The sequence below is a fragment of the Streptomyces sp. CNZ301 genome (genome assembly GCF_004217425.1).
Window position 1 is genome coordinate 855,941 of the sequence record NZ_SHLG01000001.1, and the last position, 115,343, is coordinate 971,283.

The following is a 115,343-nucleotide window of genomic DNA, read 5'->3' on the forward strand; positions in this document are numbered from 1 at the left end:
CGACCGGGCGAACTCGTCGTCGTCGATGTGGCCCATGATTCCCAGCATCATGAGCCCGACGGGCTGTCCGAAGTCCAGCGTTCTCGACGCGGCTTCGAGGATCGTGTCCGGCTCGCGCACGTCGGCGTCGATGTAGTCCGTGGCGCCCTCGGGTGTGGAGGTCAGCAGCGCCTGCGCGTGCACGAGTACCAGGGGGTCGTTGTCGACGTAGACGATGCGCGAACTCGGCGCGACGGACTGGGCGATCTCGTGGGTGTTGTCCACCGTGGGCAGGCCGGTGCCCACGTCGAGGAACTGGCGGATGCCGATCCGGCCGGCGAGATGACGCACCGCGCGGGCGAGGAAGTACCGGGATCCGCGCGCCGCGTCGACGATTCCGGGGAATGTCCTCGCGAACTCGTCGCCGGCCTCGGCGTCCACCGGGTAGTTGTCCTTGCCGCCGAGCCAGTAGTTCCAGATCCGCGCGGAATGCGGCACGGATGTGTCGATCTTCGGCGGAAGGTCCGGCTCCGGCTTCTCGTCGGCCATGCTGATCGTCTCCCCGTCTGCCCGGTGGATTTCCCTGCTCCACCCTACGGCGGTCCTTCCTCTCGCCCGCGTTGGAAAGGCGAACGGCGCCCGTCCCCGCACGGCCGACTCCGCCTGTTCCGGGCCGGGTTGACCTGTTCGGAGGGGTCCGCGCCCGGTAAGGCGCGAGCACGTTCCGTCCGTGCCGTGCACGGCGGAGCCATATGCGGAACCACTCGTTTCCATGTCTTCACGAGTGATGGGCGTCCTGTGAGAAGTCATGAGAACGAGGTGAGAATTCCTCTCGGAGGAGAGTGCTCACCCCTTCGCGGGGTAGCTGCCGGGCCCGGGAAGACGGAGGACGGCACGCCCGGACAAGCAGAAGGAAATGACTTCGCAACGGGGGGATCCGATTGCGCGGCACTTACGTCATAACGCCGACGAGTCGGGTCCAGTCCGTCGGAGGTGGGATGATTGGCCGGTTTCAGAGCCCTCGCAGAGCAGGTCCGCGACCCTGACAGGGCGCCCTCCCAGCGTCGGCAGGCGCTGCGCAAATGCCTTGAGCGCTTCGCCCCGTACGGGCACCGCGCGACGTGGCAACACCTGTGCGCCCGCGCCGGTTTCGGCCCGGACGACCGTGAGCCCGACCCGGAGCTGCTCGTCGCCGCTCTCGAAGAACTCGAGGAGGCGCGGACGGTGTGGCTGGAGTACGAGTCGCAAGTCGCCAGGAGGCGCAGAGCCGAGAAGCGGCACGGCATCAGACAGCCGGCGCAGCACGACGAATGGCATCGGCTGACGTGGGGCGGCAGGTCGCTGCTCCCCTGTGACCCCTCCACGCCGCCGACGCCCCGACTGGCGGACGTGCTGCGCCGGATGATCGCCGCCATGGACAAGGACGTCGGCAAGGACGTCATCCGCCTTGCCGGACGAGGCCGGGGACTGCGCACCGGAATCGGCTCGATGGCTGCTTCCCGCGGCTGACGGGAACCGCACGGACCTCCCGCTTCTCGCGGACGTTGACACGCGCGAGAGCGCCCCAGCATGCTGAGCGAGCGCTTAGCATCGGGCGGCGCGTGAGACGCATGCGGAGGTTGTACGGATGGCGGAGCCCCGGGTCTTCACCTCGACCGACGAACTGGTGGGCGCGGTCGGCCAGGAACTCGGCTTCAGCGACTGGCTGGAGATCGACCAGAAGCGGATCGACCTGTTCGCGGACGCGACGGGCGACCACCAGTGGATCCACGTCGACCCGGCCCGCGCGAAGGACGGCCCGTTCGGGACGACCATCGCACACGGCTATCTGACCCTCTCCCTGCTTCCCGACCTCGTACCGCAGATCATGCGTGTCGATGGGGTCCGTATGGGCGTCAACTACGGCGTGAACAAGGTCCGTTTCCCCGCGCCGGTGCCGGTCGGATCGCGGGTGCGCGCACGCGCGGAGCTCGTCGACGTCAGTGACGCGGGCGGCGGAGTGCAGGTCGCCGCCAAGGTGACGGTCGAGCGGGAAGGCGGCGACAAGCCGGTGTGCGTGGCGGAGACCCTCAGCCGCTACTACTGGTAGAGACCCCGGAACCGGCGGCGTCCCCCGTCACGGAACCCGGGCGTCGCCCTGCGGGGCGACCATGCGCAGGACGAGGTCGGCGTAGAGCGTGCCGATCTCGTCCGGTGTCCTGCGGCCCGACGGGCTGTACCAGCGGGCCACGTCGATGCACAGGGACATCACCGCGAGCGCCGTGCCGCGGATGTCGGCGATCTCGAACTCGCCCGAGGCGTCCCCGCTCTCCAGCACGCCGCGGAGGATCTCCTCGCTGCGGCGGCGCAGAGCCACGATCTCCTCGTAGTGCTCCGCGCCGAGCGCCGCCAGTTCGTACTGCACGACGCGTCCGGTGGTGTGGTGTTCGGCGTGCCAGCGCACGAAGGCCCGCACGGCGCGGCCCAGCCGCTCGGCGTCGCTGCCGCCGGCCTCCGCGGCCTCGGCGAGGACGCTCACGGAGCGCTCGTGCCCGACTTTGCTGATCTGGAAGAGCAGCTCTTCCTTGGTCTTGTAGTGGATGTAGAGCGCGGCGGGGCTCATTCCCGCACGGCCGGCGATGTCGCGGGTCGTGGTGGCGTGGAAACCGCGCTCCGCGAACGCTTCCACCGCGCCCAGCAGCAGCCGCCGGGCGGCGTCCGGGGAGACACCCTCGAAGGATTCGTCGGCAGCCGCGACCCGTTCCGCCTCCGATGCCATTGCCTGTGCCCTTCCCGTCGACCGGTCGAACACCCTACACGGGCGACTGAGCACATGCTTAGCGACGGGTGTCCGGGCCGGTGGCGGGGCCGTACGGAGGGTGTCGCGTCCGGGCCGTGTCCGGGTCGCGTCGCTGTGGCGCCGATGTGCGCCTGCCCGTGGCACGTCCCGTCCCGCTGCCGGCTGCGGGGGCGCGGCACGTCACGCTCCGCCCGTGACAGGCGGCGCCGGAAACGGCCGGAGCCGGCTCCGCATCGCGGTCGCTCTACCATTCACCGCATGGCCAGACCGTCCAAGCCGCTGCTGAGCCGCGAGAGGATCGTCGCGTGTGCGCTGGCGCTCGTGGACGCGGAAGGCCTCCAGGCCGTCTCCACGCGGCGGCTCGCTGCCGAACTGGGCGTGAGCGGACCGTCGTTGTACAACCACTTCCGCAACAAGGACGAGATCCTCGACGCCGCCGCCGACACCGTGTGCGCGCAGGTCGAGGTGTCGATGTTCACCGACGGCACGGACTGGCGGCAGGCCCTGGTGGAGTGGGCACGCTCCTACCGCGCGGCGCTCAACGCACACCCCAACATCGTGCCGTTCCTGGCGCAGGGCCCGGGCAGGCGGCCGAGCCAGCTGCGGATGGCCGACGCGGTCTTCGGCGCGATGACCGCGGCCGGCTGGAGCAACGCCCAGGCCACCCACATCGGCGCCCTCATGCGCTACTTCGTCGCCGGCTCGGCGCTCGGTTCGTTCGCCCGTGGCTTCGTCGGCGACGCCTCGCTGTACGAGGGCGACTACCCGCACCTGGACCAGGCCCACCTGCTGGCCAGGCACCAACAGCAGGTCGACGACGGGGCGTTCGAGACGGGCCTGCGCGCGATCGTGGACGGCCTGGCACCGCGCTTCCCCGGCTGACACCGGCCGGTGGGCGAGCACGCCGGCGGGCGGCGGGCCGATCCCTCTGCGCCGTTCCGGCGCGGAGGCGGGCTCCCCGTCGTCGCGGTGCGGGGGTCGTGGCCCCTCCGCGTCGCCCCGGGCCGGGGGCGGGGGGCTCAGCCGCGCAGGAAGTAAAGAACGGTCGTCGACACCGCGGTGGTCAGCAGGATTCCCCGCAGCAGCGGGGCGGGGAGGCGGCGGGCGAGATGGCCGCCGGCGAAGCCGCCGACCACGGCTCCGACCAGCATCGCCCCGAGCAGCAGCGGAGCGCTCAGCGCGTCGGAGGCCACGAGGAACAGCACGGTCGCACTGGCGAAGATGGCCGCGAGCTGCGCGATGCGCATCGGATTGCCGGACGCCGGGTCGAGGCCGAGGCCGATGCCCCACAGGGCCAGCATCATCACGCCCACGGCACCTCCGAAGTAGCCCCCGTACACCGCGATGAAGAACTGCCCGGTCAGTAGGGCCCGGGAGCCGAGGGCGACCGAGCGGCCCAGCGCCCTGCCCAGCGCCTGTGAGAAGCGCCGTCCGAAGGCGAGGACCGCCGTGGCGAAGGCGAGCAGCCACGGCGCCGCGGCATCGAACGACGCGGCCGGCAGCACCAGCAGCAGGCCGGCGCCGACCCCGCCGCCGATCATGCTGACCGTCGTCAGCTCCCTCATGGATGCCGGTCCGACCGGGACGAGTTCACGTCGGCACACCCAAGCGCCTGCCACGGCTCCGGGGACGAGGGCGATCCGCGACAGCGCGTTCGCCGTCACCGGCGACAGGCCGAAGGCGACGAGAGCGGGCAGCGCCACGAACGTGCCGCCGCCACCGACGGCGTTCAGCGCTCCGGCGGCAACTCCGGCCAGCAGAACCAGCAGTATGTCGAACACATGTCGAGCATGAGGGCGTGACCAGCGGTTTCACAATGCGTCATCTCTGTACCCTGCCTAAGGCTGCTCCTTAGGCTGGGGCGGTGCGCTACGACTTGGACGATCTGCGGCTGTTTCTCCACATCGTGACGGAGGGATCGATCACCGCGGGTGCGCACCGGATGCATCTGAGCCTGCCCTCGGCCGGTGCCAGGGTGCGTTCGCTGGAGCGTCAGGCCGGTGTGGCGCTGCTGATACGCGGACGGCGCGGCGTCCGGCCCACACCGGCCGGGGCGACCCTGGCCCGTCATGCGCGCGATGTGCTCACCCGGACCGCGCGGCTCGAAAGTGCCGTCGCAGCGTACGCCCGGCCCCGGAGTGCTCCGCTGACCCTGCTGGGCGGCGGATCCGCGATGCACCGGCTCGTACCGCGTGCCCTTGTCTCCTTCCTCCGCGCCCAACCGGACGTCGACGTCAGGGTGTCGGAGAGCCGTACCCCGAAGACAGTGCGGATGCTCGCGGACGGCGAGGCGCATCTGGGGGTCGTCCTCGACGCCGAAGCTCGTGACTGCGGCCTGCGCATGGAGCCGCTCGGTGACGACTCCCTCGTCGTGGTCGGCCGCACCGGAGGGGTCCTCGCCGGACGGAGAGCGCTCAGCTACAGCGAGGTCACCGAGCACCCTCTCGTCGGACTCGACGCCGGCTCCTCACTGCGCCGCTGGATCGAGAAGCACGCCGGGCCGCACGCTTCGGTGGCCCGGTACCGCACCACGGTCACCGACCTCAACGTTCTCGTCGCTCTCGCCACCGCCGGTGCGGGGCTCGCCGTCGTGCCGCGCCGCGCCCTCGGCCCGGGCCCGCGACTCGACGTGTGCGAACTGCGGGACTCCTGGGCCCGCCGCCGTCACTTGCTGGCCTGGGGCGCCGGTCACGACGACGCAGGCCGGCACGTGACGGCAGCCACCAGCGCGCTGGCCGGACATCTGCATGACGCCGCGTCTTCCGAGCCCTCCCGGGCGGTGCACCCGGATCATCAGGACGGGTGGGACTGACCGTCGAAGACCACCAGCGCGCGCCCGCCGCGTCCGGCGAGCATCGCGTCGAAGGCCGCGGGAATGCCCTCCAGAGCGATCCGGTCGGTCACCAACGCCCCCAGGTCCAGGCGTCCTTGACGTACGTGCTCCGCCAGCGTCGGCAGATCCCGGGCCGGGTCGCAGTTGCCGTAGACGCATCCGGTCAGGGTGCGGGCGAAATGGAAGATCTCCAACGCCGAGAGATGCACCTGCTCTTCCTTGCCTCCGATGCCGACCACACTTGTACGGCCGCCGCGCCGCGTGGAGTTCCAGGCGGTACGGATGGTCTCGGCCCGCCCGACGCACTCGATGGCCACGTCCGCCCCGTGGCCTCCGGTGAGTTTGCGGATCTCCTTGGCGGTCGTCTCCGAGGCGACGACGAACTCGCTCGCGCCGGCCCTCCGCGCCAACTCCTCCTTCTCCGGCGAGACATCGACGGCCACCACGGCACCGGCCCCGGCCAGCCGCGCCGACTGGATCGCGGCCAGTCCGACGCCGCCGGCCCCGAAGACGGCGACCGACTCCCCCGCTCGCACCCGGGCGCTGTGGTGCACCGCGCCGTACCCGGTCAGTGCGGCGCAGCCCAGCAGCGCGGCCTCGTCGAGCGGCACGCCCTCGGGCAGCGGCAGCACCGAACGGGACGAGACCACGGTCTCCTCGGCGAATACCGCGGAGGAGAGCCCGGGGTAGAGCTCCTCGCCCGCCATGGTGCGTGCGTACGGGACGGTCGTTCCGGCGTTGGCGTTCACGCACAGCCACGGTTCGGCGAGAGTTCCGCAGAAGTGGCAATCACCGCAGGAGGGCGCCCAGTTGAGGACGACGGGGTCTCCGGGGGCGTGCCCTTTTACTCCCTCGCCGACGGAGACGACCGTGCCCGCGCCCTCGTGGCCGAGCACGGCCGGTACGGGCTGTCGCAACGTGCCGTTGGACAGCGACAGATCGGAGTGGCACACGCCCGCTGCGGCCAGGCGCACCCGGACCTGCCCCGGTCCCGGCTCGGGCAGATCGATGTCGGTGACTTCGAGCGGCGTTCCGACGGCGGAGAGTACGGCGGCGCGGACCATGTCGGGCTCCTGGCGGGTGGTGTGCGGGCTCGGTTCGGGTGCGTGAAGCGTGGGCGGGGCCGGGAGACGGAGCGGATTGGGACGGCTGGGGCGGGGGCTCCGGCAGGGGCACCCCGGCAGCCCGGGCTGCCGGACTCCGTCAGAACTGGAGGGACTTGGTGTGGAGGTACTCGCCCAGCCCGTGCCGGCCCAGCTCCCTGCCGACACCGGACTGCTTGTAACCCCCGAACGGTGCAAGGGGGTTGAAGCGACCGCCGTTGATGTCGACCTGACCGGTCTCCAGCCGGCGGGCGAAGGCGACGGCCTCGTCCTCGTCCTTCGCCCATACGGCGCCGGCGAGTCCGTAGACGCTGTCGTTGGCGATGCGGACGGCGTCGTCGGCATCCTCGTACTTCAGGATCGACAGGACCGGGCCGAAGATCTCCTCCTGCGCGACGGTCATCTCAGGCGTCACATCGGACAGGATGGTCGGGCGCACATAGCAGCCGCCCTCGTACCCCTCGGGGGCATCGGGGCCGCCCGCCGCGAGGGTGGCCCCTTCCTCGACGCCCTTGGCGATGAAGCCGGTCACGCGTGCGTGCTGCTTGGCGTTGACGACGGGCCCGATGCGTGTCGTCTCGTCCTTCGGGTCGCCCGGCAGGTACTTCTCGACGGCCTCGGCGGCGAGGCGCACGGCCTCGTCGTAGTGTTCCGCGTCGACGAGCATGCGCGTCCAGGCACTGCACGTCTGGCCGGAGTTGGCCATGACGTTGGCGACGCCCTTCTTGACGGCCTTGGTCAGATCCGCGCCCGGCAGGATGACGTTGGCGGACTTGCCGCCCAGCTCCAGGGCGACGCGCTTGACCGAGCCGCCCGCCGCGGCGCCGATCCGCCGGCCCACGGCGGTCGAGCCGGTGAAGGACACCAGGTCCACGTCCTCGTGCCCGGCGAGCGCCTGCCCCGCGACGGGGCCGAGGCCCGTCACGAGGTTGAACACGCCCGCGGGCAGGCCCACTTCGTGCACCGCCTCGGCGAACAGCTGTGCCACCAGCGGCGTGTCCTCCGCCGGCTTGAGCACCACGGTGCACCCTGCGGCGAAGGCGGGAGCGGCCTTGGCGACGATCTGGTGCAGCGGATAGTTCCACGGTGTGATCGCACCGACGACTCCCACCGGCTCGTGGAAGACACGGGAGTTGCCGACCTGCTCCTCGAAGGGGTACTCGGCCGCCAGCTTCGCGTAACTGCCGCAGACGGCGACCGGTACGGCGGCGTGGACGGCCTTGGAGAAGGCCAGCGGCGAGCCCAGCTCCGCGGTGACGGTCTCGGCGATCTCCTCGCGCCGGGCCTCCAGGGCGTCGTGCAACGCGCCCAGCAGCGCCGCGCGTTCGGCGGGCGGCGTCGCGGCCCAGCCGGGGAAGGCGGCGCGTGCCGCCCGCACCGCGGCGGACACGTCCTCCTCGCCGCCCGCCGGAACCGTTGCGATCGTGCTGCCGTCGGCGGGGTTGATGACCTCGAGCTTCTCCGGGGATACCGCGGGGCGCCACGCGCCGTCGATGTACATACCGTCGTGTGCCTGCATGGACCCAAACTAGCGCCGCTAGTTTGGGGTGTCAGTACGGTGGCGGGTGCCGTGAGTCACCCGCGGCCACCCCGGCCCGCGCGGCTACCGCGTCCCCTCCCCCGGCCGCGCCCGCCCCGGGTCCCCCGGACCCGCCGCTCCGGCCGCCGGGGCTGCTCCGGCAGCTTCCGTCGGCCCGGCCGCTTGCTTCCGGCCCGCCCCGGAACCGCCGGCGGCAGCGGCGCCCTCGGTCTTCCCCGCGCTCCCGGAACTCCCCGCGCCGCCGGCCCCGCCGGCTTCGCCCGCTGCGCCCCGCCGGTACCGGCGCCACGGCGCGGCCGTTGCCGACGCCCCCAGCAGCAGCACGCCCAGGAGCACGAACGGCGCCGCCGCACCTGCCGCCCCCGCGACCAGTCCGGCGCCGGCGGGAGCGGCGACCTGTCCCAGCCGGTTGCCCGTCAGGCGCAGCGCCAGCGCCGTGGACCGTGCCCTGCCGGGCGCCGCCTGCACGACCGTGGTCATGGTCAGCGGCTGGCCGACGCCGAGGCAGAACCCGAGCACGACCATCGCGAGCAACAGCGTCCACAACGGGAGGGGAACTGCCAGCAGGACGCACAACAGGCCCGCGACGAAACAGCTGACGACGAGCAGCGGCTGCCTGCCCAGCCGCGCCGTCATCCTCGTCAGCCACGCACGTGAGAGCACCGACGCCGCTGCGCGCAGGCTGAGCAGCAGGCCCACCACGCCGGGCGCGATCCCCCGCTCCTCGCCGACGACAGGCAGGTAGGCCGTGAGTACGTCGGTCGTGGAGAGCACCGCGAGGGAGGCGAAGATACCCGCCGGAACCCCGCGCGAGCGCAGAATGCGCGCAACGGGGACCGGCAGATGCGGCGGCCCGTCCGCACCGGCACTCTCCCGCTGACGCCGCGGCAGCGCCCGGCCCTCGACGCGCCACAGCGTCGCGTACGAGCAGAACGCCAGCGCACAGGATGCGAACAGGGCGACGGCGCTCGTGTGTTCACCGCTCCCGAGCCCGTCGGCGCCCGCGCCGCCCACGAGCCAGCCGGAGAGCACGGGACCGATCAGCTGGCCCGCCGAGCCGCCGATGGTGAAGTGGCCGAAATTGCGGTCATGTTGATCGGCGCCGCTCTGCCGCGCCACCAGCGACTGTGCCCCGATCATGAACACCAGGTGCCCGAGGCCCAGCAGTGCGCTCCACGCGGCGAGCAGCACGAGTGAGGGCGCCGTTCCGGCCAGTGCACAGCCCGCGGCGACGAGAGCGACGCCGGCCGGCAGCAGCGGCCCGCACCGCTTCCGGTCGGTGCGCCTGCCGAGCGGTACGGCGACCACCAGCGGCAGCAGCGCGAACGCGGCCGTGACGACGCCGACGGCCCGCGCACCGGCTCCGAGTTCCAGCGCGTGGTAGGAGACGGCGGGCCTCGCCATGCTCACCGCGCCCTGGAGGAAGGCGAAGGAGACGACGAGGCGGAGCAGCCAGCGGCGCGGCGCCCCGGCCCCGGCCCCGGCCTGCGAGGACGAGGACGAGGACGAGGACGAGGACGACCGCGGAGCCGGCGGGACTCCCGAGGTCACCCGGCACCCGGCGCGGCGACCGGGACGGCGGGCGCGGCGGAGCCGCCCGCGGCGGCGGCCGGAGCCACCCGCACCGGGAAGCCGTTGAGGACGGCGGTGCCGGAGAGCGGGTCCAGCAGCGTGCCGTCGAGGAGCTGGTTGACGTTGACGCCGGGGTCGTCGGCGGCGACACGCATCCGCGTGCCCGGGCGGTCGTGGCCCCAGCCGTGCGGCAGGCAGACGACTCCCGTGCGTACGGCGTCGGTCACCTCGACCGGCACGGTCAATTCTCCCCCGGCGCCGGTCACTTGGGCATCGGCGCCGTCGGCGAGCCCGAGGCGTGCGGCGTCGTCGGGATGGATCTGGAGGGTGCAGCGGTTCGTGCCCCCGCGCAGCGCCGGCACGTTGTGCATCCAGCTGTTGTTGGAGCGCAGATGGCGCCGTCCGACGAGCACGAGGGCCTCGCCCGCGGCGCGCCGCCGCAGCGCGGCCCGCAGCCGCGGCACGTCCTCGCGGATCGGCTCGGGGCACAGCTCCACGGTGCCGGAACGGGTGCGCAGCACCTGCGCCAGCCGCGGACGCAGAGGCCCCAGGTCGATGCCGTGCGGGTGGGAGAGGAGCTTGTCCAGGCTCAGCCCTTGGGGGTCCGCGCCGAAGCCCTCTCCGTACGGGCCGAGCCGCAGCATCATGTCCAGGCGCCGCTCGACGCCGTCCCGCCCGGTCAGCTGCCGCGCGAGATGCTCCGGGTCCTTGCCGTGCACGGGTGAGTGCGGGTCGGCGACCGCCCTGTTCAGGGAGCGGGCGATGACGGTCTCGTCGACCGTCGGGGCGGGGGCGTCGGGGTTCCCGGCGATGCAGAGCAGCAGGCGCGCCATGATCTCGGCCTCGCCCCGCTCGTCCCCGTCCGGCTCGACGACGGCGCGCGTGTAGCGGACCTGGTTGCGTACGGGCAGCGCGTTGAAGGCGAAGTCGAAGTGCGCGGCGCGGCTGGGCCTGGCGGGAGGCAGCACGACGTCGGCGTGGCGGGTGGTCTCGTTCAGGTACGGGTCCACGCTGACCATGAAGTCCAGCTCCGCCAGGGCCTTTTCGAGCCCTTCGCCGTCGGGTGCGGAGAGCACCGGGTTGCCGGCGAGGGTGATCAGCGCACGTACCCGGCCCTTGCCCGGCGTCGTGATCTCCTCCGCGAGGGCGACGACGGGAAGCTCCGACTTGGCCTCCGGGTGCGAGGAGACCCTGCTGTGCCAGCGGCCCAGGGCGAATCCCTTTCCGGGGGTGCCGGCTCGGCGCGGGGGCCGTGCGGTGGCGGAGAGGGGGAACATGGTGCCGCCGGGCCGGTCGAGGTTGCCGGTCAGCGCGCTGAGGACGTCGACGAGCCAGTTGGTGAGGGTCCCGAACTCGACGGTGGAGGAGCCGACGCGGCCGTACACGGCGGCGCTCGGGGCGGCCGCCAGCTCGCGGGCGAGGGCGCGGATGTCGTCCGCGGGCACGTCGCAGGCGTCCTCGACCGCTTCCGGTGTGAACTCCCGGGCCAGTTCCCGTACTTCGTCGACGCCGCTCAGGTGCGGGCCGAGTTCGCCGGTGTCGGTGAGGTCCTCTTCGAAGAGCACCTGCACCATCGCCATCAGCAGCAGCGCGTCGCTGCCGGGACGGATCGGCACGTGCCGGTCGGCGAGCTTCGCCGTGCGCGTTCGGCGCGGATCGACGACGGTGAGGCGTCCTCCGCGCCTGCGCAGCTGCTTCAGCCTGCCCGGGAAGTCGGGGACGGTGGCGAGGGACCCGTTGGACTCGACGGGGTTGGCGCCCAGGATCAGCAGGTGGTCGGTGCGGTCGACGTCGGGGACGGGTATGGCCTGCGGATCGCCGTACAGCAGTCCGCAGGAGACGTGCTTGGGCATCTGGTCGAGGGTGCTGGCGGAGTAGAAGTTCCGGGTGCGCAGCGCTCCCAGGAGCTGCGCGGGGTAGAGGCCGCCCGCCATGGTGTGGACGTTGGGGTTGCCGAGGTAGACGGCGACGGCGTCGGCCTCGCCGCCGGCGAGTACGGGAGCGAGTCCGGCAGCCACGGCGGCGAACGCCTCGTCCCAGCCCGTCTCCTTCAGCTCGCCGTCGCGGTCGCGCACGAGCGGACGTGTCAACCGGTCGGGGTCGGCGTCGAGTTCGCCGAACGACGCGCCTTTCGGACAGACGAACCCGTGACTGAAGACGTCGTCGCGGTCACCCCGTGCCCTGGTGATGCGTCCGTTCTCGACGGTGACGGTCAGGCCGCAGGTCGCCTCGCACAGCGGACAGATGCGGAGGGCGGTGCCGGTCCCCTCACGGGCGCCGGCTGTGGTGCGGGTGTCTTCGGCGGGCGTCTCGGGCGTACCGGTCGCGGTCATCGCGCTCCCTCGAACCGTGCTGTTGTCACTCCGTGCCACGAACTGTAGGCCCTGCGGGCGCAACTTCGCCCGCGAGAGCGGTGAACGTGACCGGATTTACGGGCCTGGGCCGGCCCGCGTGCCGCACCCGCAACCGGCACCGCCGCCGTGCCGGATGCCGCCGTGCCGGATGCCTGACCCGCCCATGGGGCCGTGCCGGACTCACCGCCGCTCACGCCTCATTGACGCGGACACTCCGCATTCCTATGGTCAAGTACAGGAATTCAGGGGGAACCATGAGCGGCAGGAGCATCCGATGACCCTCGGCACCGGCGCCACCGGCGGCACGGCAGGCCAGGAACAGGCACGCAAGACGGCGGAAGGGCTGAGCCACCTTTCCGGCTTCGGGAACGAGCACAGCAGCGAAGCAGTGCCCGGCGCCCTGCCCGTGGGCCGCAACTCACCCCAGCGCGCACCGCTCGGCCTGTACGCGGAGCAGCTGAGCGGCACGGCCTTCACGGAGCCGCGCGCGCGGAACCGCCGCTCCTGGCTCTACCGCATCCGCCCCTCGGCCGCGCACCCCCGCTTCCGGCGCACCGCCAACGGCGGCCTGCGCTCCGCACCGTTCACCGAGACCGAACCCGACCCGAACCGGATGCGCTGGAACCCGCTGCCGGACCCTCCGCAGGGGACGGACTTCGTCGCTGGGCTGTGGACACTCGGCGGCAACGGCGACGCGGCGCAGCGCTCCGGCATGGCAGTCCACCTCTATGCCGCCGACACCTCGATGACCGACCGCGTCTTCTGCGACTCGGACGGTGAACTGCTGATCGTCCCCGAGCGCGGCGGACTGCTGCTGCACACCGAGTTCGGGCTGCTGCGGGCGGAGCCGGGGCACATCGCACTGATCCCGCGCGGGGTGCGCTTCCGCGTCGTACTGCTGGACGGGACGGCGCGCGGCTATGTCTGCGAGAACTACGGACAGCCCTTCGAGCTCCCGGAGTTGGGCCCGATCGGCGCCAACGGCCTGGCGAACCCACGGGACTTCATGGCGCCCGTCGCCGCGTACGAGGATGACGGCGGTACGGAGCGGCCGGTGGAGGTGGTCAACAAGTTCTGCGGAAACCTGTGGGCCGCCCGATACGACCACTCGCCGCTGGACGTCGTCGCCTGGCACGGCAACCACGTTCCGTACGTCTACGACCTGCGCCGCTTCAACGTGATGGGCACCATCAGCTACGACCACCCGGACCCCTCGATCTTCACGGTCCTCACCTCGCCGTCCGACACTCCGGGGCTGGCCGGCGTGGACTTCGTCGTCTTCGCGCCGCGCTGGCTGGTGGGCGAGGACACCTTCCGCCCTCCCTACTTCCACCGGAACGTCATGAGCGAGTACATGGGCCTGATCGAGGGCGCCTACGACGCGAAGGCGGAAGGCTTCGTCCCAGGCGGCGGCTCGCTGCACAACATGATGTCCGCGCACGGCCCGGACCGGGAGACCTTCGAGCGTGCGAGCTCCGCCGAGCTGAAGCCGCAGAAGATCGACGACGGTCTTGCCTTCATGTTCGAGACGCGCTGGCCGGTGATCCCCACCTCACAGGCGATCGAGGCCGCCCACCTGCAGTCCGGTTACGACGACGTGTGGCAGGGTCTCCAGCGCAATTTCCGCCCGTAGGGGGTGCGCCCGTGTCCGTCTTCGCTCCCGACTCGCTGGAGCTCAACCGCAAGCTGCCGCTCTGGTACCAGGTCTCGCAGTCCCTGCGGGCCTCGATACTCGGCCGCACCCCGCAGGCGCCACTGCGGCTGCCGACCGAGGAACGCCTCGCCCAGCACTACGGGGTGAGCGTGCTGACCATGCGGCAGGCGCTGAAGGAGCTGGAGACGGAGGGGCTGATCTCCCGGCACCGGCGGCGCGGCACCTTCATCGAGCCCGACGCCTGCCGGACGAGGCCCGTTCGGCTGCTGGGATCGGTCGACACGATCGTCGCCCAGCAGTCGGGCGACCTCACCACGCTGCTTGACCGGGGCACGGCGCCCGTACCACCCGAACTGGCCGAACATTTTCCGGGCGTGGCGGAGACGACGGTCTTCCGGCGGCTGCGCCGCGACCCGGACAGCGGCGAGGCGACCAACTGGGCGGAGAACCACATCCATCCCCGCGTCGCTCCGCAGATCGACCCCGCCGACCTGGAGCGTGGCTGGCCGATGACGAAGGTGCTGCGCGACAGGGCGGGCGTCCGGATCAGCCGGATCACCGACACCGTGGAGGCACGGCTGGCCGACCCGGCGACCGCGAAGCTGCTCGACGTGCCGCTGCTCAGCCCGATCCTGCACTACACGGGCGTGACGTACGACGAGGACGGGCAGGTCGTCGACGTCGCGCTGATCCACTACCGAGGCGACCGCTTCTCCTTCTCGGTGACCCTCCAGGCACACTGAGCACGGCGGACGGCCGGCCGGAGGGACGAAGCAGGGGGCGCCACGCACTCCTGACGGCGGCGCGCACCCCCTCGTAGCATCGAGCGGTGAGCGACGACGCAACCGGCACCAAGGACGCACCTGTGCTCGACGCGCCCCTGCTCGACGAGGTGATGCCCTGGTCCGTCGCGCCGCTGCGCACGGGCCGCGGATGGGTGTCCGCACCCGACGCCGCCTCGCTGCGCCGCCGTTGGAACGCACTGGTCCGCACCGAGGACGAGGGGGAGCGTGCCGCGCTGTTCGTCCCGAGCCGCTCCCGCACACTGCACAGCTCGGTTGCTCCGCTGCCCGGAGTGCCCGCGCACGGCGGGCCGCTGGCGCAGGAGCGGGGCGGCTGCCCGGAACCGGTTCGGCTCCTGCACGGGCCCTTCGACCAGCAGTGGCTCATTCCCGACCACCGGCTCATCGACGCTGCGCGGCCGCAGCTGTGGCGGGTCAGCGACGCCCGTCAGACGCATCTGGTGGAGACCGGCCACGACCACCGGCACCCCGGCCCGCTCGTCACCTTCACCGCGCTGCTGCCCGACGGGCAGGGGGCGGTGGGGCGTTCAGGCCGCATCCGTCCGCTGTACAGACGTCCCGGCGGCGGTGAACCGAACCTCCTTCCGGGCCTGACGGACCACCTCTCCGGGCGCCTTGGTGCGCCGGTCACCGCGGAGGACGTGCTTGCCTGGACCGCCGCCGCGGCGCGGTCCGGCCCGCGGGGGCGTGTGGTGCCGCTGACCACGGACCTGGACCTGTGGCGGCGCGGGGTGGAGCTGGGCCGCCGGGTCGTGTGGCTGCACACACGGGGCGCACGTTGCGCCGGCGGGGAGAACGAGGGGCGTCCGCGGCTGCCGGGCGGTCATCGCCCGTACGTGCGTGCTCCGTTGCCCGCCGCGGCGCCGCCGGAAGAGGAACTCGTCCTTGACGAGGAGGAGCGCTCGCTGCACATCGGGGAGGGACGCGTGGCGCCGGTGGCGCGGGAGGCGTGGGAGTTCGAAGCGGGAGGGAGACGGGTACTTGAGGCCTGGTTCGCGCGCCGGGCGGCGCCGCCGGCCGCAGCGGGGAGGCTCGCGGCCGTGCGCCCCGACAGCTGGCCGCAGGAGTGGACGTCCGAACTGCTCGAACTCATCACGGTCCTGACGCTGCTGGCGGAACTGCGCCAGGAGCAGAGCGACTTGGCGCGGGCGCTGGATTCCGGCGGGGAGCCCGGACGGGCCGGGCTCGAGCGTGCCGGGCTGCTGCCGGTGCCCCGGTCCTCACGTCTCCCGGCCTCGGTCCTCGACGTGCCCGAGGAGGGCCCGGACGGCCAACTGGCGCTGCTTTAGGGGAGGTTCCGGCTACGCAGGAACTTACGGCGCGGCGGCGGCCGGATCACCGGCCACCGCCCCGGGGCCCAGGGATGGGGTCTCCCCGGGCCGAAAGGCCCAGGGATGGGGTCTCCCCGGGCCGAAAGGCCCAGGGGACCTGCGGAAGGAAGCTCAGCCGCGGCCGCCGAAGAGCGTGCGGCGCAGTTTGCGCAGCGGCGCGAACAGCGACACGCGCGCGCTCCGGGCTGCGGTCCGGTTCCGCGCGGAATCACGCTTGGTGATCTCACGCATGAGCGAAGTCGCTTCTTCCGTCTCACCCTGCGGCACGGCGGGGCCCGCGAGCACAGCCAAATGCCGGTCGAGGCGCGAACTCGTCGCACCTGTACCGCATTTGATGGCGGGCACTCGCGCCCTGCCGCTCACCGTTATCTGTTCCATGACACTCCCCACCCGTACGAGGGCACGAGGCCCGGGCACCGCAACCCTAACGCCCGACTGCTCCACCCGTGTATCCCGGTCACAGGATTCACCTGCCCCACAGGCGCGTTGACGAACATACGGGACGCCCTGTGATACGCACCTGTTTCCGGACGGACGGGCGGAAACGTGCGTGCGCCACGGCCCGGCATGCCGGATCATGACAGCCATGCCAGCACAGCCCCGCAGGCCGTCCGCCGCCGACAGGAGTGAGACCCTGACCTCCCCGACCAGGCCCGAGCAGGCGATCACTCCCTGTCTGACCATCGATGACACGGACTCGCCGTCAGACGTCATCGACGCCCTCTTCCTCGGCCGTTTCACCAACGGGGAGCAGCCGTACTCGCGCGGTCACTCCGTCGACCGCGTCAAGAAGGGCCGCACGCTGCTGCCCCCGGACGCGAAGGTGCTGCGCGAGGCGCGGGACGACGGCCGCAGCACGGTCCTCGCGGAAGGCGAGGGCTGGACGGTTCTGGTCTCGCGCTGGACGCACGGGGCCGACGTCACGGTGACGGCGGTGACCGGCGAACTCGCCCAGAAGCGGCTCGACGAGGCGGTCCACGACGCGGAGGACGAGCCGGAGCCGCAGTCCGACAAGGTCTCCATGGGCTTCTGGTACCACTCGCCGATGCGCGGCCCGCGCCGCACCACGCGCGCCATCACCGCGGGCACGTGGCAGGAGGTGCGTCCCAACTACACGGCACGCGTGGCCGATGCCATGGACGGGCTGATGAAAATCACCCCGGACGAGGTATCGGGAAGGCTTCTGCTGCTCCACGGCCCGCCGGGTACGGGCAAGACCTCCGCGCTGCGCACGCTGGCCCGTTCGTGGCGCGACTGGTGCCAGGTGGACTGCGTCCTCGACCCGGAGCACCTGTTCAACAACATCGGCTATCTGATGGACATCGCCATCGGTGCCGACGACAGCGACTCCGACGAACAGCGCTGGCGGCTCCTTCTCCTGGAGGACTGCGACGAGTTGATCCGCGGCGAGGCCAAGCACGCGGCGGGCCAGGCGCTTTCACGACTGCTCAACCTGACGGACGGCCTGCTGGGTCAGGGCCGCAACGTGCTTGTGGGCGTGACCACGAACGAGGACCTGGAGCGGCTGCATCCCGCGGTCGTGCGGCCGGGCAGGTGTCTGGCCCGCATCGAGGTCGGCGCGCTCACCCGCAAGGAGGCGGTGGGCTGGCTCGGCACGGAGGAGGGCGTCGGCCGCGAAGGCGCCACACTGGCCGAGCTGTTCGCGCTCCGCAAGGGCACTTCCCCGGCCTCGGTACCCATGCGGAACGACGGCGAGGGATCGGGCCTGTACCTGTAGGGGTGGCGGGCTGGCAGGCCCGGGCGGGCACGGCCATGCGCCGCCGCGCCGTACCCCGGCGGCGCCGGGGCCGTCGCCGTCGCCGCCACGGGACGCACCGGCGGGCCGGCGGGCACGGCGCCCCTCTCCCCCGGGAACGGGCCCCGGCACAACAGGCATCCGTACAACGGGCCTCCGTACTCGGCCTCCGCCGACCTGATAAAGAGTCGAGGGAGGCGCCCCTGCGCTGCCAGAATCACGCCATGGTCGACAACGTCGCTGAACTCGCCGAGCGCGCCGCGCGGGGCGAGCGCTTCAAGTACCTCTACTTCTGGGGCCATCGGCCACGGCGGGACGGCGCCATCGGCAAGGGCTGCCTGAGCCAGTGGTGGCCTTCGCCCTTCGAGGCGGAAGGCGTCGAGTACGCCACCGCGGAGCACTGGATGATGGCCCGCAAGGCCCGCCTGTTCGGGGACGAGGAGGCGGAGCGGCGCGCGGTGGCCGCCGGGGACCCCCGGCAGGCGAAGGCCGCGGGCCGCTCGGTGCGGGGGTTCGACCAGGACGTGTGGGAACGCGAGCGCTTCGCCATCGTGGTCGAGGGCAGTCTGCGGAAGTTCGGGCAGCCCAGCGAGCTGCGCGAATTCCTGCTCGGCACCAACAGCCGCGTACTGGTGGAGGCCAGCCCGCTGGACCGGGTGTGGGGCGTCGGCCTCGCCGCGGACGACGCGCGGGTGCGTGACCCTTCGCAGTGGCGCGGCCAGAACCTGCTGGGCTTCGCGCTGATGGAGGCCCGCACGAGGCTGCTCACACGGACGGGCACGCTGGCGTAACCTCATCGCCCGGGTCCGCGGACGGACGATGCGGCGCCGTGTCGCGCAACTCCCGCGCGCCGCAGACCTGTTGAGCACGCCTGTTGGGTCAGGGACCGCTTCACGTCTCGCCCCTGCCCGGGCACGTGCGCTGATCCCGGTGCCCGGCTCTCACCCGTACACGGCGCGTAGCGCGTCCTCGACCGCCGCACGCGCCGCATCACGGTCCAGGCCCAGCCTGTTCACCCGTTGGGCGTAGGACATCGCCGCCTCGGACGCCTCCCTCTGCGCGGCGTCGCCCGCCGCCGCCACGAAGGTGCCGTGCCGCCCCCTGGTCTCGATGACTCCGTCAGATTCCAGCGCCCGGTAGGCCTTGGCGACGGTGTTGGCGGCGAGGCCGAGTTCCCCGGCCAGACCTCGCACGGTCGGCAGCTTGTATCCGGTCGGCAGATCCCCGCCGCGCACCTGCCCGGCGATCTGGGCGCGGAGCTGCTCGTAGGGGGCGTCCGTCCCCGCAGGGTCGATGGTGATCTGCAACGGCACGTGATCTCCGGTGTGTTCGCGGTTTTCTTCCGTCAGGGCGGCGCATCGGATGCGGTGCCGATTCTCTCTCAGGGGCGGGAAAATCAGGAGCGGCGCCACCCGCGGGCGCGTAGCGTGCCGGGGCATGACGCCGAAGGTCACCGTCGAAGCCTTCCGCCCGCGCGACGCGGACGCAGTGGCCGAGGTGAGGCGTGCGGCCGTCCCGTATCTGGTGTGCACTGCCGAATCGGTGGCCTGGGAGGCCGGGTCCGCGCGTGCGGCCGGCGGCCGGGTGGTGGGCTGCGCGGACACGGGGCTGCTCATCGGCAGCGTCGAGCCGGGGCAGGGCTATCTGCACACGGCTGTGCATACGCACGGCCGCGGACTGGGCGCGGGCGCGGCGCTGGTGGCGGAGGCGGAACGTCATCTGTCCGCGATCGGGGCCGGGCGTGCCTGGACGTGGGTGGCGGACGACGGCCGCTCCCCCGCCTTCGCGGAACGCCGCGGCTACACCCGCGGGCGGCGGGCCTGTTTCCTGGGGCTCGACCTCGACCGGGGCGGGCTTCCGGAGCTGCCGGAGCGGCTGCCCGCCGGCGTCGAACTCCGCACGGCTCTCGACTTCGCCGGTGACTGGCGTCCGCTGTACGAGGCGGACTTGGATGGGGCCTCCCCGAGCCGGAGGCTCAGGGGAAGCGTGGCGGACGAACCCGGCGATGTGCAGCACGGGTTCGTGCCGTACGAGGACTGGCTGCGGCTGAACCGGGACCGCCCGGACCTCGACCACCACCTCACCTCCGTCGTGCTCGTCGGCGGCGAGGTCGCGTCGTACTCCGTGGCGCAGACGGACGGGCGCGAGCGCTACTGGTCGGGCATGACCGGCACCCGTCGCGCGTACCGCGGGCGCGGTCCGGCGCGGCTGGCCAAGCTCGACTCGCTGCACCGCTCCCGTTCCGCGGGCCGCAGGCGTGCCTTCACCGGGAACGACGCCACGAACGCCCCGATGCTCGCGCTCAACCGCAGCCTGGGGTATGCGCAGACGGCCGCCGAGTGGCGCTACTCCAAGCCACTGTGAGCGGCCGGGACGCAGAGGCCCGGGGGTGCGAACGTGCCTCCACGCCCGCTGTGAACCGCGCCGCCCGCCGGTGTCCCGGCGCGGTTCACAGCGCCGAGCGGTTGCCGGTGTCGACGGGCCGGGTGGCCGCGGCGCCGCTCCGCGCGTGCTGCTGCACCTGTTCCGCGGTGAGCGCGTAGCCGGTGCCGTTGTCGGTCGTGGAGCGGGCGAAGATCACCCCGAGGACCTTCCCGTCCTTGGACAGCAGCGGCCCGCCGGAGTTCCCGGGCCGGACGGTGGAGCGTATGGCGTAGATGTCGCGGGTGCTGAGGTTGTCGCCGTAGATGTCCTGGCCCCGCGCCTCGACGCGCTGGGCGACGGCGGCCGCACGCAGATCGAGACTGCCGTTCTCCGGGTACCCGGCCACCACGCCGGGCGTTCCGCGGTCGGCGTTGCCCGCGAAGTCCAGGGCGGGCGCTTCGAGCCCGGGCACGGCGAGGACGGCGACGTCTGCGTTCGGATCGAATTCGACGACCCTCGCCTCGTAGCGCGGTCCGACACCGCCCACCCGCACCGTCGGCTCCTCGACTCCGGCGACGACGTGGGCGTTGGTCATCACGCGCTGCTGCGTGTAGACGAAGCCGCTGCCTTCCTGCCCGCGCGCGCTTCCGTCGACGTCGGCGACGCCCTCCACCTTGACCGTGCTGCGCTTGGCGGCCTGGGTCGCGGCGGGGGTGACGGAGTCGCCGGACGGCTTGGCGACGGAGGTGCCGGGTTCGTGCTCGAAGGGGTTGAAGACCGGCGGGAAGCCCGCCGTCGTGAGCGCTCCCGTGGCGTCGTTGAACCAGGTGGCTGCCTGGTCGGGCATGCGGTCCTGGACGGTGCCGAGCACGACGGAGCTGCGGATGGTCTGGTTCAGCGTGGGCGAGGGCGACACGGACAGGGCGCTGGCCGCGACCCATCCGACGACGAGCACGGCTATCGCGTTGACGGCCACGCCCCCGGCGCCGTCGGCCCATCGCACGGGGGTCCAGCTGAGCGCGCCACGCAGCCGCCACCCCAGCGGCGCGGCCACGGCCTGCCCCAGCGCGGCCGGTACGAGCACGGTCAGCAGCGCCACGACCGTGGCCTCCGTGGTACCCGTCTGGACCCGCTCCAGTACGAAGGGCAGGGCCCACACACCGACGACGGCTCCGCCGACGAAGCCGGCGAGCGAGACGAAGCCCGCGACGAGGCCGCGTTGATAGCCGGAAACGGAGAAAACCAGCACTGCGAGCAGCAACAGCACATCCAGCAGGTTCACCGCACACCCCTTCTCGCCCCACTCGGGTTACTCATCGTGCTCATGTTGCGGCCCTGTCCTCCGATTGTGCCTCGCCTGCCTTCCGCATCTGCCCCCGGTCGCAGAACACACGCGAATCGGAGCAGGGTTGGTTCCGCATCACACACGCTCATTGACCCGGCGTCCCGTTATGTACCGTTATGCGCCTGCAAACGCCGGGCGGCTCCTCCTGGTTCCGTGCTCGCCGCGGGGGTTGCTGATCTCACCCTCCACGGCGAGCCCGCCGGCCCGCCGCCGTCAGTCGACCTCTGTGGGGCGAGGCCCCACCGGCGCAGCAGCGCACCGTCGTCGCCGCCTTCCGGGGCGCGGACACAAAGCGCCGGGTGCGAGGCGGCTGCGCGCCCCGCACCCGGCGGTCGTTGCGGTCTCAGCGGGAGGCGGCCCAGGTGTGGGCCACGTCGATGACGAGACGGTCGCCCAGTTCGAGCACCCGGAACGGCAGCCGTGCCCTGACGCCGAGCCCGAGCTGGGTCGTTCCCTCGTAGCTGGCGCCGAACCGGGCGTCGCGGAAGGTCTTGTAGCCCTTGAGGTGCACGCCCGGCAGCGGCTTGCCGCCCCGGCCCGGGTAGGTGGCCTCGTAGGTGTCCGGGTCGTAAGCCGGCGCGGTCGCCACGATTTCCAGGATCGCGCCGCCGCCCACGTCGATGCGGCGGCCGGAGCCGTCCTGGTACAGCCTGTCGACGTAGCGGACCCGGTACGCCGGTGAACCGGCGGGCGTTCCTGGACGGACGTCGAGGACCATGCGGTCGTAGCAGTCGTGCCGCCCGGTTCTGACGTCGGTGAGCGGCCGCGTGCCCGTGCCGTGGCCGGCCTTCGGCAGGCTCCCCCAGGTGACTCCGCAGCTCGCGGCGGCAGCCGAGGCGTGCGGGGCGGTTGTCGCGGCCCCGGCTCCTGCGGCGGTGGCCGCGGAGGTGGTGGCCAGGAGCCCCGCGCAGGTGAGCACGGTGGTGATGAGCAGTCTGGTCCGGCGCATTCTGGCCCCCTTGTGGTGCATTTGCTGTGGTATGAGGCTAGACCCTTGAAAAGGCGGCAGAGTTGTACAGAAACAGATTCAACGGAACCTGACGAGTAAAAGGGATGTACGGCGCACATCGATGCGCCCCGGACTCCGCGCCTGAGCCCCCTCTTACCGCTGCCTTAACGGCACCATAAGGATGGGCAGTTGGGGCTTCCGGGCATCGAACGGGCAGCTGAGCGCGGCTAGCGTGCTGATGCATACAGCACCGGCCCGGCCCGCCCGGCACCACCGGGGCGCGCGGGGCGCGGGCGACACGTACGCCCCCCACACCCAGGAGCCCCAAGATGTCCGCTCGTCGCTCGGTCGCACGCATGGCCGCTCTCGGAGCCGTGCCGCTCGCGCTCTCCATGGCGGGCGCGGCGCCCGCCGCAGCTCACGGATCGATGACGGACCCGGTGAGCCGCGTGTCCGCCTGTTTCGCGGAGGGGCCGGAGAATCCCCGGTCGGCCGCGTGCAAAGCGGTGGTGAAGACCGGCGGCACCCAGGCGCTCTACGACTGGAACGAGGTCAACATCCCGGACGCGGCCGGCAGGCACAAGCAGATCATCCCGGACGGCAAGCTGTGCAGCGCGGGACGTGCCAAGTACAAGGGCCTGGACCTGCCGCGAAAGGACTGGCCGGCGTCGAAGATGGCCGCCGGGGAGCACGCCTTCTCCTACAAGTCGACGGCTCCGCACAAGGGCAGCTTCGAGCTCTACATCACCCGGTCCGGCTACGACCCGTCCGAGCCGCTGAAGTGGTCGGACCTGGAGTCCGAGCCGTTCGCGAAGGTCAAGGACCCCCGGCTCGTGGGCGGGGAGTACAAGTTCAAGGGAGAGGTGCCCAAGAGGTCGGGCCGCCATCTGATCTACAGCATCTGGCAGCGCTCCGACAGCCCCGAGGCGTTCTACACCTGTTCCGACGTCACCTTCGCGGGCGGGAAGGGCGCGGCCGGCACCGAGCGGAAGGCCGCTTCGACGGGCGGCCCCGCCGCCCCGGACGACTCGCAGATCGAGGCGGGCGCCGCCAGGTCGACCGTGGAACACGGCGGCCGCGGCAACCCGTCGGCCGGCGAGCACAGCGCTCACGGCAGCGACGTGAGCACCAGGGCCGGGCACTCCTCGCACAACGCCCCGAGGACGAGGAGCGCCGGACAGGGTGACCGGCTCGCCGAGACCGGCGACGACGGCACGACGACGGACATCGCGCTCGCCGGCGCGGGCGTCCTCGTCCTCGGTGCGGCGCTGATGTGCCTCAGTGCCCGCCGCCGTGACCTCGGCCGTCGCAGCAGCAGCTGACCCATGCTCGTAGGATGCGGATACGAGCAGGACAGGGACGGAACCTGCGTGCCCTGCGGGGAAGGTGAGGCAGGGTGGAGCATGTGGAACCGCCGCCGGCGACGCGGGAAGTCACTTCGGAGGACGAGCTGCGAGCACTGCTGGGCGAGCCCGCCCCGCACGCGGCGCGGAAGGTCCGGAGCACGCTGCACGCGCTGGACCGGGAGTGGCTTGCACACTCGCCGCTGTGTCTGATCGCCACGTCGGGCACCGACGGCTCGTGCGACGTGTCGCCGAAGGGCGATCCGCCCGGTTTCGTCAAGGTGCTCGACGAGCGCACCCTCGCGATCCCCGACCGCCCGGGCAACAGGCGTGCCGACGGGTTCCGCAACATCCTTCAGAACCCGCAGGTCGGGCTCATCCACCTGCTGCCCGGACGCGGCGACACGCTACGCATCAACGGCAGGGCACGGATCGTTCGCGAGGCGCCGTTCCTGGAGGAGATGACGGTCCGGCGGAACACGCCGGTGCTCGCACTGGTGGTGGAGATCGAGGAGGTCTACTTCCACTGCTCCAAGGCGTTCCTGCGCTCCGCCGCCTGGGACCCCGCCACGTGGGAGCCCGGGGCGCTTCCGGGGCGGGCGAGGATCTCCAAGGCTCTGGAGCGCCAGGAGGACCCGCTGGAGGTACTCGAGGAGCACTACGGTCAGGCGTACGCGGAGAAGCTCTACCAGTGGTGACGTGACGGACGGCGGGGCCCGCCCCAGGAGCGGGCCCCACCGTCCGTCATGCGCCGGCTCTCCGGTCAGGAGGTGCAGGTCGTGGGTTCGGCGTTGGCCGGGTCGAGGGCGTTTGCCGTCTCGTGGAACGCCAGCCTGTCGAAGAGGCCCACGGCCAGGTGTTCGGAGATGTCGGCCGGGCACAGGTCCTGAAGCGTGACGTTGTTGACGTCGGGGCCCTCCAGGAACTGCGACTTGTAGGGCGTCACGATCTGGTCGTACTTCGTCGCGATCACCGTGTACTTCACGCCCGGCAGGGTGTCGCCGCCTTCGTTGAGGCGGTTGATGAAGTCCGAGCCCTTCTTCTGCTGCATGAGCGACGGCGCGAGCCCGTCGACGGCGTCACCGAGCCCGGGGATCAGGTCGACGAGTCCGGTGAGCCCGCTCAGCGTGGTGCCGTGGTTGCTGGGAGCGATGCCGACGAGGGCGTTCACCTTCTCCGCTCCGTCGAGGAACTTCATGTAGTAGCGGGGCATCATGCCGCCCTGCGAGTGGCCGACGATGTCGACCTTGCCGGTGCTCGTCGCGTCGAGGACCTTGTCGACGAAGGTGTCGAGCTGGGCGGCGGAATCCTCGATCGGGCCCAGGCCGTGCAGCAGCGGAATGCCGTTGTACTGGCCGTAGTCGAGGGAGAAGACGCAGTAGCCGCGCTTCTTCAAGTAGGGCGCGAGACCGAGCCAGTTGTCGACCTTGTTGCCGCCCGTGCCGTGCACGAGCACGACGGGGCGGGGGTGCTTCTCCGACGGCTTGCAGTCGTAGTCGTTCCAGCCGCCCTTCGGCTCGCCGGCCGCGAGTTTGCCGGCAGCGGGCTTGTCGGCGAGCCGGGCCTGCCCGTCGGCGTCCGCGTCCGCGGCTGTGTCCGTCTCAGCGGACGTCTTGGAATCCGGAGCGGACGTGCCCGACGCGGAGGCCTCCGAAGCAGAGGCACCTGACGCCGTGAGGGGGAAGGCCGTCATGACGATCGCGGTCGCCGCAGCGACTGCCGGGGCGTAGGGGTGCTTCCAGGACAGTTTCACTGCCGTCTCCTCGTGGAGTGAGGGGGCGTTTTCCTGTGGCGCCTCGTGGGGGGTGGTGCGTGGGGGTGGTGCGTGGGGGGTGGTGGCTGTGTGGTGGCGATGGGGGGTGAGGCAGACCACATTTGACGAAGTCACGTCAATTAACGCAGCGGTAACTTGGGAGGGCCATAAGCGTGCCTGTGAAGATTCAGTGACCGTCACGCTCTTGTGTAGGCTGCCGCCGCAGCACGAAGACACGAGCGGAGGAAGTCCCCTGGTTCAGAAGATCACCTCCCGCAACGCCCGTTTCCAGCAGTGGCAGTCGCTGCTGACCAACCGGAACAAGCGCCTGCGCGCACGGGAGTTCCTCGTCCAGGGAGTCCGCCCCGTCTCGGTCGCCGTCGAACGCGGCTGGCCGGTACGGGCGTTGATCCACTCAACCCGCCGGCCGCTCTCGCGCTGGGCGGAGGACCTGCTGCGCTCCGTCCGCGCGGAACAGGTCGCGATGGCCCCCGAACTCCTCGCCGAACTCGGCGGGAAGGACGAGAGCGCACCCGAGGTCGTCGCGGTGCTCGAGATGCCGGAGGACGACCTGTCCCGCATCGGCGTGGACGACGGCTTCCTCGGCGTGCTCTTCGACCGCCCCTCCGGCCCCGGGAACATCGGCACGGTGATCCGCTCCGCCGACGCCTTCGGGGCGGCCGGCGTGATCGTGACCGGTCACGCCGCCGACGTCTACGACCCCAAGTCGGTGCGGGCCAGCACCGGTTCGCTCTTCGCGCTGCCCGCGGTGCGGGTGCCCTCGCAGCGTGAGGTCGTCGCATGGCTGGAGCGGCACAGGGCGCTCGGAAGGCGCGTCACGGTCGTGGGCACCGACGAGGACGGCGCGACGGATCTCTTCGACGCCGATATGACCGGGCCCGTTCTGCTCCTCGTCGGGAACGAGACCGCCGGGCTCAGCGCGGCCTGGCGCCAGTTGTGCGATCTCACGGTGCGCATCCCGATGAGCGGATCGGCCAGTTCGCTCAACGCGGCCGGCGCCGCGACCGCCGTGCTGTACGAGGTCTCACGGCAGCGCATCACCGCCCGCCGTGCCCGGGACCGGCCCTAAGCCGCGTCGAACAGCCCCGCCGGGTGCGCCGCGGCCGCGCCGAACCGCAGCCGGGCCCGGTCCGCCGCCGCCTCGGCGCGCCTGGCCTTCTCCTCACGGGCGTCCAGGGACAGCTGCAGGGAGGCGAGTTCGGCCGGCATCAGCTCCTCCGCGCGCAGGGCCACCGCGCGCACGCGGGCCCGCTGCAGCCCGAGCCCGTCGTGCATGGCGTAGGCGGCAGCGGTCAACGCCGGTGTGTGCGCGGAGGGTTCGGCGAGCGTGCGGGTGCGCGTGGTGACGGAGCGGTCGGCGTAGCGGACGGTGAGGGTCAGCGCGCGGGCCACCTGCCCACTGGTGCGCATACGGAAGCCCAGGTCGTCGGCGAGGGTGAGCAGCGCGCGGCGGCGCTCGCCCGAGTCGATCTCGTCCCGGGCGAAGCGGAGTTCGGAGCTCTCCGAACGCGCCGGTTCATCGGGAACCACCGGTGTCGGGTCGATGCCGCGGGCCCGCTCCCGCAGGAGGCGTCCGGTCCTCGCGCCGAGGAGGCGCTGCAGGGTGGCGGGCGGGGCGCCGGCGACGCGGCCGACGGTGTCCAGGCCGTACGAGCACAGGGTGCGAGCGGTCGCCGGGCCGACGCCGTGCAGGGCCGCGACGGGCTTGCCTGTGAGGAAAGCCGCGGTCTCTTCCGGACGCACGACCCGGACCGCACCCGCGGGCCCGGAGTGCGCGGCCATCCTCGCGAGCAGCGGGTTGACGGCGACGCCGACGGTGCAGTCGGTGCCGTACAGGGCCAGCGCGCGGAGACGGATGAGCCGGGCCAGCCCGGGCGCGTCCCGGTCGAAGTAGCGCAGCGCGCCCCGTACGTCGGCGAGCGCGGCATCCGGCGGCAGCGCCTGCACGACGGGGGTGAAGCCGGCGAGGAGACCGAGGAGCACGGGGAACTCCGGGCGGCCCTCGTCCGCCTGCCGGTCTCCGGCTCCGAAGTGGACGTACAGCACGCGCAGTTGTCCGCCGTCCACGGCCTGTCCGCGGTGGCCGCCGCCTCCGCCCTGCTCGCCGGGGTCGCCCTGCTTGGCGGGTTCGCCCTGCTCGCTGTGGCCGCCGTGTCTGCCGGGCCCGCCCGGTTCGCTGTGCGCGCTGTGCTCGCTCATCCCGCGCTCCCCGGGCTGGAGTGCCAGAGCTTGCGCAGGGCGTTCGGAGAGCCGGCGGCATCGCCGGGCGGACGAAGATCTGCCCAAGGGTGCATTTCGTACCCCTTCGTCACCTCGACGGTGCGGCCGCCGGAGCCGCTGCCCCCGCTCCGGACCTCGTCCTGGCCCTGCCCTTGGCCGCTCCCCTGCGTCTGCCCGGCGTCCTGCTCCGGTCCGGGCCTGCTCGGCGGCTCTGCCAGCCGGGCCGTGACCGCGTCCAGGCCGCCGGTGCGGCGCAGTTCGGCCAGCTCGGCCAGATCCCATGCCGCCGAACCGACCACGCTGAGGCTGCGCGGACCGCGCCGCTGCACCACTCCCCTCACCAGCAGCAGCCAGGAGTGGAAGACGGTGTGCGCGCAGGCGGCATGACTGTCGTCGAAGAAGGCGAGGTCGACCAGGCCGGTGCCGTCGTCGAGGGTGCTGAAGATGACGCGCCGCCCGGAGCGGATCGGCGGGGTCTGGGTCGCCGCCTTGGCCCCCGCGACCAGAACCGTCTCGCCGTGCCGCGCGTCGCGCAGCGCACGCGCGGAGTACGCGCCCAACTCCCGCAGGAAGGCGGTGTGATCGTCCATGAGGTGCCGGGAGGTGTCCATGCCGAGTACGCCGAGTTCCGCTCCCAGCCGCTCGTCCGCGTCGAGGTCGGGAAGCCCGGCCGGCTCGGGTGCGGCGGCGCCTTTCGCCAGATGGTCCAGCGCCATCTGCCCCTCGCGGGCACCGGACCGGCCGCGCTGCTGACGGTGGAGTTCGGCGATCTGCAGCAGCAGGTCGCGGCGGTTGCCGTCGGGCGTGAAGGCGTCCAGGGCCCCCACCCGCGCGAGTCCTTCGGCCACGGGGCGCGGGGGCCGTGCCCGGCGCCAGAGGTCCGCCAGCGAGTCGTAGGGCTGCCCGGCGGCGATGCGCTCCGCGTCCGCCTCACTGATGCCCTGCACTTCGGAGAGGGCGAGGCGGAGCCCCCACCGGAGCCGTTCCGGCGGAGGGCCGGGAAGCTCCGGGAGCTCTGCCGGGAGATCCGGAAGATGCGAGACCGCCGGAAGGCCGGGGAGCTCCGGCAGGTCGGGGAGGTCCGGCGGGCCAGGGAATCCCGGAGGGTCAGGGTGTCCGTGGGAGGGTTCCGGGGCGTTCGCGGCACCGTCCCCAACACCCTGAAAATCAGACACCAGTTCGATGCTATAGCCGACCGACGACCGGTTCACATCCAGCGGCAGCACCGGCACCCCGCGCCTGCGCGCATCCGCCAGCAGCAGCCTCTTGGGGTACATCCCCGGATCGTGCTCCAGCACTCCCGCGTAAAAAGCCGCCGGATGGTGGGCTTTCAGCCACGCCGACTGATACGTCGGCACGGCGAAGGCGACGGCGTGCGCCTTGCAGAAGCCGTAGGAGCCGAACGCCTCCACGATCTCCCAGGTGCGTTCGACGGTCTCGGCCCCGTACCCGCGCCGGGACGCCTCCTGCGTGAACCAGGCCCGCACCCTCCCCTGCCGCTCGCCGTCCGAGAGCGCACGCCGCGCCTCGTCGGCCATGGCACGGCCGCATCCGGTCATGACGGACAGGATCTCGATGATCTGCTCGTGGAAGACCACGACGCCGAACGTCTCGCGCAGCACCGGCTCCAGATCCGGGTGCGGATACACGGCGGGCCGCCGTCCGTGCCGCGCCTCGATGAACGGCCGCACCATGTCGGCGACGACCGGCCCCGGCCGGAACAGCGAGATGTCGACGACGAGATGGTGGAAGTTCTCCGGTTGCAGCCGCCCCACCAGGTCGCGCTGGCCCGGTGATTCGATCTGGAAGCAGCCGAGCGTCTCGGCGGAGCGGATCAGCTCGTACGTCTGCGGGTCACCCTCGGGCACGTCGTCCAGCGCGACATGGCCGCCGCCGGTCCGCTCGATCTCCGCGACCGCGTGCGCCATCGCGGACTGCATCCGCACCCCCAGCACATCCAGCTTGAGCAGCCCCAGCTCCTCCACGTCGTCCTTGTCGAACTGCGACATCGCGATGGGCGCGCTCCCCGACCCGGGAGGGCTGAGGGGCACCTCGCCGCTGGTGGGCACGACGGGCGTACGGGCACGGAGCGAGGAGTCCGAGAGCAGCACCCCGCACGGATGCATGGCGATGCCGCGGGGCAGCGCGTCCAGCGACTCGACCAGGTCCCAGAAGCGGGGCCCGTGCTTCTCGGCGTCCACGCCGCGCAGTTCGGGGAGTTCCTCGAGGGCGGCACGCGCGTCGCGTGCCCGTATGTGCGGGAACGACTTCGCGAGCCGGTCGGTCTCGGCGGGGTCGATGCTCAAGGCCGCGCCCACGTCGCGGATGGCGTGCCGCACCCGGTAGGTCTCCGGCATGGCGACGGCGGCGACGCGCTCCTCGCCGAAGCGGTCGAAGACGGCGCGGTAGACCTCCAGCCTGCGTGCCGACTCCACGTCGATGTCGATGTCCGGCAGGGCGGCACGGCGCGGCGAGAGGAACCGCTCCATGAGCAGGCCGTGTTCGAGGGGATCGGCCTGCGCGATGCCCAGCAGATGGTTGACCAGCGATCCGGCGCCCGAGCCGCGCGCCGCGACCCGTACGCCCATCGCCCGTGCGTCCTCCACGACTTGCGCGACGGTGAGGAAGTAGGAGGAGAAGCCGAGCCCTTCGATGATCCGCAGCTCGTGTTCGAGTCTCTCCCAGCGCTCCCGCTGCTCCTCGTAACGCCGTGCGACCATCCCGGCCGCACACCGCGAACGCAGCACGCGCTCCGCGCTCCTGCCCCCGCCCGCGCCGACCAGCCACGGTTCGGGGAAGTGCACACGCCCGATGCCGATGTCGTACTCCGGGTCGACGCGGCAGCCCCCGGCGGTCTCCTCGGTCAGCGTCAGCAGCCGGTTCGCGGTGTCGCTCCGGTAGCCCGCGGCAAGCGCGATGCGCTCCGCGGCCGCCGCCATGGCCTCCGGGCCCTTGAGCCACCGCTCGCCGCCGTCCAGTCCCTTCCGAGGGTCGACGGGGACGAGGCGGCGCGCCGCGTCCAGCACGTCGGCGACCGGACCCTGGCCGGGATCGGCATAGCGCACCCCGTTGGCCAGTACGGGCTTGATCCCCTCCGCGGCCGCGAGACCCAGCATCCGCGCGGACTCCCGCGTCGGTACGTGCGCACCGGCCTCCAGGCGCAGCGCCTGCGTACCGAAGATCTCCCGCCAGCCGTCCAGTTGCCGTGCCGCGCGGTCTGGGCGTCCGGCGGCGAGCGACCGGCCGACGTCGGAGTCGGGGCCGAGCAGCACGGTCAGCACGTCCTCGTGCGGACCCGCTCCGGACGCCGGCGCACCTCCCACCGCGGCCAGGTCCTCCCACTCCAGGCGGGGGCGCTCGCCGCCGGAGGCGTGGGCCGCCGTGACCAGCCGGCACAGCCGCTCCCATCCCGCGGCGCCCTGCCCGGCGAGGAAGACGACGCGCTGGGCCGATTCGTCGATGAAGGCCCCGCCTCTGACGGGGGTACGGCGCCGGCGCACCGCGCTCCTGCTCTCCGGGCGCTCCGCCACGGCCAGATCCACCCCGTACACCGGGCGCACTCCGGCGCCGACGCTCGCACGGGCGAAGCGGACCGCTCCGGCGAGGGTGTCCCGGTCGGTGAGCGCGACCGCGTCCATGCCGCGCTCGGCGGCGCGTTCGGCCAGGGTCTCGGGGTGCGAGGCCCCGTATCTCATGGAGAATCCGGAGGCGACGTGCAGGTGCACGAATCCCGGCATCGCACACACCTCCCGCCGCATCCGCACCTCTGCCCGTCCTCGGGTACACACCCACCATAGACCAGTCTGTCGAACTCGCGTTCGAACAGGGTGTGTGACGTCTCTCTGCAGCTCAGCGACGGTACGCGGCCGTCCGCACCGGGCCCGTGGACACCGGCGGACCGGAGTGTGCGAACGGCCGCCCCGGCCCCGCCGCGGCCGTGCCGCGCCGGGATTCCCGCGCCCGGATTCCGCGCCCGAACCGCACGGCTGGAGGTCGACGGGCTCGGCCCGGTGCTCTTCTGCCATGCCACACCTCGCGACGACGCGGAGGTGGTACTGGCCGACTCCAGCTCCGAACGCTGGGCCGAGGTGCTGTCAGGCGCGGACACCGATGTGCGGACCGTGGTGTGCGGCCACACCCATATGCCCTTCGTGCGGCTCGTCCAGTGCCTGCTGGCCGTCAACCCCGGGAGCGTCGGGATGCCCTACGGACGGCCCGGAGCGCACTGGGCCCTGCTCGGCCCCGGCGACTCCGTCGCCCTGCGCCGGACCACGTACGACTACGCGGCCGCCTGTGCCCGCATCGCCGCCGAGTCCGGGTACGAGGGGGCCGCGGCGTGGGCGGACGAGTACGTGCACGCGCGCAACAGCGCCGAGGGCGCGCTCGCCGCGTTCGGACCGCTCGACGGCCCGACGGCCGTGCACGGTGATTTCCCGCCACGTGTGACCGATGTCAAAGAAGTGGCCGATCGTAGCGGGGGCAGGGCAGGGTAGAAGAGCCAGCGCCCGGCCCGTGCCGCGCCGCGGACAGGCAGGGCCCTGACCCACTCGCACAGGACATGCACAGAAGGAGCCCCATGAGGATCGGGATCGTCGGAGCGACCGGCCAGGTCGGCAGCGTGATGCGGGAGATTCTGGCCGAGCGGAAACTCCCCGTCGAACAGCTGCGTCTGTTCGCCTCCGCCCGTTCCGCCGGGCGCACGCTCCCCTGGCAGGGCGGCGACGTCACCGTCGAGGACGCGGCCGCGGCCGACTACTCCGGACTGGACATCGTGCTCTTCTCCGCCGGGGGTTCGACGTCGAAGGCCATCGCCGAGAAGGTCGCCTCCCAGGGGCCGGTCGTCATCGACAACTCCTCGGCCTGGCGGCTCGACCCCGAAGTCCCGCTCGTCGTCTCCGAGGTGAACCCGGACGCGGCGAGGCAGCGCCCGAAGGGCATCATCGCCAACCCGAACTGCACCACCATGGCCGCCATGCCCGTGCTGCGCCCGCTGCACGACGAGGCCGGGCTGACGGGCCTGGTCGTCGCCACCTACCAGGCTGTCTCCGGCAGCGGACTGGCCGGCGTCGCCGAGCTGAACGAGCAGGCGAGCAAGGCTGTCGAGACCGACGCGACCAGGCTGACCTTCGACGGGGACGCCGTGGACTTCCCCGAGCCGGACAAGTACGAGCGTCCGATCGCGTTCAACGTGCTTCCGATGGCCGGTTCGATCGTCGACGACGGCCTCGACGAGACGGACGAGGAGCAGAAGCTCCGCAACGAGAGCCGCAAGATCCTCGACATCCCCGGTCTGAAGGTGTCGGGCACCTGCGTGCGCGTGCCTGTCTTCACCGGTCACTCGCTCCAGGTCAACGCCCGGTTCGAGCAGGCGATCACGCCGGAGCGCGCGCGTGAACTGCTGGCGTCGGCACCGGGTGTGGAGCTCTCCGAGATCCCCACGCCGCTCCAGGCCGCGGGCAAGGACGCGAGCTACGTCGGGCGCATCCGCACCGACGAGACCGCGGAGAACGGCCTTGCGCTCTTCCTCTCCAACGACAACCTCCGCAAGGGGGCGGCGCTGAACGCCGTGCAGATCGCGGAGCTGGTCGCCGCCGAGTGAGGCGATGAGTGCGGCGCGCTCCCGCGAAGGACTCCCGGGGCGTGCGGACATCACACGACGGAACCCCCGGGCACCGCCCGGGGGTTCCGCATGTGTGCGACTGTGCCCGCTGCCGGGCCGGCGCTCAGTGCGAGGTCACACTGCGCGCTTCAGGTGCGTCAGGGAAGCTGGGCACCCGTGGCCTCGAGGGCCGTCGTCACCGGCTGGAAGAAGGTCTCGCCACCCGAGGAGCAGTCACCGCTGCCGCCGGAGGTCATGCCGAGGGCCTTGTCGCCGGCGAAGAGGGAGCCGCCGCTGTCGCCGGGCTCGGCGCAGACGTCGGTCTGGATCAGCCCGTTGACGGTGCCCTCGGGGTACGTGACGGAGGCGTCCACGGCCGTGACCGTGCCCTCGTGCACCTGCGTGGTGCTGCCGCTGCGGGTGACCTGCTGACCGACCTCGGCCTCGGCCGGCCCGCTGATCTCCTGGGTGCCGCCGTCGTAGAGGTTGACGGAGCTCGGGTGGTCGACCTCGGCGGTGTACGTGGCGATGCCGTAGTCGGCCCCCGGGAACTCACCGTCGCCGCTCTGGGCGATCTCCTGGCCGCCCGCGCTGTCGGACCAGCTGGCGATGGCGGTGGTGCAGTGGCCCGCGGTGAGGAAGGCCGGCTGGCCGTCGAGGGTCACGTTGAAGCCGAGCGAGCAGCGGCCGCCGTCGCCGTGGATGGCGTCGCCACCGGCGATCCTGGTGGTGTACTTGCCCGAGCTGCGCTTCAGTTCGACCTTGCTGCCCTCGGCCTTGGCCTCCTTCTTCAGCTGCGCGAGGTCGGCGCCCTTGACCGTCCTGTCGGCGGTGATGACGACCTTGTTGGTCTTGACGTCCACCATCCGCGCGGTGCCGGCGATCTCCTTCGCGGTGAAGGCGTCCTTGACCGACTTCAGCTGGGACATCGTGTGCTGGACGATTCTCGCCTCGGCACCCGCCGCCTCGACCTGCTTCTTGGCGTCCTGGTCCGTGACGTTGACGACCAGCTTCTTGGCCTTCGCGTCGTAGTACGAACCGGCGTCACCCTTGACGTCCGACGTGAGCTTCGTGGCGAGCTTCGAAGCCGATGCGCTGGTCAGGGTCTTGAGACTCGGCGCGGAGTCTTCCGAGGCGTTCGCTGTCGACAGGGTCACCGATCCGGCGACGAGGGCTGCGACGCCCGCACCCGCGATGACCATCTGCCGCTTCGATATCTTCTTCAACTCTGAACCTCCAGTGGGGGGTTGAGGCCGCCCTTCGCGTTCCCGGAGACGGCCCCGGAGGAAGTACGGACGCGTCCTTCGCCGAACGGAGGAAGTCACGTCCATGCCAACTCGTACGCATGAGTATTACGAGAATCGCCGTTTCCGCACAAGGCCGAGTAAGCGCCATCCTGTGAAAAGCCGGACCGTTGCAGGTCGGCCGTACACAGCGCAACTCGTCGCGTCGACGCCGTAATTGAGCGCAAGGGGCGACAAGGGAACATCATGCCCTCAACTGGCACAACAAGCGCACTTGTCCCGTTCTGTCCATCGATTCCTCTTTGATGCGCTGGATTTCGCCAAGGGCTCGGCAATGGCAGCAGAAAATGATTCGGAAACTCCGCGAGTTGCGTTTCCCGGGGCCTCCGGCGGGCTCCCGTGAATTCCGGCCGCCTGCGCCCCGGACCCGATCGATGACCGGACTGCGGCCCCGCACGCGAAATCGGCGCCCGCCCACGTCAACAGGCCGCAATCGCCCGCGACATGACCGGCCACTCCCGGACACAGAGGCCGAACACCCCTTCCACGCCTTCCTGTTGACCCGTCGCACAGTGTTTCGTGCGTGTCGGAGGGCGGCATCACACTGGCGGCAGTCCACCATGGGGTGCGGCAACGACCCGTACCAGCTGCTCCCGTCCGCACAGCGGCGGGAGATGCACAACTTGCACACCGTCACCACACGTGCGCCACAGGTTCCTTGACCCGGCGCCATAGGTTCTGCACCAGTACCGTCACGAAACCCGTACTGGGCAGGTAACCGCTTGGCGCAACATCCGCATCATGGACGACCATAGAGATGCGGACTCCCGGGGGGAGCTGCTCGATGTGACTGCGGACGGACCGCGCAGAGGAGAGGAGGCGTCCATGGGATCGGTGCGCAAGGCGAGTGCCTGGCTGGGCCTCGTCGACGACAGCGAAATGCGTTACTACGACGACGACTACGCCGAGGGACCGGAGCCCGGTGACGCCGCCCGCGAATCCTGGGTCACCGACCCGCGGATCCGGGTGACGGCGGAAGCCGCACAGGACCAGGGCACCCGGATCGCAACCGTGACGCCCGACGGGTTTCGCGACGCGCGCGGAATCGGCGAACTGTTCCGGGACGGCGTTCCCGTCATCATCAACCTGACCATGATGGAGTCCGCGGACGCCAAGCGCGTCGTGGACTTCGCCGCCGGCCTCACCTTCGGGCTGCGCGGGTCCATCGAGCGTGTGGCGACGCGGGTGTTCCTGCTGACGCCCGACGACTACAGGATCGTCGGCAGCGAGAACCGCCGCGCCGCAGAGGGCGGCTTCTTCAACCAGAGTTGATCCGGGACGCGGGCCGAGTCACCGCTCTCCCCCGGCAGTTGGCGCCGAGGATGAATGGCAGAGCCGTGCCCCTCAGTGCGCCCCGAGTCCGGTAGCGAACGCCTCAGGGCCCTGTGATCCCGCTCGGCAGGAGATCGCTGCCGTCGCTCTGCCCCTTGCCCTGCCCCCTCTTCCGATCGCGCCCGTTTCCGTTCCCGGAACTTCCGTTCCCGGAGCCGTTGCCCCGCGGGGTCCCGTTCCCGCCCGGGGCGCCGTTGCCGTTCCCCGAGCCCGCCGAGGGCGCATGGGGAACCGCTCCGCTCCGCTCCTGGCTCCCGTCGGCCTGACGGGGCAGCCGCCCGTGCACGGACGCGGGCGCGGGACGGCCGCCGTTGCCCTCGGCCGCGAGAGGCTCCTCGTCCCGGCCGTCCTCCTCGCCCCGCCGGCCGTCCTCCGGGGCGGAGTCCTCCTCGCCGCGCGCCGGGGTCCCGTCCGCCGCGGTCTCCTCGTCCGCCCCGCCCGAGGCGCCGCCGTCCATGGCGCGCGGAAGCCTCAGAGCCGCCAGGGCGCCGAGGAGCAGCAGTACCGCACTGGCGATCAGCGTGACGTGCATGCCGTGTACGAACGCCTCGCGCGCCGCCGAGCGGAGCGCTTCCCCTGCGGAGCCGCCGACCTGGGCCGCGACGCCGTACGCCTCCCCGAGGGAGTGGCTGGCGTCGCCCCTCGCGGCGGCGGAGACGCCGGGCACGTCCCGGACACCGGGCGCGTACGCGGCGTTCATCACGCTGCCGAGCACCGCGATGCCCATGCCGGCCCCCAGCTGGTACGCCGTCTCCCCCACCGCGGCGGCGCCTCCGGAGCGGGAGGCCGGCGCCTCGTTGAGCATCGACTCGTAACAGCCGAAGAGCGTGGTCTCCAGACCGAAGCCCAGCAGCACGAACCCCCCGACGAGCAGCACCGGCCGGTCCTCCTGGCCGAGGCCCATCAGGCAGAGCACCGCGACGGTGGTGACCAGGAAACCCAGTCCGACCATGCACCGCGGGCCCAGCAGCCCCAGCAGCCGGGAGCCCACCAGTCCGGCGGCGATGGCCGCCAGGGACAGGGGCAGCAGCCGCAGACCGGTCTGCAGCGGTGAGAGTCCGAGCACCAGTTGCAGGTACTGCGCGGCGATCAGGGCCAGCCCGACGAGGGCGAGCACCGTGAGCACGATGCAGCCCACCGCCGTGCCGAAGGCGCGGCGCGCGACCGTACGGACGTCGATGAGCGGGTACGTGCGCCGCCGCTGCCTGCGCACGAAGACCCCGAGCAGCGCCAGCCCCGCCGCCAGCGGCACGAGCGTGCCCGCCGAGAAGGGATGGCCGCCGCCGGCGTGCTTGACGCCGAGGATGAGACCGAAGAGACCGCCCGCGGCCACGACGGCACCGAGCACGTCCCAGGGGCCCCGGCGGTCGCCGGTGGACTCGGGCAGCAGCCAGCGCCCCACGACGAGGCCGGCGGCCATCAGCGGAAGGTTGACGAGGAAGACCGATCCCCACCAGAAGTGCTCGAGCAGGAGCCCTCCGACGAGCGGGCCGACCGCGGCTCCGACCGCCGCGACGGCGCTCCAGATGCCGATTGCCAGCGCCCGCTCACGGCGCTCGGGGAAGACGTGGCGCAGGATCGACAGCGTCGCGGGCATGATCATCGCACCGCCGACGCCCAGCAGGGCGCGTGCCCCGATGAGCATGCCCGGTGTCTGTGCGTAGGCGGCCAGAGCGGACGCCGCGGCGAAGAAGGCGTAGCCGAAGAGCAGCACACGGCGACGTCCGGTCCTGTCGCCGAGCGTGCCGAACATGATCAACAGGGAGGCGCAGACCAGCGGATACGCGTCCACGATCCACAGAAGTTCGACGGAGCCGGGCCGCAGCTGCTCTGAGACGGCAGGCACCGCCACGTGCAGCACAGTGGCGTCGATGGCGACCAGCAGCAGACTGGCGCAGAGGACGACGAGTACCGTCCACCGGTTCACGCGGGCCGCGTCGCGGGAGACGTGCAGGGCACTCCGCGCCGGAACGTCAGCCGCCTCGTGCGCGGGAGCATCCGCCGCATCACCGGCCGGTCGGCCCGTGGTCGTCCGGGACATCTGCGCACCTCCTCTCACGCTCGCCCTCCGCTCGGTGGGGGATCACCGGGCCCGCTGCCGACGGTTGCCCCGAGGGGGACGGAACACTCGGGGCGGCCCGGTGGAGAGGGCGAGTGGCAAGTCAGGGTACGCGAGTCCGCCGGGCGGCCGCGTGGCGCATCTCACCTACGGTCCGACCTGCACCGCACCCCCACGCATGCCTCCGTGTCCTGCACCTCCGGGCCCGTGGAGCGTCAACTCGGCGGCGCTGAAAGGGAATCCGGCCGGAAAAGCGGAACCGAATTCCGTACCGACCTGTGGTGAACAGAAATTCCGGGGCGTGTTGGCCGTCCGCACTCGGGACGGCATCCGAAATGCGGTGCCTAAACCCCGGATAAGCTGCGGGAATTCACTGACACAAACGCCTCGGTGAGACACACTCCACATCACATCGTCATCACGAACCCTCGTCATGTGTGCGGCCACCTCTCACACCCGTTGTAACGTCGACTGGGTGCGTACCGACCGACTACTCGCCCGGCTGGAACAAGAGCCCGAGCGACCGAGCAACCGCGAAGTCCCGCGGATGAGCCGAACACGCAAGCTGTTGTTCGGTGCTACTTCGGCGCTCTATGCGGTGATTGTCGTCGCCGTGCTGGTCCGGGCAGATCTGGTACGGCTCGACTGGCAAGTGATGCTCTTCCGGCCGTACAAGCAGTGGCCGCAAGTGCACGAGTTCCTGGACTACTTCGTCGTCCTGGGCCAGCGCGGCCCGACCGCCGTGCTCGTCGCGGCGTGGCTGGGCTGGCGCTCCTGGCGGCAGCGCACACTGCGTCCGCTGCTGGTCCTGGGTGCGGCGCTGCTGGCCCTCAACGTCACTGTCGGAGCCGTGAAAATCGGCCTGGGCAGACTCGGGCCGCACTATGCGACGACCGTCGGATCCGCCGAACTCTTCGCCGACGGCGATATATTCCCCTCTGGTCACACCGCCAACGCCGTTGTGACCTGGGGCATTCTGGCGTATCTCGCCACAACTCCCCGGGCCCGCCGGGTGCTGTCCGTCGTAGCCGCGAACTTCGCACTCGGAGTCGGCGCGACCACCGTCTACCTCGGTACGCACTGGGTGAGCGACGTCCTGCTCGGCTGGGCCGCCGGACTTCTGATCCTGCTCGGACTGCCGTGGGCCGAGCCCCTGATCGCGTGGTCCGAGGACCGCGTCCAGGCCTGGAGGGACCGCGGGCGCAGCACGCTCCCCGGGCGCCGGCTCGTACCTTCGCCGCTCTCCCCCGTCACACGGCAGGCCTTGGTGCCCTCGGGCAGAGCGGTACCGGCCGAGGAGATGGCGACGCAGGACGAGGTCCACGGCGAGACGGCGGTCATCGGCGGCCGTGCGCCCGCTTCGTCCTCGTCGGGCACCGGGATGGGAGCGGCCCGGCTCTACCACGCGCCGGGCCGTCAGCACCCGCTGCGCACCGAACGGGCACCGGTCGGCCCGCAGCCCGTCCGCCCCTACTCGGACCGTTCACAGCCGCGCACAGCGCGTCTGGGGCCACGAGGCCAGTAGCCACGCCGCATTCGGCCCCGGCGTCCCGTGGAGGGCGCCGGGGCCGAATGCTGTGCGGCGGCCGTCCCTGTGCGAACGCCGCACGGACTCTCCGCTTCAGGGGCAGTCCGTGGCGGCTCACGGGAGGCGGCCGCCGTGCCGGGGCGGCCGGTTCAGCCCTTCCAGCAGCGCACCACGTTGCCCGTGCTCTTCTCGACGGCGAAGTTCAGCCGCCCGCTCAGGAACTCCATGGTGATGATCGCGTCCGGCGGCAGGGAGCGCACAGTGGTCCAGCCGCGTGCGTACGCCTGCTCCTCGGCCGCCTCCGCCGTGAGTCCCACGTAGCTCTCGGGGTCGTCCTGCGGGTTGTCCTGGGCTGCGGGTTCCGGTGACATGCCGCCACCGTACCGCCGGAAGTCCGGGCAGTATCGTCAGCTCGTCACACTCTTGTCACAAAGGCACTTGTGCGCTTCACCGTTCACCTTGTCACTCGTACGTGGGCAGTTCGGCAACTCTCATTTCACTTCCCGTAGCGCACGGAATCGGTCGCGGAAATTCCCCGGCGGACGCACCGTCAGGAATTGCAGCGCTCCGCGAATTCACCCCGCGACCCCGCCCCGGTAACGCTCCGGAATCATCCGGAACCGTGCGTCGCAACCGCTTGCACAATTCCGGCGTAACGAGCCCCGGTCGCTCTCGCCGCTACGGGCCCACGCCCCGGAGGAAGAAGAGGAAGCGTCAGGAAGGAAGAGGAACGCAGCGAAGCAGTTGCACAGTCCTCAACTTCCTCCCAGCGCACCGTCCAACCTGTCTCTCAAAGCCCTGACCTGCGCGAACAACCCTTCTGGAGCGCGTACTTCAAAGTCGAAACCGAGCATCAGGATGTACGGAAGGATCACTTCCAGCGACGGACCGCCGGTGTGCAGCAGGCAGCTGTGCTCGTCGACCGCCTCCAGAGTGCCTGTCGAGACCGTCACCGCCTCGGCCGCACGCTCGACCGGCACCCGCAGCAGCACCGTCACTTGCTCCGCGTAGGCCCTGACCGCAACCCCCTCGGAGACCCATGCCGCCAGGTCCTCGGCCGGCGGCGTGCGGGGAACGAAGCGCGGCCCGTGCGGGGGTGTGAGCTTGACGCGGTCGACGCGGAAGGTGCGCCAGTCCTCCCGCTCCGTGTCCCAGCCGACCAGATACCAGCGCCGGTAGGAGCTGACCATCCGGTGCGGTTCGACGACGCGTCGGCTGGCGGTGCCGTCATGCGCCTCGTACGAGAAGCGCAGCTGCTGGTGATCGCGGCAGGCATGGGCGAGTTCGGTGATCACCGACGCATCGGCCGCGGGACCCTGGTGGGCGCGCGTCATCGGGACGGTGTAGGCGTTGAGCGCGTTCACGCGGCGGCGCAGCCGGTGCGGCAGCACCTGTTCGAGCTTGGCCAGCGCACGCCCGGAGGACTCCTCGATGCCCTGCACTCCGCCGGCCGCGGCGCCCCGCAGACCGACGGCCACGGCGACGGCTTCCTCGTCGTCCAGCAGAAGTGGAGGCAGTTGGGCTCCGGCGCCCAACTGGTAGCCGCCCGCCGTGCCCGTGCTCGAATGCACGGGATAGCCCAGGCCCCGCAGCCGGTCCACGTCACGGCGGACCGTCCGGGGAGTGACGCCGAGCCGCTCCGCGAGTTCGGCGCCCGACCATTCACGCGGGGACTGCAGAAGGGACAGCAGGCGCAGAAGCCGTGCCGAGGTCTCGACCATGCAAACGAGTCTGCCACCTGTTGCGGACATGTCCTGTCCGCAACAGATGGCAGAAAGGGAAAGCTCTCCGGCCCGTGATCCGGGCCGTGCTTCCGGTCGTGGTTCCGGCTGCTTACCGGATCGCTACCAGCGATACCAGCGGGCCTTCGTCCCCCCGGCGTTGGTGCTCCGCAGCAGGAAGCCGAGCAGCCAGATCACCAGGACCGCCACAGCGATCCACCACAGAGCCTTCAGTGCGAAACCGGCGCCGAAAAGAATCAACGCCAGAAGCAGCACGAGCAGAATGGGAACCATTCGTTCAACACCTCCTGGGCTGTGGGTGCCCCGCTCACGGGTTTCACACCGCCCCGTCGCAACCAAGTCGCAAAGAGAGGTCGTTGTCGAGCGTGTAGTACGGCCTCACGGAACGGATCGCGCCGTGAGGCCCGGTCACACGCTGCGGCGGGTAAGTGAAGATCTTCCCCTTGTCCGGCACGTCGTCCAGAATCCGGGCGAGCCGAACCGGCTCCTCACGGGACGACGGACGCACCCACAGGTCCCACACCCGGTGTCCGGACGCGACGGCGTCCAGGGGCAGCCGGGCGGTGAACAGCGGATCGGGCTCACAGCGGTCCGGGCGGCTGCTCCCCTTCTCCGGGTCGCCGGGGTCCGTTCCGTCCGGGAGCACCGGAACGCTCACGGGTTCCTGGACGTCGCCCTCGCCGCCGCGGGGATACGCCTCCAGGCGTGCCGTGGCGGAGAGCCGGGCACCGTAGAGCCTCCCCCGGAGCACCAGGCAGCCGTCCGAGACGCACAGCGGGCCCGCCTCCGCATGCGGCCAGCGCAGCCATGAACGGACCGTGAGATTCCCGTACTTGGTGGCGTACGGGATGCGGACGCCCAGCCAGGTGCGCCCCTGGCGCGGCACACGGCCGATCAGGGACCGCAGGTCATGAACGCCGGGCAGCAGCCTGCGCGGTTCGCGGCCGTCCAGAGCGAGATAGGCGTCCCAGCGCCCCTCGGGAAGGCTCATGATGCTGGGCAGCACCGCCCGCAGCGTTCCCTCCCCCTCCGCGGGCCCCAGAGGCAACCGGACGGTGTCGGCGGGTCCTTCGCCGCCCCGCAGACGGAGCAGCATCGCGGCGTCACCGGCCGGTGAGCCGGCGCCCACGGGGCCGGCGTCGGCCGGCCGTACGTCGAAGGTGAGCCCTCCGGCGCCGTCCGCGGTGCAGTCGGCGCGCGGACGCACGGACGCGGGAGGGGCGCCGGACGCCGGAGAGCGCACAGCCTCGTCGTCGCGGAGGCCGCTGCCCACGGCTCTCGCGTCCTTGCCGGCTCCGCGTGTCCGGCCCGGCCGCTGCGCCTTCGCGGCCCACCCCGTCCGTCCCGGTCGCGCTCTTCGTCCCGCCCTGGTGGCCGTTCCGGCGGGGGCCGGCGGTGCGCCCGACTTCGGGGCTTCCGCGTTCGGGGCTTCCGCGGCGGCCGCCTCCCGGCCCGCGGGCGCGGACGGGACGGCGGTTCCCATTGCTGCCGGCGTTCCGGCGGCGTAAGCGGTCATGCGCGTCCTCCTTGCAGTGCGAGTCCCGCGCCCTTGAGGGCGTCCTTGGCCGCGTAGGCGCCTCCGAGCAGCACCCCGCGTGCCCTGTGCAGGGCACCGCCGCGGCGGTTGACGAGAGCGATCATCAAGTCTTCGTAGCGCGCGCCCACTTGGGCCGGATCGAAGCGGGCCGACGAGGCGAGCGCCGCCTCCCCCATCCGCTGCCGCAGCGCGTCGTCGTTCATGAGGCGCAGCAGGGCGCCGGAGATGGACGGCACGTCGCCCACGGGCGCGAGGAACCCGTCGACGCCGTCGCGGAGGATCTCGCCGGGCCCGTGGGGGCAGTCGGTGGCCACGACCGGCAGTCCGCAGCGCATGGCTTCGACGATGGTCATCCCGAAGGACTCCAGACTCGAAGTGACGGCCCCGATCGCGCCCTTGGCCCACTCGGCCTCGATGGGATGCGCCGGGCCCATCAGCAACACGTGGTTGTACAGGCCGAGTTCGTCGATCAGGGCGCGCAGCCGGTCACGCTCGCGTCCGTTCCCGTAGATCCGCAGCCCCCAGTCGGGGCGTTCGGACACGGCCTCTCCGAAGGCGCGTATCAGCACGTCGTAACGCTTGGCGGGGGCGAGCCGCCCCGCGGCGACGACCCACTTGCCCGTGCCGTCGGACGGCCTGACATCGGGCGCGGGAACGCTGTTGGGCAGGGCCTCGATCCGTACGCCCGGCAGCCGCATGATGCGGCGGTAGTCGCGCGCGTCGGCCTCGGTGACGGTGGTGACCGCGTCCAGCCGCGGATAGGTGGCGCGGAGCATCAGCTTCAGCCGCGCCGAGTGCGTGGCGAGCGTGAGGTGTTCCTGCCCGAGACGCGCCGGGCCACGCCGTGTCTGACGGGCTATCTGCACATTGAGCCCGGGCCGGGTGCCGACGACGACGTCCGCCGTGGTGCTCCCCAGATGCTCGCCGATCCGACGGTCGGTCAGTGCGCTGAACTGCGGATGCCGGCCGTCGCCGCGCGGGAACATCCGTGCCGGCAGGGCCTGTTCCGGGTTGTCCCCCTCGTAGCCGGGGCTGTGGCGGCGCATGTCGATCAGTGACCGCAGCCGCACGCGCGGCCCCGGGTCGAAGAACGGCTTGTCCCGGTACCGGAAGACCGAGACGACCTCCACGTCGTGCTGTTCGGCAAGCGTCCGCGCCAGGTTGAACGTGGTGCGGATGGTTCCCCCCATGCCGTATGCGCTGCTGATCAGAAAGGAGATGTGCATTGCCCCGACTCCCACATGTGTAGAGCGTTCGTTCCCCCAACCACTCCTTGGTCGATTGCTAGACCGGCCCGGGTTGGTGATGGTTGGCCGCAATCGAGGTTTTGTTCCAGAAGAGTTCCGGCATCGTGAAGAAAATGCTGGAACTCGACGGGCCGGTGCGGCGTTCCCTCGGTCCCGCCCCCGCCGTTGCCCGGCGGTCCGATTCCGCGTCCGATCGCGCGTGACCGGGACCACGGCTCCCCCGTTGTTCATACGGACAAGAACCGAACGCCCAGGGAGCCCCCGTGTCCCCCATGCTCGATGTCAGCGACGAAGTACGCGCCGAGATCGGCGATGACGAAGCCAACCGGCTGCTCGCGGGCGACAACGCCCCGGGCAGCTACGACTGCACCTCGTGCCGCGCTCCGGGCGACACGGGCCAGATCCCCACCAGCACAGTCCTGTTCGTGGGCGAGGAGACCGCAGTGCTGGCCTTCGCGCACGCCACATGCGTCCCGTCCCAGGTGGTCAAGGTCTCCGAGGAGGAGGTCCAGGGGGCGGTCCGCACGATCACCGCCGACGCCGCGGCCGCAGCCCACGCCGCTCCGTCGGCGCCCTCCGTACCCGCACAGGCGCCGGCGCCAGTACCTCCGCCCGGGCCGGCGGGGCCGACGGCTCCGGTTGCGGCAGCCGCACACGCCGCCGCGCCGGCACCCCCGTACGACTCCTCCTACGCCCCGGCTCCGGCCTACACCCGGGAGCCCGCGCCCGGCCCCGCCCGGCCCGACGCCGGCCGGCCCACGGAGCACGCCGTACTCGGCGTCACCTGCGGGCAGGTCCTGATCAACGACACCCTGCACGCGGCCGTCGTCGTCGAACCGACGGCACGCATCGCCCGCCCCGGCTCCGACGGGCAGGGCGACGACTTCCTGCCCCTCCTGGTGGAGCAGGGCTTCATGCCCGTCACGGGTCTCACCCAGGCCCCGGCGCCGGTACCGGGCTGGTCGGTCCTCGTCGCCATGGGCCAGCTGCACGCGATCCTGCAACCGCCCACGGGCGGAAGCCTCCAGCAGAACATCTGGTGGCAGGCGCACGAGGCGCTGCCGGTCACCGACGGATGGCGCACTGCCGCGAACCAGAGCAACTCGGTTCTGGTCTACGCCGCTCCCGTCGGCTCAATCGGCCAGCAGCCACGTGAGGACCTGCTGCGTGAGGCGCTGGTTCAGGCCGCCGCCAAGGGCGTCCTCGTCGCTGCGGCCATGCCGCTCGCAGGGTCCTGACGCGGGCAGGGACGGCCCGTACCGTGAGTACGGTCTCGCACGTACGGACCACGGCCGACCCCTGCGAACAGGTCATCCGCCGCGCCGCCCCGCATCCGCGGGGCGGCGCCGTCGTTGGCCCAGACGTGCAGCCTTACGAACCTTCCCGAGCTCCCCGTCCCTACCGCGACCACGGCAGAGGCCCCGGCCCCGGCATCCCCGCCATGCGGACCGGCCACGGCTCCAGAGCCGGCAACGCCTCCTCCACGCCCATCTACGACGCGCTGTACGCCGAGTACAGCAGGCTCTTCCGTACGCTGCCCGGCGACCGGACCGGCGAGGAGGAGCTGCGTTTCGAGGGCTTCGGCACGGTGCACGGCACCGGAAGCTGGGGCAACGAGAACTGGCAGCACGACTCGCTGCCACGGCGCAGCACCCGCGTACCGGCGGCGCTGCCACCGGGCCCGCGGGACGGCCAGGCGTACTGATCCATCCGGCCACGGCGGGCCCGGGAGCGAGCCGGTCCGGGGCCGCCGTCCCGCGCCCCGGCTCCGGGGCTCCTGCCGTTTCCGCCGGCTACTTCTTCCTGCCGCGCTTCTCCCGCACGCGTACAGAGATGTGGATCGGCGTCCCTTCGAATCCGAACTCCTCGCGCAGCCGGCGCTCCACGAAGCGCCGGTAGCCGGCCTCCAGGAAGCCCGAGGCGAAGAGCACGAACCGCGGCGGACGGGTCCCCGCCTGCGTCCCGAAGAGAATGCGGGGCTGCTTCCCGCCTCGTACCGGGTGGGGGTGGGAGGCGACGATCTCGCCGAGGAACGCGTTCAACTTCCCTGTCGGCACCCGCGTCTCCCAGCCCTCCAGGGCCGTCTCGATGGCGGGAACCAGCTTCTCCATGTGCCGCCCGGTGCGGGCGGAGATGTTCACGCGCGGCGCCCAGCGGACCTGGACCAGGTCGCGCTCGATCTCCCGCTCCAGGTAGAAGCGGCGCTCCTCGTCCAGGTTGTCCCACTTGTTGTACGCGAGGACGAGGGCACGCCCCGCCTCCACCGCCATGGTGATGATGCGCAGGTCCTGGACGCTGATCGGCTCGGTCACGTCGATCAGCACAACCGCGACCTCGGCCTTCTCCAGCGCGGCAGCGGTGCGCAGCGACGCGTAGTAGTCGGCGCCCTCCTGGAGGTGCACCCGGCGGCGGATGCCGGCGGTGTCGACGAACATCCAGTTCTTTCCGGCCAGTTCGATCAGTTCGTCGACCGGGTCGCGGGTGGTGCCCGCCGTCGCGTCGACGACGACGCGGTCCTGCTTCGCGGCCTTGTTCAGCAGCGAGGACTTGCCGACGTTCGGACGGCCGATGAGCGCGACCCGCCGCGGGCCTCCCGCGCCGACGCCGCCGAAGGTCTGCTCGGGCGCCTCGGGCAGGGCCTCCAGCACGACGTCCAGCAGGTCGCCCGTGCCGCGTCCGTGCAGCGCCGAGACCGGGTGCGGCTCACCGAGGCCCAGTGCCCACAGATATGCCGCGTCGGCCTCGCCGGTCGGGCCGTCGACCTTGTTCGCGCACAGGACCACCGGCTTTCCGGCCTTGCGCAGCATCCGCACGACGGCCTCGTCCGTGTCCGTCGCACCGACCTGGGAGTCCACCACGAGAACCACGGCGTCCGCGGCCTCGACGGCGAACTCCGCCTGGGCGGCGACCGTGGCCTCCATGCCGAGCACGTCCTGTTCCCAGCCGCCGGTGTCGACGACCTTGAAGCGGCGGCCGGTCCACTCGGCCTCGTACGTCACGCGGTCGCGGGTCACGCCGGGGCGGTCCTCCACGACGGCTTCGCGCCTGCCGAGGATGCGGTTCACCAGGGTCGACTTGCCCACGTTGGGGCGGCCGATGACGGCCAGCACGGGAAGCGGGCCCTGCGAGGCCTCCTCCAGGGCGCCCTCCACCTCCTCGACGTCGAACCCCTCTTCGGCGGCGAGCTCCATGAACCGGTCGAACTCGGCGTCGCCGAGCTCACCGTGGTCATGCCCGGGCTCGTACACGCCGTGCTGTTCGTTCTCGTCCATCGGATCTCGTCCTCGTCGTTCTTGTTCAGGTGGTCCGCCGCGGTGCGGGGCGCTCCGCACCACGGCTGCTTCAAGTCTGCCGGGCCGCGGCCGCCGGGGCCGTGTGCCCTGCGAGATGCCCGTACGGGCGGCAGCGCCGGTGCCCGTTTCCGGAACGCCGTCAGCGCTCCGTGCGCCTCCTCGCCTCCGCCAGATGGTCCGTGAGCCGCCGCTGGATCCGCACCGTGGCCTCGTCCAGGGCGGCGCGCGTACGCCTGCCGCTTCCGTCACCCGCGTCGAACGGGTCGCCGAAGACGACATCGATGCGGCTGCGCAGCGCGGGAAGAGCCTTGACGAGCCGGCCCGGCCGGTCATCGCTGCCGAGCACCGCGACCGGGACGACGGGCGCACCCGAGCGTACGGCGAAATAGGCCAGCCCCGCCCGCAGGGATGCGAAGTCGCCCTCGCCGCGCGTGCCTTCGGGGAAGATGCCCATCACCCCGCCGCGCTCCAGCACACCCAGGGCACCGAGGACGGCGGCACGGTCCGCGCTGCCGCGGTCGACCGGGATCTGCCCGATACCACGGAGGAACGAGCCGAGAGGCCCCTTGAACATCTCCTGCTTGATGAGGAAGTGCACTGGGCGCGGAGCCGTGCCCATCAGCATCGGGCCGTCGACGAAGTGGGAGTGGTTGACGGCCAGTATCGCGGGCCCGCTCGGCGGCACGCGCCCGGCGCCCAGAACGCGCGGACGCCACAGGCCGTGCGTCACGCGGAGGCCGATCCGGCGTCCCGCCGCCGCCCCTCGCGCACCGGGCGCGGAGCCGGTCGATGTCACTTGGAGATCTGCCCCGCCTTCTCGTCGGCGCTCCCGGCGTCGCGGCCACCCCCGCGGCCGTTCTTTGCGGAAGCGGCCTTCTCGACGAGCGTGACGACGCACTCGACGACCTCGTCCAGCGTGAGCCGGGTGGTGTCGACCTCGACGGCGTCGTCGGCCATCTTCAGCGGGGACGTCTTGCGGCCGCTGTCGGCCGCGTCCCGCTTGATCAGCGCCTCACGGGTGGCCGAGACGTCCGTGGCCTCCTTCCCCTTCAGCTCCCCGCTGCGGCGGGAGGCCCGGGCCTCGGGCGAGGCGGTGAGGAAGATCTTGAGGTCCGCGTCGGGGAGGACGGTCGTGCCGATGTCCCGGCCTTCGACGACGATGCCGCCGGCCGCCTCGGCCGCGATGGAACGCTGAAGCTCGGTGATGCGGGCCCGCACCTCGGGGACGGCGCTGACGGCGCTGACCGCCGAAGTGACCTCCTTGGTCCGGATCGGCTCGGAGGCGTCCACGCCGTCGACGGAGATGGTCGGGGCGGCCGGGTCGGTGCCCGAGACGATCACAGGGTCCCCCGCGGCCGCCGCCACCTTCGCGGGGTCGTCCACGGGAACACCGTGGGTCAGCATCCACCAGGTGACCGCCCTGTACTGGGCGCCCGTGTCCAGATAGCTGAGGCCGAGCACCGTCGCCACAGCCTTGGAGGTGCTGGACTTGCCCGTGCCGGAGGGGCCGTCGATGGCGACAATCACTGCAGACACGCTGTGGGGGACCTTTCTCGAACACGGGCAGAGCGGGGCGGGGCCGTGCCGTACCGGCCCGGGCCCAAGGCTACCGGCTCGGTGAAGGGCTCAATTCCGCCGCCCTCGCACCGCCTCGGCCCCCTGGCCCGTCCCCTCGCAGCCCGACGACCGCGTTCACTGCTGCCGGAGGGCCCAGCCCCGCTCGCGCAGCGCCGTCTCCAGCGCCGATGCCGCGCCGGGCTCGACCATCAGCTGCACATGGCCCGCCTGCTGACCCGTCGCGTGCTCGATGCGCACGTCCTCGATGTTGACGCCGACGGCACCGGCGTCCGCGAAGATCCGTGCCAGCTCTCCCGGCCGGTCGCTGATGAGGACCGCCACGGTCCGGTACGCGGCCGGTGCCTGGCCGTGCTTGCCGGGCACCCTGGAGCGGCCCGAGTTGCCCCGGCGCAGCACGCTCTCGATGCCCGTCATGCCGCTGCCGCGCTTGTCGTCGTCGGCCGAGCCGAGCGCGCGCAGCGACCGCACGGCCTCGTCGAGGTCGCGCGCCACCTCGGCGAGGATGTCCGCCACGGGCCCGGGGTTGGCGGAGAGGATCTCCACCCACATCCCGGGGTCGGAGGCGGCGATGCGCGTGACGTCGCGGATGCCCTGACCGCACAGGCGCACGGCCGTCTCGTCGGCGGACTCCAGCCGGGCCGCGATCATGCTGGAGAGCAGCTGCGGCGTGTGGGAGACCAGGGCGACGGCCCGGTCGTGCGCGTCGGCGTCCATCACGACGGGGACGGCCCCGCACAGTGCGATCAGCTCCAGCGCGAGATTGAGCACCTCGGTGTCGGTCTCACCCGTGGGCGTCAGCACCCAGGGCCGGCCCTCGAAGAGGTCGGCGGTGGCGGCGAGCGGTCCGTTCTGCTCGCGGCCCGACATGGGGTGGCTGCCCAGGTAGCTGACGAGGTCACCGCCCAGTTCGAGGACCTCACGGCGGGGCCCGCCCTTGACGCTGGCCACGTCGATGCAGCCGCGGGCGAGACCGCGGCGCTGCACGTCCGCGAGGACGCGGGCCACGTGAGCGGGCGGCACCGCCACGATTGCGAGGTCGACCCGCTCCTCCGGCTCGTCCTCCGTACCGGCGCCGAGGGCCGTCGCCGTACGGACGCGCTCCGGGTCGAGGTCGCTCAGGTGCACCCGCACTCCGCGTCCGGTGAGAGCGAGCGCCGCGGAGGTGCCGATGAGGCCTGTGCCGACGACGAGAGCTGTGCGCATTACTGGGCGATGTCCTTGCGGAGTTCGGCTGCGGCCCCGAGGTAGACGTGGTTGATCTGCGCCTTCGGCAGATCCGACTCGACGTGCGCCATCACGCGCACCACACGCGGCATGGCGCCCGCGACGTCGAGTTCCTGCGCGCAGATCAGCGGGACGTCCACGATTCCGAGCTTACGTGCGCCTGCCGCCGGGAAGTCGCTGTGCAGGTCGGGGGTGGCCGTGAACCAGACGCTTATGAGGTCCCCGGCGGTCAGGCCGTTGCGCTCCAGGACGCTCGTCATCAGCGCCGCCACCTGGTCGTGCATGTGGCCGGACTCGTCCCGCTCCAGCTGTACGGCTCCGCGCACCGCTCGTACCGCCACGCCTGCTCCGCTCCCTGCTCCTACGTGCCGCCGGCCGCCTCGCTCACCGGCGCCTTCCGCGGCCGGGTGCTCACCGGCCGCGGACAGCGTAGATCGGCACGGGGGCCCACGTCCGTGCGGACCGAACACTGAGACGCCGGCTGCCCTGCGTACTGCGGGAGCCACTGCCCAGGCCCGTCCGGCCCCCGGAGACCGGCCCCCTAGAGACCGACCTCGTTCATCAGCATGCCGACCTCGGTGTTCGTCATGCGGCGCAGCCAGCCGGACTTCTGGTCGCCGAGCGCGATGGGGCCGAAGCGCGTGCGTACGAGCCGTTCGACGGGGAAGCCCGCCTCCGCGAGCATGCGGCGCACGATGTGCTTGCGGCCCTCGTGCAGGGAGACTTCCACCAGGTAGTTCTTGCCGGTGTTCTCCACGACCCGGAAGTGGTCGGCGCGCGCGTAGCCGTCCTCCAGCCTGATGCCGTCCTTCAGCCGCTTGCCGAGGTCACGCGGCAGAGGGCCCTGGATCGCGGCGAGGTAGGTCTTCTTCACGCCGTAACGGGGGTGGGTGAGCCGGTGGGCCAGCTCCCCGTGGTTGGTGAGGAGTATGAGGCCTTCGGTCTCGGTGTCGAGACGCCCCACGTGGAAGAGGCGGGTCTCCCTGTTCTGCACGTAGTCCCCGAGGCACTGGCGGCCGTCCGGGTCCTCCATCGACGCGACCACGCCCGAAGGCTTGTTGAGCGCGAAGAAGACGTGCGACTGGGAGGCGATGGTCAGCCCGTCGACCTTGATCTCGTCCTTGTCGGGGTCCACGCGGACGCCCTGTTCGACGACGATGCTGCCGTTGACCTCGACCCGGGCCTGCTCGATCAGCTCCTCGCAGGCGCGGCGCGAGCCCATGCCCGCGCGGGCCAGCACCTTCTGCAGCCGCTCGCCCTCCTCCTCCCCGAAGGTCTTCGGCAGTTTCCGGGCCGGCTTGCTGTGACGGGCGCGGTTGCGCTCCTCGACCTGCGCCTCGTACTCGCGGGGACGCGCGGGCGCGGAGGCGTTGCGGGCGCGGGCCTTGGGAGCGCCGCTGCCGGTGACCTTGCGCGGTCCGCTCTTGGCAGCGTTCTTCGCCGCGACGCTCCTCGCTGCCGCCCCGCGTGCCCCGGCGCTCCGGGGGCCGCTCTTCGCGCCCCCGCCGCCGGCACCGCCACGGGCGCCGGGCGCCTTCTTGGCCGCCGCCTTCGGGGTACTGCTGGACGGGCCCTGCGGGGACTTCCGTGCGGGCTTGCCCCCGTCCTTGTTGGCGGCGCCCTTGTTGCCCCCGCCCTTGTTGGCGGCGCCCTTCCTGGCACCGCCGCCCGAGGACCTCTCCTCGCCCTTGCCGTAGCGGCGCTCCTCCGGGCGCGGACGGTCCGTCCGCTTCTGGCTGCCTCCGCCTCCTCCGGCCGCGCGGCGGGACTGCCCGCCGCCCGGGCCGCTGTTCCTACGGTTGCCGCCGGTGTTGCCGCTGCTTCGCATCAGTGTTCCGTCTGCGTTCTGTCGTGGACTTCGTCGCCGCTGTCATCTACGTCGAACGACGGCACGCCCTCCTGCGAGTCCCCCTCGACGGCGTCCGCCTCGGGAAGGAAGGGCGCCAGCTCCGGAAGCTCGTCCAGGCCGCGCAGGCCCAGCCGTTCCAGGAAGTAATGCGTCGTCGTGTACAGGATCGCACCTGTCTCGGGTTCCGCGCCCGACTCCTCGACCAGCCCCCGCTGGAGGAGGGTACGCATGACGCCGTCGCAGTTGACCCCGCGCACGGCGGAGACCCGGGACCGGCTCACGGGCTGACGGTAGGCGACGACGGCGAGCGTCTCCAGCGCCGCCTGCGTCAGCCGCGCCTGCTGGCCGTCGAGTACGAAGCTCTCCACGGCCTCGGAGTACTCGGCCCTCGTATAGAAGCGCCACCCCTCCGCGACCAGACGCAGTTCGAATCCCCGGTGCTGCCGGTCGTATTCGTCGGCCAGTTCCCGCAGAGCGTCCGAGATCTCACGGCGCCGCCGCTGAAGGACCTTCGCCAGGTGCTCCTCGGTGGCCGGCTCGTCGACGACCATGAGGACGGCTTCCAGGGCGGGCTTGAGCTCCAGCGCGGCGACCCCGTCGACGTCGTCGGGATCGCCGGCGTCCGGGCCGGCGTCCAGGGCGGCACCGTGCGGGGCGGTGACGTCCGCGGGCGCCCCGCTGCCGCCCGCCTGCGCGACCGCTTCCGCCGCGGGCGCCGGCTCGTCCGCGCCCGCCTCCTGGATCTCGTAGGTCTCCTCGCTCATGGCTGCATCTCCTCCTCGGACGCGGACTCCCGCGGGGGCTGCTGCTTATCGTCCTGCTGCCCGGGTTCCTGGTCGAACTCGTCCGTCACCAAGGGCTCCTTGCCCTCCTCGCCGCTCCAGCGGACCATGAGCGCACCGAGCGCCTCCTCCTGCTCGAGGGAGACGGCCCGCTCACGGAAAAGCTCCAGGAGGGCGAGGAAGCGTGCGACGACGGTCAGCGTGTCCGGGGCGTCCTGCGTGAGGCGCTGGAAGCTGACCTCACCCAGCTCCCGCAGCAGCGCCACCACGACCTCCGCCTGCTCCCGCACGCTCACCAGGGGTGCGTGGATGTGCTCGACGTACACCTGCGGCTTCGGCTTAGGCTGCATCGCCTTCACCGCGAGGCGGGCGAAGCCCTCCGGGCCGATGCTGATGGCCACTTCGGGCAGCAGCTCCGCGTGGTGGGGCTCCAGGCCGACCGTGCGGGGATGGCGGTGCGCCTCCTGCGCCATGCGTCCGGCGAAGATCCCGGCGATCTCCTTGTACGCGCGGTACTGGAGCAGCCGCGCGAAGAGAAGGTCGCGCGCCTCCAGAAGCGCGAGATCCGCCTCGTCCTCGACCTCGGCGGCCGGCAGCAGTCTCGCGGCCTTCAGGTCGAGCAACGTCGAGGCGACGACGAGGAATTCGGTGGTCTGGTCGAGGTCCCAGTCGGGGCCCATGGCGTGGATGTAGGCCATGAACTCGTCGGTGACCCTCGAAAGAGCGACCTCCGTAACGTCCAGCTTGTGTTTCGAGATCAGCTGGAGGAGCAGGTCGAAGGGGCCCTCGAAATTGTCGAGGACGACCTTGAAGCGCCCGTCGTCGGGCTGCTCCTCTACCTGCCTTGGCTGTTCGTCCTGTTCGGGTGATTCGGGCGGTTCATCCGGTTCGGGTGGCCGCGGGTCGGTGCCGGTGGCAGTGGCGGCGCCGGTGCCGGTCTGGGTGACGCTTCTGCCGGTCTCGGTGACGCTTCCGGTGCCGGACTCCCGCCGCTCTTCCACGAGTTCCGGCTCGGGCCCTGCCTCTGCCGCGGGCCGCGGTTCCGGCATGGGTTCCGGTTCCGGTTCCGGTTCCGGCGACGCGGGTTCCGGCGCGGAGGCGGGGGCGGTCCCGGGCGCCGGTGCGAGCTCCTGCCCCGGTTCGGCCGGCGGCTCCGGTACGGGCTCACCCGCGGCCTCGGGCCCCGGCTCGCCGGGCCGCTCCTCGACGGGCCCCGGCTCCCGCCCGGGGTGCCCGACGCCGGGCGGCGACGACGTACCCGGCCCCCGCCCGAGGGAGCGGCGGGCGGCGCGGGGCGTCGTGCGGTCGTGGTCGTCAGGTCTGGGCATCGCGGGGCAGCGTACTGGGGAGGAGCCGGTCAGGGCGTTCCGGCTCACTCATCTGCCCGCGCTTTCGGATGTGGTGGCGCACAGGAATGTTTCAGCGCCCCCGCAGCCGCCGTACGAGAATGCTCGCGTCCCCGCGGGATTCCAGGTCGGCCAGGACGACGGCCACCGCCTCGCGCACGATGCGCCCACGGTCCACGGCCAGGCCGTGCTCGCCGCGCAGCACGAGGCGGGCGTGCTCCAGGTCCATCAGTTCCTCGGCGGAGACGTAGACCGTGATCTTCTCGTCGTGCCGCTCGCGGCCGCTGGGGCGCCTGTTGGCGCCGCGCCCCCCGCGCCGTGGTGAACCGGCGGTCTGCTGACGGGACCTGGGCTCGGCCGCCCGCGGACTCTTCGGCTGCTGCGGCGACTTCGGGCCGCCTGCCGCAGCCGTCTGTCCGGTCCGCCGGGGCGGGATCTCCACGCCCGGGGAGCCCGCCTGGCCGCCTCCACCCGAGGAGCCGGCCGCAGCCTGGGACGTTCCCTGGCCCGGCACCGCCGGGCGCGGCGCGGGCCGGCTCGCCTGTTCGCCGCCCTCACGGCCGGTGTGTTCGCCGCCGCCCGCCCCGGCGGTGCCGCCGGGCGCCGCTCCGGCCTCCGCGGTGGACTCGTCGCCCTCTCCCGCGGCGCTGTGCTCGCTCTGCCCGCCGTCCTCGGTGAGGCCGCCACCGGCCGTGTCGTCGCCGGCCGCGGCATCCGCGGCGCCCGCGGAGTCCTGTTCACCGGCGGGTGCCGGAACGCGGGTGGTGGACTGTGCGCTCTTGCCGGACGGCTCCTCACCGTTGGCGTGGTTCTGGTTGGCGGGGGACGACGGCTGGACCGCTGAGCCCCCGGTCGTACGGAACAGTTCGTCAGCTGCAGGAAGACTCACTCGGCGTGGCACCGGGCGAGCACCTCCCTGGCGAGCTGGCGATAAGCGGCTGCACCCACGGAGTTGGAGGCGTACGTCGTGATCGGCTCGCCCGCGACGGTCGTCTCCGGGAAGCGGACGGTGCGCCCGATGACCGTGTGGTAGACGTTGTCGTCGAAGGCCTCGACGACACGCGCCAGAACCTCGCGGCTGTGCACCGTTCGCGAGTCGTACATCGTCGCCAGGATGCCGTCGAGCTCCAGCTCCGGGTTGAGCCGCTCCTGCACCTTCTCGATCGTCTCGGTGAGCAGGGCGACACCGCGCAGCGCGAAGAACTCGCACTCCAGCGGCACGATCACCTTGTGCGCCGCCGTGAGCGCGTTCACGGTCAGCAGACCGAGCGAGGGCTGGCAGTCGATGACGATGAAGTCGTAGTCGTTCAGCAGGGGTTGGAGGGCGCGCTGCAGTGTCGACTCGCGGGCGACCTCGCTCACGAGCTGAACTTCGGCCGCCGAGAGGTCGATGTTGCTCGGCAGCAGGTCCATTCCCGCCACGGCCGTCTTGAGCAGCACCTCGTCGGGTGCCAGGCCGCGCTCCATCAGGAGGTTGTAGACCGTGAGTTCGAGCTCCATCGGGTTCACGCCGAGGCCCACCGACAGCGCCCCCTGAGGGTCGAAGTCGACAAGCAGCACGCGCCGTCCGTACTCCGCGAGCGCCGCGCCCAGGTTGATGGCGGAGGTCGTCTTTCCGACGCCGCCCTTCTGGTTGCACATCGCGATGATCTTCGCCGGGCCCGGTTCGTTGACCGGGCCGGGGATCGGGAAGTACGGGAGCGGGCGCCCGGTCGGGCCGATCCGCTCGCGGCGCTGCCGGGCGGCGTCGGGCGCGAGCGTGGCCGCGTACTCGGGGTCTGGTTCGTACTCCGCGTCCGGGTCGTAGAAGTGCCCTTCGGGCAGCTCGCCGTAGGGGACGCGGTGCGGGTCACTGTAGTCGGCGAGTTCGGCGGACTCGTCGCCCGCCGAGTTGCCGGCCATGGCGTTCACTTGGCGGCCGTCCATGCTCTGTTGGGCTGTCGTGGTCGGTGATGCGTTCTGGTGGGCGGCGAAGGTGCGGACAGCGACGGAGCCGACACCCTCGGACCCCGAGGACTCCTGGCCCCGCGCAGGTGCTCCTGGTTGACCACCCCCGGGAGAAAATGTCGACTCATTCACAAGTCGTCCTACCTCCTTGGTGACCAGGAAACTTCTAGACAGGTCAGCGTGACACCATGCCGATGATTGGCGACTCTATGGCGTGTCGGCGGTTCGCAGCAACACAATCCACCGGAGACGGCACGATGTGTCGAGCTGCGAACACTTCGCTGTCAAGAGGCAATGCGGGTCGGGGCACCCCTTCGAAGAGGCCGCCGGAGCGGCCCGGAGACACGTGAACGGCGCGGTCGCAGCCCGCGGTTGAGCCGCTGTCACCCCCCGGAGCCACCGAGGAATCACCCTGGAATACGTCGCCGGCCCGGCTGCCGCAGCGGCGGCGGGCCGGGCCGGTGACGTCCGGTGACGTGCCCTCAATGGCAGGTCGGCGGCATTGACTTGCGCGGTTGACGTGCTGAATCAGCCCAGCAGCGTGCCGAGTTCACGGCTGCCGAAACCGTGGGCCTCGGCGACGGGCCCGTAATAGACCTCTCCGTCATGGACGTTCAGCCCCTTGGCCAGCGTCCCGTCCCGGCGAAGTGCCTCCCGCCAGCCGCAGTTGGCCAGCTCGACGATGTAGGGAAGCGTCGCGTTGGTCAGCGCGTACGTCGACGTACTGGGCACGGCGCCCGGCATGTTGGCGACGCAGTAGAAGACCGACTCGTGCACCTGGAAGGTCGGTTCGGCGTGCGTCGTCGGCCGGGCGTCCTCGAAACAGCCGCCCTGGTCGATGGCGATGTCGACAAGAACACTTCCCGGCTTCATACGGGAGACCAGCTCGTTGCTCACCAGCTTCGGCGCCTTCGCACCCGGGATCAGCACCGCGCCGACGACCAGGTCCGCCTCGAGGACGGCACGCTCCAGCTCGTAGGCGTTGGAGGCGACCGTGCTCACCTTGGTGCCGAAGATGCGGTCGGCCTCGCGCAGCTTGTTGACGTCCTTGTCGAGGAGCGTGACGTGGAAGCCCAGTCCGATGGCGATCTGCGTGGCGTTCCAGCCGGAGACGCCGCCGCCGATGACGACGGCCCGCCCGGCCGCCACACCCGGCACACCGCCGGGCAGCACACCGCGGCCGCCGGCGGAACGCATCAGGTGGTAGGCGCCGACCTGCGGGGCGATGCGGCCGGCGACCTCGGACATCGGAGCGAGCAGCGGCAGTGCGCGGTTGGCCGTCTCGACCGTCTCGTAGGCGATCGCCGTCGTGCCCGATTCCAGGAGCGCCTCGGTGCACTCCCTGGACGCGGCCAGATGGAGATAGGTGAAGAGCGTCTGGTCCTTGCGCAGCCGCCCGTACTCCTCGGCGACCGGCTCCTTGACCTTCAGCAGCATGTCGGCGGTGGACCAGACCTCGTCGGCGGAGCCAAGGATGGTGGCTCCGGCTGCGACGTACTCCTCGTCCGGGATGGAGGAGCCGAGCCCGGCTCCGCTCTCCACCGTGACCTGGTGTCCGTTGCGTACGAGTTCGTGCGCCCCGGCCGGGGTGATGGCCACGCGGAACTCGTTGTTCTTGACCTCGCGGGGGATGCCGACCTTCACGTCGATCACGGTCCTTGACTTCGGGTTGTTTCGGAAGTGCCCGCACCTGTGGGCGCGGAAGCATCCGTGGCGCACATCCCGGTACGGCGGCATATGAAGCCCATGGGAGGTATATGCCGGCTTGTCGCATGGACGGCCACGGCTCCGCCAGTTTAATGAAGGATCGCGCGCTGTCCAGCCTTACAAACAACCAATTTTTTCTGTCACGGCTATTAGTTTCTTAGGTCTACTCCATGTGCACCGTCAGATCGTGCGCATCCAGCAGCTCTTCGGCGGCACGGCGGTGCTTTGCGCCTTCCCGAACGTCCCCCGTCCGGTCGCACGCGTCGGCCAGCCTGAGCAGCAGGGCCGCCCGCAGCCGTACGTCCTCCGCGTCCCGCACGGCCTGGAGCGCCTGACGGCACACGCGCACCGTCTCCTGCGGACGTCCCGCACGCTCGTGCACCCTGGCGAGTTCGGCCAGCGCACGGGCATGGGCGCACGCGTCGCCCAGCCTGCGGAAGTTCGCCGCCGCCGCACGCCACTCGCGCAGTGCCTCCCCGAAGTGCCCGGCGGCGGTGTGCACCGCACCCAGCCGTCCGTGGAGACGGGCCGCGGGGGCAGCGGCGTCCCGGGTCTGGTGGTGGGCGAGGGCGCGGCCGTACCAGTCGGCCGCGCGCTCCAGATCGCCCATGTCCTCGTAGGTGGAGCCGATGGACTCCAGGGCGCGTGCGGCGGCGTGATGATCCTGCGCGCGGCGTCCGTCACGGCCGGGACCGCCGTCCCGGCCGCTGCGCACGCGGGCGGCGCCTTCGTCGCCGTCCCCGTCGCGGGCCGTCTCCAGTGCGGCCCGGTAGCGCTGAAGGGCACGGGAGTGCCGGCCCGTCCGGGCGTCCAGATCCCCGAGGTTGAGCAGCGCCGCGGCCCGCTCCCTCTGCAGATCCGCACGTTCGGCGACGTCGAGCACCAGCTCGTGCAGCCGGTAGAGCTCCGGCGCGGCCTCCTCGGGCGAGCGGTGGGCGTCGAAGGCGCGCGCCAGTGCGGAGATCAGCCGACGCGCGAGGCCGTCGAGTCTGCCGCCGCCCTCCGCGACGGCGAGCCGGGCCGCGGCGAGTATCGCGGGACGCCGGGCCTCCAGCCATTCGCGCGCCTCTCGGCGCGTGGCGAAGCGGACCGTACGGGGCAGCAACGCCAGGCGCTCGCGGGCTTCGGAACCCTCCGGCTCGGTGACGGCATGGCAGGCCCGCAATTGCCGTACGGTCCGCTCGAGCATCCGCGCACGGGCGAAGACCGTCCTGTCCGGGCCTTCGTGTTCCGCGAGTTCGGCGCGCAGCAGCGGGTCCAGGCAGCGCGGCACCGCGTAGCAGCCGGGCGCGAGCACGCTGGTGCGGAGCAGTCCGAGCCGCAGGAACTCCTCGAGGATCTGGCGGGCGGCCGCCACCGGGCAGCTCGCCAGTGACGAGGCCGTGTGAGCGTCGACGAGACCGTCCGGGGCGAGAGCGAGCATCCTCAGCACGCGGGCCGGCGTCTTGGCCAGGGAGCCCGCGACGAGGCGGAACGCGCGCTCCAGAGGGTCGCTGTGCGGCAGTTGTGCGAGCTCCTTCGCGGCGTCCGCCACGGAGAGTTTCGGCCGTGCGGCCAGCCATCCGCCCGCCAGGACGAGGGCGGCGGGCAGGTGCCCGCAGGCCTCTGCGACGAGTTCGGCGCTGCGCGGGTCGACGGTCGTACGGTGCGGGGCGCCCGCACGTGACGCGAGCAGCGAGACGGCGTCGTCGCGGTCCAGCCCTCCTACGGCGCAGGGCCGCACGTCCGGCACTCCGGTCAGCGGCCCGGCCGCGACGGCGACGACGAGGCAGTCACGGGTGTCGGGAAGCAGGTCGAGCACCTGCTCGGGCAGCGTCACGTCGTCCAGGAGCAGCAGCACCCGGCGGCGTCCCAGCTCAGTCCGCAGCGTCCCGGTCAGTTCGTCCTCGTCGGCTCCCGCGGGAACGGGGTCGGGGCCCAGAGCCGCCAGCAGGTCGCGCGCCGTGCGTTCCGTGGGTACGGGAGTGCCGCCGGGCTCGGTGAGGCGGGCGCGGAGAACGCCGTCGGTGAAGCGGTCCGACGCCTGCCGTGCGAAGGTCTCCGCGAGCGCCGTACGGCCGGACCCCGGCCGGCCCGCGACGAGCAGGACGCGGCTGTGCGGCGAGGGACGACCGGAGAGCGTGTGCAGGCCCGCCTTCTCCATGTCGGCCAGCATCTGGGCGAGTTCGCTCTCACGACCCGTGAAGTGGCCTGAGGGCGCCGGAACCGCGGCTCTCCCGGCCGGCCCGCCACCGCCGCGCGGTTCACCCTCGCGCGAGTCGTCCTCGCACGGTTCGCCCTCGCGCGTCCCGCCGCCGGATGCGCCGTCCGTGCCTGCGGGCTGCACCGCCTGATCCGTCACGGGCCACGCTCCCGTCCACCTGCGTCCGCGCGTACGAGCCCGCCGCAGCAGCGACCGGGCACGCACAGAGCGTAGTTCACCGCAGGCGACGGCATGCGGTTCGCACGCCGCACGCGCCGGGAGCGCTCAGGCCGCGCGGGCGGGCGCGGGCGGCGGGGCCAAAGCGCCCGCGCCGGGGGCTACTTCTCGAACGGGCGGGCGGGCCACGGCGCGTCGGCCGGACGCAGCGATTCCAGACCGGGCCCGGACCGCGCGGCGGTCAGCGCCAGAACGCCCACCACGAGGCAGTTGTTGTGCAACTCCCCCGCGAGCACGCCGCGTACGAGATCCGCCAAGGGCACCCGTGCCAGCTCCATGTCGGCCTCCTCTTCGGAGACTTCGAAGCGTTCGCCGTCGGCGGCGCCGATCTCGCGCGCGAGGAAGATGCGCACGGCCTCGTCGGAGCCGCCGGGAGTGGTGTAGACGTCGGCAAGAACCCGCCAGTCCTCCGCCTTGACGTGCGCCTCCTCGTACAGTTCGCGCCGCGCCGCATGCAGAGGGTTCTCGCCGGGGACGTCGAGGAGCCCGGCCGGGATCTCCCACAGCTTCTCCCGCACCGGGTGCCTGTACTGGCTCAGCACCAGCACACGGTCCTCGTCGTCGAGGGCGAGCACGGCGACCGACCCGGGGTGCACCTGGTAGTCGCGGCGGACGACGGAACCGTCGGGCATGACGACGTCGTCGGTACGCACGCCGGTCTTCTTGCCCTCGAAGGGCAGTGCGGTCGAGGTGACCTCCCACGCCTCGGGAGCGTCGGCGATGTGCTTTCCGGAACGCACCGGCGGCCTGTCCTCCGTCATGCCTCAGTCCTCGCCCTGCTGCCGTGCCACGGCGGCCGCGACCAGACCGGCGAAGAGCGGGTGGGGGCGCGTCGGCCGCGAACGCAGTTCGGGGTGGGCCTGCGTGGCGACCAGGTACGGGTGCACCTCGCGGGGGTACTCCAGGTACTCCACGAGCTTGTTGTCCGGTGAGGTGCCGGAGAAGACGAGGCCTGCCTTCTTCTCCAGTTCGCCGCGGTAGGCGTTGTTGACCTCGTACCGGTGGCGGTGGCGTTCCTCGACGTACGGCTCGTCGCCGTACACCTCCCGCACGATGGAGCCCTCGGCGAGCTTCGCGGGGTAGAGACCGAGCCGCATCGTGCCGCCCATGTCGCCCTCGCCCGCGACGATGTCGAGCTGCTCGGCCATGGTGGAGACCACAGGGTGCGCCGTGCCCTGCTCGAACTCGGTGGAGTCGGCGTCCTCGATGCCGGCCAGGTTCCGCGCCGCCTCGATGACGATGCACTGCAGGCCGAGGCAGAGCCCGAGGAGCGGGACCCGGTTCTCGCGCGCATACGTGATGGAGGAGAGCTTGCCCTCGACTCCGCGCTCCCCGAATCCGCCGGGGATGCAGATCGCGTCGCAGTCCCCGAGCTGCCTGCGGGCGCCCTCCGGCGTGCGGCAGTCCTCGGAGGTGACCCACTTGACCTTCACGCGGGCGTTGTTGGCGAAGCCACCCGCGCGCAGCGCCTCCGTCACGGACAGGTAGGCGTCGGGCAGATCGATGTACTTGCCGACGAGCGCGACCGTCACCTCGTGGTCGGGGTCGTGGACGCGGCGCAGCAGGTCGTCCCACTGCGTCCAGTCGACGTCCCGGAAGGGCAGGTCCAGCTTGCGCACGACGTAGGCGTCCAGGCCCTCCGCGTGCACGACCTTCGGGATGTCGTAGATGGACGGGGCGTCCTTGCAGGCGATGACGGCGCTGTCGTCCACGTCGCACATCAGGGAGATCTTGCGCTTGATGGAGCGGGGCACGTCCCGGTCGGCGCGCAGCACGATGCCGTCCGGCTGGATACCGATGCTGCGCAGCGCGGCCACGGAGTGCTGCGTCGGCTTCGTCTTCAGCTCCCCGGACGGGCCGATGTAGGGAAGCAGCGAGATGTGCACGACGAAGACGTTGTCACGGCCGACCTCGTGGCGCACCTGGCGCACGGCCTCGAGGAAGGGCAGGGACTCGATGTCGCCGACCGTGCCGCCGACCTCGGTGATGACGACGTCCACCTCGTCGGTCGCCAGGCGCCGGATGCGGTTCTTGATCTCGTTGGTGATGTGCGGGATGACCTGCACCGTGTCGCCCAGGTAGTCCCCGCGCCGCTCCTTGGCGATGACGCTGGAGTAGATCTGCCCGGTGGTGACGTTCGCGGACCCGTCGAGGTCCACGTCGAGGAAGCGCTCGTAGTGCCCGATGTCCAGGTCGGTCTCGGCGCCGTCGTTGGTGACGAACACCTCACCGTGCTGGAAGGGGTTCATGGTGCCCGGATCGACGTTCAGATACGGGTCCAGCTTCTGCATCGTGACGCGCAGGCCCCTCGCCTTGAGCAGCGCGCCCAGGCTGGAGGCGGTGAGCCCCTTGCCGAGTGAGGAGGCCACACCCCCCGTGACGAAAAGGTGCTTGGTCGTCCTGGACGTGGGCGGCAAAGGCAAGAGGTGCTCCCGTGGTAGCGAGGTGAGGTGCGCACCGGCGCCCTGACCTCGGTCACGCAGCGGTGCGCGAGCGGTTGTTCAGGGGTACCGTCGCTGCGGCTCGGGGGGCTTCCGTGCCGGAGATTCGAGGACGAATCCGGGAACTCCCGCCCACCGGTCCACGGGCCACCAGGGTATCAGCGACCCTCCCCCGGTGTGTCTCGCCGTGTGCCCGACTGCGTCCGGCGTCACAGCTCAGCGGCTTCAGGGAGCGCTCGTGCCGTTCCCCGAAGTGAGGGCATGGTCGCACCTCGTGAGCGGCCCCGTACAGGCTCACCGCATAGGCTCATCCATAGTGGGGAGAGCGCGGGCAGAGCCCGTCGCTCCGTCGTATCCTGCTCGGACGCTCGATCGGACACGTGATTGAGTGTGCTGGAAACCCGCAGGTCAACGCACGTCCCAAGGGGCGAGCCACAGTTCGACTGGAGATATACGTGGCTGGGCGCATCGAGGATTACGCACTCATCGGGGACATGCAGACCGCAGCCCTGATCGGCCGGGACGGCTCGGCGGACTGGCTGTGCCTGCCGCGCTTCGATTCCCATGCGGTCTTCGCAAGTCTCCTCGGCAGCGGGGAGCACGGGTGCTGGCAGGTGGGTCCCGCCGTCGCCGAGGGCACGGAGCCGCCGAGGGCGGACCGCAGGCGCTACCGCGGCGACTCGCTCGTCCTGGAGTCCGAGTGGGACACGCCGCGCGGCACCGTACGCGTCATCGACTTCATGCCGCCCCGTGAGCAGCACGCGCCGCAACTGGTGCGGATCGTGGAAGGTGTCAGCGGCCGGGTGCCGATGCGTTCCGCGCTTCGGATGCGCTTCTCGTACGGCTGGGTCGTGCCGTGGGTGCAGCAGATCGAGGGACGTACGGTCGCTGTCGCGGGGCCCGATTCGGTGTGGCTGGACACCGACGCCGAGACGTACGGCAAGGACCTGACGACGTACGCGGACTTCACCGTCTCCCCCGGCGAACGCGTCGCCTTCACCATCAGCTGGCAGGCGTCGCACAAGAGCCCCCCGGCCGAGCCGGACCCGGAGTCCGCCCTGGAGGCGACGCAGGAGTTCTGGCGCGAGTGGGTCGACCACTGTACGTACCACGGCCCCTACCGCGAGGCGGTCGTACGGTCGCTGATCACGCTGAAGGCGCTGACGTACGCGCCGACCGGCGGCATCGTCGCCGCCCCGACCACGTCGCTGCCGGAGTGCATCGGCGGCATGCGCAACTGGGACTACCGCTTCACGTGGCTGCGCGACGCGGCGATCACGCTGTCGTCCCTGCTGCGCACCGGCTACCACGACGAGGCGCTGGCCTGGCGCGAGTGGCTGCTGCGCGCGGTCGCCGGCGACCCGGAGAACCTTCAGATCATGTACGGCATCGCGGGTGAGCGGGAGCTGGGCGAGGCCGAGCTCAACTGGCTGCCGGGGTACGAGGGTTCGACACCGGTGCGGATCGGCAACGGAGCCGCCGGGCAGCTCCAGCTCGACGTCTACGGCGAGGTCACCGAGGCGCTGCACCTGGCACATATGACGGGTCTCTCACGCAACGACTACGCCTCGCTGCTCCAGTTGAAGCTCATCGGCTACCTGGAGGACCACTGGGACGAGCCGGACGAGGGCATCTGGGAGGTCCGCGGCCCGCGGCGGCACTTCGTGCACTCCAAGGTGATGGCGTGGGTCGCGGTGGACCGCACGGTCAAGCTGATCGAGTCCGGTGACGTGGACGGCCCGCTGGACAGGTGGCGCGACCTGCGCGACGAGATCCACCGCGACGTGTGCGAGAAGGGTTACGACAAGGAGCGCAACACCTTCACCCAGTCCTACGGTTCGCGCGAGCTGGACGCCTCACTGCTGCTGATCCCGCAGATGGGCTTCCTGCCACCCGACGACAAGCGCGTCATCGGGACGATCGAGGCGATCCAGCGGGAGCTGTCCACGGAGGACGGCTTCGTGCTGCGCTACCCCACGTCCCAGGTGGACGGCGCCAACCTCGACGGACTCCACGGCGAGGAAGGCGCGTTCCTAGCGTGCTCCTTCTGGCTAGCCGACGACCTCGCGATGATCGGAAGGGTGGAGGAGGCGCGGAAGCTCTTCGAGCGGCTGCTCTCGCTCCGCAACGACCTGGGTCTCCTCGCGGAGGAGTGGGACTCTCGTCTGCAGCGCCAAGTGGGCAACTTCCCGCAGGCGTTCAGCCATGTGCCCCTGATCGACACGGCCCTGCGGCTGACCGCCTCCGGGGCGTACAGCGGCTGACGCCGCACCACCCGCGCCCGGGCCCCGCAAGTGGACGCACGGGCACGGGATCCACGGACGAATCCACGCCCGCTGCCCGGCGACAACCGGCAGCGGGCGTGGACGTGAGGGAGGGGCCGCCCCCTGGGCCTGTCGGCCCGGGGGCCCGGGGCCGGAACTCCCCGGGGACCCGGCGGGTGGGCGCCGGCCCCGTGATCGGTTCCCTCAGAACGGGGTCAGCGTCAACGTCATTTCGCTGGCCCCGCCGTCTTCGATGTAGGAGGCGAAGCCCGCGACGTCGTCGAATGCGAAACCGTAGGCCTTGCCGTCCTCGGTGGCCGCGTGCATGGCCTTCACGTACTGGTGGGCGGACTTCCCCTTGTAGAACTCGGCGGGGTCGGTCGTCGGCTGGGAGGCCGCCGAGGCGAGCGTGGTCCGGTTGAACGCGGCGCCGAGGATGGCGGCCACCGGCCCGGTGGTGCCGTCGTTCGGCGCGGCGAGCTCGCCGTCGCAGAAGAGGATGTCCTTCGTACTGGGCTTGTTGAAGGAGACCTCGCCGGGCCCGGTGAAGGAGAGCTTGTCGCCGCTGACCTTGCCCGTGAACTTGCCGGCGTTGGTGGTGACGACGAGTTCCTTGCCGGAGTAGGTGCTCCACACTTCTTCGACGTACGCGTCGAAGAAGTCCTCGGCGAACTTCCCCTCGCCCATTCCGTGTCCGGGTGCGATGACGCGCTTGTCGTCGATCACCAGGTCGGAGAAGCCCTCGGCGGCGGCGACGGCCTTGAAGATCTGGTCGCGGCCGCCCTCCTTGAGGAAGCCGGTCTTCTGGTCCTTGTCGCCCGTGAGCTGGATGCCCAGCGGCACGCTGAACATGTCGACCATGGTGGTGTTGCAGTACATCGCGCCGTCCTTGTACGTGAACTCCGCGCAGTCGTGGAGCACCCCGAAGTTGGGGTCGGACTCCACCCAGCCCGCCGGATAGGCCAGCGCGGCCTTGCCGTCGCCGCCCTCGACCGCCTTGATCTTCAGCTTGTCGCCGAGCGCGAAGTAGATGCGTCCGGACATCTCGGGTAGCTTGAGCGTCGTCTCGCTGCCCGAGAGCGGAATGGCGTAGTCGGTGAAGCCGTCGCTGCCGTTGTCGCCCGCGGAGACCGTCTTCAGCTCGCCCTCCGGGGTGACGTGGACCTGGTTCGTCCCGTCGTTCCCGACGATGTAGACGTGAATCGACTTGTTGTCGAACTGACCGCTCTTGTTGACGATCTTCAACGACAGCGGGCCGGCCGCCTTGCGGGCGTTCTTGCGGGTCGCACCGCCGGCCTGCGTCACGAGGAGCCCTGCCGCCGGCACGGCGACGGCTGACGCGGCGGCACCGCGGATGAGGGACCTGCGGCTGATCACTTGGAGGCACCTCCGGTGCTTTCGACGGACACGTAGTCGACGGTCAGGGAGCCACCGGGCTTGGTGGCGGCGGTGGGCGTCTTCGAGCCCGCGACGCCGTCCGGGAAGGCGCCGCCCATGGCGAGGTTGAGCAGGATGAAGTGGCCGTGGTCCGTGGCCTGCGCCCAGGTCTCGGCGCCGACGTCGGACTCCTTCACGGAGTGGAACTGCTCGCCGTCGACGTACCAGCGCAGCTCCTCGGTCCCGCCGCTGCGGTCGAGTTCGAGCGCGTACTCGTGGAAGTCCGCCTTGCAGTCGCCGGCGCACTCGTGCGCCTTGCCGATGCCGGTCGTCTCGTTGCACGGCCCGCCCGGGTTGGTGCCGCAGTGCAGCACTCCGTGCGTGGTGTTCTGGCCGTTGACGTTCTCCATGATGTCGAACTCGCCGACACCGGGCCAGTTCTGGTAGTTGCCGCGGTACGCCTCGCCCAGGGTCCAGAAGGCCGGCCAGTAGCCGAGCGCCTCGTCGCCGGAGACGTCGGGCAGTTTGAGGCCCGCCTCGATGCGCATCTTGCCGCCCTCGGGTGCGGCGAAGTCCGTGCGCTTGGTCTCGATGCGTGCGGAGGTCCAGTTCTCACCGTCCTTCAAGGCGGTGATCTTCAGGTGGCCTTCGCCGTCGAGCTGGATGTTGTCCGTGCTGTCGGTGTATTCCTGGATCTCGCCGGTGCCCCAGTTGTCGGGCCCGCCCGGGTAGCTGTGCCCCTTGTCGATGATCCAGTCCTCCCCGGAGGGGAGTGACCCGGCGTCACCGTCGAAGTCCGTACGCCAGACCTCCTCCAGGGCCTGCGCCTTCTTCGTCTGCGCCCGGCCGTCGCCCTCGTCGGCCTGGGCGTACGGGGCCACACAGGTCCCGATGACCGCCGCTGCCGCGATGCCTGCAAGTGCCCAGCGCCGTCTGCCGCTCTTCAAGAGCATGACTTACGCTCCTCGTTGGTGGGGGGTGAGAGCGCTCTCACGTCATGGGCAGCACCCTGCCCATGAAACTCGCCATTGGTCAAGACCTTGGCAAAGAAAGGGAGTTGTTCGTGCACACTTTCCGCCAGTCCCGCCCGACGCTGGAGGCCGTGGCCGCCCATGCCGGGGTCTCACGGGCAACGGTGTCGCGGGTGGTCAACGGGGGGCCCGGCGTCCGCGCGGAGGTCCGCGAGAAGGTGCGGAACTCCGTGGAGGAGCTGGGGTACGTGCCCAACAACGCCGCCCGCACTCTCGTCACCCGGCGCACCGGCGCCGTGGCCGTCGTCATCGCGGAGCCTGAGAGCCGCGTGTTCGCCGACCCGTTCTTCGCGCAGCAGTTGCGGGGTATCAGTCGCGAACTGTCCGAGTACGACACGCAGTTGGTGCTGATGATGGTGGAGCGGCAGAAGGACTACGCGCGCATCGGGCGGTACCTGTCGGCCGGACACGTCGACGGCGCCCTGATGTTCTCCCTGCACGACGACGATCCCCTGCCCACGGTGGCCCGCCGGTCCGGCCTGCCGGCGGTCTTCGGCGGCAGGCCGGGCTGGCCCGGTGCCGAGGACGATGCGGAGCTGCTCTACGTGGACACGGACAACCGGGACGGTGCACGACAGGCCGTTGCTCATTTGCAGGAGCGAGGGCGGCGTACCATCGCCGTCATCAACGGGCCTCTCGACCAGACCTCCGCCCTGGACCGGATGCACGGTTACTGCGACGCCCTGGGCATCGGCGTGCACGAGGCCGATCCGGCGCTCGTCGCGCAGGGCGACTTCACCGCCGAGGGCGGCGAGCACGCCATGGCGCGGCTGCTCGACCTCTGCCCGTCCCTGGACGCCGTCTTCGCGGGGAACGACCTGATGGCGTCGGGGGCGCTGCGTACGCTGCGGGCCCGCGGCCGCCGCGTGCCCGAGGACGTGGCCGTGGTCGGCTACGACGACATGGAGCCCGCCGCATGGGCATCACCGCCCCTGACGACGGTGCGCCAGGACGTGGAAGGCATGGGCGGGATGATGGCCGAACTGCTGCTGCGGCGCATCGGGCTGGCGGGAGGGACGGACGACGCGCCGCCCGCGCCTGTCGTCACGCCGGCCACCCTGGTGGTCCGCGATTCGAGCTGAGAAACGGCAACGCGCCGGACGGGGGCGGCGCTCGGATCCCGCGCGGAAGGCAGGCGGAGGGCCCGGGACGGAGCCGGACGCAGAGGTACGGAGGCGAAGTCGTGGCGGCCGGGGACCGGTCGCCGAGGAGGCTCAGGAGCGGCCCGTACCCGTCAACTCGTCGTAGACGCTGAGGACATGCGCCACCGTCGACTCCTCCGTGGGCCAGTCCGCCGCCCGGGCCCGGCCCCGCTCGACGAGGCGCACGCGGCGCTCGGTGTCGGCCAGCAGGCCTCCTACGGCGGACGCGATGGCGTGCGAGTTTCCGTAAGGGATCAACTCGGCGGCGTCGCCGACCAGTTCGGGCACTCCACCGACCGAGGTGGCGACGAGCGGAACCCCTTCGTGCAGCGCCTCCTGCGCCAGCAGCGGACGGCTCTCCCAGCGTGAGCAGAGCAGTGCCACGTCCGCGCCGGCCAGCAGCTCGAAGGCGTCCTCCCGCCGGCCCAGCAGCCGAACAGGCAGCTCCTCGTCGTCGATACGCCGCTGCAACTCCGGCCGCCGCGGCCCTTCGCCGGCGATGGCGAGCAGCGGCGGCGGATCCATGTGCCGCCAGGCACGGGCGGCACTCAGCGCGGTGACGTAGCCGTGACGGTCGTCCAGACGTCCCACGCTGAAGACCAACGGACGCCCCACCGCCCCTACTTCGGCACGCGACTTGTGCGCTCCCCGGCTCTCGACGGCGGCCCGCGGCTCCGGCGGGCTCTCGTCGCGGGCGGAGCCGGGAAGGACGACGGGCGCGAGCCGCGCGTCGCGGGCGCCGCGCCGCCGTGCCCGGTCGACGAGGTCGGTGGTGACCGCCAGAACGACCGAGGCGCCACGGGCCACGCGCCGCTCCATCAGCTGCCGCAGCTGCGCCCGCGCCCCCGAGGCGCTGCCGCGGTGGTGCCAGGTGACCACGAGCGGGACCCGCCGCGCGCGCCCCGACAGAGTGAGCGTGGTGACGGCCAGGAGCCCGGCCCGCACGCCGTGGGCGTGCACGAGGTCGGCGTCCGCGCACAGCCGGCGGAGCACGGCCGCCGCCTCCGGCTCGCTGCGCGCGGGAAGCGGGGCGAAGCGGGCCCCGGCGCCGGTGAATCCGTACACGGCCTCCGCGCCCGGCGGCGCGCACACGGTCACCCGAAGGCCGCGCGCCACCAGCCCCTCCGTGAGTGAGCGCACATGGGCTCCGGTGCCGGCACTCGCACCGTCCACTACCTGGACGGCGTGCTGCGGCTCCCGGACGGCTGAGCGTGGGGACGTCGTGGGGGGACGGGTCACAGCAGGTCGAGCTCCAAAGAGGTTCGGTGCCGGTGCCGCACGGGGCACGGGCGGTCGGTGGGGCAAGGGGGCCGGGCCCTGGGGCGGGGCCGCGCGCCCAGCATGCCAGCCGGGCGGGTCCCGGGACACCGCGCCTGTGCGGGCGGTGCGGCACATCGCATGCGTACGGTACCGCCATCACTCACGCGAGTGATGCCGCCGGCCTTCAGAACCGCCCCGTCCCGGGCCGCCGAGAAGGCCGTCCGTCCGGCCGCTGCGGCTTCCGCCGCTCTCGTACGGTGCTGTTCAAGAACCGGAGCGCGCGGCTTCGAGCAGTTCCTCCGCGTGGGCCCTGGCCAGTTCGGAGTCCTCCTGCCCCGCGAGCATCCGCGACAGCTCCCGCACCCGGGACTCCCCCTCCATCGCCTTCACACCGCTGTGCGTGACGGAACCGTCATCGGTCTTCTCCACGACCAGATGCCGGTCGGCGAAGGCCGCGACCTGGGGAAGGTGCGTGACGACGACGACCTGGGCCGACCTGGCCAGCCGCGCCAGCCGCCGTCCCACCTCGACCGCGGCCTTGCCTCCGACTCCCGCGTCGACCTCGTCGAAGAGGTACGTGGGCACCGGGTCGGCGCCCGCGAAGACGACCTCCACGGCGAGCATCACGCGCGAGAGCTCACCTCCGGAGGCGCCCTTGGCCACGGGACGCGGCTGCGCCCCGGGGTGCGGCGCCAGCAGGAGCTCGACCTCGTCCGTGCCGTGCGGCCCGAACGCCACGCTGCGGCCGTCCAGTTCGAGTCCGGGGGTCCCGGCGGCAGCGTCGCTGCGTTTGAGGGAGAAGGACACCCGGGCGTGCGGCATGGCCAGTTCGGCCAGCTCCTCGGTGACGGCGTCCGCGAAGCGCTTGGCCGCGTCCGCACGGGCGTCCGTCAACTGCTGTGCAAGACCGGTGAGTTCGCTGACGAGCGCGTCGCGCTCCGCGGACAGTTCACCGATGCGTTCGTCGTCGCCCTCGAGTTCGGCGAGGCGTGCGGCGCTCTCCTCGGACCAGCTGAGGACGGCGGCGATGTCCTCGCCGTACTTGCGGGTGAGCTGCCCGAGGGCCGCGCGCCGCTCCTCGACGGCGGCGAGCCGCAGCGGGTCGGCGTCCAGATCGTCGGCGTATCCGGCGAGTTCGCCCGCCACGTCGCCCATCAGGATGGAGACCTCGCCGAGGCGGTCGGCGAGCGAGGCGAGCGCGGGGTCGTGCGCGCGCTGGGCCTCCAGGGCACGGTGCGCGGCCGAGACGAGCGCCGCCGCGTCGGAGTTCTCCGGGCGCCCGGTGTCCTCGGGATCGCCCGCGAGGGCCGCGTGCGCGGTGGTGGCGGCGGAGGCGAGTGCTTCGGCGTGGCCGAGGCGTTCGGCCTCCGCCGCGAGTTCGGTGTCCTCCCCCGCCCGCGGCTCCACCGCGGCGATCTCCTCCAGGCCGAAGCGGAGCATGTCCGCCTCCTGGGCCCGTTCGCGCGCGAGCGTGGTGATCTCGTCGAGTTCGCCGCTGACGCTGCGCAGCCGCTGGTACGCGGTGGTCCACCTGGCCAGCGGTGCGGAGACGGCCTCCCCGGCGAACCGGTCCAGGGCCTGCCGCTGGCGTGCCGGGCGCAACAGACCCTGCTGGTCGGACTGTCCGTGCACGGCCACGAGGTCGTCGCTCAGCTCGGCCAGCAGCCCGACGGGCACGGACCTGCCGCCGACGTGCGCACGAGAGCGGCCTTCGGCGGAGAGCGTGCGGCTGACGAGCAGCGCCCCGTCGTCGAGTTCGGCTCCGGCCTCGCCCGCGCGGACCGCGGCGGACGACTCCGGCGGCACGACTATGCGCCCCTCGACCACCGCGGCCGTGGCTCCCGCCCGTACGAGGGCGGCGTCGGCCCGCCCGCCGAGCAGCAGCCCGAGGCTGGTGACGACCATGGTCTTGCCCGCTCCGGTCTCACCGGTCACCGCGGTGAAGCCTGGGGACAGTTCGACGACAGCGTCGTCGATGACACCCAGGGACCTGATCCGCATCTCCTCCAACACGGGTACGACCATACGCAGTCCGTGGAGGTACCCCCACCCCTGCCCCGGAAGGCGCGGTCGCCCGGTCGTGGGAGGCGGCGTGCGTCAGTGCGGCGCGCCGCGCCAACCGGCCACCGGCAGCGCGAACTTGGCGACCAGCCGGTCCGTGAAGGATGCGTGGTGCAGCCTCGCCAGCCGCACGGGCACGGACCCGCGGCGCACCTCCACGCGCGCACCCGCGGGGAGTTCGACGCTGCGTCTCCCGTCGCACCACATCACGCCGTGCGGCGTCTGCGGCTGCACCTCCACGGCGAGCACCGAATCCGGCGCCGTCACGAGCGGTTTGGCGAACAGCGCGTGTGCGCTGATCGGCACCATCAGCAGCGCCTCCACCTCGGGCCAGACGACGGGGCCGCCGGCGGAGAAGGCGTATGCTGTCGAGCCGGTGGGTGTGGCACACACGACGCCGTCGCCGCCGAAACGGGAGACGGGACGGTTGTCGACCTCGGTGACGACCTCCAGCATCCGCTCGCGGGAGGCCTTCTCCACCGACGCCTCGTTGATGGCCCAGTCGCGGTGCACGATCTGCCCGTCGGTGCGCACGAGGACGTCGAGCGTCATCCGCTCCTCCACCTCGTAGTCCCGCGTGACGACCCGGTGCACGACTTCCTCCAGGTCGTCGCGCTCGGCCTCGGCGAGGAAGCCGACCCGACCCAGGTTGACGCCCAGCATCGGCACGCCGGAGGCACGGGCGAACTCGGCGCCGCGCAGCAGCGTTCCGTCGCCGCCGAGGACGACGATCAGCTCGCAGCCCTCCGCGGCCTGCTCGGTCGACGGCACCGTGCGCACCCGGTCGGGCAAGGGCAGGGCGCCGGCCTCCTCCTCCAGCACCCGCACGCCGATGTCGTTGCGCAGCAGACCCTGTACGACCAGCTCCGCGCTGCGTACGGCTGCTCCGCGTCCTGTGTGGGCGAGCAGGAAGACCGTGCGGGCGTCACTGCCTGTCGTCATTTCGGGCCCTCCGCCACAGCTCGCTCGACTTCGGCCGCGTCGATCGCGGGTGCTCCGGCACGCAGCCACAGAAAGTACTCGACGTTCCCGGACGGCCCCGGCAGCGGACTCGCCGTCACTCCGAGGGCGCCGAGTCCCAGCCGTGCGCCCTGGGCGGCCACTCCCAGCACGGCCTCCGTGCGCAGCGCGGCGCCGCGCACCACGCCGCCGCTGCCGAGGCGTTCCCTGCCGACCTCGAACTGCGGCTTGACCATGAGCACCAGGTCGGCGTCCGGCGCGGAGCACCGCACGAGAGCGGGGAGCACGAGTCCCAGGGGGATGAAGGACAGGTCTCCCACGACGAGGTCCACAGGCCTGCCGTCCACGTCGTCGAGCGTCAACTCCCGTACGTTCGTACGGTCCTTGACGGTGACGCGTGCGTCGCTGCGCAGGGACCAGGCGAGCTGCCCGTAGCCGACGTCCACGGCCACGACCTCGGCCGCGCCGGCGCGCAGCAGTACGTCGGTGAAGCCGCCCGTCGAGGCGCCGGCGTCCAGGGCGCGGCGCCCCTCGGTGCGCAGGCCCAGAGGCCCGAACACCGCGAGCGCGCCCGCGAGTTTGTGCCCGCCGCGCGAGACGTACTCCGGGTCGGCGTCGTCGGCCCGTACGACGACGGCGGCGCTGGTCTCCACCTGTGTGGCGGGCTTCGCGGCGACGTTGCCGCCGACGGTGACCCGTCCTGCGGCGATCAGCTGGCTGGCATGCTCGCGCGAACGGGCCAGGTTGCGGCGCACCAGTTCCGCGTCGAGTCGGCGTCGGGGCAAGAGTCAGCTCCGGTGAGGCTGAGGCCCTGGCGCGGGGCGGCCCGGACCGTGTACGGAGGCGGGGCCCGGGGCGTGTACGGAGGCGGGGCCCGGGGCGGGTACGGAGGCGGGGCCCGGGGCGGGTACGGAGGCGGGGCCCGGGGCGGGTGCCGAAGCGGGGTGCCGGTCGAGCCCGGCCAGCGCCTCCCGCAGCCCGCGGTGCACGTCCTCGTACACCTCCAGGTGACCCGAGACCGCGAGATGGTCGGCGTCCTCCAGGCGTCTCAGCTGGGCGTCGACGGGGGCCTGGCCCGTCGGCTCTACGTGCAGCCCGAGCGGGCGCGGCCCGTCGTCCTCAGCCTCCGCTTCACCGGGCTGCGCGGGCTCCTCCGCGTCTGCGTGCTCCTCGGCGCCCGTGTTGTCCTCGGCGCCCGCGCGGTGCTCCGCCTCGACGGGCCCATGGGCACCCGGCAGCTCTCCCGCGACGGCTTCCGCTTGTTCCGCGGGTGCCGTCTTTTCCGCCGGCTCCCCGGCGCCCGCCGCCCGTGCGGGGTCTGCGTCCTGCTGCGCCGGCACTGCGCCCGGCATCGGCTCGCTCATGCCCCTGACGCTACCGCTTCCGAAGCACCCCGCGGGCCCGCCCCGTGCGCGCGGGCTCAGGTGCTGCGCGCCGCGCGCCCACGGGACCGCGCGGCCGGTACGACCAGCGGCGTACCCGATTCCGGATCCTCGATCACCCTGCACGGCATGCCGAAGACCTCCTCCACGAGGCCCGCTGTGACGACCTCGCCCGGGGCGCCCTCCGCGACCACTTCGCCCTCCCGCATCGCGATGAGGTGCGTGGCGTAGCGCGCCGCGTGGTTGAGGTCGTGCAGCACAGCCACCAGCGTGCGGCCCTCCTCCTCGTGCAGCCGGGCACACAGGTCCAGGACCTCGATCTGGTGGGCGATGTCGAGATACGTGGTCGGCTCGTCCAGGAGCAGCAGCGGGGTCTGCTGCGCGAGCGCCATGGCGATCCACACGCGCTGCCGCTGGCCGCCGGACAGCTCGTCGACGAAGCGGCTCTCCAGGTCGTCCACCCCGGTCGCCTCCATCGACTGCCTCACCACCCGCTCGTCCTCCCGCGACCACTGGCGCAGCAGGCTCTGGTGCGGGTAGCGCCCGCGCGCCACCAGGTCGGCGACGGTGATCCCGTCGGGGGCGACGGACGACTGCGGCAGCAGCCCGAGGGTGCGTGCGAGCTTCTTCGCGGGCATTCCGCCGATGTCGGCGCCGTCCAGCAGCACGGACCCGGCAGTGGGCCGGAGCATCCGGGAGAGGGCGCGCAGCAGCGTGGACTTGCCGCAGGCGTTGGGGCCGACGACCACCGTGAAGGAGTTGTCCGGCACGGCGACGCTCAGCCCCTCCGAGACCGTACGCCGGTCGTAGGCGAGGGTGAGGCCCTTGCCCGTGAGCCGGGTGGCGCCTTCCCAAGTGCCGTCAGGCCGCGGGGATTCGGGGGCCTGCGGTTGCCGCGGGGACTCCGGGGTCTGCTGTTCGGTCACGCTCGCCGTCCTCGCACTGTTGCCCGTACCGGTCGTCGCATCCGTCGTGGTCGTGCCCGTCGCCGTCACATCCGTCGCCGTCGTGTCCGTGCGCTTCGCATACGTATCGGCGTCCGTGCTCTTCGCATCCGTCGCCGTCGTGTCCGTGCGCTTCGCATACGTATCGGCGTCCGTGCTCTTCGCATCCGTAACGGCACCCTTGACGCCGTCCCTGAACCTGACGGGACCCGGCGTCGCGTCCGCCGCGCTCCCGCCGCTCATATCCGTCCAGCCCTGCGCTCGGTCGCCAGCAGCCACACCAGATAGCCGCCGCCCAGCACACCGGTCACCACGCCCACCGGCAACTCCCTTTCACCGAAGGCGCGTTGGGCGCAGAAATCGGCAGTGACCAGCAGCGCGGCACCCATGCACATCGCCGGCAGAAGGTTCGGTCCCGGCGCCTTCGTCAGCCTCCGCGCCAACTGCGGCGCCGTCAGCGCCACGAACGCGACGGGGCCCGCGGCAGCGGCCGCGAGGGCCACCAGGAGCACGGCGGCGGCGAGGAGCACCAGCCGCACCCGCTCCACGCGGACGCCCAGCGCGGCGGCGGCGTCGTCGCCCATCTCCATCATGCGCAGGGGGCGTTCGCACCCGAGCAGCACGACCGGCACCAGCACCGCCATGGCGGCGAGCAGCGGCGCGGCGTCGTCCCAGCCACGCCCGTCGAGGCTGCCGGTCATCCACAGCACCGCACGCCCGGCCTCGGTGATCTGGGCCTTGGTGAGGAGATATCCGTTGACGCCGGTGAGCATGGCGGCGACGCCGATGCCGACGAGCACGAGCCGGTAGCCGTGCATGCCTCCGCGCCACGCCAGCCCGTACACGGCGATCCCGGTGGCGACGCCGCCGAGCAGCGCACCGCCCGCGAGTGCGGCGCTGCCTCCGCCGACGACGACGATCGCGGTCAGCGCACCGGTCGCGGCGCCGTGGGTGAAGCCGAGAACGTCGGGGCTGCCGAGCGGATTGCGCACGACCGCCTGGAAGACCGCCCCCGCCAGCGCCAGCGCGGCGCCCACCGAGAGGGCGGTAACGATGCGCGGCAGCCGCAGCTCGTTGACGATGAAGGCGTCCGCGGGCGCACCCTGGCCGGCCAGGGTGCGGATCACGTCCGCCGGTGCCATCGGGTATTCACCGCTGCCGATGGCGAAGACTCCGACGACGAGCGCCAGCACCACGCACCCCGCTCCCGCGAGGAACGCGCGCGGCCGGAGCGTGACGGAGTATCCGCCCGCCGTACGTATGACGCTCATGCCCGGGCCACCCTCCGGCGCCGCACGAAGTAGAGGAAGAACGGCCCGCCGAGCACGACGGTCACGATGCCCACTTGCAGTTCGGAGGGTCGCCCGAGCACGCGTCCGAGCACATCCGCGCCGAGCATCAGCACCGGCGCCAGCAGTGCGCAGTAGGGCAGCAGCCACCGCAGGTCCGGGCCCGTCAGGGAGCGCACCATGTGCGGCACCATCAGGCCGACGAAGACGATGGGACCGCAGGCCGCGGTCGCCGCACCGCACAGCAGCGTCACCGCCACGATGGCGGCGCCGCGCGTGAGTCCGGGACGTGAGCCGAGCGCCCGTGCTGCGTCCTCGCCGAGTGCGAGCGCGTTGAGCGGGCGGGCCAGAGCCAGCGCCAGCAGGATGCCGGCCAGCACGAACGGCAGCGCCTGGACGTTGGTGCCGTCCTCCGCGCGGGCCAGCGAGCCGACCGTCCAGAAGCGCATGCGGTCCAGCGAGGCGGTGTCCAGCAACTGCACCGCGTTGACGTAGGAGATGAGCGCCGCGTTCAGTGCCGTACCGGCGAGGGCGAGCCGTGCGGGAGTCGCCCCGCGGCCGCCACCGACCGCGTACACGGCCACCGAGACGGCCGCGGCGCCGGCGAAGGCGAAGCCGATGTAGCCGGTGTAGCCGGAGACCCCGAAGAAGGAGATCGCGGTGACGACGGCCGCGGCGGCGCCGCCGTTGATGCCGAGCAGTCCGGGATCGGCGAGCGGGTTGCGGGTCAGCGACTGCATCACGCCGCCCGCGAGCCCGAGTGCGGCTCCGGCGAGCAGCCCGAGAACGGTGCGCGGCAGACGCATTTCGTGCACCACCGGGTACGACGGCGAGCCGGTGTCCGTCAGGCCGTTCAGGACCTCGGTGAGCGAGAGCTGCTTCGCCCCGACGGCGATGCTCAGTGCGAGTACGAGCAGCAACAGGGCCCCGGCGCCCAGCAGTCCGGCGGCGCGGAATACCAGGACGGTCCGGCCACCGCCCGCGGCGGGGTCACCGTCCTGGCCCGCCGGCCCGGACCGGTCGGCGCCGGCCTTCCGCACGGACACCGCCGCCGGTGGGGGCCGTTCGGCTTCTCCGGGACCTTCGGCCGCCGAACTTCCCGTTTTCTGGCGGGAGTTGATGAGAGTCACGTACGGGCTCCGGTCGGGGACGGGGGGCGGGGGCACCCGGCCACTGGACAACAACGACTTTGGTTAGGTTAACCTAACTTGGCATTCGGCACACTGCCGCCCCGAAAGACACCGGAAAGAGAAGGCTTCGCCATGCCCCATTCGTCCGCGTCCCCCAGTCTCTCCCGTCGTGGTCTGCTGGCCGCAGGCGGCGCCGCGGGTCTCGGCGCCCTGCTCACCGCCTGCGGCGGCGACGGGGGTTCGAAGTCCGGCGCCGGCAAGGGCGGAGGCGCCTGGTCCTTCACCGACGACCGCAAGAAGAAGATCAGCCTCGACGCCGAACCGCAGCGCATAGTCGCCTACGTCGGCACCGCCGCGGCCCTGCACGACTTCGGCGCCGGCGACGCGATCGTCGGAGTCTTCGGCCCGACGAAGAAGAAGAACGGCGAGCCCGACGTACTGGCGGGCGACCTGAACGTGAAGAAGCTGGCGGTCATCGGCAACGCCTACGGCGAGTTCGACATCGAGAAGTACGCGAAGGTCCGTCCCGACCTGCTGGTGACGAACATGTACGTGAAGGACGCACTCTGGTACGTGCCGGACGAGAGCAAGGCCAAGATCCTCAAGCTCGCCCCGGCCCTGGCGCTCAAGACCGCCGAGACGTCCATGCTGGACGCGATCAAGCGCTTCGCCGAACTGGCCGGCTCCCTCGGCGCCGACCTCAAGGCCAAGCGCGTCACCGACGCCAAGGACCGCTTCGAGAAGGCCTCCGAGAGGCTTCGCAAGGCGGCCAAGGCGAGCGGCGGCCTGAAGGTGATGGCCGCCTCCGGCGCCCCGGACCTCATGTATGTCTCCGACCCCTCCGCGAATGCCGACCTGCGGTACTTCAAGGAGCTCGGCGTCGACATCGTCGTGCCGAAGAAGCTCAGCAAGCAGGGATTCTTCGAGGAACTCAGCTGGGAGAACGCCGACAAGTACAAGGCCGACGTGATCATGCTGGACAACCGGACGCAGGCCCTCCAGCCCCCGGCTCTCAAGTCCAAGCCCACGTGGTCGGACCTGCCCGCGGTCAAGGCCGGCCAAGTCACCACATGGGACGCCGAGCCGCGCTTCTCCTACGCGGGTGCCGCCCCCGTACTCGAACAGCTCGCCAAGGCGATCGAGGACGCCAAGAAGACCGCCTGATGCGGTGGAGCGGGCGGCGGCACCCCCGCCGCCCGCCTCTCACCCGGACGCCTCCCGGCCCGTTCCGGAGCTCGATCCGCCGCACACGCCGCGTAGTTGACACGCCCGGGGCCCGCCCCCGTGGCCGCGGCACCGCACAGCCACCGGCCTCGCGGCCGGACCACCAAGCAACCCGACACCCACGCACGGCACGGCCCACCCGGGAGGAAAGCCGCAACATGAGCACCGCAGCCCCCGAAGCCCCCGCCCGCACCGTCCCGTTCGAGTTCTTCGACGCCCACGTCGTACGGACCCGCCGGCTGGGCCCGACGATGCTGCGCATCACCTTCGGCGGCGAGCCGCTGCGGGACTTCGCCTCCGGCGGGCGCGACCAGCGCTTCAAACTCTTCCTTCCGCACCCGGGCCAGGACGCACCGGTCGTCCCCACCGACGCCGGCGACGCGTGGTTCACGGCCTGGCGGGCCATGGACCCGTCCGTGCGCGGGATCATGCGCTCCTACACCGTGCGGGAGCAGCGCCGCTTCCCGCAGGACGAGCTGGACATCGACTTCGCGCTGCACGGCGTCGGCGACCCGTCCGAGGCCTCATCAGCGGGCTTCGTACCGGCCGGTCCCGCGTCACGGTGGGCCGCGACCGCGCGCCCCGGTGACCGGGTCACCCTCCTCGGCCCCACCGTCCACGACAACGCCGGCGTGGACTTCCGTCCCGCCGCCGGCACCGACTGGGTACTGATCAGCGGAGACGAGACCGCGCTGCCCGCGATCGCGGGAATCCTCGAGTGGCTGCCGCCGGGCACCCCCGCCAAGGTGTGGATCGAGGTGCCGCACGCCGAGGACGTCCAGGAGCTCCCGACAACCGCGGACGCCGACATCACCTGGCTCGTCAGGGAGAACACCACCGAGAACCGCACGGACTTCCACCTCGCGTCCCTCGCCGCGGCCCGCCTCCCCGGGGGCACCCCGTACGCGTGGATCGCGGGCGAGGCCGGAACCGTCAAGGCGCTGCGGCGTCATCTGGTCGGTGAGCGCGGCTTCGACCGCAAGAGGGTCAAGTTCACCGGCTACTGGCGGATGGACACGAGCGAGGAACAACTCGTCGAGGAGGCCGTCTCCGGCCGCGCGGGCGCCGCGGGCGACTGAGGAGGAGGCCGCGCCCCTCAGGGCTCAAGTCCCGCAAAGCGCCGGCCCCTCAAGGCCCCGCTCCTCAAGATCCCCCGCTCGTCAGAGCCCCAGCCGCGCAAGGGCCTTGTCCGCCTCCAGCGTGCAACGGCCCGCCCCCGCGGCGGTCCACGCGGCGGCGCACAACGCCCGCAGTCCGTCGAGCACTTCGCCCTCCCCCTCGAGGACGAGTTCCCCGCTGCCCGCCCTGGCGTTCCAGCCGGCGCATCCGAAGCCGCTCCCGGCGTCGGCCCCCGGCTCCGGATGGGGCTGCGCCAGTCCGCGCAGGTCCCGTGCGACGTACGCCGGGCGGTGCTCGGGCGGCGCCGCGAGCAGCTGCACCGCGTCGGTCACCCCTGTCAGCACGAGCAGCGAGTCGACGCCTCCGACGTGCGCGCCTTCGATGTCGGTGTCCAGGCGGTCGCCGACGACCAGGGGCCGCCGCGCTCCCGTACGCAGAACGGTCTCGCGGTGCATCGGCGGCTGCGGCTTCCCCGCGATCCGCGGCTCGGGAGCATCACGCATCCATCGGGTCGCCAGGCGGACGACCTCGACGGCCGCGCCGTTGCCGGGCATTATGCCGCGGTCTCCGGGGACGGTGACGTCGGCGTTCGAGGCGAACCACTCGGCGCCCCGTCCGACGGCGAGCGCCGCCTCCCCGAGCCGTCCCCACTCCAGGTGCGGGCCGCCGTACCCCTGCGCCACGACGGCCGGTTCGTCGTCGGCCGATTCGACGACGCTCATCCCCTGCTCGCGCAGCGCCTCCCGGAGGCCTTCGCCGCCGACGGCCAGCACCCGGGAACCCTGCGGATGCCGCTCGGCGATGAGACGGGCCACCGCCTGCGCCGAGGTGACCACGTCACCGGCGTCCGCGGGGATGCCGAGGTCGCACAGGTGCGCCGCGACGGCCTCCGGCGTGCGTGACGCGTTGTTCGTCACATACGCCAGGCGCATTCCGGCTTTCCGCGCCTCCTCCAGCGCTCTCACCGCGTGAGGCACCGCATCGCCCGCGACGTACACCACACCGTCCAGGTCCAGCAGCGCCGTGTCGTACGCCTCCCGCAGGGCCCGGCCGCTTCCGGAAGGGCTCGTACGCACAGTGCCCGCCATCGTCTCTCGCTCTCCTCGCAACGGATGCCTCTCCTCGCCCGACTCCCCCGATGATGCCGCCCTGTGCCGCCAGGGGCCGCTCCGTCCCCGGCCGGAGTCCGGCATAGCATGCGGTAATGACCACCGACGGCCTCCGGCTCACTCCCTTCCGCGGCCTGCGTTACGCCCCCGGGGAGGTCGGCTCTCTCGCCGCCGTGACCTCGCCGCCGTACGACGTGGTCGTCCGCCCCGACGAGTTGCACCACCTGGAGACCTCGGACCCGTACAACATCGTCCGGCTGATCCTGCCGCAGGCCGGCGACGCGGCGGGAGGGCAGGCCAAGGCCGCGGAGACGCTGCGTTCCTGGCGTGCGGAGGGCGTGCTGGCGCAGGACCCGCGGCCGGCGCTGTACGTCTACGAGCAGCGCCGCGGCGACCTGCTCCAGCGCGGACTCATCGGCGCGCTGCGGCTGTCCGCGCCCGAGGAGGGCGTCGTCCTGCCGCACGAGGACGTCATAGCCGAGATCGTGGAGGACCGTGCGGCGCTGATGCGCGCCACGGGAGCGAACCTGGAGCCACTGCTCCTCTCCTACCGCGGCGACGGCACGGTCACCGGCGCCACGGCAGTCATCGAACGGGCCGTGCTCCGCACGCCGTTGCTCTCCACAACGACCGAGGACGGCTTCTCGCACCGCCTGTGGTCGCTGACCGATCCGGCCGAACTCGCCGAGATCGACGCCGACTTGTCCCGGCACCGCGCTCTCATCGCGGACGGACACCACCGATGGGCGACCTACCTCCGGCTCCGCGGCGAACACCGGGGACCGGCCGGGAGCGCCGAGGGCGGCGCACACGGCAGCCCCGGCGCGCAGGCCGGCCCGGCCGGCGGCCGCTCCGGCTCCGCCTCCTGTTCCGGCGGTTCGCCCTGGGACTACGGCCTCGTCCTCCTCGTCGACACCGTCCGCCATCCGCTGCGGGTTCAGGCCATCCACCGGGTGCTTCCCCGGCTCCCGCTCGAACAGGCACTGCACGCCGCCGCGTCGGAGGGCGCCTTCCGGGTACGTGCTCTCGGGACGGGCTCCCTTGCGCAGGCGCTCGGCACCCTGGACGAGACGCCGGGCAACGCCTTCCTGCTCACCGACGGTGGCGCCTTCCATCTGCTGCGGGACCCCGCTCCCCGTCTGCTGGAAGGGCTGACCGCCGGCGGTCCGGAATCGTGGCGGCGCCTGGACGCGACCGTGCTGCACTCCGTACTTCTCGACGAGGTGTGGCAAGTGCCCGACGTCCCGGATGAGATCAGCTACATCCACGATGCCGCCGCAGCCGTCGGCAAGGCGGCCCGCGCGGGCGGCACCGCCGTTCTCATGAGGCCGGTGCGGGAGGAAGTCGTACGCGAACTCGCCGAGCGGGGCGTGATGATGCCCCGCAAGTCGACCTCTTTCGGCCCGAAACCGGCGACCGGTCTGGTGCTCCGCGTCCTCGACGACGGCTGCTGAGGCCTCCTGCTTCCTGTGACGCTCGTGACCCGCCCCACTGCACCCTCACCCGGGCATAGTTAGGGTAGCCTTACCTCACCGCACTCTCCGTGCGGTGCATGAAGACGATGCCCGCGTCAGGGAGGACAGTTCATGAGCAGCAGGTCACACCTGCTCAACGACGGGACGGTGGAGCGCTACCGGCGCTGCGTCACGGAAGGCGTCGGCCGTGTGGCGGACAGGATCGCCCGCACCGACCGCCCCTTCACCGGAGTCACCCCGTCCCAACTCCGCCCGGCCGTCGAGGGCATCGACCTGGAAGAGCCCCTGGGCGACCCGGCCGCAGCCCTCGACGAGCTGGAGAACGTCTACCTCCGCGACGCCGTCTACTTCCACCACCCGCGCTACCTCGCCCACCTCAACTGCCCCGTGGTCATCCCGGCGGTCCTGGGCGAGGCGGTGATCTCGGCCGTCAACTCCTCGATGGACACCTGGGACCAGAGCGCCGGCGGCACGCTTATCGAACAGCATCTGATCAAGTGGACCGCCGAGCGAGCCGGCCTCGGCACCGCGGCCGACGGCATCTTCACCAGCGGCGGCACCCAGTCCAATCTGCAGGCACTGCTGCTCGCCCGGGAAGAGGCGTGCCGCCTGGTGCAGAAGAACTCCCCGACCCCGCTGCGGAAGCCGGAGATCCTGCCGCGGCTTCGCGTTCTCACCTCCGAATGCAGCCACTTCAGCGTCGAGAAGGCCGCCACGCTGCTCGGCCTGGGAGCCGAAGCCGTCGTCGCCGTACCGTGCGACCAGGACCGGAAGATGCGCACCTCCGCCCTCGCAGCCGAACTCGAACGGTGCGAGCGCGAGAACCTGGTGGTGATGGCCGTCGTCGCCACCGCCGGCACGACGGACTTCGGCAGCATCGACCCGCTGCCCGCCATCGCCGGCCTGTGCGAACGATTCGGTACATGGCTGCACGTGGACGCGGCCTACGGCTGCGGTCTGCTGGTCTCCCGGCGGCGCGGTCTGCTGGAGGGCATCGAGCGCGCCGACTCCGTCACCGTCGACTACCACAAGTCCTTCTTCCAGCCGGTGAGTTCGAGCGCCGTGCTCGTACGCGACCAGGCCGCGCTGCGCCATGTCACCTACCACGCGGACTACCTCAACCCGGCACGGACGGCAGAGAACGACATCCCCAACCAGGTCGACAAGTCCATCCAGACCACCCGCCGCTTCGACGCCCTCAAGCTGTGGCTGACGCTGCGCATCATGGGCGCCGCCGGAATCGGCGAACTCTTCGACGAGGTAGTGGACCGTGCGGCCGACGCCTGGCGGATGCTGCGGGAGGACCCCCGCTTCGAGGTCGTCACCCGGCCGCAGCTGAGCACCCTCGTCTTCCGCTGGCTGCCGCCCTCGCCGGCCGGCCGGTCCCTGACGGACGAGGCCAACCTGTATGCGCGGCACGCCCTTTCGGCCTCCGGTGAGGCCGTCGTGGCGTCCACCGTCGTCGACGGACGGCACTACCTGAAGTTCACACTGCTCAACCCGCGGACCTCACTCGACGACATCGCCACCGTCCTCGACCTCATCGCCGAGCACGCCGGCCGACACCTCGCCGAGCGCCGGGGCGGCTCCGAAGACCGGCTTCCGCCCCCGGAACCGGTCCACCCCCGCGCCAGCTGACCGCCCGCCCCCGGAGATCCGGAGACCTACGTGTCCACCCCACAAGGCACCACCCACGTCCACGACTTCATCGCGGTCGGCCTCGGCCCCTTCAATCTCGGCCTCGCCTGCCTGAGCGAACCCGTCGAGGAGCTGGACGGCCTCTTCCTGGACGACAAGCCCGGGTTCGACTGGCACTCGGGGATGCTGCTCGAAGACGCCACGCTGCAGACCCCGTTCCTCTCCGACCTGGTCACCCTCGCCGACCCCACCTCCCCGTTCTCCTTCCTCAACTACCTGAAGGAGTCCGGCCGCATCTACTCGTTCTACATCCGCGAGAGCTTCTATCCGCTGCGCGCCGAGTACAACGACTACTGCCGCTGGGCCGCCGGGAAACTGGATTCGGTGCGGTTCCGCAACCGCGTCACCAGCGTCGAGTTCGACGACGAAGAAGACGTCTACCTCGTCCGCGCCGACGACCTGGACGCCGGGGAGCCGCGCACCTACAGGGGAAGAAAGCTCGTGCTCGGCACCGGCACCCCGCCCCACATCCCCGACTCCTGCCGCGGCCTCGGCGGGGACTTCCTGCACAACTCGCGCTATCTGGAACACAAGACGCAGCTGCAGAGGAAGAAGTCCGTCACGGTCGTCGGCAGCGGCCAGAGCGCCGCCGAGATCTACTACGACCTGCTTCAGGAAATCGGCAGCCACGACTACCACCTCACGTGGGTCACCCGCTCCCCGCGTTTCTTCCCGCTCGAATACACCAAGCTGACGCTCGAGATGACCTCCCCGGAGTACGTCGACTACTTCCACAGCCTCCCGCCGGCCACCCGTGACGAGCTCGTCGCATCGCAGAAGAACCTCTACAAGGGCATCAACACCGAGCTGATCGACGCGATCTTCGACCTGCTCTACCAGAAGAGCATCGGCGGCCCATGCCCGACGCGGCTGATGACCAACACCTCGCTGACGGACGCCTCTTACGACGCCGCCTCCGGCACGTACACCCTCGGCCTGCGCCAGGAGGAGCAGAAGCAGGACTTCACCCTCAGCACCGAGGGCCTCGTTCTCGCCACCGGATACCGCTACCGCACGCCCGAATTCCTCAACCCCATTGCCGACCGCATCGAATGGGACGAGCAGGGCCGCTTCGACGTACGGCGCAACTACCGCGTCGACAACGGCGCGAGCGACGGCCACGAGATCTACGTGCAGAACGCCGAACTGCACACCCACGGATTCGTCACGCCGGACCTGGGCATGTCCGCGTACCGCAACTCGTGCATCATCCGCGAGCTGCTCGGCCGCGAGTACTACCCGCTCGAAGAGGCCATCGCCTTCCAGGACTTCAGCGCCCCGGTACCCGACGGGGCACCGGCACCGGCCACACGGACGGAGGTTCCGCACCCATGAGCAGCACCCGTACGGACGACGGCGGCACCGCCGCCATCGTGCACACCCGCAACGACCCGAACCTGGGCCGCTTCGCCCTGCGCCCCGTGGACCCGGCGGGCGACGCCGAGTTGCTGCACACCTGGGTCACCCACCCCAAGTCGGCCTTCTGGCTGATGCAGGAATCCACGCTCACCGACGTGGAGCGTGAGTTCATGAGCATCGCCGCCTCCGAGTACCACGACGCCTTCCTCGGGCTGCACGAGGGCGAGCCGCGCTTCCTCATGGAGCGCTACGACCCCGCACACGTCGAACTGAAAGGCCTCTACGACGCACAGCCGGGCGACGTCGGCATGCACTTCCTGTGCGCTCCCACCGACGCGCCGCTCCGCGGTTTCACCCTCGCCGTGATCACCACGGTGATGGACATGCTCTTCGCCGACCCGGACACACGCCGGGTGGTCGTCGAGCCGGACGTGCGCAACACCGCCGTGCACGCACTCAACGAAGCCGTCGGTTTCCGCATCGAACGCACCGTCGCCAAGCCCGAGAAGGACGCCTACCTGAGCATGTGCACCCGGGAAGAGTTCGAGGCCGCACGCGAGGCCCTCGCGACCCGGGAGTCCGGCGATACCCGCGCGACCCCAGGAGAGACGAAGAAGCGATGACCACCCCCACCTCCCTCTCCCCCCGCGAAGCGATCGCCCATCTCACCCCCGAACGCTGGGACCTGGCCAACCGGCTGCTGATACGCAAGGCCCTCGCCGAGTTCACCCACGAGCGGCTCCTCACTCCGGAACCGTCACCGGCCCCCGACGGGCAGCACACCACCCCGTACAGCGTCCACAGCGACGACGGCACCACCGAATACCGGTTCACGGCACGGCAGTTCGCCCTCGACCACTGGCAGATTGACTCCGGCAGCATCAGCCGCCACCGCGACGGCGACCAACTTCCCCTGGACGCCCTGGCGTTCATCACCGAACTGCGGGATTCGCTGCGCCTGGGACCGGAGATCCTGCCCGTCTATCTCGAAGAGATCAGCTCCACCCTTGCCAGCACGGCGTTCAAGCTCGCCCGTGACCCTGTCACTTCCCGCCGACTGGCCCGCTCCGGCTTCCAGGACATCGAGGCGGGCATGACCGAGGGCCACCCCTGCTTCGTCGCCAACAACGGCCGCCTCGGCTTCGACGTCGCCGAGTACCGCGCCTACGCGCCCGAAACCGGCGCCCCCGTACGGCTGATCTGGGTCGCCGCCCACCGCGACCACGCCACCTTCACCACGGCGGCCGACCTCAGCTACGACAAACTGCTGCTCTCGGAGCTGTCCGCACAGACGCTGCGCCGCTTCTCCGCCGTGATGCGGGAAGAAGGCCTCGACCTGGACGACTACTTCCTCATCCCCGTCCATCCGTGGCAGTGGTGGAACAAGCTGTCCGTCACCTTCGCCGCCGAGGTCGCACGCCGCAATCTCGTCTGCCTCGGGCACGGGGACGACGAACACCTCGCCCAGCAGTCCATCCGTACCTTCTTCAACGCCACCGCCCCGGAGAAGCACTATGTGAAGACGGCCCTCTCCGTCCTCAACATGGGTTTCCTGCGCGGCCTTTCGGCCGAGTACATGAAGGCCACCCCCGCGATCAACGACTGGCTTGCCCGACTCGTCGCCGAGGACGAAGTGCTGCGCGAGACGGGTCTCACGGTGCTGCGGGAGTGCGCCGCCGTCGGCTACCACCCCGCCCCGTACGAAGCGGCCGCAGCCAAGGGATCCCCGTACCTGAAGATGCTCGCCGCCCTGTGGCGGGAGAGCCCCGTGCCGCTGCTCGCGCCGGGTGAGCGGCCGGCGACGATGGCGTCGCTCCTCCACACCGACGCCGAGGGCGCCTCCCTGGCCACCGCGCTCATCGAAGAGTCGGGCCTGGGCGCGGCGACGTGGCTGCGCCGGTACCTCGATGTGTATCTCACGCCGCTGCTGCACTGCTTCTACGAGTACGACCTGGTCTTCATGCCGCACGGGGAGAACGTCATCCTCGTACTCGACGAGGACGGCGTCCCCGCAAGGGCGTTGTTCAAGGACATCGCCGAAGAGGTGGCGGTGATGAGCGCGGACGCCGAGCTCCCCCCCGAGGTCGAACGCATCCGCGCCGACGTGCCGGAGGAGATGAAGCTCCTCTCCCTCTTCACCGACGTCTTCGACTGTTTCCTGCGCTTCCTCAACGGAATCCTCGCGGACAACGGCACCCTCGACGAGTCCTCCTTCTGGTCGACGGTCGCCGACTGCATCCGCGACTACCAGAAGTCCGCACCGCACCTGGCCGAACGCTTCGAGCGCTACGACCTCTTCGCGGAAACCTTCGCGCTCTCCTGCCTCAACCGCCTTCAGCTGCGCAACAACCAGCAGATGGTGGACCTGCAGGACCCGGCGGGCGCTCTCCAGATCGTCGGCGAACTGGAGAACCCCCTGGCGCCCTTCGCACCGTAGCCCCGCCCTTCCCCCGTCGGACGACAAGGAGGCGGGAGCCCGCCACGGGCTCCCGCCTCCTCATGTCTCCCGGCTGCTCACCGGCTCACTCCGAGGTGCTGCCGCCGTCACCTTCCCCGGCGGCCTCGTCCTCCGCCTCCGGATCGAGGGCGTCGATGAACTCCACGCCGTCGAGCTCGGCGAGCCTGTCCGACGCGTCCGTGGAACCGCTCTGGTCGGCTTCCAGCGCCTTGGCGAACCACTCCCGCGCCTCGTCCTCACGTCCGACCTCCAGCAGCGCGTCGGCGTACGCGTAGCGCAGCCGGGCTGTCCACGGCTGCTGCGAACTGGACGCGAGTTCAGGGCTCTGCAACGTCACCACGGCAGCCTCGGCCTGGCCCATGTCACGGCGCGCCCCCGCCGCGACCAGCCGCATCTCCACCTGTCCGGCCTTGTCCAGCTTCTGCACCTCGGGCTCGCCGGCCATCGCCAGGGCCTTCTCCGGCCTCCCCATGCCGCGCTCGCAGTCGGCCATCACCGGCCACAGATGCTGCAGCCCCGTCATGCGCCGGGCGGCACGGAACTCTGCCAGCGCCTCCGCGTACTTCTCCACCGCGTACGCGGCGAAGCCCGCCGCCTCACGCACCGACGGCACACGCGAAGCCAGCCTCAGGGCGACGCGTGCATAGCCGTAGGCCCCCTGCGGATCCTCGTCGAGCAGCCTGGCGACCATGACAAGGTTCTTCGCGACGTCCTCGGCAAGAGTCTTCGGCAGGCTCATCAGCTCCTGCCGGACCTCCTTGTCGATCTCGGCGCCGGTCACGTCGTCGTCGATGGGCAGCCGCCGCGGCGCGTCGCGGTCCAGGCGCCTGTCATCCCGGCGCCCTTCCCTGCGGTCGTCCCGGCCGGGGCGCCGCGGAGGGCCTCCGCGGTCGTCGTCCCTGCGCCCACGGAAACCACCACGCCGCTCCCGGTCGTCCCGTCCGCGACCGCCGCCCTGCCCGTACGGGCGCCGGCCCCCGCTTCCGCTCCGCTCGTCCTCCCGACGGGGCCCACGCGGCCTGTCATCCCGCCGGTCCTGCCGCGGCCTCTCTTCCCGCCGGTCCTGCCGCGGCCTCTCTTCCCGCCGGTCCTGCCGCGGCCCATCAGACCGGCTCCTGTCAGGCCGGGGGGCGCTGCCGCGCCCATCGCTCCGCCGCTCCGGCCGGTCCCTCCTGTCGCTCCGCTCATCGCGGCGGAAGCCGGCGCCTCGCGGCCTGTCCCGGTCCTTCCGATCGTCACGCCGGTCGCTGCGACGTCCGTCCTCGCGCCGGTACCCGTCCCGTCCACGGTTCTCACCGCCGCTCGCGCGACCGTCGCGCTTTCCACCACGAGGGCGGTCATCGCCGCTCCGTGGCCCGGACCGACGAGGACGAGGCTCAGGCCGATCGTCTGGCGAATCGGTGGACATCGACGTGACTCCTTCTACGCACAGGGCCTTTCTCCAAGGCCCGCACTATTGCAATTCCGAAAATCAAAAAAGCCCGTGGCCCACAGCGCATGCACGCTGTGGGCCACGGGCCCTCAATAGTAGTTCGGCGGTGTCCTACTCTCCCACACGCTCCCGCATGCAGTACCATCGGCGCAGTAAGGCTTAGCTTCCGGGTTCGGAAAGTAACCGGGCGTTTCCCTCACGCTATGACCACCGAAACACACCCCCCACCCACAGCGGGGGAAACCTGTGTGTCAGCGCACTGTTCAATTCTCACCCCGATACAACAACCCGAAGACTGCTGCACCGGACCAACCAAAACGGTTGTTGTTTCAGATACCGCACAGTGGACGCGAGCAAAAAGAATCTGTGGTCAAGCCCTCGGCTTATTAGTACCGGTCAACTCCAACCCTCACGGGTCTTCCATATCCGGCCTATCAACCCGGTCATCTCCCGGGAGCCTTAACCCCACACAGGGGGTGGGAGTCCTCATCTCGAAGCAGGCTTCCCGCTTAGATGCTTTCAGCGGTTATCCCTCCCGAACGTAGCCAACCAGCCATGCCCTTGGCAGGACAACTGGCACACCAGAGGTCCGTCCGTCCCGGTCCTCTCGTACTAGGGACAGCCCTTCTCAAGACTCCTACGCGCGCAGCGGATAGGGACCGAACTGTCTCACGACGTTCTAAACCCAGCTCGCGTACCGCTTTAATGGGCGAACAGCCCAACCCTTGGGACCGACTCCAGCCCCAGGATGCGACGAGCCGACATCGAGGTGCCAAACCATCCCGTCGATATGGACTCTTGGGGAAGATCAGCCTGTTATCCCCGGGGTACCTTTTATCCGTTGAGCGACGGCGCTTCCACAAGCCACCGCCGGATCACTAGTCCCGACTTTCGTCCCTGCTCGACCCGTCAGTCTCACAGTCAAGCTCCCTTGTGCACTTACACTCACCACCTGATGACCAACCAGGCTGAGGGAACCTTTGGGCGCCTCCGTTACATTTTAGGAGGCAACCGCCCCAGTTAAACTACCCACCAGACACTGTCCCTGATCCGGATCACGGACCCAGGTTAGACATCCAGCACGATCAGAGTGGTATTTCAACAACGACTCCACCCACACTGGCGTGCGAGTATCACAGTCTCCCACCTATCCTACACAAACCGAACCGAACACCAATATCAAGCTGTAGTAAAGGTCCCGGGGTCTTTCCGTCCTGCTGCGCGAAACGAGCATCTTTACTCGTAGTGCAATTTCACCGGGCCTATGGTTGAGACAGTCAAGAAGTCGTTACGCCATTCGTGCAGGTCGGAACTTACCCGACAAGGAATTTCGCTACCTTAGGATGGTTATAGTTACCACCGCCGTTTACTGGCGCTTAAGTTCTCAGCTTCGCCACACCGAAATGTGACTAACCGGTCCCCTTAACGTTCCAGCACCGGGCAGGCGTCAGTCCGTATACATCGCCTTACGGCTTCGCACGGACCTGTGTTTTTAGTAAACAGTCGCTTCTCGCTGGTCTCTGCGGCCACCACCAGCTCCCCCAGCACGTGGGATCACCAGCCGTGGCCCCCCTTCTCCCGAAGTTACGGGGGCATTTTGCCGAGTTCCTTAACCATAGTTCACCCGAACGCCTCGGTATTCTCTACCAGACCACCTGAGTCGGTTTAGGGTACGGGCCGCAACAGCACTCGCTAGAGGCTTTTCTCGACAGCATAGGATCATCCACTTCACCACAATCGGCTCGGCATCAGGTCTCAGGCACATGCCGTGCGGATTTACCTGCACGACGCCCTACACCCTTACCCCGGGACAACCACCGCCCGGGCTGGACTACCTTCCTGCGTCACCCCATCACTCACCTACTACAGGATCGGACCGCCGGCTCCACCACACCCACGGCATCCCGAAGGACACACACGGGGGGCTTCACGGGCTTAGCATCACCTGATTCAGCGCTGGCGCACTGCCACGGGTACCGGAATATCAACCGGTTATCCATCGACTACGCCTGTCGGCCTCGCCTTAGGACCCGACTTACCCTGGGCAGATCAGCTTGACCCAGGAACCCTTAGTCAATCGGCGCACACGTTTCTCACGTATGTATCGCTACTCATGCCTGCATTCTCACTCGCATACCGTCCACAACTCGTTTCCACGGCTGCTTCACCCGGCACACGACGCTCCCCTACCCACCCACACACCCGTTAAGGCACATATGTGAGTGACACGACGTCGGCGGTGTGCTTGAGCCCCGCTACATTGTCGGCGCGGAATCACTTGACCAGTGAGCTATTACGCACTCTTTCAAGGATGGCTGCTTCTAAGCCAACCTCCTGGTTGTCTCTGCGACTCCACATCCTTTCCCACTTAGCACACGCTTAGGGGCCTTAGTCGATGCTCTGGGCTGTTTCCCTCTCGACCATGGAGCTTATCCCCCACAGTCTCACTGCCGCGCTCTCACTTACCGGCATTCGGAGTTTGGCTAAGGTCAGTAACCCGGTAGGGCCCATCGCCTATCCAGTGCTCTACCTCCGGCAAGAAACACACGACGCTGCACCTAAATGCATTTCGGGGAGAACCAGCTATCACGGAGTTTGATTGGCCTTTCACCCCTAACCACAGGTCATCCCCCAGGTTTTCAACCCTGGTGGGTTCGGGCCTCCACGAAGTCTTACCTCCGCTTCACCCTGCCCATGGCTAGATCACTCCGCTTCGGGTCTTGAACACGCTACTCAAACGCCCTCTTCGGACTCGCTTTCGCTACGGCTCCCCCACACGGGTTAACCTCGCAACATGCCGCAAACTCGCAGGCTCATTCTTCAAAAGGCACGCAGTCACGACACGCCAAGCAAACTTGACGTGCGACGCTCCCACGGCTTGTAGGCACACGGTTTCAGGTACTCTTTCACTCCGCTCCCGCGGTACTTTTCACCATTCCCTCACGGTACTATCCGCTATCGGTCACCAGGGAATATTTAGGCTTGACGGGTGGTCCCGCCAGATTCACACAGGATTTCTCGGGCCCCATGCTACTCGGGTGATCCTCAAACGAGCTGCTGACATTTCAGCTACGGGGGTCTTACCCTCTACGCCGGGCCTTTCGCATGCCCTTCGCCTACATCAACAATTTCTCACTCGCCGACCGGCCGGCAGACCGATCAAGAGAACTCCCACAACCCCGTACATGCAACCCCTGCCGGGTCTCACACACATACGGTTTAGCCTCATCCAGTTTCGCTCGCCACTACTCCCGGAATCACGGTTGTTTTCTCTTCCTGCGGGTACTGAGATGTTTCACTTCCCCGCGTTCCCTCCACACACCCTATACATTCAGATGCGGGTGACAGCCCATGACGACTGCCGGGTTTCCCCATTCGGACACCCCCGGATCACAGCTCGGTTGACAACTCCCCGGGGCCTATCGCGGCCTCCCACGTCCTTCATCGGTTCCTGGTGCCAAGGCATCCACCGTGCGCCCTTAAAAACTTGGCCACAGATGCTCGCGTCCACTGTGCAGTTCTCAAACAACAACCAGCCACCCACCACCCCGAACACACAGTCCGAGTACACCAGGGCCGGCAACCAAGAGACACACAACCACCACCACAACAGCAGCAGCCGCCCGCACTCTCAGACACCCAACAGCGCGCCCAGCCAGACCCCGACCCAACTCCCCGCGTTCCACGCCCTCTTCATCTCCCACCACAACGGCACAAGATCAAGACAGCAGTACTGGCACAGAGCAGGACCAACGGCCCGGCTGAATAGTCAACGTTCCACCCATGAGCAACCACCGCCGGACGTGCGCCGGCGTAATGGCCTCCTGGACCGTGCACTGCACGGCCAAGATGCTCCTTAGAAAGGAGGTGATCCAGCCGCACCTTCCGGTACGGCTACCTTGTTACGACTTCGTCCCAATCGCCAGTCCCACCTTCGACGGCTCCCTCCCCGCAAGGGGGTTGGGCCACCGGCTTCGGGTGTTACCGACTTTCGTGACGTGACGGGCGGTGTGTACAAGGCCCGGGAACGTATTCACCGCAGCAATGCTGATCTGCGATTACTAGCGACTCCGACTTCATGGGGTCGAGTTGCAGACCCCAATCCGAACTGAGACCGGCTTTTTGAGATTCGCTCCACCTCACGGCATCGCAACTCATTGTACCGGCCATTGTAGCACGTGTGCAGCCCAAGACATAAGGGGCATGATGACTTGACGTCGTCCCCACCTTCCTCCGAGTTGACCCCGGCAGTCTCCCGTGAGTCCCCAGCACCACAAGGGCCTGCTGGCAACACGAGACAAGGGTTGCGCTCGTTGCGGGACTTAACCCAACATCTCACGACACGAGCTGACGACAGCCATGCACCACCTGTACACCAGCCACAAGGGAGGCTGTGTCTCCACAGCTTTCTGATGTATGTCAAGCCTTGGTAAGGTTCTTCGCGTTGCGTCGAATTAAGCCACATGCTCCGCCGCTTGTGCGGGCCCCCGTCAATTCCTTTGAGTTTTAGCCTTGCGGCCGTACTCCCCAGGCGGGGCACTTAATGCGTTAGCTGCGGCACGGACAACGTGGAATGTCGCCCACACCTAGTGCCCAACGTTTACGGCATGGACTACCAGGGTATCTAATCCTGTTCGCTCCCCATGCTTTCGCTCCTCAGCGTCAGTATCGGCCCAGAGATCCGCCTTCGCCACCGGTGTTCCTCCTGATATCTGCGCATTTCACCGCTACACCAGGAATTCCGATCTCCCCTACCGAACTCTAGCCTGCCCGTATCGAATGCAGACCCAGGGTTAAGCCCCGGGCTTTCACATCCGACGTGACAGGCCGCCTACGAGCTCTTTACGCCCAATAATTCCGGACAACGCTCGCACCCTACGTATTACCGCGGCTGCTGGCACGTAGTTAGCCGGTGCTTCTTCTGCAGGTACCGTCACAAAAGCTTCTTCCCTGCTGAAAGAGGTTTACAACCCGAAGGCCGTCATCCCTCACGCGGCGTCGCTGCATCAGGCTTCCGCCCATTGTGCAATATTCCCCACTGCTGCCTCCCGTAGGAGTCTGGGCCGTGTCTCAGTCCCAGTGTGGCCGGTCGCCCTCTCAGGCCGGCTACCCGTCGTCGCCTTGGTAGGCCATCACCCCACCAACAAGCTGATAGGCCGCGGGCTCATCCTGCACCGCCGAAGCTTTCCACCCGGTAGAGATGCCTCCCCGAGTCGTATCCGGTATTAGACCCCGTTTCCAGGGCTTGTCCCGAAGTGCAGGGCAGATTGCCCACGTGTTACTCACCCGTTCGCCACTAATCCACCCCCGAAAGGGCTTCATCGTTCGACTTGCATGTGTTAAGCACGCCGCCAGCGTTCGTCCTGAGCCAGGATCAAACTCTCCGTGAATGCACTAGACACCACGAAAGAGCGGCACAACCAGGAGGAATAATCCCGGCGTGCACAGCATCCTCGCTGTCAATCAAAGAAATCCCACGCCTCCACAAAACGTGAAGACACGAGGGTATCAACATATCTGGCGTTGACTTTTGGCACGCTGTTGAGTTCTCAAAGAACGGACGCTTCCATCACGACCCTCACAGGCCGCTCCGGGCGCTTCCCTCTCGGTGTCACTACTTTAGCGGATTTCCTCGCCCGCCCCTAATCGGAGCTTGTAGCTCGTTTTTGGCGCACCAAAAGCGAACCCCATTTGGGGAAATCGTAGGTAGTGTTTGGTCGCTTCCGATGGGTTACCCCGGCTTCGAGGCCGCGGCTACCGTCGATCGTTTTCAGCGACTCGCTCAACGTTAGGTCTTCCGGCCTTCGGAGTCAAGTGACCTCTGACGGCGCCGGGGTTGATGTGGCCGGTAAGGGCTCACCGTGGGGTCCTCGTCGATCCAGTAGCGCCACGGATGCACCGCCCCGGCACCCCCCACGCCTGTTCGCGGGCCACTCCGTATCTCTCCCGTGCCGACCTCCTCACCAGCCAGAACGCGAAGCGGAGCGCGCTCCTCAGTGGAGCAGACGTCCGTGCCGTTCAGCGTTCGGTCCACGTCCAGGGCCGTTGCCAGACGGGCCGGGCCCTTGGCGAGTTCCGTGTCCTTGCGCGCCTTCGGACGTCGCTTCCACGCATGCTCCCCGCCCGTCAGGATCTCGCCGGCACGGATCAGCACACCGCTCGCGTGGCCCTCGGCTCCGCAGACGAGGTTGAGGCTGAACCACATGCCGTAGATGAAGTAGACGTAGGCATGCCCAGGGGGCCCGAACATCGAGGCGTTGCGCTGGGTCCGGCCTCTGTAGGCGTGCGAGCCGGGATCCGCCTCCCCCGCGTAGGCCTCCACCTCCGTGATGCGCAGAACAATCCGTCCGTCCGGCGCGGTGCGGACGAGGTGCCGGCCCAGGAGCTCGGGTGCGACCTCGAGCACTGGACGGTCGAAGAACGAACGGGGCAGCGGGGTGCTGCTGCCGTCGTGCCTTCGCGTACGGTCTCCGCCGGTGATCATGCCGACAGAGGGTAACGAGCCGGAGGGCTGTGCTTCCAGCCGGTCGTCGATCATCCTGCCCTGATGCCGGAACCGTCGGCCGTCGCCGGGCGTACCTGGTAGCGGAGTGCCGAGTACGTCACGAGTGATCAGAAGAGACGCGCACGAAGCGCCTGGGAGGGACTGGAAGAGATGGGTTTCAAGAAGCTGTTCGCGAGCCTGGGGGTCGGGAGTGCGTCGGTGGACACCGTGCTTCACGAGCCGAACGTCGTGCCCGGCGGCGTCGTACAGGGCGAGGTGCACATCGAGGCGGGGTCCGTCGACCAGCAGATCCAGAGCCTGTCCGTCGGTCTCATGGCGAAGGTCGAGGTGGAGACGAACGACGGTGAGCTGAAGCAGAACATCGAGTTCGGCAGGCAGCAGCTCGGGGGTGCTCTCGATCTCAAGGAAGGCGCACGGCACACCGTCCCCTTCCAGCTCGGCGTGCCCTGGGAGACGCCGATCACGATGTTCATGGGGCAGCAGCTGACAGGTATGCACATCGGGGTTTCCACGGAACTCGCCATCGCTCAGGCCGTCGACTCCACGGACCTCGACCCCGTGAACGTCCACGTGCTCCCCGCGCAGCAGGCGATCCTCGACTCCTTCGGGACGCTGGGCTTCCGCTTCAAGTCGGCCGACATGGAGAAGGGGCGGATCCGGGGTACGCGGCAGCAGCTGCCCTTCTACCAGGAGATCGAGTTCCTGGCGCCGCAGCAGTACCGGGGGCTGTCGCAGGTCGAGCTGTCGTTCGTGGCGGACGGTCGCCAGATGGACGTCGTCATGGAGATGGACAAGACGCCGGGCATCTTCACCGGCGGCAGCGACTCGTACCGGGCGTTCCAGGTGGACCTCACCGACTTCCACCAGACGGACTGGACGGCATTCATCAACCAGTGGCTCACGGAGGTCGGAGGGCGCCGCAACTGGCTGTGAGTCCGTGGCAGCTCCCGAAGCCGGCCGACGGGACGGGCCGGAGTCAGCCGAGGAGCACCGAGAGCGGTGCGTCCCGCACTGCCCAGTAGCCGACCGCCGCCGTGAAGACGTTCACGGCGGTGGCGGCTGCCTTGGGATCGGCCTGTTCGAAGCCGGGCCATCCCGCGGTCATCAGTACATATCCGTCGGTCTCTCCCCACCAGGAGAGGTCGGTGAGGGAGTCGGCGAGCGCGTCCCAGTTGTGCCCGAACCAGCCGGGAAGTTCGAGTCCGGTGGCACACCGGTTCATGAACTCGGCCTTGTCGGTGACGTCGCTGAGGTCGATCACCGCTCCGATCCAGTTCGCGGCGTCGGCCTGCATCAGGACGTGCGGGCCGACGGAATCGCAACGGTAGACACCGGGAGGCACGGTGCCGTCGAACAGTCCCGGCAGCCCGCCGTCGGGCAGTTCGGGCAGTTCGGGCAGTTCCACGGGACTGGTCATCGTCGCACCACCGCTTCGAGGTCTCGTCGTGGGGTCCATGGTGACAAAGACCACGACAGGGGCTGGTTAGGCTGGCCGGTGCACCGATTTCGTGCCATCAGGAGGTACCGAAGTGACCGAGCAGAAGCAACCGCCGCTCCCGCACGACTTCCATCCGCCCGTCGCCTCTTTCGAGGTGGTGAGCGAGGACGTCTCGGAGGGCGGGCGGCTGCGGCCGGACCAGCTCTACTCGGAGGGGAACACCTCGCCCCATCTGCGCTGGGAGGGCTTCCCTCCGGACACCCGGAGCTTCGCCGTGACGTGCTTCGACCCGGACGCCCCCACGGGCAGCGGCTTCTGGCACTGGTCCGTCTTCGACATCCCCGTCTCCGTGACGGAGCTGCCTGCCGGGGCCGGCAGCGGTGACATGAAGGGGATGCCCGAGGGAGCGGTGCACGTACGCAACGACTTCGGCACCCGGGACTTCGGCGGGGCCGCACCGCCGCCCGGGGACGGGCCGCACCGTTATGTCTTCACGGTCTACGCCGTCCAGGACGAGAAGCTCGGCCCGGACGGCGACGCCTCTCCCGCCTTCGTCGGATTCAATCTGCGCTTCAAGGCCATCGGGCGGGCTCAATTGATCGGTCTGCACGAGGAGGTCGGAGGCTGACCGCAGAGGAAAGGGCCGGGACGCAGGCCTGAAAATCCTTTGCGCCCCGCCGTTCCCGGATCGCACAGTGGTGGCGGGCAGTCGGCACCGCAGTGCGGGGACGGCGGGGCGCTTGTGTCTGCGCCGGTCGTCCGCCGGAGCTCGGCCGGGGGCCGGCGACCGCGCCGACTGCCCTTGGGCTTCAACCGTTTGGCGGCCGATCAGGCCGTCCACCGATTGCGTTCCCGCCGCATTCTCCGCACCCCGCGATTCTGCCCGGTCGCATTCTTCGTTTCCCTTTCGCCATGTCACCGGCTCGTCGTCGACTCCCGTACGGCGCGCGGAAATTGCGTTGTCCGGGAATTTGCCACGACGGCAGAGTGGGGTCACCGCCGCAGGGGCGGGAGGGAAACGGGAGGTGGAGGGGATGCGCGCGACGCTCATCCTGAATGCCGGCTTCGAGCCGCTGTCGACGGTGTCTCTGCGCCGTGCGGTGGTACTGGTCATGCAGGACAAGGCCGTCGTGGAGCACGCCCACCCCGGCCTCCGTGTGCGGGCGGCGAACATCGACCTTCCCGTTCCGCAGGTGATCAGACTCCGCAGATACGTGCGGGTGCCGTTCCGACAACGGGCGTCGTGGTCCCGGCGCGGTGTGCTCGTACGGGACAGGCACCGGTGTGCGTACTGCGGGCACCGCGCGACGACCGTCGACCATGTGGTGCCCCGCTCTCAGGGCGGCGGCGACACCTGGCTGAACACCGTCGCCGCCTGCGCGGCGGACAACAACCGGAAGGCGGACCGCACGCCCGAGCAGGCCGGGATGGCTCTCGCGGTGAAGCCCTTCGAGCCGACTCCGGCCGACGCGCTGCTGCTCGCCCTGGGCCTCAGGGACGGTGAAGGGCTGCCGGACTGGCTCGCGGTGCCCGGTGCGCCCGTCTCCGCGCCCGCTCTGCCCGCCACGGCCTGAACCGGCGGGCGGCGGGTGGCGGTCACGTCTGAGGCCGGCGAGAGCGCAGGCGCAGGCGCAGGCGCAGGCGGCCGCAGCGTGGTCACCGCGAGAGGACGAACTCCGGTTCTCAGCGGAGGAATTGCTGAATGATCGCCGCTGTCCCGATGACGATGACGATCCCGCGAAGCGCGATCGGCGGCAGCCTGCGTCCGGCAAGGGCGCCGAACTGGCCGCCGACCGCGCTGCCCGCGGCGATGAGCAGGACGGCGGTCCAGTCGAAGTCGGCGACGAAGAGGAAGAAGGCGGCGGCTGTGCCGTTGACGAGTGCGCCGAGGACGTTCTTCACGGCGTTGATCCGCTGCAGGCCCTCGTCGAGGAAGAGCCCCATCAGGGCGAGGTAGACGATGCCCTGGGCGGCGCCGAAGTAGCCGCCGTATGCGCTGGCGAACAGCATTCCCGTCGACAGCGGGACGCCCCCGTTCGGGCGCGCCGTCGTGCCTCGCTTCTCCCGGTGACGCTCCGCGAGGCGGCCCAGCCAGGGCTGCAGGGCGACGAGGAGCACGGCGGCACCGATGAGTGCGGGGACGGCCATGTCGAAGGCGCTGGAGGGCAGAGCGATCAGCAGGGCGGCTCCCGTCATCGCGCCGGCGAAAGCCACACCACCGAGCACGAGTACGCGCCGCCCCTGTCCGCGCAGTTCGCGTCTGTAGCCGATGGCGCCGCTGACCGACCCGGGGACGAGACCCAGCGCGTTCGAGACGTTGGCGGTGACGGGCGGGAGGCCTACGGCGAGCAGCACCGGGAAAGTGATCAGGGTGCCCGAGCCCACGACGGTGTTGAGGGCACCCGCCCCGAGGCCCGCGGCGCAGACAGCGACCGCCTCCCAGATCGTCACGCGAAGCCCCTTCGAGATCAGTGCCGTACACACTGATCATGCCGGAGGGGCTTTCGACGTGTTTCTCCGGGGGCTCAGTCGAGGTTCGGGCTCTCCCGGGGCGGCTTCACCATGCCGGCGGCCGAAGCTCCGCCGCTGCCGGCTGCGCCGCCGTTGCCGCCCCCGGGCTTGAATCCGTCCAGCGCACCGCCGAGTCCCTTGAGGGCGTCGCCGATCTCGCTGGGGACGATCCAGAGCTTGTTCGCGTCGCCCTCGGCGATCTTCGGGAGCATCTGCAGGTACTGGTACGAGAGCAGTTTCTGGTCCGGGTCGCCGGCATGGATCGACTCGAAGACCGTGCGGATGGCCTGCGCCTCGCCTTCGGCGCGCAGTGCGGCGGAGCGGGCTTCACCTTCGGCACGCAGGATCGAGGACTGCTTCTCGCCCTCGGCGGTCAGGATCGCCGACTGCCGCACACCTTCGGCCTGGAGGATCGCCGCGCGCTTGTCGCGGTCGGCGCGCATCTGCTTCTCCATCGAGTCCTGGATGGAGGTCGGGGGCTCGATGGCCTTCAGCTCGACGCGGTTGACGCGGATGCCCCACTTGCCGGTGGCCTCGTCGAGCACTCCGCGCAGTGCGGCGTTGATCTCCTCGCGGGAGGTGAGGGTCCGCTCCAGGTCCATCCCACCGATGATGTTGCGGAGCGTGGTGACCGTGAGCTGCTCGATCGCCTGGATGTAGCTGGCGACCTCGTACGTGGCGGCACGGGCGTCGGTGACCTGGTAATAGATGACCGTGTCGATGTTGACGACCAGGTTGTCCTGGGTGATGACGGGCTGCGGGGGGAACGGCACGACCTGTTCGCGGAGGTCGACCCTGTTGCGGACCGTGTCGATGAAGGGGACCACGATGTTCAGGCCCGCGTTGAGAGTTCGGGTGTAGCGGCCGAAGCGCTCGACGATGGCGGCGCTCGCCTGCGGAATGACCTGGATCGTCTTGATGAGTGCGATGAAGACCAGCACCACCAGGATGATCAGGACAATGATGATGGCGTCCATCCGCCCCCCTGCGTGTATGTCTCTAAATGTGAGGTCACCAGGACCGACAGCAATTGTCCCACCGCAAGTCGCCGTGTACTCACGGTTGTTGAGGTTAGCTGCTTCCGGTCATCCCATCACGACCGCCGTGGCCCCGTCGATCTCCACCACGTCGACCTGTGAGCCCGGCTCGTAGGCCTCGCCGGAGTCCAGCGCGCGTGCCGACCACACTTCGCCGGCGAGTTTGATCCTGCCGCCCTGCCCGTCGACCCGCTCCAGCACCGTCGCCTGACGTCCCCTCAGCGCGTCGACTCCGCTGCTGAGTTTCGGGTTCTGCCTGCGGGAGCGGCGGGCCACCGGCTGCACGACGACGATCAGAGCGGTCGAGACGACGGCGAAAACGAGGACCTGCGCCACCATCCCGCCGCCCAGCGCCGCCGTGACGGCTCCTGCGACGCCGCCCACCGCGAGCATGCCGAATTCGGGCATGGCGGTGATGACGAGAGGGATTCCCAGCCCAACGGCGGCTATCAGCCACCAGATCCATGCATCCACACGACCATGGTAGGCGCGCCGTCAGCTCAGGGGCAGACCCTGAGCGGTCCAGCGCTCTCCCCGCCTCTCGACGACGAGCGGCAGCCCGAAACAGCGGGAGAGATTACGGGAGTTGAGCTCCGTCTCGAGCGGCCCGGCGGCCAGCACCTGCCCCTGGCGGATCATCAGGACGTGTGTGAACCCCGGGGCGATCTCCTCGACGTGGTGGGTGACCATGACCATCGACGGCGCGTACGGATCGCGCGCGAGCCTGCCCAGTCTCCGCACGAGGTCCTCGCGGCCGCCGAGGTCGAGCCCTGCCGCGGGCTCGTCCAGGAGGAGCAGCTCGGGGTCGGTCATCATGGCCCGGGCGATGAGGGTCCGCTTGCGTTCGCCCTCGGAGAGGGTGCCGAACTTGCGGTCGAGGTACTCGGTCATGCCGAGCCGGTCGAGAAAGGCGCGTGCGCGCTCCTCGTCCACGTCCTCGTACTCCTCCTGCCAGTGCGCCGTCATCCCGTACGCGGCCGTGAGAACCGTCCGCAGCACGGACTGGGAGCGGGGCAGCTTGTCCGCCATGGCGATGCCGGCCATGCCGATGCGGGGACGGAGCTCGAAGACGTCGACCGCGCCGAGCCTGTCACCGAGGACCGTGGCCGTGCCCTTGCTGGGGAAGAGGTAGCTGGAGGCGAGGTTGAGCAGGGTGGTCTTGCCCGCGCCGTTGGGGCCGAGGATGACCCACCGTTCGCCTTCCTTGACCGACCAGGAGACATCGTCCAGCAGAGCGTGGCCGTCGCGGACCACTGATACGTCCACCAGCTCCAGTACTTCGCTCATGAGCGCGTTGTCTCCCAATGCAGTCGCCGTTACCCGTGCCTTGTGAGCAGAGTCCCCAGCCAAACTTACGCCACGCGTTCGAGGGTCCGTTCCCTAGGCTGGGGTCATGCTCGATGAACCTCGTTCGGGACGCCTGGCCGCTTGGGGAAACGCTCTGCTTGCCGCACTCATCTCGCCGGATGAGGCGGTCCAGCGGATCGTCGGCGACGACGTGGTGCACCGCGTGATGGGGCTTCCCGCTTCACCGGCTCCGTACGCGGATTCCGAGCCGGAGTCCGTGGGACTGACTCTCGCCCTCGGCCGTCTTCGGTCCATGGGGGCGCGGGGGCTGCGGATCGCGCTGCCCGTGCCGGGGCATCCGCTGGGGCTGAGCGGGCCGCCGGAGTTCAACTCCCGGGCGCTGGAGGCGGGTGAGGCAGTGATCGCTCCGGACGCGGGCGTCGGGCTGGTGCCCGAACTGTACGAGGCGGGTCCGGAGGGTGACGTGCACGCGGAGGTCACGTGGCACTGCCTGTCCGTACGGGAGGCGCCGCCCGCCGACGTGCCCTCCCTGAGCGAGGCCGAGCGCGAACTGGCCGAGGCGCTGCGCGAGGCGACCGAAGTGCTCACGCAGCTGGACGTGGCCGGTTCGGGTCCGGTGGCGAATGCCGCGCTGGAGAGCTACCGGGCGCGCATGGAAGCCGGGAGGCAGCTCCTGGCTCCGGGGTATCCGCCGCGTGCGGTGCGGGTGCTGGAGCTGGCGCAACGGGTGCGGGCGCTCGTGGCCATCGCCCACGGGGAGGAGAGCGGAGCCGGGTACGGCGGCGGCAGCGGCGCTGACGGCCGTGAACACGGCGGCGCGGTCAGCGCCTCGCAGATCGCGGCCCGCGTGGAGGCTCTGCGGCCGGTGGAGCGGACCGCGAGGCGGGCGCAGGTTGCGGCGTACAACGCCTACGCGGAGGAGCTCGAACGGAAGCGTTCGTGGGAGTCGTGAGACCGCGGGCCCGGGCTGCCCTGGCGTGACGGGGCGCCCGGGCAGCCGCTCCGCCACCATCGTGTGCCGGCCGGTTCGGCCCGCCGGCTCGTCAGCCCGCCAGGCATCCAGCCACTCAGCCCGTCAGCCCGTGGCGCACCGCCCACAGGGCAGCCTGCGTACGGTCGGCGAGGTCGAGCTTCATCAGGATGTTCGACACATGCGTCTTGACCGTCTTCTCCGAGAGCACCAGGGCACGGGCGATCTCCCGGTTCGAGCGCCCGTCGGCGATCAGCTCCAGCACCTCGCGCTCCCGCTCGGTGAGGACGGAACCCCGCCCGGCTCCGGCACCGCCGCCCGGCTCGTCCGAGAGCAGCGCTCCCGCGACCTCGGGCTGCAGGAGCACGTGGCCGGCGTGTACGGAGCGGATGGCCCCGGCAAGGGCGTCGGGGTCGACGTCCTTGTAGACGTATCCGGCCGCTCCTGCGCGGAGGGCGGGGACGACGGTGCGCTGTTCCGTGAAGCTGGTGACGACGAGGACCCGCGCGGGGTGGTGCAGCCTGCGCAGCTCCTTCAGTGCCTCGATGCCGTCGGTGCCGGGCATCTTCACGTCCATGAGGACGACGTCGGGGCCCAACTCCTCGGCGCGCGCGACCCCTTCGTCGCCGTCGCCCGCCTCGCCGACGACCTCGATGTCGTCCTGCACCTCCAGGAAGGTGCGAAGTCCGCGCCGCACGACCTGGTGGTCGTCGACGATCAGGACCCGGATCGGATCAGCCACCGGGCACCTCCAGCTCCACGACCGCTCCCTTGCCGGGCTCGGAGTCGACGGTCAGGGTTCCGCGGACGCCGCTCGCCCTGTCCCGCATGGAGACCAGGCCGAGGTGGCGTCCCGCCTTCCGCACGGCCTGCGGGTCGAAGCCGCGGCCGTCGTCGGCGACGCGCAGCCGCGCCCCGGCGGCGCCGTAGGTGAGGGTGACTCCGACATGCGAGGCGGACGCGTGGCGCAGCGCGTTGTGCAGGGCCTCCTGGGCGACGCGCAGCAGGGCTTCTTCCTGGGCCGCGGGCAGCGCCCGCACGCTCCCCTCGGTGCCGAACGCGACCTCGGCCGTGTGCGCCCGGTCGAGCACCTGCGTCTGCGTGCGGAGTGTGGCCACGAGCCCGTCCTCGTCCAGGGCCGCGGGACGCAGTTCGACGACGGCCGCGCGGAGTTCCTCGGAGGCGTCGGCGGCGAGCCGGTCGATCTCGTGCAGTTCGCTCTTGGCCCGGGCCGGATCGCGGTCGACGAGCGCCGTGGCGGCCTGTGCCGTGAGGCGGAGGGAGAAGAGCTTCTGGGCGACGGCGTCGTGCAGGTCGTGGCCGATGCGGGCGCGCTCGCCTGCGATGGTCAGTTCGCGGCTGCGCTCGTAGAGGCTGGCGTTGGTGAGCGCTATGGCGGCGTGCTGGGCGAGGAGGCGCAGGAGTTCCTCGTCCTCCTCGGTGAAGGCGCAGCCGCGTGCCGGCGCCGCACCCCCACCCGTCGCCGGTTCCTCCCCGCCGGGGCCGGGCTCGTGCTCATCGGGCGCCCTGCCGGCGGAGGGCGTGCACCTCTTGTTGGCGAGGAAGAGCGCGCCCAGCACCTCCTCACCGTCGGCGACGGGCATCCCGAGGAAGTCGGCGAGTTCCGGGTGTGCGCGGGGCCAGCCTCCGAAGCGCGGGTCGTTGCGTACGTCGGTGAGCCGCTGGGGCGTGGCCTCCTGGAGCATCGCGGCGAGGATGCCGTGCTGCCGGGGCAGCGGCCCGATGGACTTCCACTGTTCGTCCGTCACGCCGTCCACGACGAACTGCGCGAAGCCGCCGTGATCGTCGGGCACGCCGAGGGCCGCGTACTCCGCGTCCAGCAGCTCACGGGCCGAGGAGACGATCGTCTGCAGGACGTCGCGCACCTCGAGCTGCCTGTTCATGGAGAGGATCGCGGCGCTCACCGCGGCGAGCCCTGAGCTGCGGACCATGCCGCCACGGTACCGGCGCGGAAGCCTCTCCGGATCGGGCCGGGGCGGGACTCCGGCGGGGGTCCGGAGACCTAGGACCAGGGACCAGCAGTGTGACCCTGCGTTTATCGCACCTACACACTGCGTACAAGTAACCGGGTGTGTGATGTGAGTCGTCGCATAGGACCCAGATCACGTACGACCCTACTTAGTAGATGTTGACCACTGACCGGACGTGCAGCGCTGGCACATCAAGGCATCGACTCTGTTCCAAATCCACTACCAAGGTTAGTAATGGTGATTTTTGCCCGGTGACTGACGGCAGCTGAGAATGACTGCCGCCGCAGCGGCCACCGTCGCTGCGGTCCGCGAACTGGAAGAGGTTTCCTCCCCATGAGCGTTCCCAATTCCGAACGCCACGGCAGGCTTTCCCGTCTGCACAAGATCTCTGCGGCGACCGGAGCCGCAGCCGTCGGTGTCACCGCATTCGCGTTCACCGTCGTGCCAGGTCAGAAGAGCAGCGGGAGCGTCACTGCCGGATCGGAGATGGCGGCCAAGCCGGTCGCACTTCAGGCCGCCGCGGACAGCCCGGCCGAGCAGAAGGCGAGCATCGACGCTCAGACCTCCGCCGCGGACGACCGCGCACGCGCCGACGCCAAGGCCGAGGCCCGCAAGAAGGCCGAAGCCCGGGCGAAGGCACGGCACGAGGCAGCTGTGAAGGCCGACCGGGAGCGTGAGCGCGAACTGGCGGCGAGCCGCTCCGCGGAGCGCAGCAAGACCACGTCCCCCTCGGGGTCCCCGAAGCAGATCGCGCGGCAGCTCATCGGCGACGAGTCACAGTTCCAGTGCTTCTCGCAGATCGTCGAGCGTGAGAGCGGCTGGGACGTGCACGCGCAGAACCCGAGCGGAGCGTACGGGCTCGTGCAGGCGCTGCCCGGCTCCAAGATGGCTTCCGCCGGCCCCGACTGGCGCAACAACGCCGCCACACAGATCAAGTGGGGTCTGGGCTACATGAAGGACCGCTACGGCAGCCCCTGCGGCGCGTGGTCCTTCTGGCAGTCCAACAACTGGTACTGAGCAGCGGCCGCACGGGCCCGGGGAACCGCCCCGGCTCGTGACGGCGCAGACGCCGGAGGCGGCGGCATCATCTCCTGATGCCGCCGCCTCTCGGTGCGTTGTCCTCCGGGTCCGCGTGTGACCGGGGTGCTCCCCTGCTACTTGCGCATGACCTCCGGCTCGTGACGGCGCAGCAGCTTCGCCACGACGAAGACGAGAGCGATGCCGAGGCCCAGCAGTACGGTCATGTCCAGCACGTAGGTACCGGCCGTGTGCTCCCACAGCGGGTCGGGGTTGCCCCTCTCCCACGGCAGCAGCGTGTTCATGTCGGCCGTCGCGCCCATCGCGGCCACGGCCCAGCGGGACGGCATCAGCCAGGACAGCTGGCCCACGCCCGGGGTGTCGAAGAGCTGGAAGAGCACTCCGGTGAAGACCACTTGGACGATGGCGAACATGACGAGCAGGGGCATGGTCTTCTCGGCCGTCTTCACCAGCGCCGAGATGATCAGGCCGAACATCATCGAGGTGAAACCGAGAACGATCACGGCGAGTGTCATCTCGACGGCGGGGAAGTTCTCCCCGATGACGCCTTCCGCGGGCAGTTCGCGCGGGGCGAATCCGATGGCTGAGATGATCACGCCCTGGACGGCCGTGACGAGCCCGAGCACGAGGACCTTGCTCATCAGGTACGCGGACCGCGAGAGGCCGGTGGCCCGTTCGCGCTCGTAGATGACCCGCTCCTTGATCAGCTCACGCACGGAGTTGGCGGCGCCGGAGAAACACATTCCGACGGCGATGATGAGCATGATCGTGCCGGCGTCGCGGTTCGTTCTGCCGCTCTTCAGCGGTCCGTAGCCCAGCCCGAAGTCACTGGGGATCAGGGTGCTGACACCGCCCAGGACGACGGGAAGGATCACCGTTAGCGCGAGGAAGCCCTTGTCGGAGGCGACGACCGAGACATAGCGGCGCACAAGCGTCCAGAACTGCGATCCCCAGCTCTGCGGCTTCTGCGTCCGGGCCGGCGGCGGCTGCACATGCGGGGCCTGCTGCGGGGTGACGGAGTCGAGGTCCGCGGCGTACATCTGGTAGTGCTGCGAGCCGTGCCAGCGGCCCATCCAGTCGTAGTCGCGGTAGTTCTCGAACGCCGAGAAGACGTCGGCCCAGGTGCCGTACCCGAAGAAGTTCAGCGCCTCCTCGGGGGGCCCGAAGTAGGCGACGCCGCCGCCGGGAGCCATCACCAGCAGCTTGTCGCACAGGCCCAGTTCGGCCACGGAGTGAGTGACCACGAGCACCGTGCGGCCGTCGTCGGCGAGACCGCGCAGCAGCTGCATCACGTCGCGGTCCATGCCCGGGTCGAGCCCGGAAGTGGGTTCGTCCAGGAAGATCAGCGACGGCTTGGTCAGCAGTTCCAGGGCGACCGAGACGCGCTTGCGCTGGCCGCCGGAGAGGGAGGTGACCTTCTTGTCCGCGTGGACGTCCAGCTTGAGCTCGGCGAGCACTTCCTCGACGCGGGCGTTGCGCTCGGCCTCGGCGACGTCGCCGGGGAAGCGCAGCCGGGCCGCGTAGCGCAGCGCCGTACGGACCCTCAGCTCCTTGTGCAGGATGTCGTCCTGCGGGACCAGGCCGATGCGCTGCCGCAGTTCGGCGAAGTGCTGGTAGAGGTTCCGGTTGTCGTAGAGGACCTCGCCGACGTCGGCGGGGCGGTAGCCGGTCAGCGCACGCAGCAGCGTCGACTTGCCGGAGCCGGACGGGCCGATGACGCCGATGAGCGACTTCTCCGGGACGCCGAAGGTGACGTTGTCCAGGATCACCTTCCCGTTGTCGACCTTCACCGTGAGGTGGCGGGCGGAGAAGGTGACCTCGCCGGTGTCCACGAACTCCTCGAGCCGGTCGCCGACCAGCCGGAAGGTGGAGTGGCCGACGCCGACGGTGTCCTGCGGAGTGATCACCGTCGAACCCGACTTGGGCAGCGGCTGGCCGTTGACGTACGTGCCGTTGTGCGAGCCCAGGTCGTGGATCTCGAAGCGGCCCTCCGGCGAGGCGCGGAACTCGGCGTGATGACGGGATACCTGGAGGTCGGAGACCACCAGTTCGTTCTCCAGGGCGCGGCCGATCCGCATCACCCTGCCCTGGGAGAGTTGATGGAACGTGGTGGGGCTGCGGTCGCCGCCCTGCCCCGGAGGCTGCGTGATCCGGCGGGGCGCGTCGTGCTGCGGTATCCGTCCCTGCTGCGGCTGAGGGTGCGTGGGGCCGCCCTGGTAGCCCTGCTGCGGTGGCACTCCGGGCTGCTGGTGCGGATAGGGCTGCTGCCGGCCGGGGTTCTGCTGCGGCTGCGGCTGCTGCCAGGCCTGTGGTTGCTGGGGCTGCGGTTGCTGAGGATGCTGCGGTTGTTGCTGGGGCGGTGCCTGCACGGCCCCAGCCGACGGGGCCTGGGGCCGCCCGCTCCCCTGCGCCTGCGGCTCCGGCGCGGACGTCCGCGCGCCCTGGAGATCGCCGCGGGGGGCCTGCGCCGCCTCGCTGCCGGAGAGGTCGAGCTTCGGCCCGTCTGTGGCGTTGCCCAGGCGCACGCTCATGCCGGGACGGAGCTCCGTCTGCTGGATGCGCCGGCCTTGTACGTACGAGCCGTTGGTGCTGCCCTGGTCCTCGATGACCCAGCTGTGACCGCCCCACCTGATGGTGGCGTGCCGCCAGGAGACCCTGGCGTCGTCGACCACCACATCCCCCTGCGGATCGCGCCCCACGCGATACGGTCTGGACGGTTCGAGTGTCCAGGTCCTGCCGTTCAATTCCAGTACGAGTTCCGGCACTCCATGCCCCACAAAGTTGTCCCCCGAGTGACTCCCTGCGCCGGGAGCCTAGGGATGGCGAACATCGTGAGGAACTATTTCAGGCCCGGGCCCCGGACAGGAAGTCGCCCCATGTCACAACCCCACGTCGGCTGTGACAGGCCGGGGACGGTCCTGTACCGGGCGGGAACGAGGGCCGCCCGCCCCGGCCGGCGGGTACGGGAAGCCGTGCGGCGGGCCCGCGGGGCCACGAGCCCCCGCAGGGGCCCCCGCGCCCCGCAGCGATACGGTTGAAACACCATGACCACATCGCCGGGCACGCCGCCCTCGTACGCCGATACCCCCACCCTCCTGGTGAAGATCTTCGGAAGGGACCGGCCCGGCATCACCGCCGGACTGTTCGAGACCCTCGCCGCCTTCGCCGTGGAGGTCGTCGACATCGAACAGCTGGTGACACGTGGCCGCATCACGCTCTGCGCCCTGGTCACCGCCCCCGCATCGGCCGAGGAGCCGGGCGCCGCGCACGGCACGGCCGGCGAAGGCGAACTGAGGGCCACCGTGCACGGCTGGGCCGAGACGATGGGCCTCGAGGCCGAGATCATCTCCGGTACGGGCGACAACCAGCCGCGCGGCACTGGCCGTTCACACGTGACGGTGCTCGGCCAGCCGCTCACAGCCGAATCGACCGCCACCATTGCCGCCAGCATCACCGCAACCGGCGGCAACATCGACCGCATCTTCCGGCTCGCCAAGTACCCGGTCACGGCAGTGGAGTTCGACGTGTCCGGCGCCGAGACCCCCATGCTGCGCACGGCGCTCGCGCTGGAGGCGTCCAGGCACGGCGTCGACATCGCCGTCGTCGCCTCGGGGCTCCAGCGCAGGGCGCAGCGGCTCGTCGTCATGGACGTCGACTCCACGCTGATCCAGGACGAGGTCATCGAACTCTTCGCGGCGCACGCCGGCTGCGAGGACGAGGTCGCGGAGGTCACCGCCCGCGCCATGCGCGGCGAGCTGGACTTCGAGGAGTCCCTGCACGCGCGTGTGGCGCTGCTCGAAGGACTCGACGTCTCCGTCGTGGACAAGGTGCGCAAGGACGTGCGGCTCACGCCCGGCGCGCGCACCCTCGTGCGCACCCTCAAGCGTCTCGGCTACCAAGTGGGCATCGTCTCCGGCGGGTTCACGCAGGTCACGGATGCGCTCCAGGAGGAACTGGGCCTCGACTTCGCCGCCGCCAACACCCTGGAGGTCGCGGACGGCAAGCTCACGGGCCGCGTCACCGGCGACATCGTGGACCGGGAGGGCAAGGCGCGGCTGCTGCGCCGCTTCGCCTCCGAGGCGGGCGTACCGCTCGCGCAGACGGTCGCGATCGGTGACGGCGCCAACGACCTCGGCATGCTCAACGCCGCCGGGCTCGGGGTCGCCTTCAACGCCAAGCCCGTGGTGCGCGAGGCCGCACACACCGCCGTCAACGTCCCGTTCCTCGACACCGTCCTGTATCTGCTCGGGGTGACCCGGGAGGAGGTCGAGGCCGCCGACTGCTCCGGCGAGGACGAGACAGCCCAGGACGGCGGCGCGGCGCGGGAGGGCGCGGACGACGGGCACCGCCTCGGCACGGCCTGAGCGCGCCGGGTGCCCGGGGAGCTCAACTCCCGCCCTCGAAGGGCGAATTCGCGGCCGCGGCCGCACGGCACCGAAGCGCACGGACGAACGCACGGTGCCCCCGGCCGCCACACGGCACGGGGGCACCACAGACGCCTCGGGGCGAGGCTACTCCGGCGGCTCGTGCGGCTCCCAGTAGTCGGTGAGCGTGGCGACACCGGGCTCGAGGCCCTTCCAGGAGCCGTCGAAACGGAGCACGGCGACCGTCGAGGTGGGGAAGCCGTTACGTGTCATGCGCTCCAGGGTGTCGCCCTTGGCATCTCCGGTGAGGGCCTCGGCGACACCCTGGATCCCAGGGTTGTGCCCGACGAGGAGCAGGTCCTGGACCTCCTCGGACACATCGTTGAGCACGGCGATGATCTCACCGGGCGAGGCCTCGTACAGACGCTCCTCGTAGACGGTCTTCGGGCGTTGTGGCAGGTGGTGGGCGGCCAGTTTCCAGGTCTCGCGGGTGCGGACGGCGGTCGAGCAGAGGGTCAGTCCGGGGGCGATGCCGTGCGTGGCGAGCCACTCTCCGACGGCCGGGGCGTCCTTGCGGCCGCGGTCCGCGAGGGGACGCTCATGGTCTGCCACGTCCGGCCAGTCGGCCTTGGCATGCCGGACAAGGACGATACTGCGGGGCACATCGACGCTCATGTTCCCCAGCTTCGCACGAAACGGGGCGCGGGGCGGAGGGTGTTGACGGAGCTCAGAAGGATGCGGAGGGCTGACGTCTCCCGTTCGTCAGCCCAGCAGCACCTGTGCAACGCGCTCCAGGACGGCGGCGATCAGCGCGCCTCCCGGCTGCTGCTGAGCCGCGCCGGCCTCGCTGCCGCCCAGCAGCAGCGCCAGCAGCAACGCGAAGGCGAGCACCGGCAGCACGACCGCCCACCACGGAAGCCGGGTGCGTCCCGCCGGGGGCGGTGAGTGCTGCCGCACGGACGGTGCCTGTGACGCAGAGCGGTGGCTGCGGGCTCGGGCCGTGGTCATGGGCTCGCCCTCCTGTTTCCGTGGATCGCCGACGGTGTGAGACGACGCTACGGAAGCGGAAGCGGGCGTCCCATCCGGTGATCCACCCAGTTCTCCCTGACTCGGCCCCCCTAAGGGTGGTGGGGTCAGCACCACCATCCCGGGGCGGCCTCCCGGATCAGGGGGCCACGAGGGTCGCGACGACGCCGATGAGGACCATGATTCCGAAGATCAGGGCGAGGATCAGGAGCAGCTTCTTCTGGCCGTTCTCCGGACGGGGTTCAAGGACAGGCATGTGGTTAGTGTCGCACCTACCGCCCGTCCTCGATCACGCGGTCCCGTCCCGCCAGTACGCCCGTCACCGTCTGCGCGAGCAGCAGTCCGGTCATCAGCAGCAGCGGTGCGTGCCAGCCGCCGGCGGCGTCGCGGAGGGCCCCGACGAGCAGCGGGCCCGGTATGGAGAGCAGGTAGCCCGTGCTCTGCGCGAAGGCGGAGAGCTTGACCACGCCCGCGCTGGAGCGTGAACGGAGGCTGATCATCGTAAGGGCAACGGGGAAGGCGCAGTTGGCGATCCCCAGCAGCAGCGCCCACAGCCAGGCACCCCCGGCCGGAGCGAGCCACAGCCCGGCGTACCCGGTGAGACCGCACAGGCAGAGAGCCACCACGAGCGGGCCCTGGTGCCGCATGCGGGCCGCCAGGCGCGGGACGACGAAGGCGAGCGGTACGCCCATGCCCATCGTGACGGCGAGCATCAGACCCGCGGACGAGGCGGAGATCCCGGCGTCACGGAAGATCTGCGGCAGCCAGCCCATGATGATGTACGCGGCGGACGCCTGGAGGCCGAAGAAGACGCCGAGCGCCCAGGCGGTGGGCGAGGTCCCGATGCGTATGCGTACGTTCTCCGGCCGGGAGCCCGGCGCGGGGGAAGCTCCCTCCGGACCATCTCCCTCCGCCTCGGCCGCAGCGCTGTCGGCCGGCTCCGCCCGCCGGCTGACCGGGTCCTTGAGAACCGCGATCCACGGCAGCGCCGCCAGCACCCCCAGCAGGGCCCACGCGCCGAGGCCGGCGCGCCAACTGCCGCCCAGCGCCGAGGTCATGGGAACCGTGACGGCTGCCGCGCAGGACGTGCCGAGCGCCAGGCCCATCGAGTACAGGCCCGTCATCGCGCCGACCCGGTTGGGGAACCAGCGCTTGACGACGACCGGCATCAGCACGTTGCTCACCGCGATGCCGGCGAGGGCGAGGGCGCTCGCCGCGAGGAAGGCCGCCGTGCCGCCGGCCAGCGGCCGCAGCGCCAGGCCTGCGGTGATCGCCACCATGCCTGCCAGTACCACCGGGACGGGACCGCGGCGCCTGGCGAGGCGGGGGGCGAGGCTGCCGAAGACGGCGAAGCACAGTGCGGGAACGGACGTCAGCAGGCCGGCCACGGTGCCGCTCATGCCCAGGTCGCCGCGTACTTCCTTCAGCAGCGGGCCGAGGGCGGAGATGGCGGGACGGAGGTTGAGCGCTGCGAGGACGAGGCCCACGGCGACCAGGCGGACCGCCCAGCGCGGGGCGCTCGCGGAGGCCGTGTCCGGGAGTCCGGGGCGGCGCGTGCCGCGTGAAGGAGCCGGGGAGGCCCCGGCTTTCGCCTCTCGGCCGGAGTGGTTCAGTCCGTCTTCCGTCATTACCATGACTCCCATCATAGAATCATGGGATGAATAGACTCTAACGCGTCCCCTCCTGCCGGAGAACCCGTCGTGACGAACCGGCTCGGCGAAGCGCCGGTTCCCTCTGGGAGTTTGAGATGACCCTGTCCTCACCGCAGCGTTCCGCCCTTGCCGACCAGGTGATCGCGGCGCTGCGCACACAGATCACCTCGGGCGAGTGGCCGGTGGGCACCCGCATCCCCACGGAGCCCGAGCTGGTGGAGGAGCTGGGGGTCGCGCGCAACACCGTCCGTGAAGCGGTGCGCGCGCTCGCCCACAACGGGCTGCTGGACATCAGGCAGGGCTCCGGGACGTACGTCGTCGCGACGAGCGAGCTGGCCGGGGTCATGCACCGCCGCTTCGCCGACGCCGATCCGCGCCATGTCGCGGAGATGCGCGCCGCGTTGGAGACGTCCGGGGCACGGCTGGCGGCGCTGCGGCGCACCGAGCACGACATGGCGCAGCTGGACGCACTGCTGGAGCGGCGCGAGGCCGCCTGGGAGTCAGGGGACGCGGAACGCTTCGTCGAGGCCGACGCCTCGCTGCATCTGGGCGTGCTCAACGCGTCGCACAACGACGTGCTGACGGCGCTCTACGCGGACCTCGGCGAAGTGATGCGCGACTTCCTGCGGCTCGACATCGGTGAGGACCTGCATCCCGAGTCGCACATGGACCACGCGCGCCTGATCGAGGCGATCCGGGCGCGCGACGAGGAGGAGGCGGCCCGGGAGGCCGCCTCCCACACGCAGGAATGGCGCTGCGGTTCGGGGAACTCGAGCAAACCGCAAGGCCCGAAGGCCGCGCGGAGTACGAAGTACCGTGAGAATCCGGGGAGTCGGGCACGGCGCTCCTGAACTGCCGTGGCGTGCTTGCGGGTTCCCGTCAGGCGCCCATCATGTGCACGCCGCCGTCGACGTGCACGATCTCGCCCGTGGTCTTCGGGAAGAAGTCCGACAGCAGGCCGACGACGCCGCGGCCGGCCGGGTCCGGGTCGGTCAGGTCCCAGCCGATCGGGGCCCGGTGGTTCCACACGTCCGCCAACTCCTCGAACCCGGGGATGGACTTGGCCGCCATCGACTTGAGGGGGCCCGCCGAGACGAGGTTGCAGCGCACGTTCCGGGCGCCCAGGTCGCGGGCGAGATAGCGGTTGGTGGACTCCAGGGCCGCCTTGGCCACGCCCATCCAGTCGTACTTCGGCCAGGCGATCTGCGCGTCGAAGGTCAGGCCCACGACCGAGCCGCCGCGCGGCATCAGCGGAAGACAGGCCGTCGTGAGGGACTTGAGCGAGTACGCCGAGACGTGGACGGCCGTGCCGACGTCCTCCCAGCTCGCCTCGAGGAAGTTGAACGCGCCCTGCGGGCCGAACGCGATGGAGTGGACGATCCCGTCGAGCCCGTCGACGTGTTCGGACACCCGCTCCGCGAGGGAGTCCAGGTGCTCCTGGTTCGTCACGTCCAGCTCGATGACCGGAGCCTCCTTCGGGAGGCGCTTGGCGATCCGCTGCACCAGGGACATCCGGCCGAAGCCCGTGAGAACGACCTCCGCGCCCTCCTCCTGCGCGACTTTCGCCGCATGGAAGGCGATCGACCCGTCGGTCAGCACGCCGGTGACGAGGATGCGCTTGCCTGCGAGGATTCCGCTCATTCTCAGTGCCCCATGCCCAATCCGCCGTCGACAGGAATGACGGCTCCGGTGATGTACGCGGCCTCGTCGGAGGCGAGGAAACGGACGGAGGAGGCGACCTCCTCCGGCTGGGCGTAGCGCCCCAGCGGCACCTGCTCGACGATGTTCGCGCGCTGCTCGTCGCTGAGTGCCTTCGTCATGTCGGTGTCGACGAAGCCCGGCGCGATCACGTTGCAGGTGATGTTACGGGAGCCCAGCTCACGGGCGATCGACCGGGCGAACCCGACCAGACCGGCCTTGGAGGCGGCGTAGTTGGCCTGCCCCGCCGAGCCGAGCAGCCCGACGACGGAGGAGATCAGCACGATGCGGCCGGTGCGCGCCCGCAGCATCCGCTTCGTCGCGCGCTTGACCACGCGGAAGGTGCCGGTGAGGTTGGTGTCCAGCACGGCGCTGAAGTCCTCTTCGGACATCCGCAGCAGCAACTGGTCGCGCGTGACACCGGCGTTGGCGACGAGCACCTGCACCGGGCCCTGCTT

General features: G+C 70.7%; 97 protein-coding genes, 3 rRNA genes and 1 pseudogene (2 of these 101 running past the window's edge). 35 read left to right on the top strand and 66 right to left on the bottom strand.

The features are described from left to right. Positions 1–528: the 5' portion of an SAM-dependent methyltransferase gene (locus EV375_RS03905; RefSeq protein ID WP_130298209.1), read on the bottom strand. It extends 279 nt beyond the left edge of the window; the window shows 528 of its 807 coding nt (coding positions 1–528); the start codon lies at positions 526–528; the stop codon falls past the left edge of the window. A gap of 453 nt (positions 529–981) precedes the next feature. Here EV375_RS03905 and EV375_RS03910 point away from each other — a divergent pair, with 453 nt between their 5' ends. Beyond that, positions 982–1,488: a hypothetical protein gene (locus EV375_RS03910; RefSeq protein WP_486588262.1), complete on the top strand. Its 507-nt coding sequence runs from the start codon at positions 982–984 to the stop codon at positions 1,486–1,488. A 118-nt stretch (positions 1,489–1,606) separates the two neighbouring features. Then, complete coding sequence (locus EV375_RS03915; RefSeq protein WP_130298210.1) at positions 1,607–2,068, top strand: MaoC family dehydratase; 462 nt, start codon at positions 1,607–1,609, stop codon at positions 2,066–2,068. A gap of 27 nt (positions 2,069–2,095) precedes the next feature. Here EV375_RS03915 and EV375_RS03920 read toward each other — a convergent pair whose 3' ends face one another. Further along, the gene (locus tag EV375_RS03920; protein ID WP_130298211.1) at positions 2,096–2,737 is read right to left on the bottom strand and encodes a TetR-type transcription factor C-terminal domain-containing protein; all 642 of its coding nucleotides are present in this window, start codon (positions 2,735–2,737) and stop codon (positions 2,096–2,098) included. Positions 2,738–3,016: 279 nt separating this feature from the next. On the opposite strand from EV375_RS03920, the gene EV375_RS03925 reads away from it, so the two are divergent. Then, the gene (locus tag EV375_RS03925) at positions 3,017–3,640 is read left to right on the top strand and encodes a TetR/AcrR family transcriptional regulator (protein ID WP_130298212.1); all 624 of its coding nucleotides are present in this window, start codon (positions 3,017–3,019) and stop codon (positions 3,638–3,640) included. Between the two features lie 137 nt (positions 3,641–3,777). Here the strand turns inward: EV375_RS03925 and EV375_RS03930 are convergent, their stop codons facing one another. Beyond that, a complete protein-coding gene (locus EV375_RS03930; protein WP_130298213.1) occupies positions 3,778–4,539 on the bottom strand; it encodes a sulfite exporter TauE/SafE family protein in 762 nt (253 codons plus the stop codon). 83 nt (positions 4,540–4,622) lie between these two features. On the opposite strand from EV375_RS03930, the gene EV375_RS03935 reads away from it, so the two are divergent. Then, complete coding sequence (locus EV375_RS03935; protein ID WP_130298214.1) at positions 4,623–5,570, top strand: LysR family transcriptional regulator; 948 nt, start codon at positions 4,623–4,625, stop codon at positions 5,568–5,570. Here EV375_RS03935 and EV375_RS03940 read toward each other — a convergent pair. The 4 genes from EV375_RS03940 to EV375_RS03955 all read right to left on the bottom strand — a co-directional run bounded on the left by EV375_RS03940 (position 5,552) and on the right by EV375_RS03955 (position 12,139). Then, the gene (locus EV375_RS03940) at positions 5,552–6,655 is read right to left on the bottom strand and encodes a Zn-dependent alcohol dehydrogenase (protein ID WP_130298215.1); all 1,104 of its coding nucleotides are present in this window, start codon (positions 6,653–6,655) and stop codon (positions 5,552–5,554) included. The two genes, EV375_RS03935 and EV375_RS03940, sit on opposite strands and share 19 nt — an antisense overlap. 139 nt (positions 6,656–6,794) lie before the next feature. Next, positions 6,795–8,213 carry an aldehyde dehydrogenase family protein gene (locus EV375_RS03945; RefSeq protein WP_130298216.1) on the bottom strand — a complete coding sequence of 473 codons (1,419 nt, stop codon included), beginning with the start codon at positions 8,211–8,213 and terminating at the stop codon, positions 6,795–6,797. 84 nt (positions 8,214–8,297) lie between these two features. Further along, positions 8,298–9,785 (bottom strand): MFS transporter, encoded by a 1,488-nt coding sequence (locus tag EV375_RS03950; RefSeq protein ID WP_486588263.1) that lies wholly within the window; start codon positions 9,783–9,785, stop codon positions 8,298–8,300. Further along, entirely contained in the window at positions 9,782–12,139 is a 2,358-nt protein-coding gene (locus EV375_RS03955; protein WP_130298217.1) for a molybdopterin oxidoreductase family protein, read from the bottom strand. The genes EV375_RS03950 and EV375_RS03955 overlap by 4 nt, the downstream gene beginning before the upstream one ends. A gap of 295 nt (positions 12,140–12,434) precedes the next feature. Here EV375_RS03955 and hmgA point away from each other — a divergent pair, with 295 nt between their 5' ends. The 3 genes from hmgA to EV375_RS03970 all read left to right on the top strand — a co-directional run bounded on the left by hmgA (position 12,435) and on the right by EV375_RS03970 (position 15,906). Beyond that, positions 12,435–13,793, top strand: a complete 1,359-nt coding sequence (hmgA, locus tag EV375_RS03960; protein ID WP_130298218.1) for a homogentisate 1,2-dioxygenase — start codon at positions 12,435–12,437, stop codon at positions 13,791–13,793. 11 nt (positions 13,794–13,804) lie between these two features. Then, on the top strand, positions 13,805–14,557 hold the full coding sequence (locus EV375_RS03965; RefSeq protein WP_130298219.1) for a GntR family transcriptional regulator: 753 nt from the start codon (positions 13,805–13,807) through the stop codon (positions 14,555–14,557). Positions 14,558–14,709: 152 nt separating this feature from the next. Further along, on the top strand, positions 14,710–15,906 hold the full coding sequence (locus EV375_RS03970; protein WP_165434816.1) for a type ISP restriction/modification enzyme: 1,197 nt from the start codon (positions 14,710–14,712) through the stop codon (positions 15,904–15,906). A 153-nt stretch (positions 15,907–16,059) separates the two neighbouring features. Here EV375_RS03970 and EV375_RS03975 read toward each other — a convergent pair whose 3' ends face one another. Next, positions 16,060–16,326 (bottom strand): hypothetical protein, encoded by a 267-nt coding sequence (locus EV375_RS03975; protein ID WP_055488170.1) that lies wholly within the window; start codon positions 16,324–16,326, stop codon positions 16,060–16,062. 208 nt (positions 16,327–16,534) lie between these two features. Here EV375_RS03975 and EV375_RS03980 point away from each other — a divergent pair, with 208 nt between their 5' ends. Continuing rightward, positions 16,535–17,686 (top strand): P-loop NTPase family protein, encoded by a 1,152-nt coding sequence (locus EV375_RS03980; protein WP_486588264.1) that lies wholly within the window; start codon positions 16,535–16,537, stop codon positions 17,684–17,686. Between the two features lie 242 nt (positions 17,687–17,928). Next, positions 17,929–18,495 (top strand): riboflavin biosynthesis intermediates N-glycosidase, encoded by a 567-nt coding sequence (ybiA, locus tag EV375_RS03985; protein ID WP_130298221.1) that lies wholly within the window; start codon positions 17,929–17,931, stop codon positions 18,493–18,495. Between the two features lie 150 nt (positions 18,496–18,645). On the opposite strand, the gene EV375_RS03990 is transcribed toward ybiA, so the two are convergent. Next, positions 18,646–19,017: a GntR family transcriptional regulator gene (locus EV375_RS03990; protein ID WP_486588265.1), complete on the bottom strand. Its 372-nt coding sequence runs from the start codon at positions 19,015–19,017 to the stop codon at positions 18,646–18,648. Positions 19,018–19,141: 124 nt separating this feature from the next. Between EV375_RS03990 and EV375_RS03995 the strand changes: the two genes are divergently transcribed. Continuing rightward, entirely contained in the window at positions 19,142–20,068 is a 927-nt protein-coding gene (locus EV375_RS03995; RefSeq protein WP_130298222.1) for a GNAT family N-acetyltransferase, read from the top strand. Positions 20,069–20,153: 85 nt separating this feature from the next. Here EV375_RS03995 and EV375_RS04000 read toward each other — a convergent pair whose 3' ends face one another. Continuing rightward, positions 20,154–21,350 carry a MarP family serine protease gene (locus tag EV375_RS04000; protein WP_130298223.1) on the bottom strand — a complete coding sequence of 399 codons (1,197 nt, stop codon included), beginning with the start codon at positions 21,348–21,350 and terminating at the stop codon, positions 20,154–20,156. A 406-nt stretch (positions 21,351–21,756) separates the two neighbouring features. Next, positions 21,757–22,362 carry an AMIN-like domain-containing (lipo)protein gene (locus EV375_RS04005; protein WP_130298224.1) on the bottom strand — a complete coding sequence of 202 codons (606 nt, stop codon included), beginning with the start codon at positions 22,360–22,362 and terminating at the stop codon, positions 21,757–21,759. A gap of 329 nt (positions 22,363–22,691) precedes the next feature. Between EV375_RS04005 and EV375_RS04010 the strand changes: the two genes are divergently transcribed. Then, positions 22,692–23,684 (top strand): lytic polysaccharide monooxygenase, encoded by a 993-nt coding sequence (locus tag EV375_RS04010; RefSeq protein WP_130298225.1) that lies wholly within the window; start codon positions 22,692–22,694, stop codon positions 23,682–23,684. Positions 23,685–23,758: 74 nt separating this feature from the next. Beyond that, complete coding sequence (locus tag EV375_RS04015) at positions 23,759–24,403, top strand: pyridoxamine 5'-phosphate oxidase family protein (protein WP_486588266.1); 645 nt, start codon at positions 23,759–23,761, stop codon at positions 24,401–24,403. A gap of 65 nt (positions 24,404–24,468) precedes the next feature. Here EV375_RS04015 and EV375_RS04020 read toward each other — a convergent pair whose 3' ends face one another. After that, positions 24,469–25,458 (bottom strand): esterase/lipase family protein, encoded by a 990-nt coding sequence (locus EV375_RS04020; protein ID WP_486588267.1) that lies wholly within the window; start codon positions 25,456–25,458, stop codon positions 24,469–24,471. Positions 25,459–25,711: 253 nt separating this feature from the next. Between EV375_RS04020 and EV375_RS04025 the strand changes: the two genes are divergently transcribed. Beyond that, positions 25,712–26,548, top strand: a complete 837-nt coding sequence (locus tag EV375_RS04025) for an RNA methyltransferase (RefSeq protein ID WP_130301582.1) — start codon at positions 25,712–25,714, stop codon at positions 26,546–26,548. Here EV375_RS04025 and EV375_RS04030 read toward each other — a convergent pair. After that, entirely contained in the window at positions 26,545–27,546 is a 1,002-nt protein-coding gene (locus EV375_RS04030; RefSeq protein WP_486588693.1) for a DNA polymerase Y family protein, read from the bottom strand. The genes EV375_RS04025 and EV375_RS04030 overlap by 4 nt on opposite strands. Positions 27,547–27,674: 128 nt before the next feature. Then, a complete protein-coding gene (locus EV375_RS04035; RefSeq protein WP_130298227.1) occupies positions 27,675–31,436 on the bottom strand; it encodes a DNA polymerase III subunit alpha in 3,762 nt (1,253 codons plus the stop codon). Between the two features lie 120 nt (positions 31,437–31,556). Between EV375_RS04035 and EV375_RS04040 the strand changes: the two are divergent. Together EV375_RS04040 and EV375_RS04045 are read left to right on the top strand one after the other, a co-directional pair. Further along, positions 31,557–32,108 (top strand): annotated as a pseudogene (locus EV375_RS04040) (metallophosphoesterase family protein); the annotation flags it as partial. Positions 32,109–32,275: 167 nt separating this feature from the next. Further along, on the top strand, positions 32,276–33,298 hold the full coding sequence (locus tag EV375_RS04045; RefSeq protein ID WP_130298229.1) for an aspartate-semialdehyde dehydrogenase: 1,023 nt from the start codon (positions 32,276–32,278) through the stop codon (positions 33,296–33,298). A 158-nt stretch (positions 33,299–33,456) separates the two neighbouring features. Here the strand turns inward: EV375_RS04045 and EV375_RS04050 are convergent, their stop codons facing one another. Beyond that, the gene (locus EV375_RS04050) at positions 33,457–34,500 is read right to left on the bottom strand and encodes an alpha-lytic protease prodomain-containing protein (RefSeq protein WP_130301583.1); all 1,044 of its coding nucleotides are present in this window, start codon (positions 34,498–34,500) and stop codon (positions 33,457–33,459) included. Between the two features lie 927 nt (positions 34,501–35,427). On the opposite strand from EV375_RS04050, the gene EV375_RS04055 reads away from it, so the two are divergent. Further along, positions 35,428–35,874, top strand: coding sequence for a cell division protein SepF (locus tag EV375_RS04055; RefSeq protein WP_130301584.1), 447 nt, complete (start codon positions 35,428–35,430; stop codon positions 35,872–35,874). A 103-nt stretch (positions 35,875–35,977) separates the two neighbouring features. Here EV375_RS04055 and EV375_RS04060 read toward each other — a convergent pair whose 3' ends face one another. Next, complete coding sequence (locus EV375_RS04060; protein WP_130298230.1) at positions 35,978–37,975, bottom strand: MFS transporter; 1,998 nt, start codon at positions 37,973–37,975, stop codon at positions 35,978–35,980. 493 nt (positions 37,976–38,468) lie between these two features. On the opposite strand from EV375_RS04060, the gene EV375_RS04065 reads away from it, so the two are divergent. Next, complete coding sequence (locus EV375_RS04065; RefSeq protein WP_130298231.1) at positions 38,469–39,518, top strand: phosphatase PAP2 family protein; 1,050 nt, start codon at positions 38,469–38,471, stop codon at positions 39,516–39,518. Between the two features lie 152 nt (positions 39,519–39,670). Here EV375_RS04065 and EV375_RS04070 read toward each other — a convergent pair whose 3' ends face one another. The 5 genes from EV375_RS04070 to EV375_RS04090 all read right to left on the bottom strand — a co-directional run bounded on the left by EV375_RS04070 (position 39,671) and on the right by EV375_RS04090 (position 44,026). Then, positions 39,671–39,892 (bottom strand): proteinase inhibitor I78, encoded by a 222-nt coding sequence (locus EV375_RS04070; protein WP_130298232.1) that lies wholly within the window; start codon positions 39,890–39,892, stop codon positions 39,671–39,673. Between the two features lie 384 nt (positions 39,893–40,276). Further along, the gene (locus EV375_RS04075) at positions 40,277–41,242 is read right to left on the bottom strand and encodes a helix-turn-helix transcriptional regulator (protein WP_130298233.1); all 966 of its coding nucleotides are present in this window, start codon (positions 41,240–41,242) and stop codon (positions 40,277–40,279) included. Between the two features lie 123 nt (positions 41,243–41,365). Then, the gene (locus EV375_RS04080) at positions 41,366–41,536 is read right to left on the bottom strand and encodes a hypothetical protein (RefSeq protein ID WP_055488186.1); all 171 of its coding nucleotides are present in this window, start codon (positions 41,534–41,536) and stop codon (positions 41,366–41,368) included. 43 nt (positions 41,537–41,579) lie between these two features. Continuing rightward, positions 41,580–42,779, bottom strand: a complete 1,200-nt coding sequence (locus EV375_RS04085; RefSeq protein ID WP_486588268.1) for a hypothetical protein — start codon at positions 42,777–42,779, stop codon at positions 41,580–41,582. Then, positions 42,776–44,026: a glycosyltransferase family 4 protein gene (locus EV375_RS04090; RefSeq protein ID WP_130298234.1), complete on the bottom strand. Its 1,251-nt coding sequence runs from the start codon at positions 44,024–44,026 to the stop codon at positions 42,776–42,778. Before EV375_RS04090 ends, EV375_RS04085 begins: the two co-directional genes overlap by 4 nt. Positions 44,027–44,319: 293 nt before the next feature. Here EV375_RS04090 and EV375_RS04095 point away from each other — a divergent pair, with 293 nt between their 5' ends. Together EV375_RS04095 and EV375_RS29330 are read left to right on the top strand one after the other, a co-directional pair. Continuing rightward, complete coding sequence (locus tag EV375_RS04095) at positions 44,320–45,285, top strand: hypothetical protein (protein ID WP_130301586.1); 966 nt, start codon at positions 44,320–44,322, stop codon at positions 45,283–45,285. A 23-nt stretch (positions 45,286–45,308) separates the two neighbouring features. After that, positions 45,309–45,752 (top strand): hypothetical protein, encoded by a 444-nt coding sequence (locus EV375_RS29330; protein WP_207228422.1) that lies wholly within the window; start codon positions 45,309–45,311, stop codon positions 45,750–45,752. A gap of 88 nt (positions 45,753–45,840) precedes the next feature. Here EV375_RS29330 and der read toward each other — a convergent pair whose 3' ends face one another. The 14 genes from der to pyrG form a co-directional block, all read right to left on the bottom strand. Then, a complete protein-coding gene (der, locus tag EV375_RS04105; protein WP_130298235.1) occupies positions 45,841–47,319 on the bottom strand; it encodes a ribosome biogenesis GTPase Der in 1,479 nt (492 codons plus the stop codon). 160 nt (positions 47,320–47,479) lie between these two features. Continuing rightward, on the bottom strand, positions 47,480–48,136 hold the full coding sequence (locus EV375_RS04110; protein WP_130298236.1) for a lysophospholipid acyltransferase family protein: 657 nt from the start codon (positions 48,134–48,136) through the stop codon (positions 47,480–47,482). Beyond that, positions 48,133–48,867 carry a (d)CMP kinase gene (gene cmk, locus EV375_RS04115; protein ID WP_130301587.1) on the bottom strand — a complete coding sequence of 245 codons (735 nt, stop codon included), beginning with the start codon at positions 48,865–48,867 and terminating at the stop codon, positions 48,133–48,135. Before cmk ends, EV375_RS04110 begins: the two co-directional genes overlap by 4 nt. A gap of 165 nt (positions 48,868–49,032) precedes the next feature. Next, a complete protein-coding gene (locus tag EV375_RS04120; RefSeq protein ID WP_130298237.1) occupies positions 49,033–50,121 on the bottom strand; it encodes a prephenate dehydrogenase in 1,089 nt (362 codons plus the stop codon). Then, positions 50,121–50,483 (bottom strand): chorismate mutase, encoded by a 363-nt coding sequence (gene aroH, locus EV375_RS04125; RefSeq protein WP_130298238.1) that lies wholly within the window; start codon positions 50,481–50,483, stop codon positions 50,121–50,123. The genes EV375_RS04120 and aroH overlap by 1 nt, the downstream gene beginning before the upstream one ends. A 200-nt stretch (positions 50,484–50,683) precedes the next feature. Next, on the bottom strand, positions 50,684–51,970 hold the full coding sequence (locus EV375_RS04130; RefSeq protein WP_130298239.1) for a pseudouridine synthase: 1,287 nt from the start codon (positions 51,968–51,970) through the stop codon (positions 50,684–50,686). Then, positions 51,970–52,755 carry an SMC-Scp complex subunit ScpB gene (scpB, locus tag EV375_RS04135; protein ID WP_130298240.1) on the bottom strand — a complete coding sequence of 262 codons (786 nt, stop codon included), beginning with the start codon at positions 52,753–52,755 and terminating at the stop codon, positions 51,970–51,972. The genes EV375_RS04130 and scpB overlap by 1 nt, the downstream gene beginning before the upstream one ends. Next, complete coding sequence (locus tag EV375_RS04140; protein WP_130298241.1) at positions 52,752–54,101, bottom strand: segregation/condensation protein A; 1,350 nt, start codon at positions 54,099–54,101, stop codon at positions 52,752–52,754. The genes scpB and EV375_RS04140 overlap by 4 nt, the downstream gene beginning before the upstream one ends. A 91-nt stretch (positions 54,102–54,192) precedes the next feature. Next, positions 54,193–55,008: a hypothetical protein gene (locus EV375_RS04145; RefSeq protein ID WP_130298242.1), complete on the bottom strand. Its 816-nt coding sequence runs from the start codon at positions 55,006–55,008 to the stop codon at positions 54,193–54,195. Next, on the bottom strand, positions 55,005–56,198 hold the full coding sequence (locus EV375_RS04150) for a ParA family protein (protein WP_130298243.1): 1,194 nt from the start codon (positions 56,196–56,198) through the stop codon (positions 55,005–55,007). The genes EV375_RS04145 and EV375_RS04150 overlap by 4 nt, the downstream gene beginning before the upstream one ends. Before the next feature lie 396 nt (positions 56,199–56,594). After that, on the bottom strand, positions 56,595–57,710 hold the full coding sequence (ald, locus tag EV375_RS04155) for an alanine dehydrogenase (protein ID WP_130301588.1): 1,116 nt from the start codon (positions 57,708–57,710) through the stop codon (positions 56,595–56,597). 226 nt (positions 57,711–57,936) lie between these two features. Beyond that, on the bottom strand, positions 57,937–60,114 hold the full coding sequence (locus EV375_RS04160; RefSeq protein WP_486588269.1) for a tetratricopeptide repeat protein: 2,178 nt from the start codon (positions 60,112–60,114) through the stop codon (positions 57,937–57,939). Positions 60,115–60,293: 179 nt separating this feature from the next. Next, positions 60,294–60,953 carry an NUDIX hydrolase gene (locus EV375_RS04165; RefSeq protein ID WP_130298244.1) on the bottom strand — a complete coding sequence of 220 codons (660 nt, stop codon included), beginning with the start codon at positions 60,951–60,953 and terminating at the stop codon, positions 60,294–60,296. A gap of 3 nt (positions 60,954–60,956) precedes the next feature. Then, the gene (pyrG, locus tag EV375_RS04170; protein ID WP_130301590.1) at positions 60,957–62,609 is read right to left on the bottom strand and encodes a CTP synthase; all 1,653 of its coding nucleotides are present in this window, start codon (positions 62,607–62,609) and stop codon (positions 60,957–60,959) included. Positions 62,610–63,082: 473 nt separating this feature from the next. Between pyrG and EV375_RS04175 the strand changes: the two genes are divergently transcribed. Then, positions 63,083–64,897, top strand: a complete 1,815-nt coding sequence (locus EV375_RS04175) for a glycoside hydrolase family 15 protein (protein ID WP_165434817.1) — start codon at positions 63,083–63,085, stop codon at positions 64,895–64,897. Between the two features lie 204 nt (positions 64,898–65,101). Here the strand turns inward: EV375_RS04175 and EV375_RS04180 are convergent, their stop codons facing one another. Both EV375_RS04180 and EV375_RS04185 read right to left on the bottom strand, forming a co-directional pair. Then, complete coding sequence (locus tag EV375_RS04180; protein WP_130298245.1) at positions 65,102–66,274, bottom strand: beta-1,3-glucanase family protein; 1,173 nt, start codon at positions 66,272–66,274, stop codon at positions 65,102–65,104. Further along, the gene (locus EV375_RS04185; protein WP_130298246.1) at positions 66,271–67,227 is read right to left on the bottom strand and encodes a glycoside hydrolase family 16 protein; all 957 of its coding nucleotides are present in this window, start codon (positions 67,225–67,227) and stop codon (positions 66,271–66,273) included. The genes EV375_RS04180 and EV375_RS04185 overlap by 4 nt, the downstream gene beginning before the upstream one ends. Before the next feature lie 110 nt (positions 67,228–67,337). On the opposite strand from EV375_RS04185, the gene EV375_RS04190 reads away from it, so the two are divergent. Then, positions 67,338–68,387 (top strand): LacI family DNA-binding transcriptional regulator, encoded by a 1,050-nt coding sequence (locus tag EV375_RS04190; protein ID WP_486588270.1) that lies wholly within the window; start codon positions 67,338–67,340, stop codon positions 68,385–68,387. Between the two features lie 132 nt (positions 68,388–68,519). Here EV375_RS04190 and EV375_RS04195 read toward each other — a convergent pair whose 3' ends face one another. The 8 genes from EV375_RS04195 to EV375_RS04235 all read right to left on the bottom strand — a co-directional run bounded on the left by EV375_RS04195 (position 68,520) and on the right by EV375_RS04235 (position 77,305). Further along, complete coding sequence (locus EV375_RS04195; RefSeq protein ID WP_486588271.1) at positions 68,520–69,686, bottom strand: glycosyltransferase family 4 protein; 1,167 nt, start codon at positions 69,684–69,686, stop codon at positions 68,520–68,522. Positions 69,687–69,971: 285 nt separating this feature from the next. After that, positions 69,972–71,732 (bottom strand): DNA repair protein RecN, encoded by a 1,761-nt coding sequence (recN, locus tag EV375_RS04200; RefSeq protein ID WP_130298248.1) that lies wholly within the window; start codon positions 71,730–71,732, stop codon positions 69,972–69,974. Between the two features lie 72 nt (positions 71,733–71,804). Then, positions 71,805–72,710, bottom strand: a complete 906-nt coding sequence (locus EV375_RS04205; RefSeq protein WP_130298249.1) for an NAD kinase — start codon at positions 72,708–72,710, stop codon at positions 71,805–71,807. After that, the gene (locus tag EV375_RS04210; protein WP_130298250.1) at positions 72,707–73,513 is read right to left on the bottom strand and encodes a TlyA family RNA methyltransferase; all 807 of its coding nucleotides are present in this window, start codon (positions 73,511–73,513) and stop codon (positions 72,707–72,709) included. The genes EV375_RS04205 and EV375_RS04210 overlap by 4 nt, the downstream gene beginning before the upstream one ends. 3 nt (positions 73,514–73,516) lie before the next feature. Next, positions 73,517–74,092, bottom strand: coding sequence for a hypothetical protein (locus EV375_RS29535; RefSeq protein WP_486588272.1), 576 nt, complete (start codon positions 74,090–74,092; stop codon positions 73,517–73,519). A gap of 56 nt (positions 74,093–74,148) precedes the next feature. Beyond that, the gene (locus tag EV375_RS04225; RefSeq protein WP_207228280.1) at positions 74,149–75,105 is read right to left on the bottom strand and encodes an ABC transporter ATP-binding protein; all 957 of its coding nucleotides are present in this window, start codon (positions 75,103–75,105) and stop codon (positions 74,149–74,151) included. A gap of 188 nt (positions 75,106–75,293) precedes the next feature. Continuing rightward, positions 75,294–76,325 (bottom strand): iron chelate uptake ABC transporter family permease subunit, encoded by a 1,032-nt coding sequence (locus EV375_RS04230; RefSeq protein ID WP_130298251.1) that lies wholly within the window; start codon positions 76,323–76,325, stop codon positions 75,294–75,296. Then, the gene (locus EV375_RS04235; protein ID WP_486588694.1) at positions 76,322–77,305 is read right to left on the bottom strand and encodes a FecCD family ABC transporter permease; all 984 of its coding nucleotides are present in this window, start codon (positions 77,303–77,305) and stop codon (positions 76,322–76,324) included. The genes EV375_RS04230 and EV375_RS04235 overlap by 4 nt, the downstream gene beginning before the upstream one ends. A gap of 300 nt (positions 77,306–77,605) precedes the next feature. Between EV375_RS04235 and EV375_RS04240 the strand changes: the two genes are divergently transcribed. Then, the gene (locus EV375_RS04240; RefSeq protein WP_130298252.1) at positions 77,606–78,637 is read left to right on the top strand and encodes an ABC transporter substrate-binding protein; all 1,032 of its coding nucleotides are present in this window, start codon (positions 77,606–77,608) and stop codon (positions 78,635–78,637) included. Positions 78,638–78,855: 218 nt separating this feature from the next. Beyond that, positions 78,856–79,776: a siderophore-interacting protein gene (locus EV375_RS04245; protein WP_130298253.1), complete on the top strand. Its 921-nt coding sequence runs from the start codon at positions 78,856–78,858 to the stop codon at positions 79,774–79,776. Between the two features lie 81 nt (positions 79,777–79,857). On the opposite strand, the gene EV375_RS04250 is transcribed toward EV375_RS04245, so the two are convergent. After that, on the bottom strand, positions 79,858–80,904 hold the full coding sequence (locus EV375_RS04250) for an HAD hydrolase-like protein (RefSeq protein ID WP_130298254.1): 1,047 nt from the start codon (positions 80,902–80,904) through the stop codon (positions 79,858–79,860). A 116-nt stretch (positions 80,905–81,020) separates the two neighbouring features. Here EV375_RS04250 and EV375_RS04255 point away from each other — a divergent pair, with 116 nt between their 5' ends. The 5 genes from EV375_RS04255 (at position 81,021) to EV375_RS04275 (ending at position 87,894) form a co-directional block, all read left to right on the top strand. After that, positions 81,021–82,379, top strand: a complete 1,359-nt coding sequence (locus EV375_RS04255; RefSeq protein ID WP_130298255.1) for a DUF1015 domain-containing protein — start codon at positions 81,021–81,023, stop codon at positions 82,377–82,379. Between the two features lie 132 nt (positions 82,380–82,511). Next, positions 82,512–84,038, top strand: coding sequence for a pyridoxal phosphate-dependent decarboxylase family protein (locus EV375_RS04260; protein ID WP_130298256.1), 1,527 nt, complete (start codon positions 82,512–82,514; stop codon positions 84,036–84,038). A gap of 30 nt (positions 84,039–84,068) precedes the next feature. Further along, positions 84,069–85,433, top strand: a complete 1,365-nt coding sequence (locus tag EV375_RS04265) for a lysine N(6)-hydroxylase/L-ornithine N(5)-oxygenase family protein (RefSeq protein ID WP_130298257.1) — start codon at positions 84,069–84,071, stop codon at positions 85,431–85,433. After that, complete coding sequence (locus EV375_RS04270; protein WP_130298258.1) at positions 85,430–86,080, top strand: GNAT family N-acetyltransferase; 651 nt, start codon at positions 85,430–85,432, stop codon at positions 86,078–86,080. The genes EV375_RS04265 and EV375_RS04270 overlap by 4 nt, the downstream gene beginning before the upstream one ends. Continuing rightward, the gene (locus EV375_RS04275) at positions 86,077–87,894 is read left to right on the top strand and encodes an IucA/IucC family protein (RefSeq protein WP_130298259.1); all 1,818 of its coding nucleotides are present in this window, start codon (positions 86,077–86,079) and stop codon (positions 87,892–87,894) included. The genes EV375_RS04270 and EV375_RS04275 overlap by 4 nt, the downstream gene beginning before the upstream one ends. 85 nt (positions 87,895–87,979) lie before the next feature. Here EV375_RS04275 and EV375_RS04280 read toward each other — a convergent pair whose 3' ends face one another. The 6 genes from EV375_RS04280 to EV375_RS04300 all read right to left on the bottom strand — a co-directional run bounded on the left by EV375_RS04280 (position 87,980) and on the right by EV375_RS04300 (position 95,831). Next, complete coding sequence (locus EV375_RS04280) at positions 87,980–88,714, bottom strand: tetratricopeptide repeat protein (protein ID WP_130301595.1); 735 nt, start codon at positions 88,712–88,714, stop codon at positions 87,980–87,982. Continuing rightward, positions 88,693–88,941, bottom strand: coding sequence for a hypothetical protein (locus tag EV375_RS29025; protein WP_165434647.1), 249 nt, complete (start codon positions 88,939–88,941; stop codon positions 88,693–88,695). Before EV375_RS29025 ends, EV375_RS04280 begins: the two co-directional genes overlap by 22 nt. Positions 88,942–89,445: 504 nt before the next feature. Next, positions 89,446–89,562: ribosomal RNA gene (gene rrf, locus EV375_RS04285) — 5S ribosomal RNA — on the bottom strand. Between the two features lie 151 nt (positions 89,563–89,713). Beyond that, positions 89,714–92,840: ribosomal RNA gene (locus tag EV375_RS04290) — 23S ribosomal RNA — on the bottom strand. 367 nt (positions 92,841–93,207) lie between these two features. Continuing rightward, positions 93,208–94,737, bottom strand: a 16S ribosomal RNA gene (locus EV375_RS04295). The 16S, 23S and 5S rRNA genes sit together here, the layout of an rRNA operon. Before the next feature lie 398 nt (positions 94,738–95,135). Continuing rightward, complete coding sequence (locus tag EV375_RS04300) at positions 95,136–95,831, bottom strand: DNA-3-methyladenine glycosylase (protein WP_130298260.1); 696 nt, start codon at positions 95,829–95,831, stop codon at positions 95,136–95,138. Between the two features lie 171 nt (positions 95,832–96,002). On the opposite strand from EV375_RS04300, the gene EV375_RS04305 reads away from it, so the two are divergent. Beyond that, positions 96,003–96,785, top strand: a complete 783-nt coding sequence (locus tag EV375_RS04305; RefSeq protein ID WP_130298261.1) for a sporulation protein — start codon at positions 96,003–96,005, stop codon at positions 96,783–96,785. A gap of 43 nt (positions 96,786–96,828) precedes the next feature. Here EV375_RS04305 and EV375_RS04310 read toward each other — a convergent pair whose 3' ends face one another. Next, a complete protein-coding gene (locus EV375_RS04310; RefSeq protein WP_130298262.1) occupies positions 96,829–97,269 on the bottom strand; it encodes a barstar family protein in 441 nt (146 codons plus the stop codon). 112 nt (positions 97,270–97,381) lie between these two features. On the opposite strand from EV375_RS04310, the gene EV375_RS04315 reads away from it, so the two are divergent. Both EV375_RS04315 and EV375_RS04320 read left to right on the top strand, forming a co-directional pair. Continuing rightward, positions 97,382–97,918 (top strand): YbhB/YbcL family Raf kinase inhibitor-like protein, encoded by a 537-nt coding sequence (locus EV375_RS04315; protein WP_055485319.1) that lies wholly within the window; start codon positions 97,382–97,384, stop codon positions 97,916–97,918. 406 nt (positions 97,919–98,324) lie between these two features. Beyond that, the gene (locus EV375_RS04320) at positions 98,325–98,864 is read left to right on the top strand and encodes an HNH endonuclease (protein ID WP_130298263.1); all 540 of its coding nucleotides are present in this window, start codon (positions 98,325–98,327) and stop codon (positions 98,862–98,864) included. 109 nt (positions 98,865–98,973) lie between these two features. Here the strand turns inward: EV375_RS04320 and EV375_RS04325 are convergent, their stop codons facing one another. From EV375_RS04325 to EV375_RS04340, 4 genes are all read right to left on the bottom strand, one after another. Beyond that, complete coding sequence (locus EV375_RS04325; RefSeq protein WP_130298264.1) at positions 98,974–99,741, bottom strand: sulfite exporter TauE/SafE family protein; 768 nt, start codon at positions 99,739–99,741, stop codon at positions 98,974–98,976. Positions 99,742–99,815: 74 nt separating this feature from the next. Next, the gene (locus EV375_RS04330; RefSeq protein ID WP_130298265.1) at positions 99,816–100,778 is read right to left on the bottom strand and encodes an SPFH domain-containing protein; all 963 of its coding nucleotides are present in this window, start codon (positions 100,776–100,778) and stop codon (positions 99,816–99,818) included. 108 nt (positions 100,779–100,886) lie between these two features. Next, entirely contained in the window at positions 100,887–101,312 is a 426-nt protein-coding gene (locus EV375_RS04335; protein ID WP_130298266.1) for an NfeD family protein, read from the bottom strand. A gap of 21 nt (positions 101,313–101,333) precedes the next feature. Next, on the bottom strand, positions 101,334–102,125 hold the full coding sequence (locus EV375_RS04340) for an ABC transporter ATP-binding protein (protein WP_130298267.1): 792 nt from the start codon (positions 102,123–102,125) through the stop codon (positions 101,334–101,336). Between the two features lie 106 nt (positions 102,126–102,231). On the opposite strand from EV375_RS04340, the gene EV375_RS04345 reads away from it, so the two are divergent. Continuing rightward, positions 102,232–103,098: a hypothetical protein gene (locus EV375_RS04345; RefSeq protein ID WP_130298268.1), complete on the top strand. Its 867-nt coding sequence runs from the start codon at positions 102,232–102,234 to the stop codon at positions 103,096–103,098. A 115-nt stretch (positions 103,099–103,213) separates the two neighbouring features. Here EV375_RS04345 and EV375_RS04350 read toward each other — a convergent pair whose 3' ends face one another. Both EV375_RS04350 and EV375_RS04355 read right to left on the bottom strand, forming a co-directional pair. Further along, positions 103,214–103,858 carry a response regulator transcription factor gene (locus EV375_RS04350; protein WP_130298269.1) on the bottom strand — a complete coding sequence of 215 codons (645 nt, stop codon included), beginning with the start codon at positions 103,856–103,858 and terminating at the stop codon, positions 103,214–103,216. Then, on the bottom strand, positions 103,851–105,068 hold the full coding sequence (locus tag EV375_RS04355; protein ID WP_130298270.1) for a GAF domain-containing sensor histidine kinase: 1,218 nt from the start codon (positions 105,066–105,068) through the stop codon (positions 103,851–103,853). Before EV375_RS04355 ends, EV375_RS04350 begins: the two co-directional genes overlap by 8 nt. 372 nt (positions 105,069–105,440) lie before the next feature. Here EV375_RS04355 and EV375_RS04360 point away from each other — a divergent pair, with 372 nt between their 5' ends. Beyond that, complete coding sequence (locus EV375_RS04360; protein ID WP_079099938.1) at positions 105,441–106,124, top strand: aggregation-promoting factor C-terminal-like domain-containing protein; 684 nt, start codon at positions 105,441–105,443, stop codon at positions 106,122–106,124. Positions 106,125–106,261: 137 nt separating this feature from the next. Here EV375_RS04360 and EV375_RS04365 read toward each other — a convergent pair whose 3' ends face one another. Further along, positions 106,262–108,910: an FHA domain-containing protein gene (locus EV375_RS04365; RefSeq protein WP_130298271.1), complete on the bottom strand. Its 2,649-nt coding sequence runs from the start codon at positions 108,908–108,910 to the stop codon at positions 106,262–106,264. A gap of 279 nt (positions 108,911–109,189) precedes the next feature. Here EV375_RS04365 and serB point away from each other — a divergent pair, with 279 nt between their 5' ends. Beyond that, a complete protein-coding gene (serB, locus tag EV375_RS04370; RefSeq protein WP_130298272.1) occupies positions 109,190–110,509 on the top strand; it encodes a phosphoserine phosphatase SerB in 1,320 nt (439 codons plus the stop codon). A 147-nt stretch (positions 110,510–110,656) separates the two neighbouring features. Here the strand turns inward: serB and EV375_RS04375 are convergent, their stop codons facing one another. The 4 genes from EV375_RS04375 to EV375_RS04385 form a co-directional block, all read right to left on the bottom strand. Continuing rightward, the gene (locus EV375_RS04375; protein WP_130298273.1) at positions 110,657–111,184 is read right to left on the bottom strand and encodes a SixA phosphatase family protein; all 528 of its coding nucleotides are present in this window, start codon (positions 111,182–111,184) and stop codon (positions 110,657–110,659) included. 87 nt (positions 111,185–111,271) lie between these two features. Then, the gene (locus EV375_RS04380) at positions 111,272–111,517 is read right to left on the bottom strand and encodes a hypothetical protein (protein WP_486588273.1); all 246 of its coding nucleotides are present in this window, start codon (positions 111,515–111,517) and stop codon (positions 111,272–111,274) included. Between the two features lie 157 nt (positions 111,518–111,674). After that, positions 111,675–111,791, bottom strand: a complete 117-nt coding sequence (locus tag EV375_RS29540) for an SGM_5486 family transporter-associated protein (protein ID WP_486588274.1) — start codon at positions 111,789–111,791, stop codon at positions 111,675–111,677. Between the two features lie 16 nt (positions 111,792–111,807). Then, a complete protein-coding gene (locus tag EV375_RS04385; RefSeq protein ID WP_486588275.1) occupies positions 111,808–113,169 on the bottom strand; it encodes a CynX/NimT family MFS transporter in 1,362 nt (453 codons plus the stop codon). A 113-nt stretch (positions 113,170–113,282) separates the two neighbouring features. Between EV375_RS04385 and EV375_RS04390 the strand changes: the two genes are divergently transcribed. Beyond that, a complete protein-coding gene (locus EV375_RS04390) occupies positions 113,283–114,038 on the top strand; it encodes a FadR/GntR family transcriptional regulator (RefSeq protein ID WP_130298274.1) in 756 nt (251 codons plus the stop codon). A 28-nt stretch (positions 114,039–114,066) separates the two neighbouring features. Here EV375_RS04390 and fabI read toward each other — a convergent pair whose 3' ends face one another. Together fabI and fabG are read right to left on the bottom strand one after the other, a co-directional pair. After that, positions 114,067–114,828, bottom strand: a complete 762-nt coding sequence (gene fabI, locus EV375_RS04395; protein ID WP_130298275.1) for an enoyl-ACP reductase FabI — start codon at positions 114,826–114,828, stop codon at positions 114,067–114,069. Positions 114,829–114,830: 2 nt separating this feature from the next. Further along, positions 114,831–115,343 carry the 3' portion of a 3-oxoacyl-[acyl-carrier-protein] reductase gene (fabG, locus tag EV375_RS04400; protein WP_130298276.1) on the bottom strand. The gene runs 207 nt beyond the window's last position, so 513 of the gene's 720 nt are visible here — the last part of the coding sequence; its start codon lies off the right edge, out of view; its stop codon occupies positions 114,831–114,833.

Coding starts and splice junctions, on each gene's coding strand:
- EV375_RS03915 (WP_130298210.1), top strand. CDS start 1,607: ATGGCGGAGCCCCGGGTCTTCACCTCGACCGACGAACTGGTGGGCGCG.
- EV375_RS03920 (WP_130298211.1), bottom strand. CDS start 2,737: ATGGCATCGGAGGCGGAACGGGTCGCGGCTGCCGACGAATCCTTCGAG.
- EV375_RS03925 (WP_130298212.1), top strand. CDS start 3,017: ATGGCCAGACCGTCCAAGCCGCTGCTGAGCCGCGAGAGGATCGTCGCG.
- EV375_RS03940 (WP_130298215.1), bottom strand. CDS start 6,655: ATGGTCCGCGCCGCCGTACTCTCCGCCGTCGGAACGCCGCTCGAAGTC.
- EV375_RS03945 (WP_130298216.1), bottom strand. CDS start 8,213: ATGCAGGCACACGACGGTATGTACATCGACGGCGCGTGGCGCCCCGCG.
- EV375_RS03955 (WP_130298217.1), bottom strand. CDS start 12,139: ATGACCGCGACCGGTACGCCCGAGACGCCCGCCGAAGACACCCGCACC.
- hmgA (WP_130298218.1), top strand. CDS start 12,435: ATGACCCTCGGCACCGGCGCCACCGGCGGCACGGCAGGCCAGGAACAG.
- EV375_RS03970 (WP_165434816.1), top strand. CDS start 14,710: ATGCCCTGGTCCGTCGCGCCGCTGCGCACGGGCCGCGGATGGGTGTCC.
- EV375_RS03975 (WP_055488170.1), bottom strand. CDS start 16,326: ATGGAACAGATAACGGTGAGCGGCAGGGCGCGAGTGCCCGCCATCAAA.
- EV375_RS03980 (WP_486588264.1), top strand. CDS start 16,535: ATGCCAGCACAGCCCCGCAGGCCGTCCGCCGCCGACAGGAGTGAGACC.
- ybiA (WP_130298221.1), top strand. CDS start 17,929: ATGGTCGACAACGTCGCTGAACTCGCCGAGCGCGCCGCGCGGGGCGAG.
- EV375_RS03995 (WP_130298222.1), top strand. CDS start 19,142: ATGACGCCGAAGGTCACCGTCGAAGCCTTCCGCCCGCGCGACGCGGAC.
- EV375_RS04005 (WP_130298224.1), bottom strand. CDS start 22,362: ATGCGCCGGACCAGACTGCTCATCACCACCGTGCTCACCTGCGCGGGG.
- EV375_RS04010 (WP_130298225.1), top strand. CDS start 22,692: ATGTCCGCTCGTCGCTCGGTCGCACGCATGGCCGCTCTCGGAGCCGTG.
- EV375_RS04035 (WP_130298227.1), bottom strand. CDS start 31,436: ATGCCGGGATTCGTGCACCTGCACGTCGCCTCCGGATTCTCCATGAGA.
- EV375_RS04045 (WP_130298229.1), top strand. CDS start 32,276: ATGAGGATCGGGATCGTCGGAGCGACCGGCCAGGTCGGCAGCGTGATG.
- EV375_RS04050 (WP_130301583.1), bottom strand. CDS start 34,500: ATGGTCATCGCGGGTGCGGGCGTCGCAGCCCTCGTCGCCGGATCGGTG.
- EV375_RS04055 (WP_130301584.1), top strand. CDS start 35,428: ATGGGATCGGTGCGCAAGGCGAGTGCCTGGCTGGGCCTCGTCGACGAC.
- EV375_RS04060 (WP_130298230.1), bottom strand. CDS start 37,975: ATGTCCCGGACGACCACGGGCCGACCGGCCGGTGATGCGGCGGATGCT.
- EV375_RS04070 (WP_130298232.1), bottom strand. CDS start 39,892: ATGTCACCGGAACCCGCAGCCCAGGACAACCCGCAGGACGACCCCGAG.
- EV375_RS04075 (WP_130298233.1), bottom strand. CDS start 41,242: ATGGTCGAGACCTCGGCACGGCTTCTGCGCCTGCTGTCCCTTCTGCAG.
- EV375_RS04080 (WP_055488186.1), bottom strand. CDS start 41,536: ATGGTTCCCATTCTGCTCGTGCTGCTTCTGGCGTTGATTCTTTTCGGC.
- EV375_RS04085 (WP_486588268.1), bottom strand. CDS start 42,779: ATGACCGCTTACGCCGCCGGAACGCCGGCAGCAATGGGAACCGCCGTC.
- EV375_RS04090 (WP_130298234.1), bottom strand. CDS start 44,026: ATGCACATCTCCTTTCTGATCAGCAGCGCATACGGCATGGGGGGAACC.
- EV375_RS04095 (WP_130301586.1), top strand. CDS start 44,320: ATGCTCGATGTCAGCGACGAAGTACGCGCCGAGATCGGCGATGACGAA.
- der (WP_130298235.1), bottom strand. CDS start 47,319: ATGGACGAGAACGAACAGCACGGCGTGTACGAGCCCGGGCATGACCAC.
- EV375_RS04120 (WP_130298237.1), bottom strand. CDS start 50,121: ATGCGCACAGCTCTCGTCGTCGGCACAGGCCTCATCGGCACCTCCGCG.
- EV375_RS04130 (WP_130298239.1), bottom strand. CDS start 51,970: ATGCGAAGCAGCGGCAACACCGGCGGCAACCGTAGGAACAGCGGCCCG.
- scpB (WP_130298240.1), bottom strand. CDS start 52,755: ATGAGCGAGGAGACCTACGAGATCCAGGAGGCGGGCGCGGACGAGCCG.
- EV375_RS04140 (WP_130298241.1), bottom strand. CDS start 54,101: ATGCCCAGACCTGACGACCACGACCGCACGACGCCCCGCGCCGCCCGC.
- EV375_RS04165 (WP_130298244.1), bottom strand. CDS start 60,953: ATGACGGAGGACAGGCCGCCGGTGCGTTCCGGAAAGCACATCGCCGAC.
- EV375_RS04185 (WP_130298246.1), bottom strand. CDS start 67,227: ATGCTCTTGAAGAGCGGCAGACGGCGCTGGGCACTTGCAGGCATCGCG.
- recN (WP_130298248.1), bottom strand. CDS start 71,732: ATGGTCGTACCCGTGTTGGAGGAGATGCGGATCAGGTCCCTGGGTGTC.
- EV375_RS04205 (WP_130298249.1), bottom strand. CDS start 72,710: ATGACGACAGGCAGTGACGCCCGCACGGTCTTCCTGCTCGCCCACACA.
- EV375_RS29535 (WP_486588272.1), bottom strand. CDS start 74,092: ATGAGCGAGCCGATGCCGGGCGCAGTGCCGGCGCAGCAGGACGCAGAC.
- EV375_RS04230 (WP_130298251.1), bottom strand. CDS start 76,325: ATGAGCGTCATACGTACGGCGGGCGGATACTCCGTCACGCTCCGGCCG.
- EV375_RS04240 (WP_130298252.1), top strand. CDS start 77,606: ATGCCCCATTCGTCCGCGTCCCCCAGTCTCTCCCGTCGTGGTCTGCTG.
- EV375_RS04245 (WP_130298253.1), top strand. CDS start 78,856: ATGAGCACCGCAGCCCCCGAAGCCCCCGCCCGCACCGTCCCGTTCGAG.
- EV375_RS04250 (WP_130298254.1), bottom strand. CDS start 80,904: ATGGCGGGCACTGTGCGTACGAGCCCTTCCGGAAGCGGCCGGGCCCTG.
- EV375_RS04255 (WP_130298255.1), top strand. CDS start 81,021: ATGACCACCGACGGCCTCCGGCTCACTCCCTTCCGCGGCCTGCGTTAC.
- EV375_RS04260 (WP_130298256.1), top strand. CDS start 82,512: ATGAGCAGCAGGTCACACCTGCTCAACGACGGGACGGTGGAGCGCTAC.
- EV375_RS04270 (WP_130298258.1), top strand. CDS start 85,430: ATGAGCAGCACCCGTACGGACGACGGCGGCACCGCCGCCATCGTGCAC.
- EV375_RS04275 (WP_130298259.1), top strand. CDS start 86,077: ATGACCACCCCCACCTCCCTCTCCCCCCGCGAAGCGATCGCCCATCTC.
- EV375_RS29025 (WP_165434647.1), bottom strand. CDS start 88,941: ATGACAGGCCGCGTGGGCCCCGTCGGGAGGACGAGCGGAGCGGAAGCG.
- EV375_RS04300 (WP_130298260.1), bottom strand. CDS start 95,831: ATGATCACCGGCGGAGACCGTACGCGAAGGCACGACGGCAGCAGCACC.
- EV375_RS04305 (WP_130298261.1), top strand. CDS start 96,003: ATGGGTTTCAAGAAGCTGTTCGCGAGCCTGGGGGTCGGGAGTGCGTCG.
- EV375_RS04310 (WP_130298262.1), bottom strand. CDS start 97,269: ATGACCAGTCCCGTGGAACTGCCCGAACTGCCCGAACTGCCCGACGGC.
- EV375_RS04320 (WP_130298263.1), top strand. CDS start 98,325: ATGCGCGCGACGCTCATCCTGAATGCCGGCTTCGAGCCGCTGTCGACG.
- EV375_RS04330 (WP_130298265.1), bottom strand. CDS start 100,778: ATGGACGCCATCATCATTGTCCTGATCATCCTGGTGGTGCTGGTCTTC.
- EV375_RS04340 (WP_130298267.1), bottom strand. CDS start 102,125: ATGAGCGAAGTACTGGAGCTGGTGGACGTATCAGTGGTCCGCGACGGC.
- EV375_RS04345 (WP_130298268.1), top strand. CDS start 102,232: ATGCTCGATGAACCTCGTTCGGGACGCCTGGCCGCTTGGGGAAACGCT.
- EV375_RS04355 (WP_130298270.1), bottom strand. CDS start 105,068: ATGGTCCGCAGCTCAGGGCTCGCCGCGGTGAGCGCCGCGATCCTCTCC.
- EV375_RS04360 (WP_079099938.1), top strand. CDS start 105,441: ATGAGCGTTCCCAATTCCGAACGCCACGGCAGGCTTTCCCGTCTGCAC.
- serB (WP_130298272.1), top strand. CDS start 109,190: ATGACCACATCGCCGGGCACGCCGCCCTCGTACGCCGATACCCCCACC.
- EV375_RS04375 (WP_130298273.1), bottom strand. CDS start 111,184: ATGAGCGTCGATGTGCCCCGCAGTATCGTCCTTGTCCGGCATGCCAAG.
- EV375_RS04380 (WP_486588273.1), bottom strand. CDS start 111,517: ATGACCACGGCCCGAGCCCGCAGCCACCGCTCTGCGTCACAGGCACCG.
- EV375_RS29540 (WP_486588274.1), bottom strand. CDS start 111,791: ATGCCTGTCCTTGAACCCCGTCCGGAGAACGGCCAGAAGAAGCTGCTC.
- EV375_RS04385 (WP_486588275.1), bottom strand. CDS start 113,169: ATGGTAATGACGGAAGACGGACTGAACCACTCCGGCCGAGAGGCGAAA.
- EV375_RS04390 (WP_130298274.1), top strand. CDS start 113,283: ATGACCCTGTCCTCACCGCAGCGTTCCGCCCTTGCCGACCAGGTGATC.
- fabI (WP_130298275.1), bottom strand. CDS start 114,828: ATGAGCGGAATCCTCGCAGGCAAGCGCATCCTCGTCACCGGCGTGCTG.